Consider the following 111941-nt stretch of genomic DNA (forward strand, 5'->3'; position numbering starts at 1 on the left):
GCAGGCTTTGCACCGACAGCGGCACTTGCCCGCCCACCACGTCGGTGGCTGCAGCGGCGGAACCCTTGTACGGAATGTGCTGCAGCTGGATGCCTGCCGCCTTTTGCAGCATCTCACCAATCAGGTGGTTCAGCGTGCCGTTGCCCGCCGAGGCAATCGCATATTTGCCAGGGCTGGCCTTCGCCAAAGCCACCATTTCGGCCACGGTGTTGGCCGGGAAGGACGGATGAGCCACCAGCACATAGCCCGCCGTGGCCACGGGCGCCACGGGTGCGAAGTCCTTGACCGGATCGAACCCCGGGTTCTTGTACAGCGCAGGGCCAATCACATGGGCGCTGTCGGCCGTCAGCAGCAGGGTGTAGCCATCATTGCGCGCGCGGGCCGTGGCGCCTGTGGCCAGGGTGCCGCCCGCACCAGGGCGGTTGTCCACGATCACGCTCTGGCCCATTTGTTCGCTGAGTTTTTGCGCCACCACGCGCGCAATGGCGTCGTTGGCGCCACCAGCGGCCTGGGGCACCACCACGGTGATGGGCTTGGAGGGGTATTTGTCCTGCGCGCCCGCTGCGAAGGCAGCGGAGCACAGCACGGCGGCGGTGAAGATGCGGCGGGACAGTGGGGCGGGGAAGGTCATGGCTTTTGTCTCCTGGTGTTATGTGTGAATGCAGGCTCGCCCGCGCTCAGCGGGCAAGCGCTCTTTCGCGGATCGCCTCGAAATCGGCAGGCACCGGGTGCAGTGCCAGGCGCGGACCCGCCTTGGCAATCTGGCTGGGGATATCGTGGCCGATCAACGCAGGCAGTTGCTGCGCCGCCACCACCAGTTGTGCCAAGTCCACCCCGGTGTCATAGCCCATCAGCGCCAGCGCATGCACGATCTCTTCGCTACACACATTGCCGCTGGCGCCCGGCGCATAGGGGCAGCCGCCCAGGCCGCCCAGCGAGGCATCGAACCGGTCCGCACCCGCGTCGATGGCCGCCAGCACATTGGCCAGCCCCATGCCACGCGTGTTGTGGAAATGCAGGGTGAACTCCACCCCCGGCCAGCGCGCGCGGGCTGCCGCGGTGAGCTGGTGCACCTGCGTGGGGTAGGCCATGCCCGTGGTATCGCACAGCGTGATGCCACGCGCGCCCAGGTCCACAAAGCGCTGCACCCAGCCGAACACATCGGCCTGGGCCACATCGCCCTCCATGGGGCAGCCGAAAACACACGACAGCGACACATTCACCGCCACGTTGGCACCCTGCGCCAGGGCCACCACCTGCGCCAGCGCCGCGAACGACTGTTCCTGCGTCATGCGCAGGTTGGCCAGGTTGTGCGTGGCACTCACCGACATGACGAGGTTCAGCTCATCCGTGCGCGACTCAATGGCGCGCTCGGCGCCGCGCAGGTTGGGCACCAGGGCGGTGTAGACCGTGCCGGGGCGGCGCGTGATCTCGCGCATCACGATCTCGGCGTCTTTGAGCGCAGGGATGGCCGTGGGCGAAGTGAACGAAGTCACCTCAATCTTGGCCAGGCCCGCCGCCGACAGCGCGTTGCACAGCGCGATCTTGTCGGCCGTGGGCACAAAGGCCTTTTCCATCTGCAGGCCGTCGCGCAGGCCGACTTCCTGCATATGGATACGGCGGCCTGCGCCCTGCCACACCGTGTTGGATGCACTCATTGAATCACCCCCTTGCTGCGCAGCAGCGCAATCTGTTCGGCCGTGAGGCCTGCCTCGGCCAGCACCGCATCGGTGTCGTCGCCCAGGTGCGGCGCGCTGCTGCGGATGCTGCCCGGCGTGGCCGAGAGCTTGGGCACGATGCCGGGCACTTCCACGCTGTAGCCGTCGCGCGTCTGTTGCGTCAGCAGCATGTCGCGGGCGCGGTAGTGCGGGTCTTCGGCAATGTCTTTGGCGGTGTAGACCTTGCCCGCAGGCACGCGGGCAGCGCCCAATGCATCCAGCACCTGCTGCACAGTGCGCTGCGCGCTCCAGGCGCCAATCGCCGCGTCGATCTCTTCCACACGCGCCACGCGGCCGGTGTTGTTGGCCAGGTCCGGCGCGGCGCCCAGGTCGGGCCTGCCAATCGCGTCCATCAACCGCTTAAAGATGCTGTCGCCATTGCCCGCCACCAGCACCCAGCCGTCCTGGCAGGGGTAGGCATTGCTGGGCGCAATGCCCGGCAGCGCGCTGCCTGCTGCCTCGCGCACGGCGCCGAAGGCGCTGTATTCGGGGATCAGGCTTTCCATCACGTTGAACACTGCCTCGTGCAGCGCCACGTCAATCACCTGGCCCTGGCCGCCGTTGACCTTGCGGTGGTACAGCGCCGTGAGCACGCCGATGGTGCCGTGCAGCGCTGCCAGTGTGTCGCCAATCGAGACACCGACGCGCACCGGCACGCGGCCGGGCTCGCCCGTCAGGTGGCGCAGGCCGCCCATGGCTTCGCCGATGGCGCCAAAGCCTGGCAGGTCGCGGTAGGGTCCCGTCTGGCCGTAGCCAGAGATGCGCAGCATCACGAGGCCGGGGTTGAGTTGGTGCAGCTCCTCGGGCGACATGCCCCAGCCTTCCAGCGTGCCGGGGCGGAAGTTCTCGACCAGCACATCGGCTTCTGCAATCAGCTGGCGAGCAATGTCCTGTCCCTCCTTTTGCCGCAGGTCCAGCGCCACCGAGCGCTTGTTGCGCGACTGCACCTGCCACCAGACGGAGGTACCTTCCTTGATGAGGCGCCAGTTGCGCAGCGGGTCGCCGGTCTCGGGCGCCTCGATCTTGATCACATCGGCGCCAAACTCGCCCAGCGTCTTGCCGCAGAAAGGCCCGGCGATGAGCTGGCCCATTTCGATGACGCGCACGCCTTGCAACGCGGCGGGGGAAGCAATGGAATCCATGGGTGGGGTTATCTCCTGCGGCCAGCCCCACGCCGGGGCGGCTCGGGGCGAATGATGCGCAGGGTGTGCGGGGCCGTAAATCGCTCAAGCAACAAGATGCCATCGCAAACCGGCATGGCAGCTTGTTACCATCAGGCCCCATGAAGCTCGACCCCGTCTCCCTGCGCCTGTTTGTGGCCGTGATGGAAGAAAGCACCATCGCTGCCGCCGCCGCGCGCGAGCACCTGGCCGCCTCGGCCGTGAGCCGCCGCCTGGCCGACCTGGAAGACGCGTTGCACGTGGCCCTGTTCACCCGCAGCAACAAGGGCACCGAGCCCACGGCTGCCGCATTTGCCCTGCTGAACCTGGCGCGCGGCGTACTGAATGACCTGGACGGCATCGCCACCCAGATGCGCGAATATGGCACCGGAGTGCGCGGCCACGTGCGCGTGGTGGCCAACATCTCGGCCATCACGCAGTTTTTGCCGGGGGAACTGCAGAGCTTTCTGGCACAACACCCGCAGGTGGATGTGCGGCTGCAGGAGCAGATCAGCAGCGCGATTGCGCATTCCGTGGCCGAGAACGCGGCCGACGTGGGCATCCTGAACGAAGGCCACTACGGCGAACGGGTGACGCTGCTGCCCTACCGCACCGACGAGCTGGTGCTGGTGGTACCCACCGGTCATGCGCTGGCGCGGCGCAAGTCCGTGCGGCTGGCAGACGCCCTGCCCTATGACTTTGTGGGCGCGCACCCCAACAGCGCCATCAACAACCAGCTCACCCGCGCATCCGCCGAGGCTGGCCTGCCGCTTCGACTGCGCATGCAGGTCACCAGCTACGACGCGCTGTGCCTCATGGTCAACGCCGGCCTGGGTGTGGGCGTGATGCCGCGCGGCAGTGCGCGGCTGTACCAGGGCGCGCTGCAGATCCGCACCGTCACCCTGAACGAGCCCTGGGCCCACCGCCGCCTGTCGCTGTGCGTGCGGTCGGAAGAATCCCTCTCCACCGTGGCCCGGCTGCTGGTGGACCACTTGCGCACCCAGCCCGCCACACCATGACCCCCGACCGCCAGCCCCTGCAGTGGGATGTGTTCTGCCGCGTGATTGACAACTTTGGCGACATTGGCGTGTGCTGGCGTCTGGTGGCGCAGCTGGCCGCACTGGGCCACCGCGTGCGCCTGTGGGTGGACGACGCCTCGGCGCTGCAATGGATGGCCCCTGGGGGCTGCGCCGGGGTGGAGGTGCGGCCCTGGGGCGCGCCGCCGCCGGGCCCCAACGAGCCGCCACCCGATGTGATAGTGGAGGCCTTCGGCTGCGATATTGCTCCTGAATTCATAGCGTATAGCGCATATTCCACTGGCGCTTCTGGCCAAAATCGCTCCAAACCTGTCTGGATCAACCTGGAATACCTGTCTGCAGAGGCCTACGTCGCACGCACCCACCGCCTGCCGTCCCCCATTCTGTCCGGCCCGGCATCGGGGTGGACGCGCTGGTTTTTCTACCCCGGCTTCACCACCGGCACCGGCGGCCTCCTGCGCGAGCCCCATCTGATGGCGCGGCGCGAGGCCTTTGACCGCAGCGCCTGGCGCACGGAGCACCGGGCTCTGTTTGGCAGGTGCGAAGAAATACCGGGCAGCCGCTGGGTGTCGCTGTTCTGCTACGAGCCCCCGGCGCTGGCCCACCTGCTGCAACAGTGTGCGCTGCAACCCACCGAGCTGCTGGTCACGCCTGGCCGCCCGGCTGCTGCTGTGCGGGCGACGCTGGCCGAGCCCTCCGGGAACCAGGGAGGTCCGCAAGCGCATGACCAGCGGGGGCTGCTGTCCTTGTCCTACCTTCCCCACCGCCCCCAGCCAGCGTTTGATGAGATGCTGTGGGCTTGCGACTTCAATGCGGTGCGGGGCGAGGACTCGCTGGTGCGTGCGCTGTGGGCGGGTCAAGCCTTTGTCTGGCAGATCTACCCGCAGCACGACAACGCCCACCACGACAAGCTCTGGGCCTTTCTGGACTGGCTGCAGGCCCCTGCGTCACTGCGGCAGTTCCACGCGACCTGGAACGGGCTGGACGGCGCGCCGCTGCAATGGCCGGACGACAACACACTGGCAGAGTGGACCGCCTGCACCCTGGCTGCCCGTGCGCGCCTGCTGACGCAGGACAACCTCGTCGCACAACTTTTGGGCTTTGTCGCCGAAAAACGGTAAAATCCGAGGCTTTGCGCAAATCAGGTGCGGCATGTCAGTGCCTGCTCCCCGCGCACTTTCGCCGCAGAACATGCACCGGCGCGCATACCAGATGGTTTGCCAGCCCGCGCGTTGAGCGGCCCCAACCCAAGCAACTTGCTATGAAAATCGCTCAAGAAATCCGCGCCGGCAACGTCATCATGCACGGCAAGGACCCCATGGTGGTCCTGAAGACCGAATACGCCCGCGGCGGCCGCGGTGCAGCCACCGTGCGCATGAAGCTCAAGAGCCTGATCGGCAACTTCGGCACCGAAGTCGTGTTCAAGGCCGACGACAAGATCGACAACGTGATCCTGGACAAAAAGGAGTGCACCTACTCCTACTTTGCCGACCCCATGTACGTGTGCATGGACACCGAGTACAACCAGTACGAAGTGGAAGCCGAAAACATGGGCGACTCGCTGAACTACCTGGAAGACGGCATGACCGTGGAAGTGGTGTTCTATGACGGCAAGGCCATCTCGGTCGAACTGCCCACCAGCGTCGAGCGCGAAATCACCTGGACGGAACCCGCCGTCAAGGGCGACACCTCCGGCAAGGTCATGAAGCCTGCCAAGATCGCCACCGGCTTCGAAGTGCCCGTGCCCCTGTTCGTCAGCCAAGGCGACAAGATCGAAATCGACACCCGCACTGGCGAATACCGCAAGCGCGTCTAAGGGCGGCAAGGGCTCGCTGCCCTCTCTCCCTCCCAGGAGATCCCCCAAAGAAAAAGGCTTCCCTCGGGAAGCCTTTTTTTATGATTCAGAGCCAATGCGCTAGTGCTACATGGGTCTAACGCTATGAATTAAATAGCAATCAGATAGGTTGCGCCACCAGGTCGTGCCCCTGCACGCCCACGATACGTGCCTTGGTGAACTCCCCCACCTTGAGCTGCTTGCTGATCTTCTCGGGCGGCAGCAGTTGCACGGTGCCGTCGATCTCGGGCGCATCCGCATAAGTGCGGCCCACACCCCCTTTGCGGCCCAGGGCAGGGGCATGGTCCACCAGCACCTGCATGGTGGCACCCACCCGGCGCTGCAGTCTGGCGATCGAGACCTCTTCCGCCACCGCCATGAAGCGGGCACGGCGCTCTTCGCGCACTTCCATCGGCAGCATGCCGGGCAGCTCGTTGGCAGCAGCGCCATTCACATCGCTGTAGGCAAAGCAGCCCGCACGGTCAATCTGCGCCTCGCGCACGAAGTCGAGCAGGTGCTGGAACTCTTCTTCCGTCTCGCCCGGAAAGCCCGCAATGAAGGTGCTGCGGATGACCAGCTCGGGGCAGGCTTCGCGCCAGCGCAGGATGCGCTCCAGGTTGCGCTCGCCACTGGCGGGGCGCTTCATGCGCTTCAGGACATCAGGGTGGCTGTGCTGGAAAGGCACGTCCAGGTACGGCAGCACCTTGCCCGTGGCCATGAGCGGGATCACCTCGTCCACGCTGGGGTACGGGTAGACATAGTGCAGGCGCACCCAGGCGCCATAGGGCTCGGCAATCTCGCCCAGCGTCTGCACCAGCTCCAGCATGCGGGTCTTGACGGGCTTGCCGTCCCAGAAACCCGTGCGGTACTTCACGTCCACGCCATAGGCCGAGGTGTCCTGGCTGATCACCAGCAACTCTTTCACACCACCTTCAAACAAGGCCTTGGCCTCGCTCAGCACGTCGCCAATGGGGCGTGACACCAGATCGCCGCGCATGGACGGGATGATGCAGAAGGTACAACGGTGGTTGCAGCCTTCGCTGATCTTGAGGTAAGCGTAATGCTTGGGCGTGAGCTTGATGCCCGCGATGCCGAAGCTGCCGGGCACCAGGTCTACGAACGGGTCGTGGGGCTTGGGCAGGTTCAGGTGGACCGCATCCATCACCTCTTGTGTGGCATGGGGCCCGGTCACGGCCAGCACGCTGGGGTGCATCTGGCGCACCATGTTGCCGCCATCGTCACCCGTGCGGGCGCCCAGGCAGCCGGTGACGATGACCTTGCCGTTCTCGGCCAGGGCTTCGCCAATGGTGTCCAGGCTTTCTTTCACGGCATCGTCAATGAAGCCGCAGGTGTTCACGATGACCAGGTCTGCACCCTGGAAGGTCTTGGAGGTTTCGTAACCCTCGGCGCTCAGCTGCGTGAGGATCAGCTCGGAATCGGTCAGCGCCTTGGGGCATCCTAAACTCACCATGCCAATTTTGGGAGCAACCGAACGCACCGGGGTCTCGTAAGTATCTGAAATCATTTATCTTTTTCCTCGGCGCAAGCAGTTTTCTAGGGACCCGATTGTATTTCACCCGTCATATCACCCCAGAGTTACATGACAAACTCGCAGAGTTGAAGCAACCAAACACTGGGCATGACACCCACAACAACTGCGAGAACCCGGCAAAAAAATAAGGGGTTAGCCGCCATGACCCTGGGCGAGCGGATCCAGTGGCTATTGGTGGTTCGACAACTCACCCAAGCAGAGGCGGCAAAGCTCGCTGGCGTGAGTCAATCTGCCATTTCCAACCTGGTCCGACTTCCAGGTAGACAACCCAGCTCGCAGACGCTTCTCGCGCTTGCCAAAACATTGAAATGTGATCCCCGCTTTATCGCCAGCGGAAGCCCTTCGCCAGACATTTCAAGCGTCCAGGGACATCACATGAATGACGGCGAAAACATTGAGCTGCTAACACTGTTCGAACAACTGGATCAGCCAAAGCGTATGCAACTGCTAGTCATTGCCAGAGTCCTCGCAGGCACTGTCACGCCACAGACATTTCACAGGCGGGGCGACACAAGCTAAGCAGTGCTGGTCTTTTTTTGAAGGGCGTCCATAGGGCAACGAAGCTAAACTTCGGCATTCGGCCAGAAGCTGAAGTTCCAATGACACTCATGCAAGACATTGAAAATGCCATCAAGGCTGTGACCATTGCGGGCAGCGAGGTCTGGACTGCTGGCGCAGCCAGTGCATCCGACATCGGCGTTGCTGAGCAAGCCCTGTCAACAGAGTTTCCTCCGTCATACCGGCGCTTCCTCGCTGCCTACGGTGCATTGAGCGTCGGCGATTCATGTGTTTCTGGCGTCCTGCAAGAGGGACCGTTGACAGATGAAGGGGGCAACGTGTACTTCGATACGCTGAGCCTGCGGCGCGATTTCGGCCTGCCTTATGAGCTCATTGTCGTATGTGTCCACGAAGACGGCGCGTACTGCCTAGACACGAGCAGACGGCAGGCGGACGGTGAATGCCCCATCGTGAATTTCGAGCGTCATTCCATCCAGCATGAAAAACCGGTCGCGCCGAACTTCGAGAACTGGCTGATTGACTTCAAGTTGGCCCGGTAGCCGTCTTTTTTCAGACGTCTGCTTTGGGCCCGAAGCAGCCGGTGGAACAAATTACCCCAAGCTGCCGTTGATTCACTAGCCGCTAGCCTGCTGTCCAAACCGCGCTGGTTAAACGTCCGGTGCCTGCTTAAACTTGCAAGCTATAGTTTGCCTAGTTGAAGCTTGCCAGGTTTCACGGATTTTTATACCTAGCTGTTTGACATGAGTGCCACGCCAATATCGGATGCTATCGAATCGCTCGCGAATGCCTGGAACTCAGAGAAGTGTGAGGAATTCTTTAGACTCGTGGACAGTGCGACCATCGGCATTCGGGCTGTTGATGTCCCTCCAGAGCTTGTTGGTCGCACTATCAGTCATTCTCCGCCGGGCATAACGTTGGGTTCAACAAGTCACGGCGGTAGGTCCAGAGTTCTGGCTTTCGCAGACCCCAAAGAGTACACCGAGAAATTCGGAGGTCAGTGCAACGGAGAAATGTCTGGCTCTGAACTATTCAGGGTCGTCTTGCACAATCCTCATTGCGGCGGAGTGCTTCTGAACAGCGCGCTTAGGGAAGTAAGTTTTCCACTTGAGCGCGAAGACATTGAACGGTTTGTTCAAACGGAGAACTCAAAGCGGAAATCATGGTGGCGCAAATGGGTGTGAAGCGGAGGTTCAACATGGAAATCCATCGGACCTACATCGACGGCCGCTGATTTCTAGGTTGAGGGTCCGCTTTCATTCGCCGTCAGTGGCTGTTCCTGGCCGCAAGCCGACTAGGCCCAGAACCAGATCATTCCCTGGTTCGCACAGGAAGCCTTTATAAGAAATTCGCGCAGAGATTGGATGTCGTTGAGCGCAACGTCCACCAGCTCTCGCTCATCCTGCTCAGCCTCCAGCGCATATGCACGCGCTCGATGTTCAGCTGTAGCTACGTCCAAGGCGCCCAATGCAGCTTGAAGCTCAGCCACTTGCGCTTCTCGAAAAGCGTGCGAGTGTCCCAGTCCTACTTCTCCCAGCTCAATAGCTTGTCCGAGCATCTCACCTCGGTAGCGACCTCCGACATTCGGAAAATTGGTGACCCCGTCAATTTTGGCCGCAGTTCCATTGAGGACGAAATAGAGAGCCCCCCCGGAGTACAGCGTCCTACATGCGGCGGCTGATTCCGGCCAGACACATCCGACGTCTACCTCGACTCTTCTTTCCACCTCGCGCTTCGAAAACCAAGAACCAACCTTCTCGGTTTTAGTCAACGTCGGGCGCCTGCCCTCGATGAAATCGCGCGTGTACTGGGCGTGGGCTCGAAGATAAGCTAGTTGCTCGTCACTCACGGCGCACAGTCTCAGGTCGTATCCCATTGTCCTCCCCCAAAACTTCCGATTGGCCTTAATGTCTGCTGTTGGCCGATAGTCGTCGCTCCGACCCATTACATACGATACATTTCGGTCATCCCAGGCTGACGAATCCGACTTTGGGTGTTTTGGTGGGGGCAATTGCTTCGCTCATATCCCCGTATTGTCCCAGTTCCGGCGTTGAGCGGTCAGGATTGCCGATTCATCGCAAGGTTTGCCACCTGCCGCAACCTGCGCAACCGGTGCTGCACCAGCCCGCAGCCGCCATTCAAAGGCAGCACCACCGCCCTAGCGGCGCCGCCCAGGGGCAAGGCGCCGCAGGCGCCTCGGGGGTTATCTTTTCAGTCCAAATGCGCCCAGCATCTGCTCCGTCTGCTTTTGCATCTGCTCCTGCATCTGGGCCAGCATGGTCTGCGACTGCTCGACATAGTTGCCCATCATGCCCTTGAGCATGGGCGACTGCAGGCTCATGAACTGCGCCCACATCTCGGGCGTCACGCTTTGGGACTGCTCGGCCAGCTTGGTCTGCACGTCGGTGAAGGCCTGGACGTTCTTCTCCAGGTACGCGCCCATGAACCCCTGCATGGCATGGCCGTAGAACCGGATGATGTTGGCCAGCACCGCCTCGGTGAACATCGGGGCGCCGCCCGCCTCCTCTTCCAAAATGATCTGCAGCAGGATGCTGCGTGTGAGGTCTTCGCCCGTCTTGGCGTCGCGCACCACGACGTTCTGGTGGTCCATCACCAGCTGGCGCACCTCGGCCAGCGTGATGTAGGTGGAGGTGTCTGTGTCGTACAGACGGCGGTTTGGGTACTTCTTGATGACGCGCTGGGCCGATTTGGACGCAGCGGTTTTCGGTTCGGACACAACGAACTCCTCGGGCTCAAAACCCATGTATTGCAGTGCAGCACATTCTAGGGAGACTGCTGCGCCGCTGCGGCAAAGGAATACCCTGAGGACGCAGGACAACCGAGTGTCGCACGTGTGACTGATAGGTCCGGCTCTGTGTGTCGTGGAGCTTCCGGCACCACACACCACAGCCCGGCAACAGCGCGTGAAGCGAAAGAATGAAGCGAAAACAAAAAAGCCACCTTTGCGGTGGCTTGCTGCATGAACACCGCTTGCGGTGTTGTTGCCAAGTTTTTTTTCACTGAAAGCTGGTGTCTTTCAGAAAAACTTGGTAGGCGCGATTGGACTCGAACCAACGACCCCCACCATGTCAAGGTGGTGCTCTAACCAGCTGAGCTACGCGCCTGTCGTTATCAAGACCACGATTATAGCCATAAAAATCGCCCCCTCGGGCACGGCAGGCTACAAATCACACAACGCGCGCGAAGCGGGCTCACAGGCAAGGCCCGCGCGCGTCTCGCCTCAACGACGGCGGGCAGAACGAACGCCCTGCACCCCAGCCACGATGCCGAGCACCTTGTTCAGGCGGCCTGAGTCGGACACTTCTACCGTGAACGTCATCCACGCCGTGCCTTTGACGGACTGGGTCTGCACACCGATCACATTGGTTTTTTCGCGGGCAAACACTTCCGAGATGTCGCGCAGCAGGCCCTGGCGGTCGGCGGCCTCCACCGCGACGTCCACCGGGTACACCGCCGTGGATGCCGATGGCTTGGGCACGCCCCACTCCACCTCGATCACACGCTCGGCATTGCGTGCCGCCATCTCGCGGAAGTTGCTGCAGTCGGCACGGTGCACGCTCACCCCTTTGCCACGCGTGACAAAGCCACGGATGGTGTCCGGCGGTGCGGGCTTGCAGCACTTGGCCAGCTGCGTCATCAGCGAGTCGATGCCCACCACCAGCACACCGCCCTTGGGGGCCGCGTCGTTGGTGCGTGTTTTCTTGAGCAGCAGATAGTCGTCGGGCTGCAGCACGGGCTCGGGCGGGCGCAGCACCGTTTCAATGTTGCGCAGCGAAAACTCGTCCTTGCCCACCACCTCAAACAGCGCGTCGGCCGACTTGAAGCCCAGTTGCACTGCCAAATCGTCGAGCTTGATGGCGGTCTTGCCCTCGCGCTGCAGCAGCTTTTCGACCGCCTCGCGGCCCCGGGCCACTGTCTCGTGGGTGGCCTGTGCGTTGAACCAGGCACGTACCTTGGCCTTGGCGCGATTGCTGGTGAGATAGCCCAGCTCGGCATTGAGCCAGTCGCGCGAGGGGCGCCCTTCCTTGACGGTGGAGATTTCAACCGTCTGCCCGTTTTGCAACGGGGTATTGAGCGGCACCATCACACCATCGACCTTGGCGCCCCGGCAGCGGTGGCCCAGGCTGGTGTGGACCGAGTAGGCAAAGTCCACCGGGGTGGCGCCCTGGGGCAGCTCCACCACGGCGGCATCGGGGGTCAGCACGTAGATGCGGTCCTCGAACAAGCCCCGGTTGGGCAACGCGCCCGCCAGGTCCCGCTCCCACGCCAGCAGCTGGCGCAGCACGGCAATCTTGGCGTCGTACTCGCCCGTTGCAGACACACCCGCATAACCTTTGGCCCCGGCCTCCTTGTAGGCCCAGTGCGCTGCCACGCCATGCTCGGCGTGTTCGTGCATGGCCTGGGTGCGGATCTGGATCTCGATGGGCTTGCCGTTGTCGTCCCGCACGATGGTGTGCAGCGACTGGTAGCCGTTGGGCTTGGGCTTGGCGATGTAGTCGTCAAACTCCTCCACGATGGGCTTGAACTGCTCGTGCACCCAGCTCAGGGCGGCGTAGCAGTCCTTCACCGTGGGCACCACCACACGCAGCGCGCGGATGTCGAACACTTGGTCAAAGTTGAGCGACTTGCCACGCATCTTCTTGACGATGCTGTAGATGTGCTTGGGGCGGCCCGCCACGGTGGCGCTGATGCTGCGCGCACGCAGGTCGGATTCGAGCCGCGCGCGCAGCTGCTCCATATAGACCTCGCGCTCGCCACGCTTTTCGTCGAGCAGGCGGGCCACTTCCTTGTAGGTGTCGGGCTCCAGGAAGCGGAAGGACAGGTCCTCCAGCTCCCACTTCACCTGCCAGATACCCAGGCGGTTCGCCAGCGGCGCAAACACCTGCAGCGACTCGCGCGCCAGACTGGGCGACACGGGGCGCTTGCTGGCCGCATGAAAACGGAGCGTCTGCAAGCGCGAGGCCAGCCGCAGCATCACCACCCGCAGGTCGCGCGAGAACGCCAGCAGCATCTTGCGCACGTTCTCCGTCTGCACGGCGGGGTCGTCCAGCGGTGCAGCCGCGCGGGCCTGCTGCTGCACGCGCATCAGCTTGGTGGTCTCCACCGCCAGCGCCGCGAAGTTGGCGCCAAAGGCCTTGGCGATCACCTCCTCGGGTTTGTTCAGATGGATGCAGGCGTGTACCAGATAGCTGGCCGCCTGCATGGCTTCGGAACCGCCAATACCCTTGAGGATAGCGGCTACCGCATCGGCATGGGCCAGCGTGTTCTCGCCGGAGTCGAGCGTTTCGCCCGCCATCAGGGGTTCGGCAAAAGCGCGCGCGCGGGCCAGCGCGTTCACCTGCTCCGGCAGGGTGTGCGCCGTGGCAGCGATGAGCTGGGGGACAGCGTCGGCCTGGGGGGTGAGAGACGCTGGTGCAGGAGGGTTGGTTTTCATCCGGCCACAGCACCTTCTGCCGCCAGCAGGAAACTCGCGACTGCGGCGACCTGGTCTTCCGCCACCAGCGTGGGCGCGTGGCCCACACCGTCAAACTCCACCACGCGGGCCCGGGGCCCGCGCTGCGCCATGGCCTGCGCCGTATCGCGTGAGAGCAGGTCGGACTGCGCACCGCGCAACAGCAACGTCTGGGCCGTGATGTGGTCATACAGCTGCCACAGCGCCGCCTCGCCCGCCGCCGCAGCCTCCTGCGTCAACGTCTTGAAGGGCACCGCAATCGCCGGGTCATAGTGCAGCGCGAGGCCGCCTCCGGCGGACTGCGGCAGCTCGCGCACCATGGCGCGCGACAGGTCCAGCCACTGGGCGGGCGTGTGGGGGCCAAAGCTGGTGGAGATGGCCCACATCGCATCGGCCGCCTGCTGCAGCGATGCAAACCGCGCGGGCTGCCCCAGATACTGCCCGATGCGCTGCAGCGCCTGCCACTGGATGACAGGCCCCACATCGTTCAGCACCAGCCGGCGCACAGGCACCGGCAAGGGCAGACCCGGCTGGCCGGTGATGCCCATGCCGATGAGTCCGCCCATGCTCGTGCCCACCCAGTCCAGCGTGGTGATAGGGGCTTGCTGGTGCAACTGCGCCAGCAATGCCAGCATGTCCGCCGCGTATTGGGGAATCTGGTAGCCCATGGGGTCGGCCAGCCAGTCGCTGCGCCCCCGGCCCACCACGTCGGGGCAGATCACCCGTGCATGCTGGCTCAGCACACGGGCCAAGGTATCAAAATCCCGCCCCTGGCGCGACAGGCCATGCACGCAGACGATGACGTGCGGGTGCGCCGGGTTGCCGGTGGCGTTCCACTCCCAATACGCCATGCGGTGCTGCTGTGCGGGAGCGGGTGCGCGGTCTGAAGTCTCCGGCGAGGCCGCGGGGCCTGGGCACAGTACGTAGTTCAGCGTAGGTTCAATCATGGGTGCGAAATCTGGGGGCAGCGCTCGATAATGCTGTGGTCGTTGGCACCCATCGCTTGCCCCTGAGTGCCGACTTTTTCTTGTCGTCGCATCGTAATTCATTCGGAGAGACTCCCATGCTGAAAGGCAAAACTGCCCTCGTCACCGGCTCCACCAGCGGCATTGGTCTTGGCATCGCCAAGGCCCTGGCGCGCCAGGGCGCCAACATCGTGCTCAACGGCTTTGGCGATGTGGATGGCCCCCGCGCCGAGGTGCTGGCAGCTGGCGAGGCTGCGGGCGCCCAGGTGGCTTACCACGGCGCCGATATGAGCCGTGTGGCCGACATCGAAGACATGATGAAGTACAGCGCCAGCCAGTTTGGCCGCGTGGACATCCTGATCAACAACGCAGGCATCCAGCATGTGGCCAATGTGGAGAACTTTCCCGTCGAACGCTGGGACTCCATCATCGCCATCAACCTGACCAGTGCCTTCCACACCTCGCGCCTGGCCCTGCCCGCGATGAAGAGCGCCAACTGGGGCCGCATCATCAATGTGGCGTCTGTGCACGGCCTGGTGGGATCGGCCCAGAAGTCCGCCTATGTGGCCGCTAAGCATGGCATCGTGGGCCTGACCAAGGTCACCGCGCTGGAGAACGCCACCACTGGCGTGACCTGCAACGCCATCTGCCCCGGCTGGGTGCTGACGCCACTGGTGCAAAAGCAGGTGGACGCCAAGGCCGCCGAACACGGCATCTCCAATGAAGAAGCCAAGAAGCTGCTGCTGGGCGAGAAGGAGCCTTCGATGCAGTTCACCACGCCCGAAGAGCTGGGCGAGCTGGCCGTGTTCTTCTGCTCCCCCGCCGCCAACAACGTGCGTGGCGTGGCGTGGAACATGGACGGCGGCTGGGCTGCTCAGTAAGCCGGCGCCGAGCAATCGCTCTGCTTTTGATAGCTGCCTGCGCTTATTGCACTAGCGCTTGCAGCCGTTTTTATTTCAAACAGGGCACACCCAGCGACTCAGGGAGCTCAGAGGCCTCAGCGCATCTGCACCGAGCCCGACACGTTCACCGTGACCTGGGCCTTGCCCGCTTCCACCGGCACGGCTGAGTCCGAGAACGACGCCGCCTTGGCCTCGGCGGCCATCATGCGGGGCCGGGGGCCGGGCGACATTTCATTGCTGTTCACCGCCACTTCGCGCAAGCTGTAGTTCGCGAATCCAAAGCCCTTGGCCAGTTCGGCCGCACGGGCCTTGAACTGCTCGATGGCCTGGGTCTGGGCCTCGGACTCCACCTTGGCGCGGGCCTCGCGCGACAGGCCAAACGCCACCTGGCTGATCGCCAAGGTCTGAATCTTGCCGGCGGTGGCCGTGATGCGTGCAAAGTCACGGCCCTCCAGCACCAGTTCGGCCCGGCCCTGCCAGCCGTTGATCTTGCCGTCCTTGCCGTAGCGCGGGTACAGCCCGAACGGACCGGTGCGCACGTCCAGCTGTCCGGGCTGCGCATTGCGCTTGGCCTCGGTCAGTGCAGCATCCAGCGCCTGCTTGAGTTGGGTTTGCACGGTAGCGGCATCGGCGGCCTCTTTGCTGGTGGCAAGGTTGAGCACCAGCAGATCTTGCTGCACCTCCACCGTGCCCGTGGCCGACAGCTGCACCACATTGCGCAGCTCAGGGGCCGGTGCATTTTGGGCAAAAGCGGCGCTTGCGCAGGCGATCAATGCACTGGCAGCTATCAATTTGGTAGTGTTTTTCATCATCACACGGTCCTTGTCATTGGTGCACGCCCCGGTTGCCAGGGGTGCGGGGCACCACCTTAACCGCAGTGCGCGACGCCCTTGACAAAGCCATGTCGCACGAGGTGCGAAGCTGGGCAAAACTTGTAACAGTTGGTCAAACCCGGCCTCCAAACCCGAACTTCGGCGTTCCAACTGGTCAGAATTGGCTCTGTTACAAATTGGACTTGAGATCAACATGGCCACAACACCCAATCGCACCGACAAAGTTCTGGTAGTGGACGACGACGCTCGCATCCGCGACCTGCTGCGCCGCTACCTCACCCAAGAGGGTTTTGAAGTCATGGTTGCCGAAGACGGCAAGGCCCTCAACCGCCTGCTGCTGCGCGAGACGGTGGACATCATCGTGCTGGACCTGATGATGCCTGGCGAAGACGGTTTGTCGATCTGCCGCCGCCTGCGCGCCGCCAACGACCGCACTCCCATCATCATGCTCACTGCCAAGGGCGAGGACGTGGACCGCATCGTGGGCCTGGAAGTGGGCGCCGACGATTACCTGGGCAAGCCCTTCAACCCGCGCGAGCTGCTCGCCCGCATCCACGCCGTGCTGCGCCGCCGCCCCGCCCAGGAAGCCCCAGGCGCCCCATCGGGCGACAACGAAGTCGTCACCTTTGGCCCCTTCACCTTCGATCTGGGCACGCGCGCACTGCAGCGCAATGGCGAAGAACTGCCGTTGACCACCGGCGAATTCGCCATGCTCAAGGCCTTGGTGCGCCACCCGCGCCAGCCCCTGTCGCGCGAAAAGCTGGCTCTGCTGGCCCGCGGCCGCGAGTTCGAGCCCTTCGACCGCAGCCTGGACGTGCAGGTCTCTCGCCTGCGCAAGCTGGTGGAGGTGGACGCCGCAGCGCCCCGCTACATCCAGACCGTCTGGGGCGTGGGCTACGTGTTTGTGCCGGACGGAACGAGCTGATAGTTCATGGCCAACACTGAGGGCAAGCCGAGATCTTCGTCCCGCAAGTCTGTCACCGCCCCCTCCGACGCCACCAGCCCTGCCCCGCTGGAGGCCATTCGGCGGGCGCGGGAACAGCGTGCGCGCGTCGGTCTGAACCTTTTCTGGCGCACGTTTTTTCTGCTGGCCCTGCTGCTGGTGGGCAGCATCCTGGCATGGCTGCAAACCCTGCGCGCGCTGGAGTTTGAACCGCGCACGCTGCAGACCGCACAGCAGATTGCATCGCTGGTCAACCTGAGCCGCGCCGCGCTGGTGCACTCCGACGCCATCGCGCGCGTGTCGCTCATCAAGACCATGGCCGACCAGGAGGGTGTGCGCATCCTGCCGCGCGAGCCCAAGGACAAGTACGCACTGCTCGATCCCACGGCCCTGGGCAACCGCCTGACCGACGAGCTGACCATGCGCCTGGGCCCGGACACCATCGTGGCGCAAAGCGTGAACGGAGAAAACGGGCTGTGGGTCGGCTTCAACATCAACGGCGACCCCAACTGGCTTTTGATGGACCGCTCGCGCTTCAGCCCGGCAGGGGGACGCACCTGGCTGATCTGGCTGATCACGGCCGCCGCGCTGTCGCTGGCCGGTGCCGCGGCCATTGCGCGGCTAATCAACCGCCCGCTCAAGCAGCTGTCCTATGCGGCCAACCGCGTCAAAGACGGTGACTTTGCCGCCAGCCACCTCGACGAAGAAGTGGTGACCAGCGAAATCCGCGAGGTGAACATCGGCTTCAACCGCATGGCCCAAAAGCTGGCCAAGCTGGAACAGGACCGCGCCGTGATGCTGGCGGGCATTTCGCACGACCTGCGCACGCCGCTGGCGCGCCTGCGGCTGGAAACCGAGATGAGCGTGACCGACGAAGTGGCCCGCGAGCACATGGTGGCCGACATCGTGCAGCTCGACGCCACCATCGACAAGTTTCTGGACTACGCACGGCCCGACCACGTGACGCTGACCCCGGTGAACCTGCATGCGGTGGTGTCGTCATGTGTGTACGCGGTGCAGGACCACCGCGAGCTGCAGATCACCATGGCGGTGCCTGAGGACCTGAACGTGCTGGCAGACGAGGTGGAATTGGCCCGTGTGATCTCCAACCTGCTGGAAAACGCCCGGCGCTACGGCAAGAACGAGGACACGGGCATCACCAACGTGGACATCGCCGCCAAGAGCCGCGAAAACTGGGTGCTGATCAAGTTGCGCGACCACGGCGCTGGCGTGCCGCCTGAGCAGCTGTCCAACCTCACCAAGCCGTTCTTCCGGGGCGACTCGGCGCGCACGGCGGCGGCGGGTGCAGGCCTGGGGCTGTCGATTGTGGACAAGACGGTGCAGCGCATGGGCGGCATTTTTGCGCTGGCCAACTCCAGCACCGGCGGCCTGGTGGCCCACCTGCAACTGCAGCGCGCCACCAGCTTGCCCGAGGGCGTGGACCCCAAGCAGCGCCTGCAGCGCCCATCCGTCAAGCGCCAACTGCCCCGGCGACGGGCGGAAGACCGGATGGCCTGATCCCCTGCCCTGCCACCAACACAAAGCCCTCCACTGGAGGGCTTTGTGTTTTTCACCCGCCTCAGCGCACCATGCAAGGTGACTTGTTGTTGAACTTCCAGCCGGGGATCAGGTACTGCATCGCAATCGCATCGTCGCGTGCCCCCAGGCCGTGCTGCAGGTACAGGCGGTGGGCGCGCTCAACCTCGTCCATGTCCAGCTCTACCCCGAGACCGGGCTTCTCGGGCAGGTCAATGAAACCATTCCTGATTTGGAACGGCTGCTTCGTCAGGCGCTCGCCGTCCTGCCAGATCCAGTGCGTGTCGATCGCGGTCACGCGGCCCGGGGCAGCGGCGCCCACGTGGGTGAACATGGCCAGCGAAACATCGAAATGGTTGTTGGAGTGCGAGCCCCAGGTCAGGCCGAAGGCCTGGCACATCTGCGCCACACGCACTGATCCGGCCATGGTCCAGAAATGGGGGTCTGCCAGCGGAATGTCCACCGACTGCAGCGCCAGGCTGTGCGCCATTTCGCGCCAGTCGGTGGCCACCATGTTGGTAGCGGTGAGCAGGCCGGTGGCGCGGCGGAACTCGGCCATCACCTCGCGGCCCGAGAACACGCCTTCTGCGCCGCAGGGGTCTTCGGCATAGGCCATCACGCCATGCAGGTCGCGCGTGAGGCGGATGGCGTCTTTCAACAGCCAGCCGCCATTGGGGTCCAGCGTCACCCGCGCTTCGGGGAAGCGCTCGTGCAGCGCGCGGATGGCCTCGACCTCTTCCTCGCCACGCAGCACACCGCCCTTGAGCTTGAAGTCAGCAAAGCCATAGCGCTGGTAAGCGGCCTCGGCCAGGCGCACGATGCCCTCAGCCGTCATCGCCTTTTCGTTGCGCAGGCGGAACCAGTCGTTGTCAGCGCCGGGCTCGGTGCGGTAGGCCAAATCGGTCTTGGTGCGGTCGCCCACATAGAACAGGTAGCCCAGCATTTGCACCGATGTGCGCTGAACGCCGTCGCCCAGCAGCGCGGCCACGGGCACGCCCAGGTGCTGGCCCAGCAGATCGAGAAAGGCCGACTCCACCGCCGTCACGGCGTGGATGGTGATGCGAAGGTCAAAGGTCTGCAGGCCACGCCCGCCCGCATCGCGGTCGGCAAACTGGGCGCGCATGGCATTGAGCACGGCGTTGTGGTGACCCACGGGCTGGCCCACGATGAGCGGTCGCGCATCGTCGATGGTCTGGCGGATCTTCTCGCCGCCGGGTACTTCGCCCACGCCTGTGTTGCCCGCGCTGTCACGCAGGATGAGCAGGTTGCGCGTGAAGAACGGACCGTGCGCGCCGCTCAGGTTCATGAGCATGCTGTCGTGGCCCGCCACAGGCACCACGCGAAGCTCGGTGATAACGGGGCTGCTGGTGGCAGAAGGATTGGAAGAGTTGGTCATGGTGGTCAGAAAACGAGGATGAGGCGCGCCCGGCGCCTCGTGGCAGGGCTCAATCAGCGGTGATTTTTCGGGTCTCGATCACAGTCTTCCAACGGGCAAATTCGCGCGCTTGGTAGGCGGTGAAGGCTTCGGGCGTGCTGCCGACAATCTCCAGGCCCTGATCCAGCATGCGCTTTTTCACGGCAGGGTCGTTGATGGCTGCGATGGCGGCGTCAGCGAGCTTCTTCTTGAGTGCAGGCGGCAGGCCCTTGGGTGCGGCCATGCCCTGCCAGGAGTACACCTCAGCACCGGCCACGCCCGCTTCGGCCAGCGTGGGTACATCCGGCAGCACAGGGCTGCGCTTGTCGCCCGTCACAGCGATGGCGTGCAGCTTGCCCGCACGGATGTGCTGCAACACGGCGTTCACGTTCTGGAACGAGAACTCCACCTGCCCGCCCAGCAGGTCGTTGATGGCCGGTGCGCCACCCTTGTAGGGAATGTGCAGGCCTTCGGTGCCACTCTGCTGCCAGAACACTTCGGCAGAAAGGTGGTCTGACGAGCCGTTGCCCGAGCTGGCAAAACTCACCTTGCCCGGGTTGGCCTTGAGCTGGGCGATCACCTCCTTCACGGTGCGCGCCTTCTGTCCGGGGGCTGCGACCAGCACGTTGGGCGCCTGCACGGGCACGGTGATGTAGTCAAAGTCCTTGAGGGCGTCGTATGGCACGCTCTTGAGCAAATGCGGCGCCACGACAAAGGCACCCAGCGACGACACCAGCAGCGTGTAGCCATCGGCTGGCGCGCGCTTGACCATACCCGCGCCCAGTGTGCCCGTGGCACCCGGGCGGTTGTCCACCACGAAGTTCTGGCCCAACTTGTCGCCCATGTGCAGGGCCATGGCGCGGGCCACCATGTCGGTGGAACCGCCGGCCGGGAACGGCACGACGATGGTCACGGGTTTATCGGGCCAGGTGGCAGCAGCGGGCGCGGCGGTCTGCGCAGATGCGGCAAAGGCAAGGCCACAGGCGGCAGCAGCAAGCAACAGTTTCTTGGCAACGAACATGAGGGTGTCTCCGAAAGTAGTGATGGCAGGCCCTCTGCGGGGCCTCGGGGGTGGATGAGAAAAGGAAGGAATCAGTCGGCCGCGTTCACTGCGGCCCGAGCTTGTCAATCAGCGCCTTGAGCTCTTCCATCTCATGGGGCTTGAGGTCCGTCAGCGGCGCCCGCACCGGCCCGCCGTCATGGCCCACGATGCGCGCCCCCGCCTTGATGATCGACACGCCATAGCCCTCCACCCGGTTGCGGATGGCCAGGTACGGCATGAAGAACGACTTGAGCAGCCGGTGCTGCGTGGTAGTGTCATCGCTGGCCACCGCCTTGTAGAACTCCATCGCCGTCTTGGGGATGAAGTTGAACACCGCCGACGAATACACCGGCGTGCCCAGCGCCTTGTAGGCAGCGGCATACACCTCCGCCGTGGGCAGACCGCCCAGGTACGAAAAGCGGTCNTTGAACACCGCCGACGAATACACCGGCGTGCCCAGCGCCTTGTAGGCAGCGGCATACACCTCCGCCGTGGGCAGACCGCCCAGGTACGAAAAGCGGTCCCCCATCTTCATGTAGATGGAAGACATGGTCTCGATGTTGCCCACACCGTCCTTGAACCCCACCAGGTTCGGACAACGCTCCGCCAGGATGGCCAGGGACTCGGCCGTGAGCTTGGTGCGGTCGCGGTTGTAGACGATCACACCAAACTTCACGCTCTTGCAGACCTGCTCCACATGGGCGATCAGGCCTTCCTGGCCGGCTTCGGTCAGGTAATGCGGCAGCAGCAGGATGCCATGGGCGCCCAGGCGCTCGGCCTCCTGGGCATGGGCAATGGCCGTGCGGGTGGGGCCACCGGCACCGGCAATGATCGGCACCTTGCCCCGGCAGGTATCCACGGCCGTCTTGATGACCTCGCTGTACTCCGGGCCCGAGAGCGAGAAGTACTCGCCGGTGCCACCGGCGGCAAACAGGGCGCTGGCGCCATAGGGGGCGAGCCACTCCAGGCGCTCGATGTAGGTCTTGGGGCGGAAGTTGCCCTGCTCGTCGAAGTCGGTGATGGGGAACGAGAGCAGGCCGGAGCCCATNGAGCCACTCCAGGCGCTCGATGTAGGTCTTGGGGCGGAAGTTGCCCTGCTCGTCGAAGTCGGTGATGGGGAACGAGAGCAGGCCGGAGCCCATGATGGTTTTGAGTTCTTGCGGGGTCATGGTGAAAAGCGGGCGGTGGGTAAGAGGTCTTTAAAGGTCGTACAAGTCACAGAATTTCTGCTCTAAAAGGGGAAATTTCTACGATTTATGCAAATGTTAACGTTAACATCATCAGACAACATAGTGAAAACCCTTATTTTGACGAATTTCACTGGAGTGCCCTCGCACAGGGGTGTGCACGGTGCCAGCCCGAAGTCACGCGCCCTTTAGACTCCACCACCATGCAAGCTCCTGATCCGGCCCGCACTGCCCCACCCTCCGGCCGCGACCGCTCGGCGGTCACGCTGCGCGAGGTGGCCGAACGGGCAGGCGTGTCGATGATTACCGTGTCGCGCGCCATCAACACGCCGCAGCAGGTGTCTGAGCGCACACGGCAACGGGTTCAGGAAGCCGTTTCCGCCTTGGGCTATGTGCCCAACCTGGTGGCAGGCGGGTTGCGTTCGGCGCGCAGCCATGTGGTGACGGCACTGGTCCCCACGCTCACGGGGCCACTGTTTGGTGAAATGGTGCAGGCCCTCACCGATGCGCTGGAACTGCGCGGCTTTCAGGTCATGGCGGGCCAGGTGGGCTACGCCCGTTCACGCGAAGACGAGTTGCTGCGCGCCATCGTGGGCCGGCGGCCCGACGGGATCGTGCTCACGGGGGTCATGCACTCACCCGAGGGGCGGCGGTTGCTGATGGCCTCGGGCATTCCGGTGGTGGAAACCTGGGACTTCACGGACACCCCCATCGACATGCTGGTCGGCCTGCGCCACGAAGCGCTGGGCGCCTCCGTGTGCGAGCACCTGTTCGCCAGGGGACGGCGACGGCTGGCGCTGCTCAGTGGCGGAGACGAGCGCGCGGCGCGGCGCGCTCAGGGCTTTGCCGACGCCGCCGCGCGCCTGGGGCTGCGCCCGCCCGCCGTGCGACTGGGTAAATCACCCACCACCCACGCAGATGGCCGTGCCGGGCTCGCAGCCCTGCTGGCCGACGTGCCCGATATCGACGCAGTGTTCTGCAGCTCCGACATGCTCGCCCTGGGCGTGCTCACCGAAGCCAGGGCCCGCGCAATCGCAGTGCCTCAGCAACTCGCTGTGATGGGGTTTGGCGACATCGACTTTGCCGAGAGCGTCAGCCCGGCTCTTTCCAGCGTGCGCATCGACGGCACACGCATGGGCCAGACAGCGGCTCAGTGGATTGCCGACCGGGCCGAGGGCAAGGCAGTTGCCCAGCCCGTGGTGGACATCGGCTTTTCCATCGTGGAGCGCAGCAGCAGCTGAGCGCTGCAAGACCCTGCGCCAAAGGCCGGGCCAATCCCCTGCGACTTACGCCCGGTAGACCAGCGCTATGGCCCGAGCCTCCATGGCCAGCCCCTGCCCTACCGGGCCCAGGCGCTCGGCCGTCTTGGCTTTCACATTGACCTGGTCCTCTGCCACACCCACCGCGCGGGCGATGGCGGCCCGCATGCCAGGGATGTGCGCCGCCAGGCGTGGGGCCTGGGCGACGACCGTGCTGTCGATGTTGCCGATCTCAAAGCCCGCTGCGCGCACCCGCCGCGCCGCCTCGGCCAGCAGCACGCCCGAGTCTGCGCCCCGGAACGCAGCATCGGTGTCGGGGAAATGGCGGCCAATGTCTCCCAGTGCCGCCGCGCCCAGCAGCGCGTCGGTGATGGCGTGCAGCAATACGTCGGCGTCCGAGTGGCCCAGCAGGCCTGTCGGGTGAGGGATCTCCACCCCACCAATCACCAGGCGGCGGCCGGGCACCAGCGCATGTACGTCCCAACCTTCTCCAATCCTGAAATTCATTTGTCTGCCTTTGTGAAGGTTTGTGTGAGGAGTCGCGGGGAACGTCGGACGGTTTCCCCCGATGAGCAACGCAGTCAGCGCGCCAGTGATGCCGGCAGCGCCATGCGCAGCGGACTAAAAAAGATTCTTCTTGCCAGGGGCCGTACTCACCTGCCCCCGCTCCCCGCCAAAGCGCTCCAGCGTGGTGCTGTGCGCACGCTGGGCCAGCACCGCAGCCGCCAGCGCGAAATCGTCCGGGTAAGTGACCTTGAAATTCTGCGCCCCGCCGGGCACCAGCCGGGGGTGAAAACCCAGGGCCTCCATCGCACTGGCTTCATCAGTCACGTTGGAGCCCACCTTGTCGATGGCCTCCATCAGCGGGCCGATGCGGAACATCTGCGGCGTCTGCGCCAGCCACTTGTCGCTGCGGTCCACGGTGGAGGCCACGCGCACGCCGCCCGGGCCGTCGATGGAAGTCTTGAGCGTGTCGGCCAGCTTGTGCGCCAACAGGCCACCCACACTGTCGCCCGCGCATTGGTCGATGAGCGCATCGATCTGCTCTGAGGTCACGAGGCAGCGCGCTGCGTCATGCACCAGCACCCAGTCGCCAGGCTGGGCACCACGATCCAGCAGCGCCTTGAGGCCACCCAGCACCGTGTCGGCACGCGTGGGGCCACCACACTCCACCACAAAAAATGCGGGATGGGCATGGGCATCCAGAAAGTGATCCCCCGGCGCCACGGCCACCAGCGTCCCCAGCAAGCGCCCGACTCCGGCAAACGCAGCCAGTGTGTGCAGCACCATCGGATGGCCTGCCACCAGGTGGTATTGCTTGGGCAACGGGGCAACCGCCACGGGTGCATTGGCAGACAGCGCTGAGGTGGGCGAAAAAGCCGCCACGGTCGATGCCTGCACAGGCTGTGCTGAAGGGGCCATGCCTGCGCCTGCCGGCACGGCCCGCGACCCGACCCCTGCACAGGGCACCAAGGCCCAAAAACGCCCTTGGGCCGACAAGGGGGTGAGCGAAGGGTGCAACAGAGGAGCAGTCATGGAGCGCTCATTCTAAAATCTCCCGTTGCCCCCGATCCAGCCCGTGCGTGTTTCGCGCCCCTGGGGATGCGGTGGGCCCACTGACGACACCGTCCGCATGGAACTCCCCAAACTCTCCCCCGGAAAACGCTTTGCCCTGCCCCGCCCCGTGGGCAGCGCCGACTCCCTGCTGCTGGCACGCCTGGCCGAGCGCGACAAGGCCGCTGGCCACACCACCGCCATCGTCACGTCCGACGCCACCGATGCACAGCGGCTCATCGACGAAATGGCCTTTTTTGCGCCGGGCCTGCGCTGCGCACTGTTCCCCGACTGGGAGACGCTGCCTTACGACACCTTCTCCCCGCACCAAGACCTGATCAGCGAGCGATTGGCCACGCTGTGGCGCATTTCGCAAGGCGAAGCCGATGTCGTGCTGGTGCCCGCCACCACCGCGTTGTACCGGCTCGCGCCGCCCTCCTTCCTCGCGGGCTACACCTTCCACTTCAAGGTCAAGCAAAAGCTCGACGAGGCCAAGTTCAAGGCCCAGCTCACGCTGGCGGGCTACAGCCATGTCTCGCAGGTGGTGAGCCCGGGCGAGTACGCCGTGCGCGGCGGGCTGATCGACCTGTTCCCCATGGGCTCGCTCGTACCCTTCCGCGTGGACCTGTTCGACGACGAGATCGACAGCATCCGCACCTTCGACCCCGACAGCCAGCGCAGCCTGTACCCCGTGCCCGAGGTGCGCCTGCTGCCCGGGCGCGAGTTCCCCATGGACGACGAGGCGCGCGCCAAGTTCCGCAGCCGCTGGCGCGAGATGCTCGAGGGCGACCCGACCAAGAGCCGCATCTACAAGGACATGGGCGCGGGCGTGGCCACGGCCGGCATCGAGTACTACCTGCCGCTGTTCTTCGACGAGACCGCCACCGTGTTCGACTACCTGGGCGGCGAGGCCACCGTGGTGCTGCACGGCGACCTGGAGCCCGCCTTCCAGCGCTTCTGGCAGGACACGAAAGACCGCTTTCGCCTGGTGCAGGGCGACCCCGAGCGCCCGGTGCTGCCACCCGAGGCGCTGTTCCTCTCGGCCGACCAGTTCTACACGCGCGCCAAGGAGCATGCCCAGCTGTCCATCCGCCCCGGCGTGGAGGACATTGCCGACAACCCGCACTTCCAGAAGCTGGGCGACCTGTCGGTGGTGCGTGGTGCCGAAGACCCGCTGGCCCGGCTGCACGCCCACATCCGCAACACCCAGCACCGCGTGCTGCTGCTGGCTGAAAGCGATGGCAGGCGCGAGAGCCTGCTCGACTTTCTGCGCGCCAGCGGGGTGAACCCGCCAGCCTTTGACTCGCTGGCCGAGTTCCAGGGCGCCCATGAAGAGAAGGTGGGCATCGCCACCGCCGGCCTCACCGTGGGCTTCAGCTGGATCGAGGACGGCATCGACTTCGTCACCGAGACCGAACTCTTCGCCGCCGGCCCCACCACACGCCGGCGCAAGAAGCAGGAGCAGGTGAGCGATGTCGAGGCGCTGATCAAGGACCTGGCCGAGCTCAACGTGGGCGACCCCGTGGTGCACAGCGCGCACGGCATCGGCCGCTACCGGGGCCTGGTCAACATGGACGTGGGCAACAAGAACCCCGACGGCACGCCCGCCATGCAGGAGTTCCTGCATCTGGAATACGCCGACAAGGCCGTGCTCTACGTGCCCGTGAGCCAGCTGCAGCTGATCAGCCGCTACACCGGCGTGAGCGCCGACGAGGCGCCGCTGCACAAGCTGGGCAGTGGCCAGTGGGAAAAGGCCAAGCGCAAGGCCGCCGAGCAGGTGCGCGACAGCGCGGCCGAGCTGCTCAACATCTATGCCCGCCGCGCGGCGCGCGAAGGCCACGCCTTCCGCTACAGCCCGCAGGACTACGAGACCTTTGCCAACGACTTCGGCTTTGAAGAAACGGCCGACCAGAACGCCGCCATCCACGCTGTGATCCAGGACATGATCAGCCCGCGCCCCATGGACCGCCTGGTCTGCGGCGACGTGGGCTTTGGCAAGACCGAGGTGGCGCTGCGCGCGGCCTTCGTGGCCGTCACGGGCGGCAAGCAGGTGGCCTTCCTCGCGCCCACTACCCTGCTGGCCGAACAGCACTACCAGACGCTGGTAGACCGCTTCAGCAAGTGGCCGGTGAAGGTGGCCGAGGTGTCGCGCTTTCGCTCGGGCAAGGAGATCACCGCCGCCATCAAGGGCATCGGCGACGGCACGGTGGACATCGTGGTGGGCACGCACAAGCTGCTCTCCGAATCCACCAAGTTCCACAACCTGGGCCTGCTCATCATCGATGAGGAACACCGTTTCGGCGTGCGCCACAAGGAGCAGATGAAGGCCCTGCGCGCCGAGGTGGACGTGCTGACGCTGACGGCCACGCCCATCCCGCGTACGCTGGGCATGGCACTGGAAGGCCTGCGCGACCTGTCGGTCATCGCCACCGCGCCGCAGCGGCGCCTGGCGATCAAGACCTTTGTACGCAACGAAGGCACGGGCGTGATCCGCGAAGCGGTGCTGCGTGAATTGAAGCGTGGCGGGCAGGTGTACTTCCTGCACAACGAGGTGGAGACCATCGAGAACCGCCGCCAGAAGCTCGAAGAAATATTGCCCGAGGCCCGCATCGCCGTGGCCCACGGCCAGATGCCTGAGCGCGAACTGGAGCGCGTGATGCGCGACTTCGTGGCCCAGCGCTACAACATCCTGCTGTGCTCGACCATCATCGAGACCGGCATCGACGTGCCCACGGCCAACACCATCATCATGAGCCGCGCCGACAAGTTCGGCCTGGCGCAGCTGCACCAGCTGCGCGGCCGCGTGGGCCGCAGCCACCACCAGGCGTACGCCTACCTGATGGTGCCCGACACCGAGGGCCTGACCAAGCAGGCCGCGCAGCGGCTCGATGCCATCCAGCAGATGGAAGAACTGGGCAGCGGCTTCTACCTGGCCATGCACGACCTGGAGATCCGCGGCGCCGGCGAGGTGCTGGGCGAGAACCAGAGCGGCAACATGCTGGAGGTGGGATTCCAGCTGTACAACGAGATGCTCAATGAAGCCGTCAAGGCACTCAAGGCCGGCAAGGAGCCGGACCTGCTCAGCCCGCTGAGCGTGACCACCGACATCAACCTGCACGCCCCCGCCCTGCTGCCCGACGACTACTGCGGCGACGTGCACCTGCGCCTGTCGTTCTACAAGAAGCTGGCCACGGCCAAGACGCCCGACCAGATCGACGGCCTGCTCGAAGAGATCGTGGACCGCTTCGGCAAGCTGCCGCCGCAGGCGCAGACCCTCATCGACGTGCACCGCCTGCGCGTGCTGAGCCAGCCCTACGGCGTGGTCAAGGTGGATGCCGCCCCGGGCGTCATCAACATCACCTTCAAGCCCCAGCCGCCCATCGACCCGATGCGCATCATTGAACTGATTCAGAAGAACAAGCACATCAAGCTGGCGGGCAACGAGAAGCTGCGCATCGAGCGCGAGCTGAAGGAGCCCAAGGACCGCGCACAGATGGTGCGGGACATTCTGCGCAGCCTGGGGCAACCCGTGGTGGCTGCATAGCACTTTACAAGCCAGAGAGGCCACAAGCGCTAGTGAATCATGCGCTGATAGCTATCAAAAGAGAAGCAAAACAATGTGGCTGGAGTCTCTTGTCGCGCTGGTGGCCCTGACGACCGCCTTGGTCACGCGGCCCTGGCGCTTGCTGGCCAGCCGCACGCCGCTGGAGCACGAGTCCCATGGCGCGGCGTCCCCGCTGTGGACGCCATTGCTCGCCACGCTGGTGTTTCTGCCCTGGCTGTGGGCGCTGCCCACGCTGCACGCCATGCCGCTGCAATTGCAATGGTCGGGCGCGTGCCTCGTGGTGCTGATGCTGGGCTGGCCGCTGGCCATCCCCGTGCTGCTGGCGGTGGGCACCATTGCGGGCCTGCTCTCACCCGCCCTGGACTGGGCCGATGCGCTGGGCGCCGCCATCTGGCTGGGCGTGGTGCCCGCCACGCTGGCCCTGGCGCTGGGCGCGCTGGTGCGGCGCTTTGTCGGTACGCAGCCATTTGTGTACGTGCTGGGCCGCGCGTTTCTGGGCACCGTGGCCTGCGTGTTTGCTGCTGGTGTGCTGTCGCAATGGACCGGGCACCTGTTGCCCGGTGTGGGCAACGAACTGTCTCTGGTGGCCCGCTGGCTCATGGCCTGGGGCGACGGGTTTGTGACGGGCATGCTCACCGCGATTTTTGTGGCCTTCAAGCCCGAGTGGCTGGCCACGTGGTCCGACCAGCTCTATCTGAAGCGCCCTCCGCAGTAGCGCTGCCGGGCATCAGCGCAGTGTTGCCAACGCGCACCACAGGGACTGCAGACACGCAGCGATACGAAACGTATATGTTTCGCATACAATTCGCTGCATGGGTATTGTCAAAATTTCAGACCAAATGCACGAGAACCTGCGCGTTGCCAGCAACGCCCTGTCTCGCTCCATCAACGCACAGGCAGAACACTGGATGCGCATCGGCATGCTGGCCGAGCTGCATCCCAACCTCGACCACAGCGACATCTGCCAGCTGCTGATCCGCGCCGAACAGGCCGGGGGCTTTGATCTGGACACGGTGGCGGCCTCCGTGGCCGCCAAGCCGGGCCACAGCGGGCGGCGTGTTCAATGAAGTCGTCCCGCGTCACCCTGCGCTCCCCCGCCGAAATCGCCCAGGCGCGTGAGGCCGGCCGCCTGGCCGCCCGCGTGCTGCACATGATCACGCCGCACGTGCAGCCCGGCGTCAGCACCGAGGCACTGGACCGGCTCTGCCACGACTACATCGTGAACGAACTGCAGGTCACCCCCGCCAACGTGGGCTATCTGGGGTATCCCAAAACGGTGTGCACCTCGGTCAACCATGTGATCTGCCACGGCATTCCCTCGCCCGGGCAGGTGCTCAAGGCGGGCGACATCATCAACATCGATGTGGCCATCATCAAGGATGGCTGGTTTGGCGACACCAGCCGCATGTACTTTGTGGGTGAGCCCAGCCCGCTGGCGCGCCGCCTGGTGGACACCACCTACGAGGCCATGTGCGCCGGCATTGCCCAGGTACGCCCCGGCGCCACGCTGGGCGATGTGGGCCATGCCATACAGACCGTGGCCCACCGCGAGCGGTTCAGCGTGGTGCGCGAATACTGCGGCCATGGCATCGGGCAGATCTACCACGACGAGCCCCAGGTGCTGCACTACGGGCAGCGCGGCCAGGGCCTGCGGCTGGAGGAAGGCATGGTCTTCACCATCGAGCCCATGATCAACGCCGGCAAGCGCGATACGCAGGAGCTGGCCGACGGCTGGACCGTGGTCACCCGCGACCGCTCCCTGTCCGCCCAGTGGGAACACATGGTGGCCGTGACGGCCGACGGGTTCGAGGTGCTCACGCCCTGGCCCGAAGGCACTGGCCGCTATCCCGCCATGGTTTGACCTGCATCTTGCCCGCACGCCGCAGTCTTTGACACAGCACAAGCAGCCGCCGCAGGGACCATCCGATAGTGGTGAACACCACCACAAGGAGGGTCTCCATGAAGCTGCTGAACGATCTGTTTTCTACCGACTACGGCCTGATGAGCATCATCGGCATCGGGTTCATGATCTGCATGGCCGCATTTTTTGTGCGCATGTTCCTGGTCAAGATGAACGAGCCGCCCCAGCCCAACCCGGCCACCAAGGCCCTCAAAGGCGGCGGCCAGAACCTGCCGCATCCCCGCTGAGGCACATGATCTGACAAGAGCCCCAGCGCGGGGCGCAGCCTCTGCCGCCCAGTCTCCGGGGTAGCGCCTGGAGCGAGCGTGGCGGGCACGACGGGAACAAAAGCCTGCCAGGGATACCATTGCGGGTTCTTACCCCGCATTTGTTCCCCCTTTTTCTGCCATGACCCACGCAACCGAATTCGCCCCTGGCCTCGTCATCCAGGGCATCGAGCCTCCGCTGTCCCTGTCCGCCTACAAGCTCATCGCTTTTGACATGGACTCCACCCTCATCAACATCGAGTGCGTGGACGAAATCGCCGATGCCGCCGGCCGCAAGGCCGAGGTGGCCGCCATCACCGAGGCAGCCATGCAGGGCGTGATCACCGACTACAAGGAGAGCCTGCGCCAGCGTGTGGCCCTGCTCAAGGGCGTGACGGTGCAGCACATGGAGCAGGTGTTCACCGAGCGTCTGCGCTTCAACCCCGGTGCCAAGGAGCTGATCACCGCCGCCAAGGCTGCGGGCCTCACCACGCTGCTGGTCTCGGGCGGCTTCACCTTCTTTGCCGACCGCGTGAAGGCGGGCCTGGGCATCGACTTTGCGCGCTCCAACATGCTGGAAATGCACGACGGCCAACTGACGGGCCGCATGGTAGACCAGGCCTGGGGCGACATCTGCGACGGCGCAGAAAAGCGCCGCACGCTGCTGGAAGTGGCCTCGCTCATGGGCATTTCGCCGCAGCAGGCGATTGCCGTGGGCGACGGCGCCAACGACCTGCCGATGATGGGTGCCGCCGGCCTGTCGGTGGCCTACCACGCCAAGCCCGCCGTGCGTGCACAGGCCAAGGTGGCCATCAACCAGGGCGGGCTCGACCGCTTGCTGGAAGTGCTGCGCTGAGCGGCGTGGCGCCTCAGTACGTACAGGGTGCCACTGGATACTATTAATTTGATAGCTATCCAGGCATGTAGCACTAGCGCATCACGCCGTTTTTATTCAAACCCAGGTGCATCGGGCAATCCGGGCACCAACGAGGCCCTGCGGCGGGCACTGCCGGCGCGCGGGGCGGCCACCGTGGCCAGCAGCGCCACACCCTGGGGTGACGTGGGCGCCACCAGGTCCGCCAGCGTCACGCCATCCAGCACCTCCAGATAGGCCTGCATGGCCTGGCCCAGCACCCCTTTGAGCCGGCAGTGGCTGCTCAGGCGGCACTGGTTGGAGGCGGGGTCAAAACATTCCACCAGGTTGAAGTCCGTCTCGGTGGCACGCACCACCGCGCCAATGTGGATGGACGACGCCGGCATCATCAGCCGCATGCCACCGCCCCGCCCGCGCGTGGTCTCCAGCAGGCCCTGCGCCGACAGCTGCTGAACGATCTTCATCAGGTGGCTGCGCGAGATGCCATAGCCCTCGGCCACCTCCGTGATGGTGACGGGCTGCGCCCGCCCCTCGGTGGCGGCGCAATACATCAGCACGCGCAGCGTGTAGTCGGTCCATTGGGTCAGTCGCATGGGTTTGCCGCAGATCAATCAAAAAGATGCATACATCCTGAATTTTATCCGCTAAAATATTCACACGGTATGAATCTTTAAAGGACCACCATGAACGCCCGCATCGACACCCTGCACGCCACAGCCCCCACCACCCCACTGCCGCTGAGCGCCGAGCAGCAGATCGGCCAGATTGCCGTGCAGTTGCCGGGCGCCACGGCGGTGTTTCGGCGCCTCAAGCTGGACTTCTGCTGCGGCGGCCAAGTGAGCCTGGCCAAGGCGGCTGCCGACAAGGGGCTGGACGCCGACGCCGTGCTGGCCGAGCTGGCGGCCCTGCAGCGCAGCGACGCCGTGCCCGAGGCAGCGTCGCCCAGCGCGCTCATCGACCACATCCTGGCGCGCTACCACGAGGTGCACCGCCAGCAGCTGCCCGAGCTGATCCGCATGGCCCGCCGCGTGGAGGCCGTGCACCGCGACCACCCGCAGGTGCCGGTCGGCCTGGCCGACCACCTGGAGGCCATGCACGAGGAGCTGCTGTCGCACATGCTCAAGGAAGAGCAGGTGCTGTTCCCCATGCTCAAGAACGGCGGCAACCCGTTTGTGGGCCAGCCCATCGGCATGATGCGCGCCGAACATGTGGACCATGGCGAGGCGCTGGACAAGCTCAACGCGCTGACGAATGACGCCACGCCTCCCCAAGGTGCATGCAACACCTGGCGCGCGCTCTACGCGGGCATTGCCCAGCTGGGCGACGACCTCATCAACCACATCCACCTGGAAAACAACGTGCTGTTTCCGCGGTTCGAAGCCAGCGCTGCACCCGCGCAAGCTTGTGCCACGTCAGCCTGCGGCTGCCAGTGAGCCAGCACACTGCCGCCATGACCGAAGAAGCCCACCCTACACAGACCGCCGGCAAGCTCGCCCCCAGCGCGGAGAGCATCACGCAACTGGTGCACGGCTTTTACGGGGATGTGCGGCGCGACCCGCTGCTGGGCCCGGTGTTTGAAAAGGCCCTGCACGGCCAGTGGGACGCCCACCTGCAGCGCCTGGTGGACTTCTGGAGCACCGTCGCGCTAGGCGCCCGCAGCTTCAAAGGCGATGTCTTCGGCAAACACATGGCGCTGGAGGGCGTCACACCCGCCCACTTTGCGGCCTGGGTGGCGCTGTGGCAAAAGCACACCAGTCGCTTGTTTGCGCCGGAGGTGGCGCACGACCTGCAGGTGGCGGCCCATGGCATTGCACGCAACCTGTTCCGGGGCTACTTTGCGAACGACCCCGGTTTTGTGCAGCCCCGCGACGAGGGCCATGGGCGCCATGGGCGCGATGAGCACGGCGCCCGCCAACAGGGCAGCGGAGAAACCCAGCGAGGTTGAAGACTGCCGACTGGCAACGCGGTCGCCAGCGCCCGCTTCTGGCTTATTTGCCCTTGTTACCCGGCGTGAAGAACAGCGCCAGACCCACTGCTATCAGCGCCACAGGCCACCACACCCGCAGCAGCTCGCGAAGGCTGATGCTGATCAGTCCCAGGTTGGTCAGCAGAAAAAACACGCCCAGCACGACCAGAACGATCGCAGCGATATTGCCCTTCATGTGCATTCCCTCGGTGTGGTTGTTGGTATGGCCGCGATTATGGCGGGCGGGACAACTGCGCGCCCAGGTAATCCACCCACACGCGCACCTTGGGCGACAGATGGCGGCTGGAAGGCCACAGTGCCCGGAACTGGCGGGCCGGGCCCAGGTGCGGCTCCAGCACGCTCACCAGTCGCCCCTCAGCCAGGGCATCGCGCACCAGAAAGTCGGGCATACAGGCAATACCGATCCCCCGCAGGGTGGCACCCAGAACGGCTTCGATGTTGTTGCAGGCCAGCACCGTGCGAAGGCGTGGCTCGTCGCTGCCCAGGTCCTCGCGCCACGGCCAGTCGAGCAGCTTGCCGGAATCCGGGTGACGAAAGCGCACGCAGGCATGCCGCTCCAGGTCGCGCAGTGCAGCGGGCGTGCCGTGGCGCTCCAGGTAGCTGGGCGCAGCGCACAGCAGCAGCCGAAAGGTCTGCAAGGGCCGCGACACCAGGCGTGAATCGCGCAGGTCGCCACTGCGAATCGCCACGTCGATGCCTTCGTCGATCAGGTCGATCGCTCGGTCGCTGAACGTGATGTCCAGCTCCACCTCGGGGTAGCGCGCCAGAAACTCCGGCACCAGGGGGATCAGGAAGTGGTAGCCCACGATGGGCGCACTCACCCGCAGCTTTCCCCGTGGTGTCTCCCGCGAGAGCGACAGCATGGCCTGCGCGTCGTCCAGGTCGTCCAGCACGCGCCGGCAGCGCTCATGGAACAGGCGCCCCTCTGCCGTCAGCTGGATGCGCCGGGTGCTGCGCTGCAATAGGCGCACGCCCACCTCCTGCTCCAGCCGCGCCACGCCCTTGCCCACCGCAGACGCCGATATCTCCAGCGCCCGTCCGGCGGCCACAAAGCTGCCCAGCTCCGCTGTTTTCACAAAGGCCAACATGCCACTGAGCTTGTCCATCTGCGTTGTTTACTCCGGTTGAGCACGGAAAATTCAATCTTTTTATTCCGCAATAAAAGGAATGAAAGCCACTTTTTGGCCGATTCGATCCAGTCTAACCTTCTTGCATTTCCACACATTCACGCCATGCCGAACCCGTCATTCCTTAGCGCCGACTCCACCAGCACCTGCGAAACCCGAAAGTCGCTGATGGGTTTGCAGGCTGAATATCTGCGCTGGGTACATGGCGAAACAGCCCGGTGCTTTCCAGCCCTCTCCCCGCGTGCCGGCTTGCCGCTGCCACCGGAGGACCTGCCCGGATTGAAGGTCTCACAGACCGGAAACCAGCCAAACAGCGCGTACTACCTGATCGCCGTGAATGGCGAAGCCGCAGGCATGTGTGGCCTGCGGCCCTTGGGCGCAGGCACCGTCGAAGTCAAGCGCCTGTACGTCCGCCCCGCCTACCGGGGCCTGCATCTCGGTTCGTCGGCACTGCGCAAGCTGTACGCAGATGCCTTTCAGGCGGGCTACACCCGCATTTGCCTGGACACCGCCCTTTTCATGCAGGCAGCACACCGCCTGTACGAAGCCCACGGCTACGCCGACTGCGCGGCCTACGAAGGCACCGAGGTGCCGCTGGCACTGCACAGCCACTGGCGCTTCATGCAGCGTCCCATCCACCGCCCCAGCCACGGCATCACCCATGAGCACGATCTTCGAACGGCGTAGCACGCAAGCAGGCCTGGTCCTCGCAGTGCTCCTGCTGCCCCTGGTACTGCAAACCTTCGGTCACCACTGGGTGCGCGTTGCTGACGTCAGCCTGCTGTACGTCATGCTGGCACTGGGCCTGAACGTGGTGGTGGGTTATGCAGGCCTGCTGGACCTGGGGTATGTGGCCTTCTACGCACTGGGTGCCTACCTGTTTGCCCTGCTGACCTCACCCCACCTGACCGACCACTTTGCGTGGATCGCTGCGCTGTTCCCGCAGGGGTTGCACGCCCCCTGGTGGGTGACCATCCCGCTGGGCGCGGCATGCGCGGCCCTGCTCGGCATGCTGCTGGGAGCCCCCACCCTCAAGCTGCGGGGGGACTACCTGGCGGTGGTCACCCTGGGCTTTGGCGAAATCGTGCGCCTGCTGGTCATCAACATGAGCCACCCCGTCAACATCACGCAGGGCGCCCAAGGTCTGGGCTTGATCGACCCGGTGCACATCCTGGGGGTGGACCTGGGCCGACCCCTGGTGGTGGCGGGCCATGAGGTGGCGTCGGTCACGCTGTACTACTACCTGTTTCTGGCGCTGGTGACGCTCACCATCGTTGTCTGTCTGCGCCTGCAACACTCCCGCATCGGCCGCGCATGGATGGCTATCCGCGACGATGAAACCGCAGCCCGGTCCATGGGCATCAACACCCGCAACCTCAAACTGCTGGCCTTCGGCGTGGGCGCCAGCTTTGGCGGAGTGACTGGCGCCATGTTTGCGGCTTTTCAGGGCTTCGTTTCCCCCGAGGCCTTCAGCCTGCAGGAGTCTGTGCTCATCGTTGCCATGGTGGTGTTTGGCGGCATGGGGCATATCCCCGGGGTGGTCCTGGGAGCCGTGCTGCTCGCAGCGCTGCCAGAGGTACTGCGCTATGTGGTTGGCCCCCTGCAGGCAGCAACGCACGGGCTACTGGATGCGGGCGTGATGCGCCCGCTGCTGATTGCCTTGGCCATGATCGTCACCATGTTGTGGCGCTCCAGCGGCCTGTGGCCAGCGCCCGATGTGGCGCAGGCACTGGGGAAGAATCACCGCCCCCGCAAGGGCCGCAGCAGGTCCGACAGCCCGTTGTGATCAATCTCGTGCATCAGCGCCAGCAACTGGCCCAACTCGCCCTTGGGAAACCCCTCGCGCGCAAACCAGTTGAGGTAGTTGCCCGGCAGGTCCGCCAGCAGCGTGCCTTTGTGCTTGCCGTACGGCATCTCGGTGGTGACCAGGCGTTGCAGTTTGTCTGCGTCCATTGCCCTGGGCTCCTCAACCGCCTGCGCGCTTGACCTTGTGGCCCAGCTTCTGCAGCGCGGCCATCACGCGTTCCACGTGGTCGCCCTGCACCTCGATCACGCCGTCCTTCACCGTGCCGCCGCTGCCACAGGCGGCCTTGAGTTGCTTGCCCAGCTGCTCCAGCGCAGTCTCGTCCACCAGCACACCCTTGACCAAGGTGACCGCCTTGCCGCCGCGCCCTTTGGTCTCGCGCGATACGCGCACGATGCCGTCGCCCGTGGGCAGGGGCTTGTTCTGTTTGCAGGTGCATTGCGCCACCGGCTGGCGGCAGGTGGGGCACATGCGGCCCGACTCGGTGGAATACACCAGGCCACCCAGGTCGGCAAAAGACTTCATGGCTTCTTCCCCTCCACCTCTTGCTGCAGCATGTGAAAGTCGAGCAGGCGCGTGGCCAGCAGCGTCTCGGTCAGAAAACACACCAGCGCCAGCAAAAAGCACGCAACACCCGCCAGAAACCCGCCCACCGCAAGGCGGCTGGACTGAAAGTCGGTGGTTTCGCCCAGGAACAGCAGGATGATGGTCGTGCCAATGAGGAAGGCACAAAACGTCAGCAGCGCAATACAACCGTTGGCCAGCCGTCCACGCAAACGCAAGTCCGCCAGCTCCTTGTAGGCACGGGCCAGAAATTCGGGTTCGGCATTGACGCGCGCGCGGTCTTCCACCACACGCGCCCGGTCAATGATCCGGGCCAGGCGACCGGCCACCGCGCCGATCATGCCGGACACCGCAGTGAGCAAAAACACGGGCGCCACCGCCAGCTGGATGCCGTGGGTGATGGCGGAGGTATCTAGGGGCAAAGCCATGGGGTTCGGGTCCGGGAAATCTGTCAACGAAAAACGGGGCGGCCCGATTATCGGTTGCCCAACGCAGGGGCCGAGCACTCGCATTCCCTGCAATCTTGCAGGTGCAAGGCGCGCATTGCTGGCCTGTGAGAAGGCACCGGGCAAGAGGGCATCGGGCAAACGCGGCGACAATGCGGGCCATTACTGCTTTGTCCGCGCTGCCTTGCGTGCCTTCTTCAACGCATTCCCAGCGCCTTTCCATGCCTTTTGCCTCCCTCGGTCTGTCCCCCGCCCTTGTCCATGCCGCCGCCCAGGCGGGCTTTGTGGCGCCCACGCCCATTCAGGCGGGCGCCATTCCGGCCATCCTGCAGGGGGTAGATCTGCTGGGTGCCGCACAGACGGGCTCGGGCAAGACGGCGGCATTTGCCCTGCCCTTGCTGCAGCAGCTGCAGCTCAGCGCCACTGGCGGCCCGCGCCGGGTGCGCGCCCTGGTGCTGGTGCCCACCCGTGAACTGGCAGCGCAGGTGGGAGAAGTGCTGCGCAGCCTGGCGCAGCACCTGCAGCAACCGCTCAAGATCGCCATCGTGTTCGGCGGCGTGTCGATCAATCCGCAGATGTTGGGCCTGCGCGGCGGCGCCGACATTGTGGTGGCCACGCCGGGCCGCCTGCTGGACCTGGTGGACCACAACGCGCTGCGCCTGTCGGCCGTGGCACACCTCGTGCTGGACGAAGCAGACCGGCTGCTGGACTTGGGCTTTGCCGAGGAACTGCAGCGCGTGCTGGCGCTGTTGCCAGCCCGGCGGCAGAACCTGTTTTTCTCGGCCACATTCCCAGCCGCAGTGCAGGCGCTGGCCGATGGCCTGCTGAAGCAGCCGGTGCGCGTCGAGGTGCCCCACACGCCGGGTAACGAGCCCGCCATCGAACAACGCGCCATTGCGGTGGACGCCAGCCGCCGCACCCAGTTGCTGCGCCACCTGGTCAAGGAGCACAACTGGTCGCGCGTGCTGGTGTTTGTGGCCACGCAATACGCGGCCGAGCATGTGGCCGAGAAGCTGTACAAGGCGGGCATTTTTGCATCGCCCTTCCACGGCGGCCTGAGCCAGAGCGCGCGCAACCAGGTGCTGCAGGAGTTCAAGGACGAGCGCTGGCAGGTGGTCGTGACCACCGACCTCGCAGCACGCGGCATCGACATTGCGCAGTTGCCTGCCGTGGTGAACTACGACCTGCCCCGATCGGCCGTGGACTATGTACACCGCATCGGCCGCACCGGCCGGGCGGGCGAGAGCGGCATGGCCGTGAGCTTTGTGACCGCCGATACCGAGGCGCATTTCCGGCTGATCGAAAAACGCCAGCACCTCACCATCCCACGCGAGCAGATTGCGGGCTTTGAACCCACCGAGGCTCCCGCGCCCACACCATCCACCGACCCCGGGGGCACCGGCGGCATCAAGGGCAAACGCCCCAGCAAAAAGGACAAGCTGCGCGCAGCAGCGGCGCAGGCAGCCGATGCCCCCGCTGCCCACAAAAAAGGCCCCTGAAAGGGGCCTGCAGTGCTTCACTGAGGGTGAGCGGGGTGGCATCCACCCAGCGCCAGGGCTTACGCGCCTTCTTCGTCGTCCGCGTCCAGGCCATCTGGCCCGCTGTGTGAAGCCTCACCAGCCGGACGGGGTGTGCGCTTGCCGGGCTTGGCCAGAATTTCCACATAGAACTGGGCGCCGCCCTCGGCGGCCACGCCGTTGATCAGCCCGGTCAAGGCGGCCAGGTGCGCCACGGCGGCGTCTTCCTTGGTGCGGCCAAACTGGCAGTCAAAGTCCCAGAAATCGGCGCCTTCGGGCAGGTCGCGGCGCCGTTCGCGCTTGATGTACTTGCGGATTTCGTGCTTGACGGCATCCAGAACGCGATCGCGGTTCTTGCCTTCAACGTGGAGTTGGAAAGTTTTTCTCATGGGCGATAGTACCGCCTGCGACAGGTGCCGTTTCACACCTGCGCATCGAGGTGCCACAATGGTGCATTACTTTTGGTTACCACCAGCCCATGAACCACGACCTGCGCCTGCTGCACCTGTTGCCAGCGGCTGTGCTTGTCACACAACAGGGCGCCATCCGCTTTGCCAACGCCGCCAGCATGGAGTTGCTGGAGGCGCCCAGTATCGACAGCCTGATCGGGCGGCTGTCTGGCGACTTTGTGCACCCCCTGGACCAGGTGCGCTCCACCAACCGCATCCAGCAAGTGGCCGTGCCCGAGCAGGCCGGGCGGCCCAACAAATCCTCTGAGTTCCGTATCCGCACCGAGCGCGGCAACTTGCGCATGGTGCTGATCAGCAGTGTGGCCATGGAATGGGACGGTGCCCCCGCCGTGCTCATGTGCGGCATGGACATGACACACCAGAGCGAGATCGAGGCCCAGCTGCGCGAGAGCGAGCAGAACTTCCGGCGCCTGTTCGAGAACATGCAGGACGTGTACTACCGCACCGATGCGCAGGGCATCGTGCAGCATGTGGGCCCAGGCGTGCGCCGGGTGCTGGGCTACGAGCCCCACGAAATCGAAGGCCGCACGGCCGAGTCGTACTACCCCCAAAGCAAAGACCGCGACGCGTTCAAGGCCGCGATCATGGAACACGGCGAGGTGTCGGACTTTCCGGGCCAGATGGTGCGGCGCGATGGCACGGTGATCGACATCTCCATCAGCAGCCACGCGCTGTACGACCATGCAGGCAATTTTGCGGGGGTCGAAGGCATCTACCGCGACGTCACGCAACGCAAGAACCTGGAGCGCGAGCTGCAGCGCCTGGCCACCACCGACATGCTGACGGGCATTGCCAACCGCCGCGCGTTTCTTGAATGCGCCGAGTCGGCCTATGCCCATTCACGCAGCAACGGCGAGCCGCTGACCTTGCTGATGCTGGACCTGGACCACTTCAAGGCCATCAACGACCGTTTTGGCCACCTGGAAGGCGACCGGGCGCTGATGGCATTTGCGCAGGCCATCAAGGGCCAGTTGCGTGCCAGCGATGCCGTGGGCCGACTGGGCGGTGAAGAGTTTGGCGTGCTGTTGCCCCTGACCACACTGGCCGAGGGCCTGGAGGTGGCCACGCGCATGCTGCACAGCATCCGCGCCTTGGAACTGACGGACGATGCAGGCCACAGCTACCGCGTCACCACCAGCCTGGGTGTGGGTACCTTCCGCCAGAGCGATCGCAGCCTGCGCGACATGCTCGACCGTGCCGACCAGGCGCTGTACCTGGCCAAGCACCGGGGGCGCAACCAGGTGGCTTCGCTCGAGACGCTGGACGAGTGATCATTTCATTCGCCCTGATCGGTGAGAGATCAGGGCCATGCAGCATGCCAAGGCACCTGTTCAAAGGCGCATGCGTTCCTGCTGCAGGTTCCACAGGCAGGCGGCGATGCGCAGCAGCATCTCCATCACCTGCTCCGAGCCGCTGCAGGACAGCTCCAGATCATCAATGAGCATCGCCAGCTGGGAGATGGCGTCTTCGGGGGCGGCAGCGCCACCACTGCGCGCCACTTCGGCAATCGCGATCAATACGTCGGTGCGGTTCATGGCGCAGGACTTGGCGTGGTGGGTGGCAATGCCTCGGTCATTGGCGGCATAGGCCATGCGATGCAGAGACCACGCCGCCGCCGGGCTAGCGGGCCGAGATGGCCAGTTGCGCGCGACTGCCGGCCCCGCCCTCCAGAGCCACGGCAGGAGGCAACCCTGCCGTTTCCAGCAAGGGCGCGCCTGCAGCAGGCAGGGGCATATCCGGCGTCAGGCGGAACTGGTGAATCACCTCCAGCAGGCGCCTTACCTGATTCTTCATGCCGGTCGAGGCGGACGAACTGTCATCCACCAACGCAGCGTTCTGCTGCGTGGCCGCGTCCAGCTGGCGCACGGCCTCTCCGATCTGGGCAATGCCCCGGGCCTGCTCCTGCCCGGCATCCTTGATGGCGGTGATGAGCGACACCACCTGGTTCACATGGTGCACGGTGTTGGCCACACGCTCGCCCGCCTGCCCCACCAGGGTGGACCCGCGCTCCACACCCTGCACGCTGGCCGAGATCAGGCCGCGAATCTCCCGGGCCGCCATGCTGCTGCGCTGCGACAGGCCCCGCACCTCGCCAGCCACCACCGCAAAGCCCCGGCCCTGTTCACCCGCACGCGCGGCCTCCACCGCCGCATTCAGCGCCAGCAGGTTGGTCTGGAAGGCGATGTCGTCGATCACCTTGATGATGTCCGTGATCTTTTGCGACTGGGTCTTGATCTCCTGCATGGTGGCGATCACGTCGCGCATCACGCTGCCGCCTTCGTTGGCCACGCTGCTCGCCTCTTGCGCCAGGGCGGTGGCACGCTGGGCGTTGTCGGTGTTGTGCTGCACCGTGATGGTCAGCTGCTCCATCGACGCGGCCGTCTCCTGCAGATTGGATGCCTGCACCTCGGTGCGGCGTGCCAGGTCTTCGGTGCCGCCCGCCATCACCACGGCCTCGTGGGCGACCGTCTCGGTGCTGGCGCGCACCTCGGTGATCACGCGCACCAGCTGGTGGTTCATCTCACGCAGGGCCCCCAGCAGCTCGGCGGTCTCGTCGTTGCCACGCACATCGATCTGCGCCGTCAGGTCGCCCCCCGCCACAGTGCGTGCCAGCACCACGGCCTGACGCAGCGGCCGCGAGATCGAACGGGTGATGACCCAGGCCATCGCAGCACCTGCCAGCAATGCCAGGGCGGTGGCGGCCAGCATCCACCAGTGGATGGTGTCGCTCATGGCGCGCGCCCCTGCAAACTCTGCCGCAGCCACGTTGATCTGCAGCGCCACCAGGCGCTCGATGGCGTCCTGCACCTTGAGCGCATTGGGGCGGATCTGGGTGATGTACAGCTCCGAGCCGTCGTCGTACTTGCCGGCCACCAGCGCGGCCGACGCCGGGATCAGGCCCTTGTCCAGATAGGTGGCATTGGCATCGGCAAAGGCCTGCGCCAGGGCCTGTTCCTCCGCCCCCAGCGGTTTGGCGGCGTAGTCCTTCCACAGGGCCTGGATGCGCTCGACATTGGCGGTCAGGGCCGCATGGCTGGCTTCCAGGTTGCTGGTGCCGGGGTCCATCAACATGTCCATGACCAGGACGCGGTTGCGCTGCGTCAGGTGGCTGATCTCGGCCAGCACCCCCATCGGCACGGTGCGATCGCCGTACAGGGCTGCGCTGCGCTCGGTCAACCGCTTGGCCCCGCTGATGCCACCGGCCGCCAGGGCCGATATCAGCAACAGCAGCACGGCAAAGGCCAGGGCCAGGCGGGTACCAATTTTCAATTTTTGAAGCATCTGAATCTTTCGTGAAGGTCCACCGGGGCGTCGCCGCCTTGTGGGAGCGAACGCGTGTTGCTGCGGGGGGTAAGCCAACCACCCGCCGTGCACCAAGCCCCCGATGGGATGCGAAAGATACTAATTGTTTCAAATGACAGATTAGTGACTCAGCAAGAAACCTTAGCCGTTCAGGCCAATGCTTCAAATCGCTGTCATTTTGCTAGGATCGGCACCGAAATCTGCCTGTCTGCTCAATGAACACGCGTGAATTTCACTGCACCTGAAATCGTGCATGGCATATCGTTATTCATAAAAACCATTACATAAAACACATGAAATATATTTACCTTCTTTTGCTGGCGACCGTGGCCCTTGTGCAGGCGGGCCTGGCCAGCGCACAGACCGTGACGGGCGCTGGATCGTCGGCGGCAGCGCCCATCTACCGCAGCTGGGCCAAGGCCTATGCCAAGGCCACTGGCAGCGCGGTGGACTACGACCCGGTGGGTTCCAGCGCGGGCATGAAAAAAATCCAGCAGCAGGCCGTCGGTTTTGGCGCGACGGACGTGTACCCCGCAGAGAAGGACTTGCTGGAGCACGGCCTGCTGGCGCTGCCCGTGGCCATCACCGGCATCAGCCCCATCGTCAACCTGCCCAAGGTACAAAACACCCAGCTGCGCCTGACGGGTGAGGCTCTCAGCCGCATCTTCATGGGCGAGATTACCCGCTGGAACGCGGCAGAGATCGCCGCACTGAACCCCGATGTCTCCCTGCCCGACCTGCCGATCAAGGTGGTGGTGCGGGCCGATGGGTCGGGCACCACCTACAACTTTGCAGACTACCTGGGCAAGGTGAGCCCACAATGGAAATCATCGTACGGCGCCAAAACCAGCATCGCCTGGCCTGTGGGTGTGCTGGCCTTCAAGGGCAGCGACGGGGTGGCCAAGGGCGTGCGCGACACGGTGGGCGCCATCGGGTATGTGGACCACGGCTATGTGGCGGAATACGGCCTGACCACTGTGCAGATGAAAAATGCCGACGGCAGTTATGTCAAACCCTCCATCGACGCCTTCAAGGCGGCACTGGCCAACAGCGATTGGTCCGCCACCGGAGTTTTCCACAGCACCTTGACGCAGCGGCCCGGTAAATCGGCCTGGCCCATCACCATGGGCACGTTTGTGGTGTTCCCCAAGGTCACGCAGAACCCCGACCAGACAGCCCAGGCGATTCGGTTCATCCTCTGGTCGTTCCTCAATGGCGACACCCTGGTGCAAGAAAATAATTTTGTCCGCCTGCCAGACCGGGTTCAGGCGTCTGCATTCAAAATCATCACCTCCATCCGAGATAATCAAGGAAAACCGCTGGGCATGAGCTTGATATCCTCCTTCAATCGCCCTTCATAATCAATCCACCCTCTCTTGAATCATTGATTTTATATTATTAACGGATAACCGCCGTGCGCCCTTCGTCCGGCGCAGCCCTGCGATAGGGATACCACGGGATAATGCCGCCACCATGGAAATCGAATTCAAGTTCTGCATCCCGCCCGACCGTCTGGCTGCCGTGCAAGCGGCAGTACGCCGGGGCCGGTGTGTCGCCATCCGCATGGAGGCCCGCTACTTCGACACGCCCGACGGCACACTGGCGTCACGCGGCATAGCGTTTCGCCTGCGGCGCGAGGGCGACCAGTGGGTGCAAACCGTCAAGGCGCTGGGCGATGGCCCGCTGGACCGGCAGGAGCACAACGTCGCAGGCGGCCCCGCCATAGAAGGCATCGCGCCCGAGCCCCTGCCCCAGTTGCACAGTGGCACCGTGGCAGGCGCCCGGCTGCAGCAGGCCCTGCAAGCCGCTGGTGGCCCCCTCGTCGAAACCTATGGCACCGAGATGGACCGGCTGACACGCGATATCACCCGCCAGGGAACGGTGGTCGAGCTGGCGCTGGACACCGGCCGGGTGGTGGCCCACCGGGGCACGCCCCAGCAGGCCGAGGCCCCCATTTGCGAGCTGGAGCTGGAACTCAAGGCCGGCCCGGTGACGGGCCTGGCAGCGCTCGCCGCGCAGTGGGCCACGCGGCACGGGCTGTATCTGAGCACCGTGTCCAAGGCCGAACGGGGCGAGCGCCTGCTGGCAGCAGCTGGCAGTCCGTCTGGCATTCCCATTCCATCTGACGGCCCTTCAGGCGGCGCTTCGCCCCGCAAGACCCGACCCCGGTCCCCCCTGTACCAGCAACTGCCCGCCGGGCAGGCCCTGCAGCGCGCCGTGGTGGCGCAGTGCCTGCAGCAGATCCTGGGCCCCTCCAGCGACATTGCCGAAGGTGCGAGTGATGAGGAGCAGCTGCACCAGCTGCGCATCGGCATGCGCCGCTTGCGCACCGCCCTGCGCGAGCTGGCGCCGCTGGCCCCAGGCAACTTTGACCCCGCCTGGGAGCCGCCCCTGGTCCATGTGTTCCAGCAGCTCGGCCACCTGCGGGACCGCAGCCAGGTGATGCAACGCATCGGTGCCGAACTGCGCGATGCCGGAGCGCCGCCCCTGTCCACCCACCCGAACGACGCCACCGGCTTGGAGGCCCAGGCTGCACAACACATCGTGCGCGATACGGCCTTTCAGGAAGCGCTGGTGTATCTGATGGCCTTTACCACCCCAGGGCTGGACGCCACGGGCGACGCCGCAGCAGGCCTGGACGCCCGTGCCACGCGCCACCTGCTGCAGCAGCGCCTGCGCGCACTGCATGCCCAGGTGCAAAAAGGCGCACGGGGTTTTGCCACGCGCACGCCCCAGGCACAGCACCGGCTGCGCAAACGCCTCAAACGCCTGCGCTACCTCACAGAGTTCGTGGCGCCCGCGCTGGATGCACACAGCGCCCGGTTTCTGGACAGCCTGCAGCCAGCGCTGTCAGCATTGGGCCGCCTCAATGACGAGCGTGTGGCGGCAGCGCTGTACCGCGAGCTTGCAGAGTCCGGCGACCTGAAGGCCTGGTTTGGCGCAGGCTGGCTGGCGGGGCGGCAGGCCCAGTCGGTGGCGGCTTGTGAGCAAGCCCTGGGGCAGATGGAGGAAGCCCCCCGCTTGCGCAAAACCGGCAAACGCTGAAGGGACACCCACACGGCACAATGGCCCGCATGACGGCCTCTCCTCCTTCGCGGCGCCAGCCGCCCTCCGCGCCCCGCCACCCCTCCGCGCCCCGCCACCCCTCTGCGCGCACCACCCAGCGCCCCATGCCAGACAAAGACCAGATCGCGCTGCTGGAACCCTTTGAACGCCTGGGCCTGGACCGCATTGCGCTGGTCGCCACGCCTGCACAGGCCGACCAGGCTTGCCAGGCGCTGGCCAGCGCCAGTGCCTGGGGTTTTGACACCGAATCCAAACCCACCTTTGTGCGCGATGAGCCGTCGGACGGGCCGCACATCGTGCAACTGGCTACGCTGGAGCGGGCCTGGGTGTTCCAGCTGCACGACCCCGGCTGCCGAGCGCGCGTGGCCGAGCTACTGGCCCTGCAGGGGGTGACCAAGGCGGGCTTTGGGCTGGGTGACGACACCAAGCGCATCCAGCACAAGCTGGGCGTGCAACCAGCCGATGTGCTTGAGCTGAACACCGTGTTCCGCCAACGCGGCTACCGCAAGGACATGGGCGTGAAAGGGGCTGTGGCGGTGCTGTTCAACCGGCGCTTCATCAAGTCCAAAAAAGCCGCCACCTCCAACTGGGCCAACGCCCGGCTGAGCGAGGCCCAGCTGGTCTACGCGGCCAACGACGCGTGGGCAGCGCTGCGGGTGTTCAACGCCCTGAATCTGTCCGCCTGAGGGATAAGGACGGCACAGCCGCCGTGACCCATCACGGCAGTCGCCATCCTGTATTCACTATCAAAAATATAGCTACCCAAGCATATTCCACTAGCGCTACCAGCCAAAAAGACCTCAACAACACGCCTGACAGGCCCTGTGAGCCCCTGCAGGCGATGTACGCGCCGACCTACAGCCGGGCCGCCAGCCGCGCCGCCTGGTCGATGGCGCGCTTGGCGTCCAGCTCGCCGGCCTCCAGCGCACCACCGATGAGGTGGGGCTTGCGGCCCTGGGCCTCCAGGTCCTGCGCCAGGCTGCGCAACGGCACCTGGCCCGCGCACAGGACCACGGTGTCGCACGGGATCCAGGTCGGGTCTTCGCGCTTTTCGCCGTACGAGACCAGCAGCCCTTCGTCGGCAATGCGCTCGTAGTTCACGCCACCCACCATCTCCACCGCTTTCATCTTCAGCACCGTGCGGTGGATCCAGCCCGTGGTCTTGCCCAGGCCGCCGCCCAGCTTGCCCTTCTTGCGCTGCAGCAGCGTCACCTGCCGAGCAGGGGGCGTCACGCGCGGGCCGCTGGCGGCCAGGCCACCGCGCGCCTCGGCCGGGTCGGTGATGCCCCATTCGGCCTTCCACGCGGCCAAATCGAGCGTGGTGGAGGGGTGCTCACCATGCGTGAGGAACTCGGCCACATCAAAGCCAATGCCGCCCGCACCGATGATGGCCACACGCTCGCCCACCGGCTTGCCGTGGCGCAGCACGTCGATGTAGCTCAGCACCTTGGGGTGGTCCTGGCCGGGGATCTTCGGGTCACGCGGCTCCACACCGGTAGCGACGATGACCTCGTCAAAGCCCGCCAGGTCGGCGGCCAACACGCGCTCGTTCAGGTGCAGTTGCACGCCTGTGTCCTCCACGCGTGTGGCCAGGTAGCGCAGCATTTCGTGGAACTCTTCCTTGCCCGGAATCACCTTGGCCATGTTGAGCTGGCCGCCGATGACCGGCGCAGCGTCAAACAGGTGCACCTCGTGCCCTCGCTCGGCGGCCACGGTGGCGGCCGTCAGTCCTGCAGGCCCCGCGCCCACCACCGCGATGCGCTTGCGCGACGACACGGGGCGGTACACGAGCTCCGTCTCATGGCAAGCGCGCGGGTTGACCAGGCAGCTGCTGGTCTTGTTCTGGAACACATGGTCCAGGCAGGCCTGATTGCAGGCGATGCAGGTGTTGATGCGGTCGGCCCGGCCCTGCGCAGCCTTCTTCACAAACGCCGCATCGGCCAGCAGTGGCCGCGCCATGGACACCATGTCGGCACAGCCATCGGCCAGCACCTGCTCGGCCACCTCGGGCGTGTTGATGCGGTTGGACGTGACCAGCGGCGTGGTGATGCCTGCCGCCGCAAACTCGGCCTTCATCTTTTGCGTGACCCAGGCAAACGCTGCGCGCGGCACGCTGGTGGCAATGGTGGGCACCCGCGCCTCGTGCCAGCCAATGCCGGTGTTGACGATGTTCGCCCCGCCTGTGGCCACGGCCTTGCCCAGGGTGACGATCTCGTCCCACGCGCTGCCGCCGGGCACCAGGTCGATCATCGACAGGCGGTAGATGATGATGAAGTCCGGCCCTACGGCCTCGCGCATGCGGGCCAGAATCTCCACCGGCAGCCGCATGCGGTGGCTGTAGTCGCCGCCCCAGGCATCGCGCCGCAGGTTGGTGGCTTGCGACAGGAACTGGTTGATGAAATAGCCCTCCGAGCCCATCACCTCCACGCCGTCGTAGCCCGCCTCGCGCGCCTTCACTGCACAGCGCACGAAGGCACGGATCTGGCGCTCCACCCCGCTCGCCGACAGCGCGAACGGCGTGAACGGCGAAATCGGCGACTGCAGCCGCGACGGTGCCACGGCCAGCGGGTGGTAGGCATAGCGGCCCGTGTGCAGGATCTGCAGGGCGATCTTGCCGCCCGCCTCGTGCACGGCCTCGGTCACCACGCGGTGGCGCTTGGCCGCGCCCGAGGTCGCCAGCGTGCCCGCAAACGGTTTGGCCCAGCCCGCGATGTTGGGCGCAAAGCCACCCGTCACGATCAGGCCCACATCCCCCTCGGCACGCTCGCGGAAGTACGCCGCCATGCGAGACAGGTCACGCCCGTCCTCCAGCCCGGTGTGCATGGAGCCCATGAGCACACGGTTCTTGAGGGTGGTGAAGCCCAGATCGAGCGGGGCAAGCAGGTGCGGGTACAAGGCAGTGCCGGGCATGGAGGCAGCGGCAGCAGGGGCGGCAATGGGAGAGGAATGCATGGAAGGATCGTGGACTAGAAATATTTTCTAGAACTTTATTCTAGAATCGCATTCCATGGCAAGCCGCAATTCCCCGCCCCCCACCTCATCCCCTGCCGAAGCAACCACCGACCGCCGCCAGGACATCCTGAACGCCGCCCTGGCCTGCGCGGCCGAAGGCGGCGTGGATGCAGTCACCATCGACGGCGTGCGGGCGCGCTGCGGGGCCAGCGTGGGCAGCATCTATCACCACTTTGGCAACCGCGACGGCATCGTGGCAGCGCTGTTCTTCGAGATCTTTCACGACCAGTCGCGCAGCGTGCAGGCGCACCTCGATGCCGCCCAGGGCGTGGAGGCGGGCGTGTTGGCCCTGGTCATGGGCTACCTGGATTGGGTGGTGGCGCAGCCCGAGCGGGCGCGGTTCATGTTCCAGGAGCGCAGCGCAGTGGCAGCGGGCCCGCGCACGCCCGACCTGGCCGAGGCCGCACGGCGCCGCAACCAGGCGCTGGTGGCCTGGTTCGAGCCGCACCGCCGGTCGGGCGCGCTGCGCGACCTGCCGTGCGAGCTGATGCCATCGCTGGTGATGGGGCCGGTGCAGAGCTATTGCAGGGCCTGGCTGTCGGGCAATGTGGCCCAGGGCGGCCTGCCGTCGCCCACCACCTACCGCACAGAACTGGCGGACGCAGCCTGGCGGTCCGTGAAAGCCTAGATCTCTAGATCAGTAATGCGGCGGCAGCTCGTCGCGCAGGTTCCGCGGGCCGTTCGAGCCGCCTTCGGGCGCCTGCTGGCGCAGCTGGATGACCTCGTGCGTCAACCGATCGATCAGTTGCTGCTGCTGGTAGATGGTCATGTTCAGCTGGTCCAGCAGGTCTTCGGTAAAGCTGGCCTTGATCTCCAGGCTTTCGAGGCGCTGGAGAACGTTGGCGAGATCGTTGGTGTCGGACATGGAGGCGTCAGATCGCCTGGCCCAGGCGCGCGACGCCTTCGCGGATCTTGTCCACATCGGCCGTGGCAAACGACAGGCGGAAGGTGGCGTGGTCGGGGTTGGCGCAGAAGAACGGCGTGCCGGGCACAAAGGCCACGCCCTTTTCGATGGCGCGCTTGGCCAGCACGTTGCCATCGGCCACCTTGCCGCCTGCACCCGTGAGGCGCGCCCACACGAACAGGCCGCCCTGGGGCTGCACAAATTCGATGGCGTCGCCCAGTTCCTTGCGCAGCGCATCGCCCATGGCCTGGGCGCGCTCGGCGTACACCTTGCGCACATGGGCCAGCGTGCCAGGCATGCGGCCGGCCTTGAGGTACTGCGCGGCCGTGGCCTGCGCAAAGGTGCTGGTGTGTGCATCGCTGAACTGCTTGCACATGGTGGCCTTGCCCAGCAACTCGGCCGGGGCAATCATCCAGCCCACGCGCAGGCCGGGCGACAGCACCTTGCTCAAGCTGCCGCAGTGCACCAGCAGATCGCGGCTGCCGGGCACGGTGGCCGACAGGTTCAGCAGGCTGGGCGGTGGCGCATCGCCAAAGTACAGGTCGCCGTAGGGGTCGTCCTCGACGATCAGGGTGTTGTGCTTCACCGCCATCTCCAGCACGGCCTTGCGGCGCTCCAGGCTCAGCATGGCGCCGCTGGGGTTGCCGAAGGTGGGGATCAGGTAGACGAATTTCGGCTTGTGCTCGGCGATCAGCTTTTCCAGCTCGTCGGTCTTCACGCCGTTGCCATCGATGGGCGCGCTGATGAGTTCGGCGCCGTACAGGCGAAAGCACTGGATGGTGGCGAGGAAGGTCGGGCCTTCCACAATCACCTTGTCGCCGGGGCTGATGAGGGTTTTGCCCAGCAGATCCAGCGCCTGCTGGCTGCCGGTGGTGACGATGAGGTTGTCGGCCGCGACATCCTTGGCGCCCTTGCTGGTCATGAAGGCGGCCAGTTGCTCGCGCAGCGGGTTGTAGCCCTCGGTGGCGCCATATTGCAATGCGGCGCCGGGCTCTTCGGCCAGGGCGGCGTTGCTGGCTGCGCGGATGCCTTCCACGTCAAACATCGCGCTGTCCGGAAAGCCACCCGCAAAGCTGATGATGCCGGGCTTGCCCAGCAGCTTGAAAAGCTCGCGAATGGCGGAGGTTTCTACGTTGTTCAGGCGGTCGGCAAATTGCATGGCGTGGACAGAAGTGGTTGGCAACAAACTCTGCATTGTCGCCAATTGCGACGCAGGATTCATGCGGTGTCTTTCCAAGAGGCTCTAAACTGGGTTTTCCGTCCACCGCCACTGCCCTGCCCGCCATGACCCTGACCCTCCGCACCCTGCCCCGCATGCGCCTTGCCACCATGCGCCACACCGGCGCCTACGGCCACCCGGGCCTGACCGAGTTGTGGGAGCGTTTTGGCAGCTGGTGTGCCGCCCATCGGCTGAATGATCCGCGCCCCAAGTTCTATGGCTTCAGCCACGACGACCCGGGCTGCACGCCGCCCGAGCAGTGCCGCTATGACGCAGCGGTGCAGATTGGCGTGGGCCTGCGCACCGGGCCCGATGTGCAGGTGATGGACTACGAAGGCGGCGACTACGCATGCATGCACTTTGTGGGCACGGGGCCCGAGATTGCCGCCGCCTGGGCGCAGATGGGCACGCCGGGCCAGATCCCCGATGGCTGGGAATGGGAGCCCCGCGCTGCGCTGGAGATCTACGACGAGGACTTTGCGGTGGACCCGGCCACGGGGCGCTTTCCGTGCTGGCTGTGTATTCCGGTCAAGCGGACGCGCTGAATCCCATCGGGTTGCGCTGACGGGCCGGGTAGCCCTTTTCAGCGCCGACCGTCAATCCACCCGGATATCCGCCCGTGCCGCCACGGCACGCATCAGTGGCAGCTCGCGCTCAATGCGTGCGCGCAGCGCGTCCCCATTGCCACCCAGCGGCGTCAGGCCGATGTCCACCATCTTCTTCTTGAACTCCGCCGAGGCCATGGTCTCGGCCAGGGCCTTTTCCAGTTTCTTCTGCACGGGTGCGGGCAGCCCTGCGGGCCCCAAAAAAGCAAACCAGGAACCCATGTCAAAGCCGGCGTAGCCGCTTTCGGCCACCGTGGGCACGTTGGGCAGCAGGGCCAGGCGCTGCGGGCTGAGCGCCGCAATCGCCTTGATCTTGCCGGACTTGATGAGCGGCGTGGACGCCACCACCGTGTCCACCGCCAGTTGCACCTGCCCGCCCATCAGCGCCGTCAGGCTGGGCGAGCTGCCGTTGAAAGGCACATGCATCATCGGAAACCCTGCAGTGGTCTTGAGCATCTCGGCGCCAAAGTGCACCGACGAGCCCGTGCCATAGGAGCCGTACGAGAACTTGTCCGGCGCGGCCTTGGCCTGGGCCACGATGTCCTTGAGCGACTGCCCCGGGGTGTCGTTGTGGGCCACCAGCAGCAGCCCCATGTCGGCCACCAGGGCCAGGGGCGTGAAGCTCTTGATGGGGTCGTACGGCAGGTTGGTGCGGATGGCCGGGTTCATGGTGAGCGTGGTGTTGGACCCGAGCAGCAGCGTGTACCCGTCAGCGGGCGCCTTGGCCACCATGGACGCCGCCACCACGGTGCCCGCGCCGGGCCGGTTCTCGACCACCATGGGCTGCCCCAGACGCTCTCCCAGGGCCGTGGCCAGCAAACGTCCCAGGATGTCGGTGGCTCCGCCTGGGGCAAAAGGCACGACCAGCTTGATGGGCCGGTCGGGGTAAGTCTGTGCCTGCGCCAGGCCGGGCGCGCCCAGCACCAGGGCGCTGAGCAGAAGACTCGATACGAAGCGGGAACGCAGCATGGTGAAGCTCTCCAGAAAGCACGTTGACAAAAGCGGGGGGTAGCGGGGGTTCACGGTGGGAGACGGAATGGCGAGCAGCAAGGCCCAGGTCACCCCAGCAAGGGGCTGCGCTGGCGCGCGTACCCACTGGCCTGGTCGTAGGCATGGCCGATCTGCAGCACGGCGGCGTCAGACTGTGCCGGGCCGATGATCTGCAGCCCCGCAGGCAGGCCGCCGGGGCCAAAGCCTGCGGGGGCTGCCAGCGCGGGCAGGCCGGCCATGGTGGCGGGCACCACGGTCTCCATCCAGCGGTGATAGGTGTCCATGGTGCGGCCACCGACCTCGTGGGGCCAGTCCAGCCCGGCATCGAACGGAAAGACCTGGGCAGCGGGCAACACAAGAAAATCGAATTGCTCGAACAGGCCGCGCAGCACCTGGTACCACGCGCTGCGCACGCGGGCCGCGTCGTACACCTGCAGGGCCGTCAGGCGCATGCCACGCTCGATCTCCCACACCGCCTCGGACTTCAGCAGCGCATGCGTGGCCGGGTTGCGATACAGGGCCGCATTGGCCCCTGCCACGCTGAAGCTGCGCAGGTCGATCCAGGCGTTCCAAAGCTGCTTCAGGTCGAACGCGGGCACCACCGACTCCACTGTGCAGCCCACGGTGCGAAAGTGCTCCAGCGCCTGCTCGCAGGTGGCCAGCACGCCAGGCTCGGTGGGCAAATGGCCGCCCAGATCACCCAGCCAGCCGATGCGGGCACCGCGCCAGTCGCGCTCCAGCGGCTGGCCCAACAGGGCCACGTCCTCATGGCGCCGCGTGAGCGGCAGGCGCGCATCAAAACCCGCCTGCACCGACAGCAGCAGCGCCAGGTCCGGGATGTTGCGCGCCATGGGCCCGGCCACGCTGAACTGCTGGAAGAACACTTCCTCCGTCGGCCCGTGCGGCACCAGGCCGAACGAGGTGCGCAGGCCGTATACGTTGTTGAACGCCGCTGGCGTGCGCAGCGAGCCCATCATGTCCGAGCCATCGGCCACAGGCAGCATGTGCAGGGCCACTGCCACGGCTGCGCCGCCACTGCTGCCCCCCGCCGACACAGCCGGGTTGTGGGCGTTGCGCGTGGTGCCATACACCGGGTTGTAGGTGTGCCCGCCCAGGCCAAACTCGGGCGAGTTGCTGCGGCCGATGAACAGTGCGCCGCCTGCGCGCGTGCGCTCGAACACCACCGCATCGGTGGTCGAGACCTGCCCGGCAAAGATGGGCGAGCCCCGCGTGGTGACCATGCCCGCAGCGGGCATGATGTCCTTGGGCGCCTGCGGAAACCCATGCAGCGGGCCCGGGCTCTCGCCGCGCGCCAGTTGCGCATCGCGCTCTGACGCCTGCATGCGCAGGGAGTTGCGGTCCACCATCGCTACCAGTGCGTTCACCACGGGGTTGAGCCGATCCACCTGGGCCAGGTAGGCATCCAGCACCTCGGTGCAGGAGACCTCCCGCGCATGGATGGCGCGCGACAGTCCGGTGGCCGTGTAGTCCACGATGTGGCTGGGGGTACCACCCGGGGTGACGCTGTTTGCAGGAGGCATGGGGGCTGGGGCCGGTGAATGTGTCATTTATGGGTCAGCATAAGCAGACCGCTGCGTTTCGACAATCAACGATTTCTGGGGTTATCTTTGCGTTTTACGCAATTCACATCCCGAAAGGCCCCCGATGCTTTCCAGCCGCTTGCAGGACACGGCACTGCGCTACTTTCTGGAGGTGGTGCGCAGCGGTTCGGTCAGCGAGGCCGCCACGCGCCTCAATGTGTCGCCCTCGGCCGTGAGCCGCCAAGTCGCCGCCCTCGAAGACCTGCTGGGCGTGCCGCTGTTTGACCGGCGCCCACGGGGCATGGCGCCCAGCGCGGCGGGCGAGCTGCTGGCCGCCCATGCGCGGCGCGGCGCGCTGGAGGCCGACCGCGTGGTCTCCGACATCCAGGCGCTGCAGGGCCTGCGCACGGGGCTGGTGCGCATCTGCAGCTCTGCGGGTTTTGCCATCGAGTTCCTGCCCCGCGTGATGGCGCAGTTCCGCCTGCAGTACCCCGGCATCCAGTTCCACCTGCGCGTGGCCAGCCCAGCAGCTGTGACCGTGGCGGTGCTCAACGGCGATGCGGACATTGGCCTGACCTACAGCCGCTCGGCCGAGCGGGACATCACCGTGCAGCACCGCCAGGCCGCGCCCGTCATCGCCATCATGCGGCCTGACCACGCGCTGGCACGCGCCCACTCCGTCACGCTGGCGCAGATGCACGCCTACCCCATCGCCCTGCCCGAGCGCGATAACACCGTGCGCCAGCTGTTCGACATCGGCTGCAGCCAGCGGGGCCTCGTCTTTGAGCCCGCCCTGGTGTGCAACCACTTCGAGACGCTGATGCACTTTGTGCTGCATGGCGGCGGCCTGTCCATCTCGGGCGAGGTGACGGTGCGCGACCGCGTGTTGCGCGGCGAAATGCATGCCGCCCAGATCCGCGAGCCCGGCATGAGCGCCCGCGCCGCCGAACTGCAAACCCTGAGCGGCCGCACCCTGCCCGCTGCCGTGCGCATGTTCCTGGAGTTCCTGCAGGCGCAGCTGCGGGACAATGCGCCACCGGCCACGCCCGCCAAAAGAAGCCAGCCCCCTGCCCCACCCCGCCAACGATGATGATGAAAACCGCCCAGATCGAGCCCTTCTTCGCCACCCTGAAGGCGGCCAACCCTATGCCCAACACGGAGCTGGAATACACCACCCCGTTCGAGCTGCTGGCCGCCGTGCTGCTGTCGGCCCAGGCCACTGACGTGGGGGTGAACAAGGCCACGCGCAAGCTGTTCCCTGTGGCAGGCACGCCCCAGGCCATCCTGGATTTGGGACTGGAGGGGCTGGAGGGCTACATCAAGACCATCGGCCTGTACCGCACCAAGGCCAAGAACCTGATGGAAACCTGCCGCATCCTGGTGGAGCAGCACGGCAGTGTGGTGCCCCGCACGCGCGAGGCGCTGGAGGCCCTGCCCGGCGTGGGCCGCAAGACGGCCAACGTGGTGCTGAACGTGGCCTTTGGCCAGCCCACGATGGCGGTGGACACGCACATCTTTCGCGTGAGCAACCGCACAGGCCTGGCACCGGGCAAGAACCCGCTGGCGGTGGAGCTGCAGCTGATGAAGCGCGTGCCCGCCGCCTATGCGGTGGACTCGCACCACTGGCTCATCCTGCTGGGCCGCTATGTGTGCCAGGCGCGCAAGCCGCGCTGCTGGGAATGTGTGGTGAGCGAGTATTGCGACTACCGGCCGAAGACGCTGGCGCCCTAACGCGCAGAAAGCACAGCGCTTCAAATTTCATAGCAACCAGCGCATATTCTTCTAGCGCATCCAGCCTAAAACACTCAAAACCTGCGCTCTGGCAGAGATTTTGATCCCTTGCGCAACCGCCAGCCTGCAAGGCCAGGTCAGGCAACGCAGCGGGTGCCCAGCGCCGCTATTTCCTGCGACACCCCCACCCAGGCCACATCAAACCCCGCCACCTTGCGCTCCGGTGGCACGGGGTGCGCGCGCAGCGCCCAGGTGGCACCGGCCACCACGCTGTCGATCACGGGCACAGTCACCTGCGGCTGCACGGCGGCAGCCATGCCTGCCAGCCCGGCGCCACCCAGAATGACGGCCTGCACCCCCATCTGCCGCACCACATCGCGGCACGCCTGGGCCAGCAATGCGCGGGCCGCATCGGGGTCTGCGGCCAGTTGGGCACCGGTGGGCGCCACGGTGTGAATGCCTGCCAGTGCGTGGGCGTGGCCCAGCGCCTGGGCCAGGCGCTGCAGCATGGGGCCCCAGCGCTCGCCGCCGGTGACGATGGCAAAGCGGCCGTGGCGCGCAGCCTCGATGAATGACGCTTCGGCCAGGCCGGTGACGGGCACCGGACTGCTCTCGCGCAGCGCCATCAGGCCGGGGTCGCCAAAGCAGCCGATCAGCACCGCGTCGGGCGCGGTCTGCGGCTGTGCGATCTCATGCGCCCACACATCGAGCGCGGCGTGGGCTGCTACGGCGTAGCTCGCCTCGCACGCGATGTACGGGGCGCCAAAGCGGGCCGTGGCCGTGCGCACCGCCACATGCGAGCCCGCAGCCCCCTGCACATGCCGCTGCAGCAAGGCACTGACATGGGCCGACATGTTGGGGTTGATGACGAGCAGTTGGCGCATGGGCAAGCGTGTGAAAAAACCGTCAGACCCCGCCCAGCAACCGCGCCAGATCGGGCGCCTCTGCCGCAGGCGGCGTGAACTCCAGCTGCGACTCGATCCTCGCCAGGTGGGCAAGCATCAGCCGGGGCGCCTCGCGCGCGTCGCGCAGGCGGATGGCGTCGATCAGCGCGCGGTGCTCGCGGCAGCCGCAGGCCGTGGCCTCTTCGCGGGTTTGGGCGTGGCTGGGGCTGTAGGTCATCAGGATGAGCGAGGTGCGCGACACCAGCTCGCGCAGGATGCGCCCGAGCGTCTGGTGCCCTGCTGCCTGCGCGATGTGCAGGTGAAAGTCGCCCGACAGGCGGATGGCGCGGCGCATGTCGCCGCTGGCGCGGGCGGCCTCTTCGTCGTCGATGCAGGTGCGCAGCGCGGCGATGTCAGCGTCGGTGGCGTTGGCGATGAACAGCTCCACCAGGCGCGGCTCCAGCAGGCGGCGGGCCTCGAACACTTCCAGCGCCTCTTGCGGCGTGGGCTGGGCAATGGATGCGCCCCGGTTGGGTGTGAGCGTAACGACCTGCTCGTTGGCCAGCCGCACCAGCACAGGCCGCACGCGGGTGCGGGACACGCCAAAGGCAGCCGCCAGCTTGTCTTCCACCAGCTTGGTGCCGGGTGGTAACCGGTGGTCGAGGATGGCCGACACCATGCGGTCGTACATGTCGTTGTCGCTGAGCTGGCCGGTCGTGTCGGGCTGCACGGGCGATTCGGCGACCGCAGCGCGCGCGCGCCGGGGCTTGGGGAGGGTGGTCGTCATAAGGGTGCCGTTTTTACCCCGAACGGCCCTTGCGCCTGCGGCCCAATGCCCACACCAGCGCCAGCGTGATGCCCATGACGACGAACGACACCACGGTGGTCAGCGTGCCCAGCGCGTAGATGGACGGCGTGGTCACCGTGCTGGTCAGGCCCTGCAGCTCCCGCGGCAGCGTGTTCACGTCGCCAATGGCCTGCGAGGTGCGGGCGATCTCGTCCCAGCTGAGCGTGAAACCGAACATGCCAATGCCCACGACCGAGGGCGCGATCAGCGGCAGCACCACATGCGCAAAGCCCTGCCAGGGCGTGGCGCCCAGGTCGCGCGCCGCCTCTTCGTACGCCGGGTTGAAACGGTTGAACACCGCAAACATGATGAGCAGGCCGAACGGCAGCGTCCAGGTCAGGTGCGCGCCCAGGGCCGAGGTGAACAGGCCCAGCGACGTGCCGTAGCCTTCCAGCGCACTCTCCATGCCCAGCCATTCGAGCGCGGCCTTGATGCCGTTGTCGATGAGCCGGAACTCCAGCCCGATGCCCAGCGACACAATGATGGACGGCATGATGAGGCTGGCCACGACGATGAAGAACAGCGTGTTGCCGCCCGCCAGCCGCTTGCGAAACGCCAGACCGGCCAGCACCGACAGCACCACCGTGCACAGCATCACCGCCACGCCCAGGCCCAGCGAGCGCCACAGCGCCGCGCCAATGTCCACCACGCCCAGCCCTTCGGCCAGCTTGGCAAACCAGTGCAGAGACACACCGCGCATGGGGAAGGTGAGCCCGCCCTCGGGGCCCTGGAAGCTCAGGATGAAGATGACGAACATGGGTCCGTACATGAACAGCACGAACAGCGCAAAGAAGATGGCCAGGGGCCAGAAGCTGGCGGGACGAGATTCTCGGACTTTCATCTCACAGCTCCTTGCGAATGTCGACGAGGCGTGTGAGGCCCCAGATGATCATCAGCACCACGGCCAGCAGGATCACGGCATTGGCCGCCGCCAGCGGGAACTGCAGGTAGGACGTCTGCACCTGGATGATCTTGCCAATCGATGCAATCTGCTGCCCGCCCATTACGCCGATGGTCACGAAGTCGCCCATGACGATGGTGATCACAAAGATCGAGCCGATGATGATGCCGGTGCGCGAGAGCGGAACGATCACGTTCCACAGCGTCTGCCAGCCACTCGCGCCGCTGTCGCTGGCGGCCTCGATGAGGCTGCGGTCGATGCGCATCATGCTGTTGAAGATGGGCACGATCATGAACATGGTGTACAGGTGCACAAAGGCCAGCACCACGGAGAAATCCGAGAACAGCAGCCACTCCACGGGCGTCTCGATGAGGTTCATGCCCATCAAGGTCTGGTTCACTAACCCATTGCGCCCCAGCAGCGGCACCCACGAGATCATGCGGATCACGTTGGATGTCCAGAACGGAATGGTGCACAGCACGAACAGCAGCGTCTGCATGCCCGAAGAGCGCACATGGAAGGCCAAAAAATAGGCCACGGTGAAGCCGATCACCAACGTGATGAGCCACACCAGAAAGCTGAACTTGAGCGTGGAGTAATACGTCTTGAGCGTGACACACAGGCCCTCCGACGCATCGCCACAGCCCGCGAAGATCGACACGTAGTTCTTGAACGTAAAGCCAGGCAACAGCTCGTACTCATTGAAGTCCCAGAAGCTGACCATCACGATCAGCGCCAGCGGAATCAGAAAAAACAGCGCGAACACCAGCGTGAACGGCGCAGCCTGCCACCAGGCGGCAATGCTGCGGCCGGGGACAGCTGCAGCAGGTAAGGACTGTGTGGTCGTGCTCATGGTGTTTGCAATCAATGAATTCAAAGGTCTACCGTTCGGCGCTTGCTCTTGAGACTGACGCTGCCCAAGACCAGTGCCCCCGTGCAAGGGCCGCCCCGCCGCACCGGGGGCGTCCCCCTCCCGAACCGCGCAGCGGGTCGAGAGAGGGGTGAAGGCGCGCAGCGCCTCAGGGGGTGCACTCCTTACGCCGCGACGAACTCATTCCACTTCTGCACCATGTAGTTGTTCTCGTCCATCAGCGCGTTCCAGCAAGCGATGCCGCCCATGCGCGACTCGTAGCTGCCGCCGTCGCGCACTGCACCGGCCTTGGCCAGCACGTCGCCATTGGGGCTCTTGATGTCCTGCGTGGCGGGCTTGCCTTCCATCCAGTAGGCCCACTCGTAGGCTTCCATCTTGGACTTGGCGGTCTCCAGCACGGCGCTGTAGTAGCCCTGGCGGTTCAGGTAGGCACCGGCCCAGCCGTCGAGGAACCAGTTGATGAACTCGTACGCACCATCGAGCTTGCGGCCGCTCAGCGTGGCGGGCAGGCCAAAGCCGGCGGCCCAGGCGCGATAGCCTTCCTTCAGGGGCTGGAAGTTGCAGGCGATGCCCTTGGTGCGCACGGCCGTGACAGCCGGGCTCCACATCGACTGGATCACCACCTCGCCCGATGCCATGAGATTGACCGACTCGTTGAAGTCCTTCCACAGCGCGCGGAACTGGCCCTGCTTCTTGGCCTCGATCAGGGTCTTGATCGTGAGATCAATCTCCTTCTTGGTCATGTTGCCCTTATCGGGGTACTTGTAGATGCCCATGGCCTCGACCACCATGGCGGCGTCCATGATGCCGATGGAGGGGATGTTCAAAATCGCGGTCTTGCCCTTGAACTCGGGGTTGAGCAGCTCGGCCCACGAGTTGATCGGGCGCTTGATCAGGTCGGGGCGGATGCCCAGCGTGTCGGCGTTGTACACGGTGGGGATCAGGCTCATGAACTGCGTGGGCGCGGTCGCGAACTTCTTGGACTTTTCACCTTCCAGGTAGATCACCTTCTTGGGCGCGGTGCCCTGGTCGCCCACGGCCTTGCCGGCCACCTGGCCGGTGGTGAACAGCGTGGTGATCTTGTCGGCGTTCTTGATGCGCTTGGTATCGATGCCCTTCAGGTTGCCCGTGGGTACGATCTTTTTCAGCGAGAAGTACTCGGTGTCGATCAGGTCAAAGCTGTTGGGCGCAGTCACGGCGCGCTTGGTCACGTCGTCGGTGGTCACGGCCACGTACTGGATCTCGATGCCGGTGTCGGCCTTGAACTTCTCGGCAATCGCCTTGTCCTGGTTCACCGCCGTGCCCAGGTAGCGCAGCACGATCTTCTCTTGCGAATGCACGGCCGGGAACATGCCTGCGGCCAGGATGCCCGCCGTGCCCTTGAGCAGCGAGCGGCGAGCCACTCCAGTGGCATCGGAGACAACAACAGGGGAACCAGCACGGGAAGCATCGGACATGGGAAAACTCCTTGGGTTGCGGAAGGGGACGGGTGAAAAAAGAGGGGACGTGGCGACGCGGTCAGGCGGCGACGGCCATTGCGGGAGCGGGCACGGACAGCGGGTGCGCCTGGTCAGGCGTCCAGTGCAATTGCACGCCCTGCCCCACCTGGTAGGGCTGCGCAGCAAAGGCGGCCTCGGACACCATCACCGAATACGCCGCCGTGGCGTTGGCCGACAGAACTGCGCCGTGCTTTTGCAGGCCCACCAGCACATAGGTGCCTTGGTATTCCACATCGGTCACCACGGCCTGCATACGCTGGGTGCCCCAGGGCAACTCGGCATGGGTGGGGGCGATCTGCAGGTGGTCGGTGCGCACACCCACCTTGCCCTCGGGCGTGTCAATCACGTTGTGGCCGCCCATGAAGCGCGCCACAAACTCGCTGGCGGGCCGGTTGTAGACCTCGTGCGGGCTGCCCACCTGCTCAATCACGCCGTGGTTCATCACCACCATGGTGTCGGCCAGGGCCATAGCTTCTTCCTGGCTGTGGGTCACATGGATGAAGGTCAGGCCCAGCTCTTTTTGCCAGCGGCGCAGCTCGGCACGCATCTGGATGCGCAAGAAGGGGTCGAGGGCAGACAGTGGCTCGTCCAGCAGCAGCACACGCGGCTGGGTGATGAGGGCCCGCGCCAGCGCCACACGCTGCTGCTGCCCGCCGGAGAGTTCTGCGGGCTTGCGCTCGGCCAGGTGCCCCAGGGCCACGCGCTCGAGCAGGTCGCGCGCCTTGGCCTGGCGTTCGGCCTTGGCCACGCCTTTCATCTTCAGGCTGAAGGCCACGTTATCGAGCGCCGAGAGGTGCGGAAACAGCGCAAAGCTCTGGAACATCATGGCCGTGCCGCGTGCGGCGGCCGGCAGGTCGGTGATGTTGCGGTTCTCCAGCAGGATGTCGCCGCTGGTCACCGACTCGTGCCCGGCAATCATGCGCAACGTGGTGCTCTTGCCGCAGCCCGAAGGCCCCAGCAGGCAGCAGTAGCTGCCGCTGGCAATGCGCAGGTCGATCGCATCCACGGCGGGCTTGCCTTGGGCGTAGCGTTTGGTCAGCGCCACGATTTCAATGGCGGCGGAGGTGGGCGCAGGGTGGGTGCTTTGCATGGCGTATGCCCTACGCAAGGCCCATGCCAACTTTGTACACAATGTTTTATGAACTTTGCATACAAAATGCACCAACACGGCGCACATTGCCGCCCCATACCGGTCCACACCCGCGCTGCCCCTGGTCCAACCTCGGGCAAACCATGCACCGAAACAGCGCTGAGCACTGCGGGTGCGTGGCTATACTGGCTTCGCCTTTGAAACAATTTATTACGCAAGCACGTCCCTCCCCCTCCTCTTGCCTGCCGCATGACGAACCTCGACCCGCGCTCCATGATCGCCCTGGCGGGCTTCATGTCTGCCGTCATGGCCCTGGTGCTGCTGTTCATGCGGCGGCACTACCCGCCCAGCATCCGGGGCGTGGGCGGATGGGCGGCGGCGCCATTGCTGTGGCTACTGTCCACCGTGCTGTTTGGCGCGCGTGGCGCCATCCCCGACTGGCTGGGCCTGGTGCTGGCCAACCAGTTGCTGGTGCTGGGCTCGGTCACTTATTACATGGGCACCCGCCGGTTCATGGGCCAGCCCGCCACCTGGCGCACCTGGAACTGGGTGATGGCCGGCACCACGGTGGTGTTTGCCTGGCTGACCTACGGGTGGCCCAACTATGCCGTGCGGGTGGGGTTTTTCACCGTGGTGATGGGGGCGCTGTACGCCGCGCAACTGCGCTTCATGCTGCGCCACGGGGGGCGCAACTTCCCAGTGCGACTGGTGGAGGTGATGCTGGGCCTGCACATGCTGGTACTGGGGGTCAGGCTGGGTTCCATCCTGGCTGGGCACGCGGGCAACGACCTGATGGAGCCATCGCTGTTCCAGACCCTGTACATCGGTGCCTATGCGCTCACCGTGCTGATGTTGTCCATTGGCGCGGTGCTGATGGCCACAGACCGCTTGCGCACCGAGCTGGAGCATCTGGCCACCTATGACTCGCTGACCCAAACCCTCAACCGCCGTGCCTTGCTGCAGCGCTGCGAGGACGAGCTGGAGCGTGCGCAGCGCTACGGCGGCGGTCCGTCCATCATGATGGTGGACCTGGACAACTTCAAGGCGGTGAACGACACGCGCGGCCACCAGCACGGCGATGCGGTGTTGGTGCACTTTGCCGAGCGCACCCGCCAGGTGCTGCGCCGCGCCGACCGCCTGGGTCGCTACGGGGGCGAGGAATTTCTGGTGCTGCTGCCGGGAGCCGACGCGCAAGCGGCCCTGGCCGTGGCCCAGCGCATCCACGCCACGCTGGCCTCGGGGCACCCGCTGGACTGCGAGGTGAGCATCGGGCTGACCAGCTGGTCCGGGTCACACGAGACCCTGGACGCGATGCTCTCCCGCGCCGACGCCGCGCTGTACCGCGCCAAGGAAGAAGGCCGCAACCAGACCGTGGTGGGCTAGAGCCTGCCCAAGCAGGGCGGCTCAGGCCGTCTGCGTCGCCACGCCAGCCGATTCAAAACTCGCCATCTCGCGCAGCACGGCGCAGGCCGATTGCAGCAACGGCCAGGCCAGCGCCGCGCCCGATCCCTCGCCCAGGCGCAAGCCCAGGTCCAGCAAGGGCTCGGCCTGCATCTGCGCCAGCATCAGGCTGTGGCCCCGTTCGCCCGAACGGTGGGCAAACACGCAGCGCTGCAGCACCTGCGGCGCGATGCGGCTGGCCACCAGCACGGCCGCGCTGGTGATGAAGCCGTCCACCACAATCACGCGCCGCTCGGCCGCTGCCTGCAGCACTGCGCCCACCAGCGTGGCCACCTCGTAGCCCCCCAGGGCAGCCAGGGCCTCCAGCGGGCTGGTGGCGCCCGCATTGGCATCCAGCGCCTGCTGCAGCACGGCGCGCTTGCGTTCGATGCCCGCAGCATCCAGCCCCGTGCCCGCGCCCGTCACCTCGGCCAGCGGCAGCCCCGCCAGGCGCGCCAGCAGCAGCGACGCCACCGAGGTGTTGGCAATCCCCATCTCGCCCAGCAGCAAGGCGTTGCCTGGCAGGGCACGCACCACCTCCACCCCGTTGGCCAGCGCTTGGGCGCATTGCTCGGCACTCATGGCCGGGCCGACGGAGGCATCCTGCGTGCCGGGTGCCACCTTGCGCAGCAACAAGCGGGGCTGGCCGGGTGCTGTATCGCGCGCAGCGATGGGTCTGGCCACGCCACAGTCCACCACCGTGAGGCCCAGGCCATGCTGGCGCGCGAGCACGCTCACGGCCGCGCCACCCGCCAGAAAGTTCTCCACCATCTGCCAGGTCACATCGCTCGGGAACGCCGAGACACCCCGCGCGGCCAGGCCATGGTCGCCGGCGCACACCAGCATCTGGGGAGCATGCAGCGCGGGGGATTCGGTGCCCAGGATCACGCCCAGGCGCAGCGCCAGGCGCTCCAGCAGGCCCAGCGAGCCCAAGGGCTTGGTCTTGTGGTCAATGACGTGCTGCAGGCGGCTGGCCAACGCGGCATCATGCAGGTCAGCAACGGATGGAAGTACGAAAGGTGAGGTCATGGTGATGGAGAACACAAAGAACGCCGTGCACAAAGCGGCACAGCAGGGTTTTGAAAAAGAAGCGCAGGCCTACGCGCGCGGCAGGCCGGACTACCCGGCGGCGCTGTCGGCCTGGCTGGCACAGACGTTGGGACTGGGCCCCGGTCGCGAGGTGGCCGATGTGGGTGCGGGCACCGGCAAATTCACCGCGCTGCTCGCAACCACCGGGGCCACAGTGGTGGGCGTGGAGCCCGTGGACGCCATGCGCGCCAAGATCGAAGCCTTGCAACTGCCCACGGTGCGCGCCGTGGCGGGCACGGCACAGGCCATTCCGCTGCCGTCCGGCACGCTGGATGCCGTGGTCTGCGCACAGGCCTTCCACTGGTTTGCCACCCGCGAAGCCCTGGACGAATTCCATCGCGTGCTGCGGCCGGGCGGCAAGCTGGGACTGGTGTGGAACGTGCGCGATGAGTCGGTGGACTGGGTGGCCGAGCTCACCACCATCATCACGCCCTACGAAGGCGATGCCCCGCGCTTCTACAAGGGCGACTGGCGCAAACCCTTTCCACACCCCGGTTTCGGCCCATTGGTCGAGACCCGGCTGACCCACGAGCATGTGGGGCCACCCCAGCAGGTCATCGTGGACCGATTCATGTCGATCAGTTTCATCGCGGCCCTGCCAGATGCTGAACGCGCTGCGGTGCGTGCTCAGATCGAGGCTTTGATAGCCCGACACCCCGCGCTGCGCGGGCAGGACACCGTGCGCTTTCCGTACACCACCCTCGCCTGCCACTGCGAACGGGTGTGAGGGGCTGAATGGCGCCACGGTATCCGGCACGCTAAGGCGCTACCAGCGCATCCAGCACGCCCGGTGTGAAGCTGTTGCCCAGGAAGCCTGCGAGTCCGTCAAACACACTGTCCAGCGTGGGCACCTGCGCGCCAAACAGCGCGTGCAGCACCGCAGCATCCTCAAACAAGCCGTGCAGGTACACGCCCAGCACATTGCCCGCCGGGTTCTGCCAGGCGATGCCAGGGATGACCTCGCGCGCCACATCGCCCTTGGCAGCCATGGCGGGGTGCTGAGCGGTCTGGCCGTGGTGGATTTCGTAGCCCGTGGCGGACACACCCGCCAGCGCAGCCCAGGCCCCCAACACCTCACCAAACTGCGCCTGGGTGCGTTGCACAGTCTTGGCAACCTCGAAGGTGGTGACCAGCGGCAGCAGGCCCAGGCCCGGCGCATTGCCGTCGATGCCTGCGATGTCAATCAACGCCTCGCCCAGCATCTGCAGGCCGCCACACACGCCCAGCACCGTGCCGCCCTGCCCCGCGTGATGGGCAATGGCCTGGTCCAGCCCTTGCGCGCGCAGCCAGGCCAGGTCGGCAGCGGTGGACTTGGAGCCCGGCAGCACCACCCAGTCGGTGGGCTTGAGGCCCGCCAGGTCGGCCGGGCTGCGCGCCCACAGCAGGCGCACGCCGGGCACGTTCTTGAGCGGCTGGAACTCGTCGAGGTTGCTGATGCGCGGGTAGGCGATGACAGCCACGGTGGTGTGCACCGCGCCCGCTGACAACGTGCGGTCATCAAACACGCCGTCCTCCTCGGGCAGGCCGTGGCGCCATTGCATGGGGATGGTGGCCACGGTGGGCACACCCGTGAGGTCCTGCAGCATCTGCGGCGCAGGCGCCAGCAGGCTGGCATCGCCGCGAAACTTGTTAAGCACAAAGCCATGGATCAGCGCCCGCTCATCCTCGGGCAACAGTGCCCAGGTGCCGTACAGGTGGGCGAACGCGCCGCCCCGGTCGATGTCGGTCACCAGCAGGCAGCGCGCATCGGCATGGCGGGCCACGCGCATGTTCACGATGTCGCTGGCGTGCAGGTTGATTTCGGCGGGCGAACCGGCGCCCTCGATCACCACCACGTCGTTCTCGGCACGCAGTGCATCGAGGGCTGCAGCGATCTGCGGCCACACCTTATCGCTGCGGCCGCGCCAGGGCATGGCCGTGAGCTCGGCACTCACCTGCCCCATCAGCACGACCTGGCTGTGCGTGTCGGCCTCGGGCTTGAGCAGCAGCGGGTTCATGCGCACCTCAGGCTCGGCACGCGCAGCCAGGGCCTGGAAATACTGGGCGCTGCCGATTTCCCCCATCACACCCGCAGGGCCCGACACCACACGCGCGTTGTTGCTCATGTTCTGCGCCTTGAACGGCGCAACCTTCAGCCCCTGGTTGCTGTAGTAGCGGCACAGCGCCGTGGTGAGCCAGCTTTTGCCGGCGCCGCTGGTGGTGCCCAGCACCATCACACAACGGGCCAATTGGGGAGCAAAGTTTTCAGTCAAGGCAGTGGGCGGACCATGCGGTCCATGATGTGTTCAAGTGCTGCAGCCGCATCGGTGCAGCGGCCCGTGTGCACGGGAGAGGTCTGGATGATGGCGCTGCGTTTGGCGGTGAGCCAGTGAAAGCGCTGGCGGTACGGCAGGCGCGCAATGGGGCCACAGCCTTCGTCGCCCGCACAGATGGCCACGATGGCGGCCAGGTGGCGGCGCACGGCGTCAATGTCGGCGTGCGGGTCCATGGCCAGCAGGCGCGCCTCGTCGAGCGCGATGGCAGCCTGGAGAAAGCCGGTGCGCTGGCACGACAGGATCACGCCCGCGTTGATGAATTCCTCGCGCTCCACGCGCGGCACCACGCGCACGATGGCGTAGTCATACACCTCAGGCGCGTGCATCGACGGCCTCCTTCAGTGCATTCACCCAGGTGGCGCGCCCGGCCAGGCGGGCGCAGAAGTAGTCCACATAGGCCTGGCGGTGGGTGGCGGCAGCGGTCAGCAGGCCTTCTTCGTGATCTACACCGGCCAGCACCAAAAACTCGTCGGGCACCTCGGCCAGGATGCCCGCCACCACCTCGGGCGTGAGGCGCGCGGCCAGCTCGGCATCCACCTGCGCGAGCAGCGTGGCCCGGGCCAGCAGCACATGGTCGGCAATGGGCGCAAAGGGTTTGGCGGGCAGGGCCACCGTGCCGTTCCATGCATGGTGAAAGGTCAGCGCCGCACCGTGGTCGATGAGCCAGGGCTGGCGGTGCCACATCAGCAGATTGGTGTTGCGCGCAGTGCGGTCCACATTGCCCACCAGCGCGTCGAACCACACGAGGCGTGATGCGAAATCATCCGACACGACATCCACCGCCGGGTCGAAATTGAGCGCGCCCGACAGGTAATCCAGCCCCACGTTCAGGCCACCGCTGGCCCGTACCAGGTCCTGGATTTCGGGATCGGGCTCGGTCTGCGCCAGGGCGGGGTCGAGCTGGGCCAGCACGATCTCGGGCACGGGCAGGCCCAGCGCACGGGCGATGCCGCCCGCAATGATCTCGGCCAGCAGTGCGCGCACGCCCTGCCCTGCGCCACGGAACTTGAGCACGTAGGTGCCCAGGTCGTCGCCCTCGACGATGGCGGGCATGGAGCCACCTTCACGCAGCGGCGTGACGTAGCGATTGACGGTGATGGTTCTCACAAGGTCTCCCTCGATCCGATGGAATGCGGGATGGTACGGCCCGCAGGGCCCAAGACGGCCTGCCATGCGGCCCGCAGCGCATCTTGTGCGGCGGGCGCCAGCACCCCCAGGCGCACGGTGCCGGGCAGGCCGAACGACGCCGCATCGCGCAGCTTGATGCCGCCGGCGCGCAGCGCAGCCAGATCGCTCTGCAACGTGTGGGTAGCGGGCTGCGCGCAGAAATAGTTGGCCTGGCTGCCTGCGTGCACAGCCCAGCCCAGATCGGTGCACAGCGTCTGCTGGCGCGCCTTCCAATCGCCCAGAGTGCGCAGGCTGTGCACCAGCCATTGCTGCACGGTGGCCTGCGTCCACGCCTGCAGCAGTGCCACGCCGTGGGCGCCCACAGGCCAGGAAGACGCCAGGGCCGTCAGCCCCAGCGCCTGCTCTTCACAGTCTGGCGGCGCAATCGCATAGGCGGCACGTACACCCGTCAGCCCCAGGGCCTTGTTGGGGGTCCAGAGCTGCCAGCAGGCCGAAGGCATGAGCGGCGACGGCGCGCCAGCCCATGCGCCCTCCGCGCCGAGCCGCAGGGGGACATACGCGCAGTCGAGCACACGCCAGGCAACGTCGGCATCGCTTTGTCGCCAACCGCGCAACGAGGAATCCTCCACACCCAGAGGGCTGGAGGGCTCGCACGCCCATTGCAGGCCCGCTGCGGCGCCGCCGCCCCGCAGCACCTCCAGCCCGCGCACCTGCGCGGCCTGGGCGTAGTCGCCATAGCTGTGTGGCGGCACAGCTACCTGCACCGCGCCCTGCTGTGCGGCCAGCGCGGTGATGCGGTGGATGAACTCGCTGGCACTCGCGGCCAGCACGATGCGCCCCGGCACCACGCCATGGAAGGCGCCGAGGGCCTCGCGCAGCGCCGTGTAGGCCGGGTCGGGGTAGCGCGTGGCGTCGGCCGCCCGCACGGCGTGCAGCGCCTCGGGGCATGGCCCGCAGCCGTTGCTGTTGGTCGAGAAATCAAACACCGGAACGCCCGCGGCGTCCGGGCCACCGTGCAACGGCGTGGGCGCAGAGAAACGACGCGGCGAGCTCATGTATGCGCCCAAGCAAATACCACCAGCACCAGCAACTGCAGGCCCGCCACCACGGGCACCATGGCCAGCACCACCTGCGTGCCCAGGCGTGTAGCGCGCCGCGTATCGAGCGGCCCCGCCCGGCGGCCCTTGCTGTGCAGTGTGTACACCCCGGGCTTGGCCAGGCGCACGTTCAACGCCAGTGCCATGGCCGCCATGGGCCAGCCGCTGTTGGGCGATGGCGTCTTGCGCGCCTGGCGGGCCAGCGTGGAAAACGGCAGTCCCCTGGCGACCACCGCCAGCAACAAGGCGGTGATGCGGGCCGGCACCCAAGACAGCACATCGTCCGCCCGCGCGGCCCACTTGCCCGCCCATTGCCAGTAGCGCCCGCTGCGCATGCCGGGGTAGCCCCACATGGCATCGGCCGTATTCGCAAAGCGGTACAGCGCAGCCCCCGGCAGACCCAGCAGCGCAAACCAGAACAGCGGCGCCACCACGGAATCGTTGAGGTTCTCGGCCAGCGACTCGATGGCCGACTCGCGCACCTGCACGGCGGTGAGAGCGCTCACGTCCCGGCTCACCAGCCGGGCCAGTTGCGCGCGCCCGGCGGGCAGCGACTGGCCCAGCGCCACCTCCACCGCCAGCACCTCGTCGTGCAGCATGCGCCAGGCCAGCAGGGGCTTGAGCAGCAGCGCCAGCATGCCGAGGGCAAGCCAGCCCATCAACGTCAACGCCAGGTGCTGCAACCACCAGGAAACTATCAAAACAATAGCAGCCAAGGCAATCCACACTATCGCCCCCAGCCAAAAACGCCGAAAGTCTTGTGCCACAGGCGTCAGCGGGGCCACCCGCTCGCCCCCCCAGTGCAAGGCCGTGCCCATCCACACCACAGGGTGCCAGCGGGCGGGCGGCTCCCCCAACCACCAGTCAATGGCCAGTGCCAGCAGCGGCACTCCCATCCACACCGCTGCCGCAGGCCAGCCCAGGCCAGGGAGCAGTAGCAAGGACCAGTGCTCGGACACAGTGGCTCAGTCTTCGATGCCGCGCTGCGCGGGAATGCCCGCCTTGAACGCGTGCTTGATCAACTGCATCTCGGTCACGGTGTCGGCCAGCTCGATGATCTCGGGGGGGCAGCGGCGGCCGGTGAGGCACACGTGCACGTCCTTGGGCCGATCGCGCAGGGTCTGCAACACGCCGTCGAGCGGCAGCCAGCCGTAGATCAGCGGGTAGGTGATCTCGTCCAGCACCACCAGAAAATGCGCGCCCGACAGGATGGCGGCGCGCGCCTTTTCCCAGCCGTCGCGCGCGAGCTGGGCCGAGTGCTCCAGGTCCTTGCTCTTCCAGCTGAAGCCGTCGCCCAGGCCTTCGATGGGCAGGCCGATCTGCTCGAACATGCGGTGCTCGCCAAAACGCGCGGTGGGCACCTTCATGAACTGGAAGATCTTCACAGCTTTGCCCCGGCCATGGGCGCGCAGCGCCAGGCCAAAGGCGGCCGTGCTTTTGCCCTTGCCGTCGCCGGTGTTGACGATAACAAGGCCCCGGCGTTCGCCCTCGGGCTTTTCGTAGCGTTTTTCGGTGGGCGGGGTTTCGATCTGCATGGTGTCGATTCTTTCAGAGAGGCCAGGCATCACACGCCGGCCGGTTGCAACGGGGAAGACAACGAGGACGGACGGCGCGCCTGCCACGCGGCGCCCGCCATCGCCACCAGGGCCATGACCAGCAGGGCCACGATGCCCGCCATGCGCTCCACGGGGCTGGGCTCGGTGGCGCTGTCAGAAGGGGTTGGCTCCGGCTGCCGCTCCAGTAACACGCCCATGGTAGGCACGGCGGGCGCGGAGGGTGGTGCTTCTGCCTGGGCGGGCGGCGCGGGCAGGTCAGCGGCGGGGGGCGCAGGCTGTGGCGCTGCCAGGGCTGGCGACTGCGGCGCCGCAATGGCCATACCTGCAGGCGGGGTCAGCTCTACGGACTCACCACGAGCCGCTCGCTCCACCCAGCGGCGCACGCTGGGCAGCTCGGCCGCCAGCGGCGCGGCACGCGTCAGCTCCTGGTACATCTGCGCCAGTTGTTTTTGCGTGTCGGCATCGGCCTGCCAATAGCCCTGGCGCTGCGCCTGCACCAGGCGCTCCAGCGACTGGGCATAAGCCTGCGGATGCTCTTTGAGCCACTCGGGCAGGCCCAGCTGGTGCTTGTCGCGCACCAGCACGTCGTAGAAGCTCTGCCAATGGTCGCTGCGCACCGTGTCGGGCGCGACGGCCTGCCAGCCCCAGGCGAACTGCACGGCCTTGAGCACCTGCAGCGTGCCCGAATAGCCCTCGGCCTTCTGCGCCTGGAGCCAGCCCGGGTGCAGGTAGCGCGACTGCATCTCCAGCGCAATGGCGCGCTGCGCGGTCTCGGTAGTGGGCTCGCCTGCATCCTGCAGCTGGGCCACATGCAGCTCCAGCCCCTGCGCTCGCCCCGCCACGCGGGCTGCGGCCGACAGGCCGCCCAGGTACTGGAACGGATCGTCCGAGCTGACCATGGCATACAGGTGCGAGCTGCGCGACAGGATGGCGGCATCGGTGCGGCGCAGGTGGGCACCCAATGCCTGGGCCGCCACACCGCCCGCCACGCCGGTCACGGGTTCACCCTCCAGATAAGGCTGGCTCATGCGTTCGAGGAACATCCGGCCCAGGCGCGCATCGTTGGTCTGAAGGCCGTCGCTTTGCACCGCGTCGGACAGGCCGGTGCCGTAGTCGCCCACCGCATTGCCGAACGAGCGCACGCGTGCCAGTTGCTCAGCCTGTGCGCGGGGCACGCCTTGCTTGCGCAGCTCCTGGTCGATCTGCTCGGTATTGCGCGCAATCACGTTGCCGGGCTCGGCCGTGGCGGCCTGGGCCACCGCACGGTCCAGCAGCGCCATCAGCCCGGGGAACTGGTCACGGTACGAGCCGGTGATGCTCATGAGCACATCGACGCGCGGGCGTTTCAGCTCATCGGCGGGGATGGTCTCGACCCGCGCCGGGCGGCCCGAGTCGTCCCACACCGGGCGCATGCCCAGCGCCACGAGCGCCTGCGCTTCCATGATGCCCTGGTGGCGCAGCGTTTCGCCCGCCCACAGCGACAACGCCAACCGCTGCGGCGCCTGGCCACCATGGCGCGCCTGGTAGTCCTTGAACCAGTCGTTGAACAGCGTCTGCGCCACGGCATAGGCCTGGCGCGTGGGCAGGCGGCTCGGGTCCAGCCCCGTGAGGTTGCGGCCTGTGGGCAGGCTGTCGGGGTTGCGGATGGGGTCGCCACCGTACGCAGCGGGCAGGTAGCGCCCTTCCAGCGCAGCCAGCAAGCCGGGTAGCTCGCCTTCCGTGGCCAGCAGGCGCTCCAGCTCTTGCGCGCGCTGTGCCAGTTGCAGCAGCGCGGGCGTATCGATGGGTTGGCGCGCTGCGCGGTTGGGCACATGGTCTTGGGCGCGCACCAAGCCGTCCTGTGCTGGCGGTGCATCGGGCAGCGCGGGGCGCAGGTCCAGCACGCTGGCTGCCTGCGCATCGGTCAGCGCCACTTCGAGCCAGCGCGCGGGGCGTGCAGCCAGCACCGCATCGTGCTTGATCAGGAAGGCTTCGTCGATGTCTTCGCCCAGCGCCTCGATCAGCGGCTTGCGCAGCGCCTGCAGGACGGTCTCGCGCCGCTGCTCGGGCGCGGGTACGCGGCCGAACACGGCCAGGCCCTTGGGCTGCGAGCTTTGCGCGAGCTGGTCCAGGTAGGGGTGCAGGATTTCAAGAAAGCCGTGGAAGTCGGCCGCGATGCGCTCGGCGCTCCAGCCCAGGTCGTGGTGCAGCTGGTGCTCCACAAACTGCGCCACCAGCTGCTTTTCGAGCGCGCGGCGCGTGGGGCCTTCGTCCACGGTTTCCCATTCGTGCATCACCTCGTGCATGTGTGCCATGCGCGCCTCGAAGCCGGCCGGAGCGAACACGGGCGTGCGGTGGCTCACCAGCACAGCGCGGCCCCGGCGCTTGGCCGTGAGGGCCTCACCCAGGTTGTCCACGATGTAGGGATAGACCACGGGCAGGTCACCGAGCGGCAGCAGCGCGTCGTCGTGCACATCCAGCGCACGGGCTTTGCCACCGGCCCATTCCTGCGTGCCGTGGGTGCCGAAGTGGATGAGCGCGTCGGCCTCCAGCTGCGCCCACAGGTACACGGCCAGGTAATGGTGCGACAGCGGCGCCTTGCTCTTGTGCATGAACGGGTTCTGGCCCAGGCGCAGTGTTTCCTCGCGCGGGGGCTGGGGCAATACCGAGAGCTTGCCCACCTGCAGGCGCGGGATGACGAACACCTTTTCGCCCTGCCACTCGACCACGTAGCGGCTCTTTTCGGGCGCGCCCCAGTGCGCGTTCATGCGCTCGCGCACGGCCTTGGGCAGCGTGGCCAGGTGCTGCTCGTAGCGCGCCAGCGGCAGCGCGGCGGCCTGCCCGCTTTGCAGCAGCGCGCGCACATCGGCGCCGGGGTAATAGGCGGCCAGCAGCGGCTTGAGCCCGTCGATCCAGCCCTGTTCGGGCACCTGCTGGGTGCTGTAGCCCGCCTGGGCCAGACCGCCAGAGACCTGTTCCAGGCTGCGCGGCACGTTGAGGAACGATGCGCCGAAGTTGGTGCCGCCCGGCGGATAGTTATAGACCATGGCCACCAGGCGTTTGTCGGCGGCAGGTTGGGTCTGCAGCGCGATCAGGCGCCGTGCCTTGGCCGCCACGGCCTGGGCCTGGCGTTCGATGAGGCGGAAGTCTTTCCCCTCGGCGCCGTGGGCAGCGACCAGGACCGGGTCGATGGCACCCGCCGCCTCAGGCTGCGCCAGATAGAACGGAACATCGGACAGCGACAGGCCCGTGTCGCTGGCCTCCCACGCGGCGGCATCGCCTGCGCGGTAGGGCTGCGTGCCGAGCAGCGGCACGCCCCAGCGGGCCAGCAGCGGCTGCAGCGCGGCGGCCTGGGGCACCAGCTGGTGCAGCACCAGGGCCGAGGCATGCAGGCGGCCCGGGCCTGGGCCAGAGCCTCCTTCAGCGGGCAACTCCAGCACCTCGGCCAGCGTCTGCGCCGTGACCTGCTGACCAAAGGCCGCATAAGCGAACAGACCCTGCTGGCGGAAGGTGCGCAGCCAGGCATCGAGCCACTCCGTGCTGCCGTCGATGAAGTGGTGGCGGTGCACCAGCACGGCCACGGCGGGCAGGCTGCGCAGCGCGGGCTGGCCCTGGCGCCAGGCCTCCAGCGCGGCGGCGTTGGGCAGCAGGCGGGGCGCGTCGGGGTGGTAGATGCCCCGGGGGGGCAGGATGTCGGGCGCGGGCAAGGTCGGCATCGCAACACCTGCCACAGTGGCGCGCGCCAGCGCGACGGCGTTCTTCAGGTTGTGCGGGCCGCCCGCCTGCAGGTAAGCCACCATGCGGGCAGGAGCCTCCAGCGCAGACAGGTCCACAGCAGGCGTGCCCGCAGGCACCCAGACCACGCGGCCCGGGGCGCGTGCGGCGCGGGCATCGAGCTGCGCGCCGACTATGCGGCGCAAGCGCGCCTCCACGCTGGCATGCGGGGCATCCACCCACACCATGGCGGCGCCTGCCAGTGCGCGCTCCAGCTTCTGGGCCTGGGCCGCGTCCAGTACCGCCGGGCCGGCCAGCGGGTAATCGATGTGCACAAAGCCCAGGCCCGCGTCGGAGGCCAAGCGCTGCACCATGGCCGTGCGCGGGGCGGTGGTGATGTCGGACGTGAGCCAGAGCAACACGGGCGCAGACTGTGCGGCCTGCGCCAGCGGCGCAGCCAGCAGCAGGCACCACAGTGCCGCGCGCAGGATCAGCGCCGTCATGGCTTGGCGGGTGCCGGCGTGGCGGCGCCACCCGCGCCACCGGCCGAAGCGCTGGCAGGAGCAGCGCCCGTTTCAGGGATGTAGACGATATTGCCGTCTTCCAGCTTGTAGGCCACGCCCGCGCGCACGCCCTGCCCTTGCGCTGCGCTGCCAGCGCCCTTGAAGCGCACTTCCTTGCCCTGCTCGCGCACGACCACTTCCATGTCGGGCTGGCCGGGGTTGCGGATGATGGTGACGCTTTCGTTAGCGCTGGTCTGGGTCTGCACGGCCACGGCCGTGAGCAGCGCCACCACCAGCACCAGGAACACGTCCACCAGGTTCACGGCGGACAGCATCGGATCGTCGTCGTCCTCGGCCAGGACGTTCAAGTGGCGCAAGCTCATTGCGCCACCCCACGCTCCTTGCGCACCACCAGCAGCTCGGCCAGCAGCCAGCGGCGGCGCACCGAGTACACCACCAGGCCCACCGACGCGGCGGCCAGCGCCAGCACCACGCCCGCAAAGGCGCCGCTGAAAACGGCGAGGGCCTGCTGGCCGTTGCCCGCCGCCACGCTCTGCAGCGCGGGGCCGAGTGGGATCATCGTGGCGATCAGCCCCAGCATGGGCGACAGGCGGCTGAGCAGGCGCACGGGTTCCACCTGGCGCACCAGTTGCAGCTCCAGCTCTTCCATCGACAAGCCAGGGGCCACGCGCAGCGAGCGGTACTGCGGCTGGCGCCAGCGCTGCCACGCCTCCATGAGCGTGGCGCCGCCCGACCACAACGCGTAGACAAACGCCAGCCCCACCAGCACCAGCACCGGCCACAGCAACGACTGCGCGACCTGCGAGAAACCCGATTCGATGTTCATGCTTCCACTCCCTCAATCCATGTGTTGTTTCATTGGCTGTGCTTGCGCTGCATCGATGGCAGCGCCATCCACATGCCATCCAGATGCCGCACGTGGATGCGGTGGTCAAACACGCTCTCCAGCGCCGCGTGCGTGGCGGGTGCATCGCAGGCGCCCTGGTGCAGCACGCGGCCCTGTGCCATCACCACCATGTCGTCGGACTGCAGTGCCAGCGACACCTCGTGCAGCACGCTGACCACCGTGCCCCCCGCATCGACCAGTGCACGCATGGTGTGCAGCCAGTCGGTCTGGTGCGGCGGGTCGAGGTTGGCCAGGGGCTCGTCCATCAGCAGCACCTGCGCCTGCACCGCCAGAGCGCGGGCCAGCAGCACGCGCTGGCGTTCGCCGCCCGACAGCTGCGACAGCGGGCGGTGGCGCCAGTCCCAGGCCTGCGTGGTGCGCAGCGCCTGCTCCACCGCTGTGTGGTCGGCCGCACCCGGCGGTGCCAGCCAGGCCTGGTGCGGCAGCCGGCCCAGCATGGCCACGTCGTAGCTCGTGAGGTCGTCGGCCGAGCCTTCGTTCTGGCCCAGCCAGGCGAGCTGGCGGGCGCGTTCGCGCGCCGGGATTTGCGCCAGCGGGCGGCCGAGCAACAACACGTCGCCCTGCACCGCCACACGCGGCAGCAGGCCCGCCAGCACCTTGAGCAGGGTGGACTTGCCCGCGCCGTTGGGGCCGACGATGCTGGTCCAGCGCCCGGCGGGCAATTGCAGGTCAATGCCCTGCAATATAGAGCGATTCCCGATGCTGGCGCTTATTCCATTTGCACTGATAGCTATTGATTTCATAGTGCGCCCCCCTGCGAGGTGCGCCGGTGCATGAGCCACAGCAGATAGGTGCCGCCCAGGGCCGCCGTGAGCACGCCCACGGGCAGCTCCTGCGGCGCCAGCAGCCAGCGCGCCAGGATGTCGGCCGCCATGAGCAGCACCGCGCCCATCAGGCTGGAGAGCACGATGTGCCGTTCGTGTGTCACGCGCACGATGGAACGCACCAGGTGCGGAGCCGCCAGCCCCACAAAGGCGATGAGCCCCGTCTGCGCCACCGCCGTGCCTGTGGCCAGCGCCATGGCAGCCACCAGCCCCACACGCATGGGCATGAGTGGCAAGCCCAGGCTGGCGGCCGTGGCCTCGCCCAGCGTGAGGCCGTCCAGCGCACGTGCCAGCATCCAGGCAACCACCGAGCACAGCGCCCAGGCCACGGCCATGAGCAAGCAGGCCGCCCAGCCCACAAAAGCCGTGCTGCCCAGCGTAAAGGCCTGCATGGCCTGCAGGATGTCGGGCGAGGCCAGTTCCACCAGGTCACGCAGCGCACCCAGCACCACGCCCACAATCACCCCCGCCAGCAACAAGCGCAGCGTGTGCTGCACGCCCTTGGCGAGCAGCAGCGTGAGCACCACCGCCCCCGCCGCGCCCAAAAATGCCATGCCCGTGATGCCGATGCGGGCCATCCACTGCGCCGCCACCGGCGACACCCCGAAGAGCGCCATGGCGACAGCCCCGCCCAGCGCTGCGCCCGAGGCGCTGCCCAGCAGGTACGGGTCGGCCAGTGGATTGCGAAACAACCCCTGCGCCACCGCGCCCGACAGGCCCAGCAGCGCCCCCGCCAGCCACGCACCCGCCGTGCGCGGCAGGCGGATGTCCCACACGATCTGCCAGGCCACGGGGTCGCCGTGCATGCGCAGCACGCTGTCAAAGCCCGTGCTGCCCACGCTGGCGCCACACACCGCCAGCAACGCGCTGGCGAGCAACAGCCAGGCGGCACACCATGCGGCGCGGCGGCTTTGCCCGATGTACTTGGTGGACGAATTCACTTGCCGCTATTTCCAACGTGGGCAGAGGCTGCGACAGGCACGGCCGAGGCCAGTGCACCCGTGGAACTGGCTTTGCCAGGCCACTGGGTGCGTCCCCCTGAGGGGGAAGGCGCCGCAGGCGACTCAGGGGGAGCTTTCTCCACCAGACACCGCGCCATGATGCGGGCCGCCTCGGCCATGCGCGGCCCAGGGCGCACCACCACATCGGAATCGCCGGGGCCAAACACGCACAGCCGGTTCTCGCGGATGGCACGCATGGAAGCCCAGCCGGGGTACGGCACCATGGCCTGCATGCTGCGGTTGCCGATCATGATGATGTCGGGGTTGGCGCGCACCACGAACTCGGGGTTCAGGCGCGGAAACGGCCCCAGCGACGCCGGCACCACGTTGCGCACGCCCAGCCGGGTGAGCGATTCGCCAATGAACGACGCCTCGCCCGCTGCATAGGGCCCACGGCTCACCTCGAAGTACACACGCACATTTTTGGCCTTGGGCGGCAGGGACTGTGCAGCCGCCAGCACGCCCGCGTCGATCACACGCCAGAGGCGGTCGGAGCCTTGCGCGCGGGGCACGCCCAGCAGGTCGCTCACCGTGCCCAGCACGCGGCGCACGTCGGCATGCGTCTTGGGCTCCAGCTGCACCACGGTGAGGCCGAGCGCCTCCAGCCGGTCACTGGCGCGCGAGCTGACGGACATCAGCACCACATCGGGCTTGAGTGCCACGACGGCCTCGATGCTCGGGTCCAGCCCGCCCCCCACCTTGGGCAGCTTGGCAATCACGGCCTCCGGCCAGTTGGAGTAGCGGTCCACACCCACCAACCGGTGGCATTGCTCCAGTTCGCACACGCTTTCGGTCAACGAGGGCAACAGGCTGACGATGCGCTGGGGGGGCCGGGGCAGCGAGACCTCGCGGCCCCGGTCGTCCCGGATGTGCACCGGCTGCGCACGCGCGAGGCCGGCCATCAGCAGGCCCAGCAGCACCAGGATGGCGATGACCCACAGGATGCGGCGCACGGGGGTTGGTTTCATCAGCAGGGTTCCTTCAAAGTGAGAGGCAGACCGGCAGCCATCAACGTGACCCGTGGACACACCTGCGCCACCTGCTGGTTGAGCATGCCCAGCGCATCGACAAAGGCGCGCACCTCGCGCCCCATCGGGATGACCCCCAGGCCAATTTCGTTGCCCACCAGAACAACGGGCCCGGGGGAGTGCCGAATTGCTTCCAAAAACATAGCAGCCTGGGCATTCCACTCTAGCGCTTGCGCCTGTTTTTGCTCCAAATCCATGGTTTCGAACCCCAGGGGCATGGTCCAGTGGGTGAGCCACAGCGTGAGGCAGTCCACCACCACCAGGGTTTGCGGCGCGCTGTGCCGCGCAACGGCAGCGGCCACATCTCGCGGCTCTTCCACCGTCTGCAAACCTGGCACACGCTCGGCGCGGTCGCGCTGGTGGCGGGCGATGCGCTCGCGCATCTCGTCGTCCCAGGCCTGCCCGGTGGCGATCAGCACGGCGCGGTGGTCGGCGGACCGGGCCAGCCAGTCGCGTGCCAGCAGCTCAGCACGGCGGGATTTGCCGCTTTTCTGACCGCCCAGGATGAGCTCGGTAGTGATGGGGTGTGACGCGGATGTCATGCTTTGCTCTGGCCGCCCAGCAGATGCGCAACCGCCTCGGGGCTGGACGGGAACCACGCATGGAAGTAGCTGGCATGGATGCTGCCCTGCTGGTACAGAGCCTCACCCGCATCCGGCGCAACCGCCTCGTGGGGCCGCGCTGTGCGGGCCACCACGGGAGCGCTGCTGTCGCTGGTCGAATAGTGGAAGGTGTGGCCGCGCAGCGTATGTCCTGCCACGGTCAGCTGCTGCGGCCCCAGGGCCGCCAGGCGCTTTTGCATGGTCACGCGGCCCGGCAGCAGGCCCCACAGCGGAGCCGCGCTGCCATCGGCCAGCATGATGGAATCGAACAGCGCCATCATGCCGCCGCACTCGGCCCACAGGGGTTTGCCCGCGGCCACATGGGCGCGCAGGCTGGCCAACATGCCGGTGTTGGCAGCGATCTGCGCGGTGTGCAGCTCGGGGTAACCGCCGGGCAGCCACACGGCATCGCAGTCCGGCAACGCCGTGTCTTGCAGGGGCGAGAAGAACGCCACGCGGGCGCCCATCTGTTCCAGGCATTGCACATTGGCGGCGTAGGTAAAACAGAACGCCGCGTCACGCCCCACGGCCACGGTGCGGCCCGCGAGCAGCGCTGGCGCAGCAATCTTCGAGGCGGGCGGCGGAAAGTCCACAGCCCAGCGCTGCATATCCTCCAGCGTCATCTGGCCCAGGGGGGTAGCGGCCAGGGCATCGGCCGCTGCGTCCAGCCGCTGCAGGCTGTCGTCCAGCTCGTGCGCGGCCACCAGGCCCAGGTGGCGCTCGGGCAGCAGCGCGGCGCCAGCCTTGCCTGCAGCAGAGGCCGTAGCAGGCTGCACCCGCATCAGCGCCCCCATCCAGTCATCCACATCGTGCAAGCCGTCACGCAACATGTCGGCATGGCGAGCACTGCCTACGCGGTTGGCCAGCACACCGGCCCAGGGCAGGCCCGGGCGGTAGTGGCGCAGGCCATAGGCCAGCGCGCCAAACGTGCCCGCCATGGCAGAGGCATCGACCACCGCCAGCACCGGCACCGCAAAGTGCCGGGCCAGGTCGGCTGCGCTGGGGTTGCCGTCAAACAGACCCATCACGCCTTCGATGAGGATCAGGTCCGACTCGCGCGCAGCATCGTGCAGACGCTGCGCGCAGTCGGCCTCACCGTTCATCCACAAATCGAGCTGGTGCACCGGCGCACCACTGGCCAGCTGGTGCCAGTGCGGGTCCAGGAAATCCGGCCCGCACTTGAACACCCGCACCCGCCGGCCCTGGCGCGCATGCAGGCGCGCCAGGGCGGCAGTGACGGTGGTCTTGCCCTGCCCAGAGGCCGGGGCTGCAATCAGCAACGCGGGGCACCTGGTCATTTCAGCCACCCTGGGGAACACATGCCCAGCATGCCTATGAAACTGGCACGCACGATGCCAGTGCCACCGTGGAACTGGCTCCGCCAGGCCACGGGTGGCGTCCCCCCGTGGGGGGAAGGCGCGCAGCGCCTCAGGGGGGGCTTCACTGCGGCGCCCACTTCACACCGACGTACACCGTGCGGCCTGCGGTGGCGTAGGTGCGGGCCAGCTGGTAGTCCTTGTCGGCCAGGTTGTCGATGCGGGCCAGCAGCGTGTAGTCGCGTGCAAGGCGGGTGCTGGCATACAGGTTGACCAGCGCGTAGCCGCCCAGCACGTTGGTATTGGCCACGGTGTCGAAGCGGCGGCCTGATGCCTGCACTTCGGCGCCCACGGTCCAACCCGCCAGGCGGGTGTCGGCGCCGAACGTGGCGTGCTGCTTGGCGCGGCGCGCCAGCTGCTTGCCGGTGTCCAGATCACGCGGGCGTTGCAGGTCAATGGAGCCATGCAATTGCACGTCGCCCACGCGGTGCGAGCCCGCAAACGTCACGCCCTTGTATTCGGCGCGGGCCGTGTTGGCGTAGCAGCCAAAGTCCGACAGGCACGTGCCTGGGCCAGAGAACGAAATCAGGTTGCTGACACGGTTGCGGAACAGCGTGGCAGAGAAGGTGCTGTTGCCCTGGGCGTAGCGCAGCGCCACTTCGGCATTGCGGCTGCTTTCGGGGCGCAGCGTGGCCACGCCATATTCGCTGAAGCGGTGGTACAGCGTGGGCGCACGGAAGGCCGTGCCCACCGACGCCGTGGCGCGCCACTGCGGGGTGATGGCGTAGCCGTAGGCCACGCTGCCAGTGCTCTTGCCACCGAACTCGCTGTCCGAGTCGTGACGCAGATTGAGTTGTACGGTGTGGCCTGCAGCGTTGTAGCCGTAGCCCAGCGCCAGCGCGTCTTGCGAGCGTTTGGCGTCGATGGGTTTGTTCTCCAGCCGGTCTTCGCGGCGCTCCAGGGCCGCCGTGACCAGGTGCGCGCCCTGGCGCCATTCATTCTGGAAGTAGTAGCCACGCAGGCGCGTGTCGCTCAGGTACGGCGAGGGGCGGGTTTCGTATTCGTCGCGCGAGTCGGTGATGGAAAAGCGCGTCTTGTAGGCACTGCTCCACTGCGCGATCCAGTTGAGGCCCAACGCGTGCATGGTGTGCAGGTTGCGGTCGTCCTTGCCCAGGCCGCTGTCGTAGCCGCTGTTGGTGTCGTTCAGCATGAGGGTGCCTTCGAGGCGATGCACTGCGTTCACCTGCAGGCCTACCCGCGCGTGGCCTGCCGTGCTGCGGTAGCCGTCACGGTCGGGGTTCTGTCCAGCGATGGGGCGCGCGTTGAAGCCCTTGCTGTCATCACGCGCCAGTCCCAGGGCGTAGTCCAGCGTGCCGCTGGCACCACTGATCCCTGCCTCAAGCTTGGTGGTGTTGTGGCTGCCCACGCCCACGCCCACGTAGGGCGCCGTGCCGTTTTCACCGCGCCTGGTGAAGATCTGCACCACGCCGCCCAGGGCGTCCGAGCCATAGACAGCACCCGCCGGACCGCGCAGCACTTCAATGCGGTCGATGAGGCCCAGCGGGATGCTCTCCCAGGGCGCGCCACCGGTGGATTGCGAGTCGATGCGCACCCCATCGATGTACACCGCAGTAAAGCGCGATTCCGCGCCACGCAGAAACACGCCAGTGGTGGTGCCAGGGCCACCGTTGCGCGAGAACTCCACACCGGGCAGACGGGCCAGCAAGTCGGCCAGACCGGTGGCACCACTGCTTTCGATGGTTTCGCGGTCCACGATGGAGATGTCGGCCACCAGATCGGCCAGCGGCTGCGGGGTGCGCGTGGCTGCCACCACCGTTTCAGACAACGACGGTGCGCGCAGGTTTTGCGCCAGCAGCTCGCCGGAGGCCGGGGCGGTCTGTGCAAAAGCGCCGCAGGCGCTGCCAGCCAACAGTGACAGCAGGGCCAGGCGTGGGGCGGGCAGGCGCAACGACGCCACAGGGCGCGCACGAAGGGTACGGATTTTCATGGGGATCAAGGTCAACAAACAACCCGGGCCGGCCTCCCGCCAGCATGTGGGTGATACAGCCGCGCAGCGCCAAAAAAGGGCGCACGCAGCCACCGTGTTGGCCGGTATCCGGGCTGGCGGAACACCCCCCCAATGCCTTCCCAGGCGCTTGTTCAAGGCGCCCAGTGGCTTATGGATGGAGAGAGAATCAGGTGATTCGTCCGCTGACCGTTGCGGGGGCAGCGCAGGCTGGGCGGGTACCGGTGGTACGGCGCCTCCCTGCTTCCCGTTGAACTGCGGCATGTGAACCACACCGCGAGCACCAACATGTGGATTTTACGACCGTTTACAAGCTGCTCCCAGCGCGCCAGATCAAGCGGGCAACTCCGCATGGCACCCACGCGGCCGACAATGCACTTGTATCTGTTGCGCATTGCACACCACCGCAGCTTGGGGCCAGGGACCGCTTGGTGTCACACCGCCTACAATCCAAGGCTGTATGGCAATACCGTCCCCCACCGACCAGATCGCCGAGCGCGTGGAGCGCCTGCTGCTGCGACATGCGGAGTTGCAGCGCACCAATGCCCTGCTGGCTGATCAAGTTGCGGCACTGACGCAGGAGCGCGACTCGCTCAAATCCCGCTTGAGCGCAGCACGCGCCCGGGTGGATGCCCTGCTCGAACGCCTGCCCGCCGCCGCGCCGCTCACGAAAGAAGCCGAATGAAGCAAATCGAGGTGCAGATCCTGCAGCAAAGCTATCTGCTGACCTGCCCCGAGGGCCACGAAAGCCGCCTGCTGGACGCCGTGGAGCGCGTGGACACCGCGATGACGCGCATCCGCGATGCGGGCAAGGTCCGGGCGCGGGAACGTATCGCCGTACTGGCCGCGCTGAACCTGGCCTTCGAGATCGCCGACCGCGAAGCCGCAGACCTTGCGGCTGCAGCACAGCCCGTGGCAAGTCCATCTGCCAGTGCCAGCGCTCCCGTGGTGGGGCACCAGGAAAGCCTGCTGCCGGATACCGACCAGCAGCGCCTGCAAAGCTTGGTACAGCGTCTGGACGACGCTCTGGGCGACGACGGACGCCTTCTCTAGTCCTTGGTGTGCTGAGGCACACCGCTCCTCTTGCCCGTCCGTCACAGCCGCTTGCGGGCTTTACATGACCCCGAGCGCGCAGCGCCCGCTGGCAGCACCTACAATTGGCGTGTCTGCGAAGCTGTCGGGCTTTATATTTCCTTGAACCAATGCTCATTGAGCTCGGGCTTGGTACATCGTCCGGTGAGCGTGATCATCTCGCGTCAGATGAACCCAACGCCAGGCTGCCCTCGCCCACCTGAACCCCCGGTTCAGGATGAGAGTTCGGTGGTATTCGCAGACACCCTCTTCCCCATGCCCTGTCATTGCAAGCACCTGCTGCTGCGTCTGTGACAGGGCATTTTCGCGGCTCTCCGCGTGCTCTGTTGTCCTTTGTTTCCTGATATCCCGCCATGCTCGATCCCTTGCTGATTGTTGAACTCGGTGTGCTCGGCCTGGCCACAGGCTTTCTGGCGGGACTCTTGGGCATTGGAGGGGGCATGCTGCTGGTGCCGTTCCTGACCTACATCCTGGGCGCTCGTCAGGTGGCGCCTGACTTGGCGGTGAAGATGGCGATTGCCACCTCCATGGCCACCATCATGTTCACCTCCATCTCCAGCGTGCGTGCCCATCACCGGCGCGGCGCCGTGCGTTGGGACATCGTCCAGCGACTCGCGCCCGGCATTGTGCTGGGTGGTTTCATCGCCAGCCTGGGTGTGTTTGCACTGCTCAAGGGCTCGTTTTTGGCGATTTTCTTCGCGCTGTTCGTAAGCTTTTCTGCCACGCAGATGTTTCTGGACAAGAAGCCTGCGCCCACGCGCCAGATGCCGGGTGGCGCAGGCCAGGTGGCGGCAGGCGGCGTGATCGGCTTTCTGTCGGGTCTCGTCGGCGCGGGTGGCGGCTTTGTCAGCGTGCCCTTCATGACCTGGTGCAATGTGCCCATCCACAACGCGGTGGCCACCAGCGCCGCTCTGGGTTTTCCCATCGCGCTGGCCAACGTGATCGGCTACGCCATTGGCGGACAGAACGTGAGCGGCTTGCCACCGGCATCGCTGGGCTATATCTGGCTGCCGGCACTGGGAGTGATTGCCAGCTGCAGCGTGCTGACGGCCCCGCTGGGAGCCAAGGCGGCGCACAATCTTCCCGTCAAGCAGCTCAAGCGCGTGTTTGCCTCGTTGCTGTTTGGCCTGGCGGCCTACATGCTGTGGAAGGGCGTTTCGGCCGCATAAGGCCGACACAGAGGCGGACTCTCGGCCGTCTGCCGAGCCGCAGCCTCCGGTCGCTGAGCGCTGGAGCTTCAGGTGCTCAGCGGTCGGTGACGCCCCTGGGCCTTCAGCGGCAGGGGTTGGCTCAGCATGGCTCGGAACTGGTCTGCCGGCAGACCCGGTGCACACAAAAATCCCTGGTAGTGCTCGCACTGCATTTGCTGCAGCACCGCCTGCTGGGTTTCAGTCTCCACCCCTTCGGCCACCACTTCGATGTGCATGGCACGGCCCATGCTGATGATGGCGCTGACAATCGCACGGTCGCCATCGTCGTCGGGCAGGCCGCGCACAAAGGACTGGTCGATCTTCAGCTTGTGAATGGGTAGTTTCTTGAGATAGGCCAGGCTCGAATAGCCGGTGCCGAAATCGTCGATCGCCAGGCCAATGCCCAGGTCGGCCAGCACGCGCAGGCGCTGCTCCATCTCCTGTGCGTCCTGCAGCAGGATGGTTTCTGTCAGTTCCAGCTCCAGCAACGTCGGTGGCAGCTGATGCACCGCCAGCAGGCGCGTGATGCGGTCCACAAAATCGGGCTGGCGAAACTCCAGCGCAGACACGTTCACGGAAATCATGATGGGCGTGCCGCTGTGCATCCACAAGGCGGCCTCGCGCACCGCTTGCTCCATCACCCAGGCGCCCAGCGTCACGATGTAACCTGATTCTTCGGCCAAGGGAATGAACACTGCGGGCGACACGGCGCCGAACTCTGCATCCGTCCAGCGCAAAAGCGCCTCGGCGCCGGTGATGCGCCCGGTCGCCATATTGACCTGAGGCTGGTAGTGCACGGCCATGCGCTGCAGACCCAGCGCTTGGCGCATCGCATGTTCCATCTGCATGCGCGCAAGCAGGTTGGCGTTCATCTGCGGCTGGTAGAAGCCATAACTGCCGCGCCCACGCTCCTTGACGCGGTACATCGCGGTGTCGGACTGCTTGATGAGGTCGTCCAGCGTAGCGCCATCTTGCGGGTACAGCGCAATACCGATGCTGCACTGGATCGAAAAGCCCATGCTGTCGAGCATGAAGGGCTTGAGCATGTCGTCCAGAATCCGGCGCGCCACGCTCTCCGCAACGGATGCGTCGCCACCGTGCAGGTAGATGACAAATTCATCCCCCCCCAGGCGGCACAGCATGTCGGTTTGCCGCAAACAGGTCTGCAGACGCTCGGCCACCAATTGCAGCACCCGGTCCCCAAAGGGGTGCCCCAGAGAGTCATTGATGATCTTGAATCGGTCCATGTCCAAAAACAGGATCGCAAAGCCGGTGTCGCTCTGGCGTGCTCCCTGGATGGCGGTATCCACCCGCTGAGACAGCAGCAGGCGGTTGGGCAGACCGGTGAGGGCATCGCTGTAGGCCAGCTCTTCGATTCGCTTTTGTGCGGCATGCTGCAGTGTGAGGTCGCGCATGAAGCCAATGCTTTGCACCAGCCGCCCTTCATCATCCCGCAGGGCCACCCAGGACAACTGGACAGCACAATACGCACCGTTGTCGCGGGGCAGCCACAACTCGCCTTCCCAGAAGCCATCCTGCGCCCAGCCCTGCAGCACCTGCTCCATGAACGAGGCATCCGAGCCACCGCCAAAAAGCGAGGCTGCCACACAGCCTTCAAAACCCTTGGCCGTGGGCCCCACGAGCCGCTCACACCCCGGGTTCATGCGCATGATGCGGTGCTGGCTGTCTGCGATGAAGATCGCATCCAGACTGGACTCGAACACGCGCGCGGCCAGGCGAAGGCTGGCCTGGATCTCGGTCTGGCGGGTGATGTCCCGGAACGAATACACCCGGCCCACCGCACGGCCCTGGCTGAACTGCGGCACCGTGCGCATCTCCAGCACCACACCATTGCGCAACTCGACGATGTCGGTGCTCTCTTGCGTCGGCTCGCGGTCGATGGCTGCCAAGCGTTCGGCATACAAACGGGCGTCTGCCACCTGGTCCGCCATGAAGGCGTATACCGCAGCATCGTCACGCTCTACCAGCAGCTGGCGCGGCAGGTTCCACAGTTGCGCCAGGCGCTGGTTGAATGCCCGCACACCGCCGTCCAGTCCACACACCAGCATGCCGTCGGCAGCGGAATCCAGCGTGGCACGCAACTCAGAGAGCAATGTCTCCAACTCGCGCTCGGTGGTCTCCTGGCGGCTGCGGTCCAGCATGGTCAGCAGCAGCACACTGGTGCCACTCGCCCCCCAAGGCACTCGCCGGACGCAACGCTGCACCGGTACCAGACTGCCATCGGCACGCAGCAAACTGGTGTGGGCAGGAACGCCTTGGGCAATCACATCGGCCGGCTCGGACCAGAACGCCAGCTCCTGGGGCGTGCTGGCCAGATCCAGCACAGACCGCCCCTGCATGTCAGCGGCAGACAGCCCTGTCAGACGCTCGGCGCCTGCGTTGGCTTGCAGAATGTGCTGGTTTGTCTCATCCAACAGCCACACGGCCTCCTGCAGGCCATCCAGCCATCCGAGCGATTGCAAGTCGTTCACGCCGAGGCCTCGTCAGGGCCGGGACTGACCGCTCGCTCAAAAAAGTAACAGATCCGCTGTCGAGGCGACAGGTAGTCCAGCGCGTCACGCGGGAGCTGCGCGGGCTTGAGGCTGCGCCGTATGCCCAGTTCAGGTACGGTTTCCAGATCCAGTATCGGCGCTTCATCCTTCGGTACGCGCGGGTCGTGCACGATGACCTTGGGCCGCAGGGGCCGCGACGAGTTGACCGATGCCACGATGGCATACCGGTCGTTGACCAACTGCACGATGGAGCCGGGCGGGTACACCCCCATCATGCGAATGAAAGCCCCCAGGACCACCGAATCAAACCGCGCCTTGAGCTGGGCAAAGATGACGGATAGCGCCTCATGCGGCGTCAGCGCCGTCACACCCATGGCCGGGTTGCACATCCGGTCGTATTGATTGACCAGTGCCAGGACCTGGCTCATGCGCCCCAGGTCAGGCCCCTTCAAGCGTTGGGGAAACCCGCTGCCGTCACACATCTCGTGGTGCCGGGCCACTGCCGTCAGCACCGCATCGGCAAACCCCATGCGTTTGGCCAAGGCCACGGATTCCACCACGTGGGTCTCGTAGCGCGTGCGCTCCATGGGGATCATGGAGGGCGTAGGCTGACGCAGATTGGGCGGCAGCTTGAGCTTGCCGATGTCATGGATCAACGCGGCAACACCCAGATCGTGCAGCTCCTCGCTTTTCATGCCCAGGGACCGACCCAGCAGCAGCGATATCACCATCACATTGATCGGATGCAATCCGTTGCGCTCGCCCACCCCCTCGGACAGCAGCCGAATGACGGAGTCGCCGTTTTCCAGCAGTTCGGTAACACACCCCGAAACCAGTGCCTCCCCCTTGGCCCTGGCCTGGTCCGGGTGCTCTGACACCGTGCGCTCCATGGACTGGTACTGCCGCGTGGCTTCCGAGAAACGCTGGTTGCAGGCAGCCAAGGCCCGGTTTTGCGCTTCCAGCAGCTCGCGGCGACGCTGTGCCTCGGGGTCCACGACAGTGGTCGTGCCAGGCCCGGGCGCATCCAGGCCGTTGGGCGGCGGCACTGTCATTTCAGGCACGCTCCAGGCGGCCGGCACCAGCTCCTGGAGTTCAGGATCGCTCTTCTTGGGGACGTAACGCACCTCGGTCAGTCCCAGCTCCCGCAAGGTGGTGATCTGCTCCGACGACGCCACCCGAAAACTGCTGGTCGGGAACGGATGATGCATCCAGCCCACGTCGAGCTGGATGTACATGCCGACACGCAGTTGGCTGATGTCGATGAGGATGGATGAGTTCACGTCAGGCGCACGATACATGGCGACATCAATGCCACCAATAGTTACGCAGATTATCACCAGTTCCAGTGACGTGGCGAAGAACCGACAGGCCGCGCAGCGATCCGGCAACACTTGACTGAAAGCGGGCCTGGCTGGACCGCCCCAGTCCCCGCGACAAAGGCATCGCCCACCTTCCAGCCCCGGGGCGACTGGGGTGATTTGGACGGATCAGCGCCGCGCGCTCAGCGGCACCAGAGCGACGGCTTGTAAATGAGATCCATCCACAGCGCCCAGGCTGCTACCGCGCAAAGCATGGCGCCTGCGGCCCTTGTGCCCCACTGCGCCCGCGCGAGATTCAGGCGGTTGCGAAGGCTGCTCCAAGCCCAGGGGCCGCCCACCAGCCACACCCCGCTGCCCACTGCAAACAGCGCCATGGTGAGGGCCCCCTCCAGCGCCCCCCCGCTGAGCGCCGCGACCAACAGGGCCGAATAGAGCAGTCCACAAGGCATCAGGGCCCACAGAACCCCGGCCGCCATCACTCCGCCCGGAGCCCCGACCAGCGGACGAACACGCGCCCACACGGAGCGGCCCGCCTGCTCCACCCACGCAGGCTGCCGCGACTGCACCATCATCATGAGCCCCCAGGCCATCACCGCCACATGCATGAGTGTCCAGGCGGGACGCAGCGCGCTAGTCTGCTGGGTCAGCCATGCCAGACTGTCCATGGCCAAGGCCGCCAGTGCACCTGCGCTGGCATACCCCACCAGGCGCCCTGCGTGAAAGGCCATGGTGCGCTGCAGCGCACCGCCACGCGGCGCCCAGCGCACCTCCTGCTCCACACCACCGTCCGCCTGTGGTGCGCCGCCCTGCCGCACCAATGCTCCGCACGGCGCGGAACACATGGCCAAGCAATGGGACCCGCCAGCGAGTCCCATGAGCAAAGCAGTCCAGCCAACAGTGGCAAGCATAGGTGTCAGATGATGCGCGAAAACCGGGCGCGGTTGCGGTCCGCCTGCAGATAACGGTCAAAAACCATGGCGATACCGCGCACGAAGAACCACCCGGTGGCGGTCACTTCAATGCCCTCCGGACCCACCCGTACCAACCCCTGCTCCTGCATACCCTCCAGCTGCGCCAACTCTGCTGCGAAGTACTGGCGGAAATCGATCAGCCACGCCTGCTCCATCGGCTCGAACAGCAGCTCGCCCTGGCACATCAGGGCCATGATGGCCGCGCGGCGCACCAGGTCGTCGCGGGTCAGGGCCAGCCCGCGGACCACAGGCAGCCGCCCTTGGTCCAGGAAGTCGTAGTACTCGTCCAGCGTCTTGGAGTTCTGGCTGTAAGTCGCCCCTACCCGGCCGATGGCCGATACGCCCAGCCCAATCAGGTCGCAGTCTGGCTGCGTGCTGTAGCCCTGGAAGTTGCGGTGCAAGCGTCCCTGGCGCTTGGCCACAGCCAGTGCGTCGGTAGGCAGAGCAAAGTGGTCCATGCCCACATAGACATACCCAGCGTCCATGAACGCATCGAGTGAGCGCGAGAGCATGGACAGCTTGCTCGCGCCTGTGGGCAATTCGGCGGAGATGATGCGACGCTGTGGCTTGAAACGCTCCGGCAAGTGTGCATAGGCATACAACGCAATGCGGTCAGGCCGCAGCTGCGCCACCTGCGCCAGCGTGCGGTCAAAAGACTCTGGCGTCTGGCGCGGCAGGCCGTAGATCAGGTCCACGTTCACCGAATCAAATCCCAGCGAGCGGGCGGACTCCACCAGTGCAAAAACCTGCTCTGCAGGCTGAATGCGGTGCACGGCCTTTTGCACTTCGGCATCAAAGTCCTGCACGCCAAAACTCAGGCGGTTAAAGCCCAATTCAGCCAGGAGCGCCAGACGCTCAGAGTTGACCGTGCGCGGATCCACTTCGATCGAGTATTCGCCACCGGGCGCCAGCGTGAAGCTGCGCTTGAGCATGGCCATCAGCTCCCGCAAGCCCGCATCTGAGAGGAAGGTGGGCGTGCCACCGCCCAGGTGCAATTGACTCACCACCTGTCCTACGCCACAGTGCGCGGTGTGCAGGTCGATCTCGCGGCTCAGGTAGCGCAAGTAGACCTCGGCGCGGTCATGGTGTTTGGTGATGATCTTGTTGCAGGCGCAGTAGTAGCACAGGGATTCGCAAAACGGGATGTGCACGTACAGGGACAGCGGCATGGCCTTGGCCAGCGTGCCCGAACGGCGCTGTTGCAGCGCCAGCACATAATCTTCCTGACCGAAGGCCTCCACAAATCGGTCGGCCGTTGGATAGGACGTATAACGGGGCCCTGGCACGTCAAAGCGGCGCAGAAGATCTGGCGAAACAGCAGTCATGGGGAAATTTCCTTGCGTACACCTTGACTGTGCCGTAGGCTCCGGGACATGTCCTTGACCTGCATCAAGTGAACCAACAAGCGATACGGCGACAATTTGATGAAGGTCAGCCGCTCGCCCGCGCCCTGTATTCAGGTTCGTGTACGGCAAGCACGATATGCTCGACCAACAACCCAAGTCCATGTGCCTATGAACCCGCTCACCATCAAAGTCGCCTGCTCCAACTGCAACCTCCGCGAGCTGTGCATGCCCGTGGGCTTGAACGAAGAGCAGCTCCAGCGCATTGACGAGGTGGTTGCCGTCCGTCGCAAAGTCAAACGCGGAGGCACGCTGTTTCGCAATGGCGAGTCCTTCACGTCCCTGTATGCCATCCGCACCGGGTTCTTCAAGACCTGCGTGGCCACGGAAGACGGTCGCGACCAGGTCACGGGCTTTCAGATGGCGGGCGAGATCATCGGGCTCGACGGCATCGTCAATGACCACCATACCTGTGATGCGGTGGCACTTGAAGATGCTGAAGTGTGTGTCATGCCTTTCGACCGCATTGAAGAGCTGTCACGCGAAGTCACAGCCCTGCAGCACCACGTGCACAAGATCATGAGTCGCGAGATCGTGCGCGAGCACGGCGTGATGTTGCTGCTGGGCAGCATGCGTGCCGAGGAACGCCTGGCCGCCTTTTTGCTGAACCTGGTGCAGCGCCTGCATGCACGGGGCTTCTCGCAGTCGGAACTGGTGTTGCGCATGACGCGCGAAGAAATCGGCAGCTACCTCGGCCTCAAACTCGAAACGGTCAGCCGGACCTTCTCCAAGTTTGTGGAAGAAGGGATCGTGGAAGTCAAACAGCGCCATGTGCGCATCCTCGACACCGATGCCCTGCGACGCATTGTGAACAGCCAGCAGACCTGCCACTGACGACACTGACACTGAGCCACTTCCACGCAGAGGGTCGGTTCAGCACAAAGTACAACCATCTCTTGCGAAACGGCATGCATTGCATGCCCAGACAAGCAGGCGAAAAGGGCTCAGGGGCAGGACGATGTCTTGCGGCAATCGTCGGGGCGCTCCCCATCGGGCACCGGGCACCGGTTGACCTCGAACGGAGACATGGACAGCAGTGTCGTCAATGCGCTCGTTGCCATGGTGATGGCCCAAAACACAAAAAATGCGAGGGTGTACACCCCTTGCCGTGACAGCGCCAGGGGCTGGCCGAACCAGTGCAGGTCCTGGGGGTCCACCATGGCAAAAACCAGCATCTCCAGCACGCCCGCCATCAAGAAGGCGGGCCATGCAATCCACATCAGGCGTTGCGTCCACATATCGGTTCTGTCTCCTGGTGCTGCCTGGGGTCGCTGGGGGCAGCGACCGGAGGGTTGTCAGCGTGGTTGGTCTTGCACAGGGGTGGCCGCATGGTTGCGGGCCTTGAGGGCCGGTGCCAGGCTTTTCTCCGGCGCCACCAAGGTCTTGTTGATCTCAATGCCCTGGCGGTAGTAATCCTCGGCCACCACCGGGTCAGGCCGAGAAATCGCCAGCCACAGCGTCACAAAGCCAGCCACGATCACGATGGCAGGCCCGGCAATCACCAGCCACACATGGCCGAACTTCCACCAGGGCACGGGAACTGCCGGTGTAGCGATGGCAGGGTTTGAAGACATGGTGCTCTACTCCTCAACAATATCGGTCAAAGTGCGACCCTGAAAGGCCCCACCGGGATGCCGCTCAACGCGGCACAAGAAACACGGATTTTTCCGTCACGTGGGCAGCTGCCCCTACGGCCTGCACGTCAAACTGAACCGCATGCGAGCCCGACGTGGCGGAACCGTACGGAATCTGCAAACGCACGGCCACCCAGCGCGACTCTGCTGCGCCAATATCCACTTCGACCTCGGAGGCCACCTCCAGCCCCTCCAGTCCACGCGCACTGATGCGGTAGCGCTGTTCGCCCTCCGTGGCATTCATGATCTGCAGCCGGTAAATATTCTCCAGTTTGCCCCCCGCCACAATGCGCGAGAGCGCGGCCCGGTCACGCACGACATCCACCTTCAGCGGCGTGCGCACCACCAGGCTGGCCAGCATGGCAACGCACAGTGCTACCAGCACGGCGGTGTAGATCAGCACACGGGGACGCAACACGCGACGCAGCATCTGGGACTGCGTCCAGCGCTTGGCCACGCCGTTCTGGGTGGAATAGCGGATCAGGCCACGCGGGTACTGCATCTTGTCCATCACCGTATTGCAGGCGTCCACACACAACCCGCAACCAATGCACTCATATTGCAAGCCCTTGCGGATATCGATGCCCACCGGACAGACCTGCACACACAGCGAGCAGTCAATGCAGTCGCCAAGCCCCTGGGCCTTGTAGTCAATGTTCTTCTTGCGCGGGCCGCGCTGCTCGCCACGCTCAGGGTCGTAGGTGACGATGAGCGTGTCTTTATCAAACATTGCGCTCTGAAAGCGCGCATAGGGGCACATGTACTTGCAGACCTGCTCGCGCATGAAGCCTGCGTTGCCGTAGGTGGCAAAACCGTAGAACAGCACCCAGAAAATCTGCCAGCCGCCTTCAAACGCCAGCAGCTCGCTGCCCAGTTCGCGGATGGGCACGAAGTACCCTACGAAAGTGAACCCGGTCCACAGGGCCACGGCGATCCACACCACCTGCTTGAGAAACTTTTTGCGGATCTTCTCGAACGTCCAGGGACCGTTGTCCAGACGGAGGCGGGCACTGCGATCACCTTCGATCTTGTGCTCGATCCACATGAACATTTCGGTGTACACCGTCTGCGGACAGGCAAAGCCACACCAAAGGCGCCCTGCCACGGCGGTGAAGAGGAACAGCGACAGCGCCGAAATGATCAGAAGGCCGGTGAGATAGATGAAATCCTGCGGATAGAGCACCAGGCCAAAGATGTAGAACCTGCGAGCCCCGAGATCAAACAGCACCATCTGGCGCTGGCCCCATTCAAACCACGGCAGCCCGTAAAACACCAGCTGCGTCAAAAGCACCATGCCCCAACGCCAGCGCGCAAACAATCCGCTGATCGAGCGCGGGTAGATCTTCTTTTGCGCTTCGTACAGCGAGATGATCTCGCCCGCAGAGGACGCATCGGCGGCGACTGGCGTAATCGGGATGACCTTGCGAGCAGGCTCGCTGGGTGTGCTCATGGTGTCGCTTTATGAACGGAGGACAGGCTTACTTTGAAAAGGAAACCCGGGCAGTGCCTCAAGCACCGCCCGGTGGACATATCAACGTGCAGCCACCTGCTTGTTCGACAGGCCCCACACATAGGCAGAGAGTACGCCGATCTGCGCCTCGGTCAACTTCTCGGCCTGTGCAGGCATCTGGTTGACCTTTCCGTTGTTGATCATGGCCGTGATGGCAGCCTCGCCCCAGCCATGCAGCCAGATGTCGTCGGTCAGGTTGGGTGCACCCAGTGCCTGGTTGCCCTTGCCATCCATGCCGTGGCAGGCCGCGCAAGCCGCAAATTTGGACTTGCCCAGCGATGCACGTAGCGAGTCGTGCGGGCTACCCGACAGGCTCAACACGTAGTGCGACAGGTTGCGCACGTCTTCTGGGGTGCCCACGGCCGCTGCCATGGGGGGCATGTTGCCGATGCGGCCCTTCTCCAGCGTCTCGCGGATCTTTTCGGGTGTGCCGCCATGCAGCCAGTCGTTGTCCGTCAGGTTCGGGAAGCCCTTGCTGCCGCGTGCATCCGAGCCGTGGCACTGCGCGCAGTTGTTCATGAACAAGCGCTCACCAATGGCATGGGCCTGCGGGTCCTTGGCCACGTCTTCGGGCTTCATGGATACAAAGCGGGCATACAGGGGCTCCAGCTCCGTCTTGGCCTTGGCCATTTCGGCTTCGTACTCCCCCTTTTGCGTCCAGTTGAGCTTGCCGGTAAAGCTGCCCAGACCTGGGTAGGCAGCCAGGTAGCCCAGGCCAAAGACGATGGTGATGACGAACAGCCACACCCACCAGCGCGGCAGGGGGTTGTTCATTTCAACCAGGTCCTCGTCCCAGACGTGGCCGGTGGTGTTGTCGGAGGTGGCAACCACCTTCTTGCGGCCTGCCATCCAAAGCAGGATGCCGCAGGCGATGATGCCGACCAGGGTCAGCGTGGTCACAAAGACCGACCAGAAATTGCTGGTGAAGTCACTCATGGGGTGTTCTCGTTCTGGTGAAGGTCAATCTGTCTCGAAAGGCAGCTGGGCTGCCTCGTCGAACCGGGCCTTGTTGCGGCCTCGGTAGGCCCAGACCCAGATGCCAATGAAGCAGGCCATCGATGCCAGGGTGGCGACGATGCGCATGGTGGTGATGTCCATGGGATATCTCCTTTGCTTACTTGAGCGCACGGCCCATGACTTGCAGGTAGGCGATGAGCGCGTCCTGCTCCGTCTTGCCCTTGACCTCGCCCGCCGCAGCAGTGATCTGCTCGTCGGTGTAAGGCACGCCTACGGTGCGCAGGGCCTTCATGCGGGGAGCCATCACTGCAGGGTCCACCTGGTTCTTTTCGAGCCAGGGGTACGCGGGCATGTTGGACTCGGGCACCACATCGCGGGGGTTGTTCAGGTGGATGCGATGCCATTCGTCGCTGTACTTGCCACCCACGCGGTGCAGGTCAGGCCCCGTGCGCTTGCTGCCCCACTGGAAGGGATGGTCATACACAAACTCGCCCGCCACCGAGTAGTGCCCGTAGCGCAGCGTCTCGGCGCGGAAGGGGCGGATCATCTGCGAATGGCAGTTGTAGCAACCCTCGCGGATGTAGACGTCGCGGCCCGCCAGCTGCAGGGCGTTGTAGGGCTCCACGCCCTTGACGGCCTCGGTCGTGGACTTCTGGAAGAACAGGGGCACGATCTCGACCAGACCACCAATGGCGATCACGATCAGGATGAGCACGATCATCAGAAAGTTGTTGGTCTCCACCTTTTCATGGGAGAAACCGGTCGAAGCAGATGTGTTGTTGTTGGACATGAATGATCTCCTTCGAACTCAAGCGTGGGCCGCGTTCACAGCAGGAATGGCCACCTTGACCGAACGGCCCGAAATGGCAGTCAGCCACACGTTCCAGGCCATGACCAGCATGCCGCCCAGGTACAGCAAGCCACCCGCCACACGGATCACATAGAAGGGATAGGTGGCCTTCACGCTTTCCACGAAGGTATAGGTCAGCGTGCCGTCGGGGTTGATCGCGCGCCACATCAGGCCCTGCATCACGCCGGCAATCCACATGGCGGCGATGTACAGCACGATGCCGATGGTGGCCATCCAGAAATGCAGCTCGATCGCCTTGACGGAGTGCATCTTGTCCTTGCCGAACAGGCGGGGCACCAGGTAGTACAGCGAACCCATCGAGATCAGCCCCACCCAGCCCAAGGCGCCGGAGTGCACGTGGCCAATGGTCCAGTCGGTGTAGTGGCTCAGGGCATTGACGGTCTTGATGGACATCATCGGGCCCTCGAACGTGGACATGCCGTAGAACGACAGCGACACAATCAGGAAGCGCAGGATGGGGTCGTCACGCAGCTTGTGCCATGCACCCGACAGGGTCATGATGCCGTTGATCATGCCGCCCCAGCTGGGGGCCAGCAGGATGAGCGAGAACACCATACCCACCGATTGCGTCCAGTCGGGCAGCGCGGTGTAGTGCAGGTGGTGTGGGCCGGCCCACATGTAGGTGAAGATCAGCGCCCAGAAGTGGACGATCGACAGGCGGTAGCTGTACACCGGACGGCCCGCCTGCTTGGGGATGAAGTAGTACATCATGCCCAGGAAGCCTGCGGTCAGGAAGAAGCCCACCGCATTGTGGCCGTACCACCATTGCACCATGGCGTCCTGCACGCCAGCATAGGCCGAGTAGCTCTTCATCATGCCCGCAGGGATGGCTGCGCTGTTCACCAGGTGCAGCAGAGCCACGGCCAGGATGAAGGCACCAAAGAACCAGTTGGCCACATAGATGTGCTTGACCTTGCGGGTGCCAATGGTTCCGAAGAACACGATGGCATAGGACACCCAGACCAGCGTGATCAGGATGTCAATGGGCCATTCAAGTTCAGCGTATTCCTTGCCCTGGGTGTAGCCCATGGGCAGGCTGACGACCGCTGCCGCAATGACCAGCACCCAGCCCCAGAAGGTGAATGCGGCCAGTGGGCCAGCAAAAAGCCGGACCTGGCAGGTGCGCTGCACCACGTAGTAGCTGGTAGCAAACAGCGCGCTGCCGCCAAAACCAAAGATCACCGCATTGGTGTGCAAAGGTCGCAAGCGGCCATAACTCAGCCACGGAATGCCAAAGTTGAGTTCTGGCCAGGCCAACTGGGCGGCGATGATGACGCCCACCAGCATGCCGACCACCCCCACCACCACGGCCAGGATAGAGAACTGCCGCACTACCGTATCGTTGTAGTGCGCAGCATTTGTTTTTGGAAAATCCATCGGGCACCTCTTTGTATTGCAGTAAGAGTTTGTTGCAGTCGCGGCTATCGGGCATTGACACAAGTCAACCGTCTCGGAGAATGCGCTCCCCCTCTTGTTCGACGCTCTCGAACTGGCCGTGGTACACGGCCCACCACAGGCCTCCCAGAATCAGGAGCACCAGCATCACAGACAGAGGAATCAGCAAATAAAGGATGTCCATCAGACAAGCTCCAGCGGGTTCTTGGAAAGATCAAGGGGCGGCTGCGGCGCGCTGCCAGCCATGGGGTCGGGGCGTGCAGGCAACGCCACCGTGGGCAATGGCGCACTACTGTGCGAGCCAGACAAGGAAGGCAGGTCGCGCGCCAGGCGCGCTGCGTTGAGCACCACCAGCAGCGAACTCAGCGCCATGCCCAGCCCGGCCAGCCAGGCGGGCATCCAGCCCAGCACCGCCAGCGGCACACACAGCGCGTTGTAGGCGGCGGCCCACCACAGGTTCTGGCGCACCACGCGCAGGGTGCGGCGTGCCAGCAGCACCGTCTGCGGCACCAGCACCAGGCTGTCGCCCAGCACCACAAAGTCCGCCCGGGACTGCGCCAGTGGCACTGCGCGGCCGAAGGCAAAAGAGACATGGGCCCCCGCAAGCACCGGGCCGTCATTGAGGCCATCGCCCACCATGGCCACGTGGTGTCCTTGCGACTGCAGTGCCTGCAGCGCGGCCAGCTTGCCCTGCGGAGTGCACTCGCCCTCGGCCTGGGCAATGCCCGCCTGCGTGGCCACCCGCTCCACCGCACCCCGGCGGTCACCCGACAGCAGTTGCACGGCCACACCGTCCTGCTGCAAAGTCTGCACCACGGCCGACGCCTCGGCCCGCAGATCCTCCACCAGATCGAAGCGGGCCAACTCGTTCAGGGCTCCATCTGCCGCTTGTTCAGAGAGCACGACTTGCAGCGCAGCACCGGCGGCATCGTTGGCAACACCCGCGTGGCGGGCTGAGCCCAAGCGGATCGTGCGAGCAGCTACTGCCCCGGTAGCGTCCTCCACCGTAGCGGTCAGCCCCTGCCCTGCGTCCTCTTGCAGACCCTTCACCTTCCAACGCCCAACCGGCAGCTGTTGTACTGAAGCCGCCGCAGCCAACGCCCGCGAAGCCGGGTGCATGGACTGGCGCGCGAGCGCTGCGGCCAAGTCCAGCGCCTCTTCTGCGCTGCAACTGCCCGCAGGATGCACCGCTTGCAGCGCCATGCCGTCGCGGGTCAGCGTACCGGTCTTGTCAAACACCATGGTGTCCACCTGGGCCAACGCCTCCAGCCCCTGCAGATTGCGCACCAGCACGCCGTGGCGCGCCAGCGTGCCTGCCGCCGTGAGCATGGCCACCGGGGTGGCCAGCGACAACGCGCACGGGCAGGTGACGATGAGCACGGCCACCCCCACCATCAGCGCATGCCCGGGGTCCGACGGCCACCAGTAGGCAACCGCCAGCGCCGCCGCCAGCAACACGGCGACCAGGAAAGGCCGCGCAATGCGGTCCGCCAGCTGCGCCAGCCGTGGCTTCTGCAGCGATGCGCTCTCCATCAGTGCCACGATCTGCGCAAAGCGGGTTTGCCCACCCGTGCCTTCCACCAGCACCTCGACCGGCGCCTGCAGGTTGTAACTGCCCGCCGTCACGGCGCTGCCAACAGGGCGTGCAACGGGTGTGGATTCGCCCGTAAGCAGAGCCTCATCGGCGTAAGTGCTGCCTGCCGTGATGCGGCCGTCGGCGGGAAACGCCTCGCCGGGCAGCACACGGATGGTGTCCCCCACCACAATGCGCCGCGTGGCCACGCGGGTGAAGCTGCCATCCGCTGCGCGCCGCTCCACACCGTCGGGCAGGCGGTTCATCACGGCCTCCAGCGCACCCGCCGTGCGATCCCGCAGGCGCAGCTCCAGCCAGCGGCCGGTGAGCAGGAAGAACACGAACATGGTCAAGGAGTCGTAATACACCTCCTTGCCAAAGATGCCTGCAGGGTCAAAAGTGCCAGCGGTGCTGACCACGAACGTGATGGCCATGCCCAACGCCACAGGCAGGTCCATGCTGACGCGGAGCAGGCGAATGTCTCGCAGCGCGCTGGTAAAAAACGGACCACAGGAAAAGACCACCATGGGCAGCGTGATGACCCAGGAGGCCCAGCGCAACAGCTGCTCCATCTCGCCCGACAGGTCGCCCGGCTGTGCCACGTAGGCGGGCCACGCGTACATCATCACCTGCATCATGCAAAAGCCCGCCACCAGCCAGCGCCACAGCGCACGGCGGCTCTCGCGCAGGCGCTGGTCGCGCGCAAACGCATCCATGGCGGGCATGGCACGGTAACCCGCGTGGCGCACGGCCTCCATCCACTGCGACGGCAATACCCGGCCAGGCTGCCACACCACGCGGGCCCGGCGCGTAGCGGCGCTCACATCGGCTTGCAACACGCCGGGCACGGCCCGCAGGGCGTCTTCGATCATGAGGGCACAGGCCGCGCAGTGCATGCCCTCCAGCACCACATGGGAGTCCCATGCGGTGGCTGCACCGTCGGCTGTTGCAGGGTCGGTGGCGCCACCTGGCAAGGGGCTACCGGCAGGGGTGCAGGGTCGGCCGAACGCCAGCCATTCCTGGGGGTCATCCAGCAGCTCTACCCGCTGCGGCGGCAACGGATCTGCCACGCAGTCAGAAGGATGCACCGCAGAAGAAGCCGGCGCACCGGGTTGAAACATGGACATGGTTCAAGCCTATCTGTGGGGCATGACAACTACATTGACCTGGATCAAGCCCCGGAACATGATTCATCCTAAGCTTGTTCCATCACTTTGAGGAACCCTTTTATGTACAAACGCATCCTGATCGCTACAGACGGATCCCCTCTGTCGGACAAAGCGGTGGAACATGGCCTGTCCCTGGCCGCACTGACCGGCGCCACCGTGGTCGCCCTCAAGGTGGTGCCCCGCTACCCCCGCAGCTACTTTGAAGGCGGCATGCCGGTGGACATGAACGACGTCAAACGCATCGAAACCCAGTGGGGCGATGCCGCACAGGCCATGGTCGATGGCGTGAAAGCCCAAGGCGGCGCACAGGGCGTGACCGTGAAGGCCGTGGTCGCCAAGTCCGACCTGGTGGCCGAAGCCGTGATTGCAGCCGCCAAGAAGCACAAGTGCGACCTGATCGTGATGGCATCGCACGGCCGCAAGGGCCTCAAGCGCCTGCTGCTGGGCAGCGAAACGCAGCATGTGCTGACGCATTCGCATATCCCGGTGCTGGTGCTTCGCTAAGCATCAAAACAGCTGCTAGCGCTAGTACAACATGCGCCAGTAGCTATTGAATATATAGCAAAACACCGAGCAGGCGTGCAGCCTCCTCGGTGTTCTTCATTGAGGGCTGGGTGCCCTGTGGCTCAGTGGTTGCCCAGGTAAAGCTGCGCCATGCGCTCATCGGCCAGCAGCCCCTGCGCCGGGCCCTGCAGCACGCAGCGCCCCTGGTCCAGGATGTAGCCCTGCTGGCTGATCTGCAGCGCCTGGCGCGCGCGCTGCTCCACCATCAGCACCGCCACGCCTGCGGCGGGCAGCTTCTGCACCATGTCAAACACCTTGCCGACCAGCGAGGGCGCCAGCGCTGCCGTGGGTTCGTCCAGCACCATGATGCGCGGCGATGGCATGAGGGCCCGCGCAAAGGCGAGCTGCTGGCGCTCGCCGCCCGAGAGGTTGCTGGCGGGCTGAGGCAAACGTTCCACCAGCGCCGGAAAGTCGGCCAGCACCTCGTCCATGCGGCGCTTGATGTTTGCCACGCCGCGCACCACCAACAGGTTCTCGCGCACGGTGAGCGACGGGAACACATTGGCCACCTGCGGCACGTAGGCCAGCCCTGCGTCAAAGCGGTCTTCGGCCGACAAGGCCGTGATGTCGCGCCCACCCAGGTGGATGGTGCCCGCCACCCGTGGCAGCAGGCCCAGCAGCGCCTTCACCAGCGTGGATTTGCCCGCGCCGTTGGTGCCTGCAATGGTCACGATCTCGCCCGGCGCCACGGCCAGGTCAATGCCGTGGATGATGTCCACCTCGGAATACCCGCCGCGCAATTGCGCGATCTGCAGCAAGTTGTCTGCGCCGCTCATACCACCCCTCCCATGTAGGCTTCCTGCACACGCGGGTCGTCCAGCACCGTGTGCGGGTCGCCCTCGGCCAGGATGGAGCCCCGGTCCATCACGATCATGCGGTTGGACAGCGACTTGAGCGCCTGCAGGTGGTGCTCGATCACGACGAACGCAATGCCCTGCCCGTTCAGCTCGCGCACGCGGTCACAAATCTCTTCGATCAGCACCGGGTTCACCCCGGCAAACGGCTCGTCCAGCAAGATGCAGCGCGGGTCGAGCATCAGCACCCGGCCCAGCTCCACCAGCTTCTTCTGCCCGCCCGACAAGCCCCCCGCCTTCACATCGCGCACCCGCGCCAGGTTCAAAAACTGGAGGATGCGGTCCGCCTTGGCAGACAACTGCGCCTCGTGCTCGCGCAGACTGCGCGTCTGGAAGAAGGCATTCACCAGCCGCTCCCCTTGCGGGTTGGCGGCAGCCGCCATCAGGTTCTCGTGCACCGTGAGGCTCTTGAACTCGCGCGGAATCTGAAAGGTGCGCACCAGCCCCAGCCGCGCGCGGCGGTAGGGGGGCATGCGGGTGATGTCCTGCCCCTCAAACTGGATCTGCCCTGCATCCGCTGGCTGCTGCCCGGCAATGGCCGCAAACAATGTGCTTTTGCCCGCACCGTTGGTGCCTGCTATGCCCAGAATCTCACCTGCGTTCAATTGCAGCGACACACCGTCCACCGCCTTGAAGCCCCCGAATTGCCGCGTGACGGCCTCCACCTTCAGCATCGTTGTTGCGGTCATTGGTTTTTGCCTCCAAACAGGCCGTTGGGCTTGTACAGGGTGACCAGAATCAGCGCCAGGCCCACCGCAGCCAAACGCAGGCTGGCCATGCCAACTTCTGACACGCCCGGCACCCAGTCCTTGGCAAAGCGCGAGCCCTCCAGAAACACCATGAGCAGCAGCGAGCCAAACACCGCGCCGCGCACCGTGCCCGAGCCGCCCATCACCAGTCCCATCCACACATAAAACGTGATGAGCGGGATAAACTGCTCTGGCGTGATGAAGGTGATGAAGTGCGCATAGAACGCCCCCGCCACGCCCGCCAGCGCCGCCCCCAGCATGAACACCTGCACCTTGAACCAGGCAGGGTCCTTGCCCAGGGCCGACAACGCGGGCTCATCGTCGCCAATGGCCTTGAGCAGCCGCCCAAACGGGCTGGCCGCCAGGCGCACCGTGCCCCAGGCCACCACAGCAACCACGGCCAGCAGCGTGGCAAAAATCGCCATGTCCGACACACCGCTGCCCCAGGACGCAAACAGCTTGGGCAAGCCGGGCAAGCCCTGCACGCCCTTGGTCAGCCAGCTCTCTTGCTGGATGGAGATGCGCACCGCCTCCGAAAAACCCAGCGTCACGATGGCCAGGTAGTCATCGCGCAGTCGCAGCGACAGCAGCCCAATGGGCAGCGCCAGCAAGCCCGAGAGCACAGCCGCCGCCACACAACACAGCACCAGCGGCACGCCTTGCAGCGCCAGCAGGCCCGAGGTGTAGGCGCCCACGGCAAAGAACGCCACGACGCCAAAATTGACCAGCCGGGTCAGGCCGAACTGCAGGTTCAGGCCCAGCGCCAGCAGGCAATAGATCAGCGCAACGATGCCAATGGCACACAGGTAAGCAATCATCGGTCGAACTCCTTACCGCACCAGCTGCACGCGGCCCATGATGCCCGCCGGGCGCACCAGCAGCACCAGGGCCAACACCACAAACGACAGCACCAGCTTGTACGACGGCCCCATCAGTGGCACCGCCAGCTCTTGCGCCACACACAGCAGCAGCGCACCCAGCACCGCGCCCACCGGGCTACCGATGCCGCCCAGCACCATGGCGGCAAACGCGGGGATCAGGCTCTCCCACCCCATCTCGGGGCTGACCACAGCCTTCATGCCCAGCAGTACGCCGCCCAGCGAGGACAAGGCCCCCACCAGCAACCAAAGGCTCAGCATCAACCCACTGGCACGGATGCCGCTGGCCCGCGCCAGGTCCGCACTGTCGGCCACGGCGCGCAGCTGGCGGCCAAAGCTGGTGCGGTAGATCAGCACAAACACCACCAGCAAACACGCTGCCGCCACGGCGGCAATGGCCAGGTCGGTGGGCAACACGCGAATGCCGCCCAAGTTCCAGGCGCGCACCAGGGGCAGGTCAAACGTGCGCTGGTCATGCCCGGCAAAAAAACCGATCAGGCTGCGCAGCAAAAACCCGAGGCCAATGGCCGCGAGCATGGACGACACCATGGGCCGCCCGGCCAGCTTGCGAAAGATCAGCGTGTACGAGCCCGCCGACACCACAGCCGTGACCACCATGCTGATGAGCGCCGCCGCCCACAACGGCCAGCCCCCCAGCAGCTGCACCGCCACGGCAGCGTAGGCGCCGGTGGTGAGCATGTCGCCCGTGGCTGCGTTGGGAAAGCGGTTGACGCCCATCACCAGGGTCATGGCCAGGGCAGGCAGTGCCACCACCAGGCCTTCGATCAATCCGTTGATCAGCAGGTTTACAAAGTCGATCCAGGTCATTGCGTCATTCCGTCATCCCGTGCACATCTGCGCTGTGCGCCGCAAAAAAATGCCCGGGGCCTGCACCTGGCAGGCGCACCGGGCGCGGTCCATCACATCGTGATGGACACCACGTCGCGCCGCACCAGCTGGCCCTTTTCGATGATGAACACGCCAAAGTCCGGCGTCACATCACCCGCCTTGTCAAAGTCCAGCTTGCTCGATGCGCCTTCGTAGTTCACCTTGGCCTTTTTGGCCAGTTGCGCCTTGCCTTCGGCAAAGGTGAACACAGCCGTGCCGGGGGCGTTGGAGACATCGCGCATCTTGGCGTTGATCTGCTCTACCGTGGCCTTGGGGCCCGCGGCCTCCATGGCCAGCGCCAGCGAGATCACCATGTCGTACGCCATGGCGGCGTAAATGTTGGTGGAGGCCGCCTTTCCCGTGGCCTTGGTGAAGGCCGCGTCAAACTGGGCATAGGAAGCGCTCTTTTCGTTGGACACCGTGTCCACCGAAATAATGCCCTCGCACACCTCTGCGCCCAGGGCCTTCACCAGGTCGGGGTTGGCCGCCCAGCCGGGGATGATCCACTTGGTGTCGGCGCCGGCCTGGAACCACTCGCGCAGGATGATGGTGGTGTCGGGCAGGTACGAGCCCATCACGATCACATCCGGCTTGGCGGCCAGAATCTTCTGCAGCTCGCTGCGGTAGCTGGGGCGGCTGGGTTCGTAGGTGACATGGGCTGCCACCTTGCCGCCGCGTTTCTCCCAGGCCTTGGTGAAGCCTTCCACGTTGCCCAGGCCGGATGCGTTGTTGAACGCCATCGTGGCCGGGCGCTTGAAGCCGCGCTTGGTGCAGATCTCGGCAAAGGCCGCGCCAAAGCGGTCGTTGGTGGCCTGAAAGCGCCACACCAGGTCCTTGGTGTCCAGCGTGGAAATGGCGGGCGCGCCCGACACGTTCATCTGGATGATGCCTGCCGCGTCGGTCAGCGGCATCACTGCCAGCGTCACGCCCGAGGCCCAGGTGCCCAGCACCGCCTGCACCTTGTTCACTTCGATCAGCTTCTTGGCGGCCAGCACGGCCGCGTCGGGCTTGGTCTGGTCATCTTCGGTGAAGAGTTCGAGCTTGCGTCCACCCGCGCCGCCCGCGGCATTGACCTCATCCACTGCCAGGCGGATGGCCTGCTGCATGCCCGGCCCGTAGGGGCTGCCTGCGCCGGTGATGGGCGTGAGCGAGCCAATGCGGAACACCTCACCTTGCTGGCTGAAACCGATGGAGGGAAGGAACTGCAGAGCCGCTGCGGCGCCGCCGAGCTTGACGAAATTTCTACGTTGCATGGTGATCTCCGGTAGGGGGTGTGATGGGGGTAAGGGGATGAAAGGGACTCAAAGGGTGTTCTTGACCCACACGCCGTCCTTGGCGATGGCGCGAATGCGCTCGCCCTGGTTCAGCAGGCAGGTGATGTCGGTCAGCGGGTTGCCATCGACCAGCAAGATGTCGGCAATGGCACCGGCCGTGACTTCGCCCAACTGGCCTTGCTGGCCCAGAATCTCCGCGCCAATCAGCGTGGCCTGCTGCAGCACCGGGCCATTGCCCAGAATCTCCGCGCGCAAGCGCAACTCGTCGGACTGCAGGTAATGCGTCTCGGCCAGCAAGTCGCTGCCCAGGCCCATCTTCACGCCCGCCTTGGCCAGGATCTCGATGGCCTGCTTGCCCTGACCCCGCACCGAATCGATCTTGGCAATCGACACCGCAGGCAGGCCATAACGCTCGCCCTCATTGGCCAGGCCCTCATAGGTGATGAGCGTGGGCACCATGAAAGCCCCCATCTCGGCCATGAACTCTGCCGTCGGCACATCCACCAGATTGCCGTGCTCGATGGTGCGCACGCCGCAGCGCACGGCGCGGGCGATGGCGCGGGGCGTGTAGGCATGGGCCATGACATAGGTGTTGGCATTGGATGCCTCTTCCACAATGGCGTGCAGCTCGGCTTCGGAATAGCCCAGGTTGCCAATCGGGTCGTTGGGCGAGGCCACGCCGCCCGAAGCCATCACCTTGATCTGCGTGGCGCCCTTCAGAATTTCTTCACGCACCGCCAGGCGGCAAGCATCCACACCATCGACCACGCGGCCGATGTTGCCGAGCTTGTAGGCGCACGAACACACATCCAGGTCATCGTTGCGCTGGCGGAAATCCGCATGCCCGCCGGTTTGCGACAGCGCCTTGCCCGCAGGGAAGATGCGCGGCCCCTGCACGAGCCCCGTGCGCACCGCCTCGGCCAGCGACCAGTCGGCGCCGCCCGCATCACGCACGGTGGTAAAGCCCCGCTCCAGCATGCCCTTCATGATGGGCAGCGAGCGCATCATGGTGAACACGTTGGGCATCTTGGCCACGGCACCCAGGTTGAACGAAGACGCCACCACATGCACGTGGCAGTCGATCAGGCCGGGCATCAGGGTCATGCCCTTGGCGTCGAGCGTGGTGGTCCCTTCTGGCACCTGCAGGTCGGTGCCTACCGCCGCAATGCGGCCGTCCTGCACCAGAACGGACAGGCCGGTGCGCAGTGTGAGTGCGTGGACATCCAGCACACGGCTGTTTTCAATCAACAAAGAGGTCATGAGATTCGTCAAAGTGGGCGCGATGGCTTCAAAATTACTCATGGCCTGCTTTTTCAGGGGGCCATGAAGACCATCAAGCATCCATCTGGTGCATTGCAGCATCTACAGAGTGTGGCGCTTGACACGTTGCTGTCACAGGACGCATTTATCGGGCCAATTGCCCTTATCCGCAACGCCTAAAATCTCACCATCCCATGAGTCCTACTCATACCCCCTAGGTCACATCTATGCGCCGCCTGTGCCCCACCATCTCTGAGCTGAACGCCTTTCATTCCGCCGCCAAGCACCAGGCCTTCACCATGGCCGCGCGCGAGCTGTGCGTGACGCAAAGCGCCATCAGCCGCCACATTGCGGCGCTGGAGGACTACCTGGGCCAGAAGCTGTTCATCCGCAAAGCCACCGGGCTGGAGCTGACCGAGGCGGGGGCCACCTACCTCAACGCCACCCGCCCGGCCATGGCCGCGCTGGAATCCGCCACGGCACAGCTCATGTCTTACGGGGGCGATGGCGGCTCGCTCAACCTGTCGGTGCCGCCCACGTTTGCTGCGCAGTGGCTGTTTCCGCGCCTGGGCCACTTCAAGCGCACGCTGCCGCAGGTGTCGCTGAACTTTGTGCGTTACCAGCACGCGCACGACTTTGCGACGCCGCACGAGTTCGACGCTGCCATCCAGTACGGCTACGGCAACTGGCCCAGCGCCAATGCGCGCTACCTGATTGGCAAGGAAACCAGCATCGTGTGCAGCCCGCAACTGCAGGCCGCCCTGCCCCTGAACACCCCGCAAGACCTGATGCGCGCCACGCTGCTGCAGCACATTGAGGTGCCTTTGGCCTGGCAGGACTGGATGGAAGCCCACGGCCTGGACACCAGCGCCAGCCGGTTCGGACCGGGCTTCAATCTGTATTCACTCATCATCCGCGCAGCGGTTTCAGGCTTTGGCGTTGGCATCGTGCCCACCTGCCTGGTGGAAGACGAATTGCAGGCAGGCACTCTGGTAGAGCCCCTGAAAGACCGCTTTGACAGCCCGCTCGGCTACTACCTGTGCGCGCCCACGGCACGCACCAATTTGTCGGTGTACCGGCTGGTGGCGGGGTGGCTGGAACACTGCTGCAACCATGCCGAGGGCGCCGCGGCGCCAGCCGCCACGCCCTGCATTTTCTGCAACCCCCAGGCCTCTGCAGCGGGCTAGGGCCTGTTCACACTATTTTTGCCAGTGCGAAGGCCTCCACTCGCGGGTCTGCCTCAGGCGAACAACCCTTTGTACTGATCCCGCAGCAGGTTCTTTTGCACCTTGCCCATGGTGTTGCGCGGCAGCTCAGACACCACAAAACACTTCTTGGGGATCTTGAAGTTGGCCAACTGCGACTTGAGCTGGGCCACGATGGCATCGGCGTCCAGGCGGGCACCGGGCTTGGCAATGACCACGGCCACGCCCACTTCGCCAAAGTCAGGGTGTGGCACGCCGACCAGGGCGCTTTCGGCCACGCCGGGCATGTCGTTGATGTAGCCCTCGATCTCTGCGGGGTAGACGTTGTAGCCGCCGCTGATGATCAGGTCTTTGCTGCGGCCCACGATGTGCACGTAGCCGCGCTCGTCCACCTTGCCCACGTCGCCGGTCTTGAAGTAGCCATCCTTCGTGAACTCTTCGGCGGTCTTTTCGGGCATGCGCCAGTAGCCCTTGAACACGTTGGGGCCCTTGACCTGGATGCCGCCGATCTCGCCCATGGGCAGGTCTTTGCCATCATCGCCCTGCACGCGCAGGCTCACACCCGGCAGAGGAAAGCCCACGGTGCCGCCACGGCGTTCGTCCTGGCCCTTGTAGCGCTGGTCGGCGCTGTAGGGGTTGCTGGTGAGCATGATGGTTTCGCTCATGCCGTAGCGCTCCAGGATGGTGTGGCCGGTGCGTTGCTGCCATTCCTTGAAGGTTTCGATGAGCAGCGGTGCAGAGCCTGCGATGAACAGGCGCATGTTCTTGACGGCCTGTTTGTTCAAGCCAGCCTCGGCCAGCATGCGCACGTACAGTGTGGGCACGCCCATGAAAACGGTGGCGCGGGGCATGGCGGCGATGACGGCCTTGGGGTCGAACTTGGCCATCCAGATCATCTTGCTGCCGTTGATGAGCGCGCCATGGATGGCGACGAACAGGCCGTGCACGTGGAAGATGGGCAGCGCGTGGATGAGCACGTCCCCCTTCTTCCAGCCCCAGTAGTCCTTGAGCATGACGGCATTGCTGAGCATGTTGCCGTGCGTGAGCATGGCGCCCTTGCTGCGGCCCGTGGTGCCGCTGGTGTACAGGATGGCGGCCAGGTCGTCGGCACTGCGGGACACGGTCTGGTGCTCGTCGCCGTGGTGCGCTGCACGCTCCAGCAGGCTGCCGGTACGGTCGTCACCCAGGGTGAAGACATGCTGCGTGCCCAGGGTGAAGGCAATCTTGCTGACCCAGCCAAAGTTGCCGGGCGAGCACACCACCACGGCCGGCTCGGCGTTGCCGATGAAGTATTCGATCTCGGCGCTTTGGTAGGCGGTGTTGAGCGGCAAAAAGACGTAGCCCGCACGCAGCGTGGCCAGGTACAGCGCCATGGCTTCGACCGACTTTTCGACCTGCACGGCCACGCGGCTGCCTTCGGGCAGCTTGAGCGACGCAAGCAGGTTGGCGATGCGGGCGCTGGCGCGGTCCAGATCGCGCCAGGTGTAGAACAGCGGGGTGCCGTCTGCCGCCGTGGTTTCGACGGCAGTGCTGTCCAGGTCGGACGGAAAAGCGGCGCGCAGGGCGCTGAAGAGGTTGTATTGGCTCATGGCTCAGACTTCAATGGGCTGGGTGGCTGGGTTGAGAGGTTGGGACTGACTGAATGGGAGAAAGCGGGGACGGAGGCGCCGGTCAGAACACCGGCGCGCGCTTGTCCAGAAAGGCAGAGATCCCTTCGCGGTGCTCGGCGCTGGCGGCGTAGGCATAGGGGTCGGCAGGGCCATTTACTATGTTTTCAATAGCAGACAAGGCATGATTCTGTAGCGCTACAGGCGCTTTCAGCGCCCGAAACGTCTGTTTGTTCATGCGGGCGGCCTGGGGCGCCAGCGCGGCAATGCGCTGGGCACTGCCCAGGGCTTCGGTGGCCACCATGTCGTCGGCCACCACGCGGCTCAAAAAGCCGCGTGCCAGCATGTCGGGGGCGCTGAAGGTGGCGGCCTCCAGCAGCATCTGGCGTGCGGTCACGTCGCCCACTGCACCCGCCACCAGCTGCGCCTCGCGCGGGGCCATCGGAAAGCCCAGCTTGGCAATCGGCGCGCCAAAACGCGCGCCATTGCCCGCCACCCGGATGTCGCAGCAGCTGGCAATCTCCACGCCGGCGCCCATGCAGGCGCCGCTGATCTGGGCCACGATGGGCACGTCGCACTGGAGCATGGCATTGAGCCCGCCCCACACGTCGTTTTCATGAAAGTCGCGCAGCGCGGCCGCGTCAAAACGGAAGCCGGGGTACTCTGAAATGTCTCCGCCCGCACAGAACGCCCCGCCCTCGCCCGCGATGAGCACACAGCGCGCATCGGCCGAGCGCTGCACGTCTTCAAACACCGCACGCAACTGCCGCCACATGGGCCGCGACATGGCATTCAGCCGCCCGGTGTGGCGCAGGGTGACATGCACCACCCCGCCCTCCCCAGCATTCATCAACACTTCACCCGACATCCTGGTATCCATTTCCTTCACATACCGCCCACGACCTTCTCACCCCGCCATGCCATCGCCAGCGCCACCGTGGAACTGGCTTTGCCAGGCCACGGATGGCGTTCTCCTTGGGGGTTAGTCCAGCTTTGCGCCAGACGCCTTCACCACCGCCGCCCAGCGCTTGACCTCACTGCTCACAAACGCGCCAAACTGCTGCTGCGTCATGCCGCCGTAGTCCGCGCCGTTGCTGGCCCACACGGCCTTGAGTTCATCGGCGGTGCCCAGGCGCTTGATCTCGTCCACGATGCGGGCCTGCACGTCGGCCGGTGTGCCTTTGGGTGCCCACAGGCCGTACCAGGTGGTCACGGTGTAGTCGGGCAGGCCCACTTCGGAGGCGCAGGGTACGTCGGGGAATGCGGGGTTGCGCTTGGCGCCGGACACCATCAGCGCCTTGATACGGCCGCTCTTGATGTGATTGGCTGACGAGCCCAGGCCGTCGAACATCATGTCCACGTTGCCGCCAATGAGATCCTGCAGCGCGGGGCCCGCGCCCCGGTAGGGGATGTGGGTGATGAAGGTGCCTGTCTGCTGCTTGAACAGCTCGCCCGCCAGATGGTGCGAGGTGCCTGCTCCGGCCGAACCGTAGTTGAGCTTGGCAGGGTTGCGCTTGATGTAGTCCAGAAACTGCTTGAAGTTGGTGGACGGCGTCTTGGGATTGACCACCAGCACCTGGGGCACGTTGGCCAGCAGCGCCAGGGGAATGAAGTCTTTCTCGATGTCGTAGTCGAGCTTGGGGTACATCGCAGGGGCAATCGCGTGGTGCACGGCGCCCATGAACAGCGTGTAGCCATCGGGCGCCGCCTTGGACGCAATGCTGGCACCCAGCGTGCCCCCGGCGCCACCCCGGTTGTCGATCACCAGCGTCTTGCCCGTGCTTTTGGAAAACTGCGCAGCCAGCGGCCGGGCAAACGCATCGGTGCCGCCACCGGCGGGGAACGGCACCACCACCGTCACGGGCTTGCTGGGCCAGGTGCTTTGGGCCCAGCTGTTGCTGCTGGCCAGGCCCAGGCCTGCAGCCGCCGCGCCGAGCAATACACCCCGGCGTTGGATTCGCAAATCAGTCATTCCTTGTCTCCTGTCGTTGTAAAAATACGCGGTCACTGGTCCGCCCGGCATCTTGCCGGTCGCCCCGTCAGTCGCGGCAAAGGCTGTCGATGTCCCCCGACACTGGCACCTTGCCCTGCGCAAGCAAGCTGCGATGCTTGTCGATGCGCTTCAAGTCGTACAGGTAGTTCACCATGAGCCCGTACGATTGTTTCTGCCCCTTGCTGGACGGGTCACCCGCCCAGTTCAGGCGCTCTACCCGCGCGCCGTTGCCCAGGTGGAAGCGGGCCACAGGGTCTGCCGGTTTGCCCTCTTGCAGCTCGCGGCCCAGATAGTACGCGGCGCATTCCAGCAGCATCTGGCGCACGGGGGATTTGGCGTCCAGCTCCAGCGCTTTGTCCACCGCCCCGAGCAAATGCGTGGCCTGCGGCGGCTCGAAGCCCACCGCGCGGCCCAGCTCGCTGCGGCGCTTGTCGTCCAGGCGGTCCAGCATGGCCCCTGCATGTTTGCCCAGCCAAGCGCGGAAACCCGGAATGGGCGACAGCGTGGCGAAGGTGCGCAGGCGCGGGAACTCGGCCGTGAGCGTTTCCACCACATGCTTGATGAGCGAGTCGCCAAAGCTCACGCCGCGCAGGCCTGTTTGCGTGTTGCTGATGGAAT

109 protein-coding genes, 1 tRNA gene, 1 pseudogene and 1 riboswitch (2 of these 112 cut by a window edge) are annotated in these 111941 nt (G+C 65.6%); of the genes and pseudogenes, 36 read left to right on the top strand and 75 right to left on the bottom strand.

Features of this window, described 5'->3' with window-relative positions; genetic code table 11:
• The 3 genes in view from ASC83_RS15230 to ASC83_RS15240 are tightly spaced (at most 46 nt apart) and all read right to left on the bottom strand, a layout consistent with a single transcriptional unit that may run on beyond the window.
• On the bottom strand, positions 1-631 hold the 5' portion of the coding sequence (locus ASC83_RS15230; protein WP_056064180.1) for a tripartite tricarboxylate transporter substrate binding protein. Its footprint begins 350 nt before the window's first position; 631 of the gene's 981 nt are visible here — the first part of the coding sequence; the start codon lies at positions 629-631; its stop codon lies beyond the left edge, outside the window.
• A 46-nt stretch (positions 632-677) separates the two neighbouring features.
• On the bottom strand, positions 678-1658 hold the full coding sequence (locus ASC83_RS15235) for a hydroxymethylglutaryl-CoA lyase (protein WP_056064184.1): 981 nt from the start codon (positions 1656-1658) through the stop codon (positions 678-680).
• Complete coding sequence (locus ASC83_RS15240) at positions 1655-2860, bottom strand: CaiB/BaiF CoA-transferase family protein (RefSeq protein ID WP_056064187.1); 1206 nt, start codon at positions 2858-2860, stop codon at positions 1655-1657. Before ASC83_RS15240 ends, ASC83_RS15235 begins: the two co-directional genes overlap by 4 nt.
• A gap of 140 nt (positions 2861-3000) precedes the next feature.
• On the opposite strand from ASC83_RS15240, the gene ASC83_RS15245 reads away from it, so the two are divergent.
• From ASC83_RS15245 to efp, 3 genes are all read left to right on the top strand, one after another.
• Positions 3001-3897, top strand: coding sequence for a LysR family transcriptional regulator (locus ASC83_RS15245; RefSeq protein ID WP_056064190.1), 897 nt, complete (start codon positions 3001-3003; stop codon positions 3895-3897).
• Positions 3894-5036 carry an elongation factor P maturation arginine rhamnosyltransferase EarP gene (gene earP, locus ASC83_RS15250; RefSeq protein ID WP_056064193.1) on the top strand — a complete coding sequence of 381 codons (1143 nt, stop codon included), beginning with the start codon at positions 3894-3896 and terminating at the stop codon, positions 5034-5036. The genes ASC83_RS15245 and earP overlap by 4 nt, the downstream gene beginning before the upstream one ends.
• Positions 5037-5176: 140 nt before the next feature.
• Positions 5177-5731, top strand: a complete 555-nt coding sequence (gene efp, locus ASC83_RS15255) for an elongation factor P (RefSeq protein ID WP_008906801.1) — start codon at positions 5177-5179, stop codon at positions 5729-5731.
• A 139-nt stretch (positions 5732-5870) separates the two neighbouring features.
• On the opposite strand, the gene rimO is transcribed toward efp, so the two are convergent.
• A complete protein-coding gene (gene rimO, locus ASC83_RS15260; RefSeq protein ID WP_056064196.1) occupies positions 5871-7274 on the bottom strand; it encodes a 30S ribosomal protein S12 methylthiotransferase RimO in 1404 nt (467 codons plus the stop codon).
• A 114-nt stretch (positions 7275-7388) separates the two neighbouring features.
• On the opposite strand from rimO, the gene ASC83_RS23635 reads away from it, so the two are divergent.
• Both ASC83_RS23635 and ASC83_RS15265 read left to right on the top strand, forming a co-directional pair.
• Complete coding sequence (locus ASC83_RS23635) at positions 7389-7820, top strand: helix-turn-helix domain-containing protein (protein WP_082522472.1); 432 nt, start codon at positions 7389-7391, stop codon at positions 7818-7820.
• Positions 7821-7909: 89 nt separating this feature from the next.
• Complete coding sequence (locus tag ASC83_RS15265; protein WP_162245497.1) at positions 7910-8359, top strand: SMI1/KNR4 family protein; 450 nt, start codon at positions 7910-7912, stop codon at positions 8357-8359.
• A 752-nt stretch (positions 8360-9111) separates the two neighbouring features.
• On the opposite strand, the gene ASC83_RS15270 is transcribed toward ASC83_RS15265, so the two are convergent.
• From ASC83_RS15270 to ASC83_RS15290, 5 genes are all read right to left on the bottom strand, one after another.
• Positions 9112-9666: a hypothetical protein gene (locus tag ASC83_RS15270; protein WP_156379516.1), complete on the bottom strand. Its 555-nt coding sequence runs from the start codon at positions 9664-9666 to the stop codon at positions 9112-9114.
• Between the two features lie 354 nt (positions 9667-10020).
• Positions 10021-10581, bottom strand: a complete 561-nt coding sequence (gene phaR, locus ASC83_RS15275) for a polyhydroxyalkanoate synthesis repressor PhaR (protein ID WP_056064204.1) — start codon at positions 10579-10581, stop codon at positions 10021-10023.
• A 284-nt stretch (positions 10582-10865) separates the two neighbouring features.
• Positions 10866-10942, bottom strand: a tRNA-Val gene (locus ASC83_RS15280).
• 116 nt (positions 10943-11058) lie between these two features.
• Entirely contained in the window at positions 11059-13272 is a 2214-nt protein-coding gene (locus ASC83_RS15285; RefSeq protein WP_056064207.1) for a bifunctional (p)ppGpp synthetase/guanosine-3',5'-bis(diphosphate) 3'-pyrophosphohydrolase, read from the bottom strand.
• Complete coding sequence (locus ASC83_RS15290; RefSeq protein ID WP_056064210.1) at positions 13269-14237, bottom strand: alpha/beta fold hydrolase; 969 nt, start codon at positions 14235-14237, stop codon at positions 13269-13271. The genes ASC83_RS15285 and ASC83_RS15290 overlap by 4 nt, the downstream gene beginning before the upstream one ends.
• A gap of 116 nt (positions 14238-14353) precedes the next feature.
• On the opposite strand from ASC83_RS15290, the gene ASC83_RS15295 reads away from it, so the two are divergent.
• Positions 14354-15136 (top strand): 3-hydroxybutyrate dehydrogenase, encoded by a 783-nt coding sequence (locus ASC83_RS15295; protein ID WP_056064213.1) that lies wholly within the window; start codon positions 14354-14356, stop codon positions 15134-15136.
• A gap of 116 nt (positions 15137-15252) precedes the next feature.
• Here ASC83_RS15295 and ASC83_RS15300 read toward each other — a convergent pair whose 3' ends face one another.
• A complete protein-coding gene (locus ASC83_RS15300) occupies positions 15253-15966 on the bottom strand; it encodes an SIMPL domain-containing protein (protein ID WP_056065118.1) in 714 nt (237 codons plus the stop codon).
• A 217-nt stretch (positions 15967-16183) separates the two neighbouring features.
• On the opposite strand from ASC83_RS15300, the gene ompR reads away from it, so the two are divergent.
• Together ompR and ASC83_RS15310 are read left to right on the top strand one after the other, a co-directional pair.
• Entirely contained in the window at positions 16184-16915 is a 732-nt protein-coding gene (gene ompR / locus ASC83_RS15305) for a two-component system response regulator OmpR (protein WP_015014739.1), read from the top strand.
• A gap of 6 nt (positions 16916-16921) precedes the next feature.
• A complete protein-coding gene (locus ASC83_RS15310; RefSeq protein WP_056064216.1) occupies positions 16922-18451 on the top strand; it encodes a sensor histidine kinase in 1530 nt (509 codons plus the stop codon).
• Between the two features lie 61 nt (positions 18452-18512).
• Here the strand turns inward: ASC83_RS15310 and gudD are convergent, their stop codons facing one another.
• The 4 genes and pseudogenes from gudD to ASC83_RS24355 form a co-directional block, all read right to left on the bottom strand.
• Positions 18513-19865, bottom strand: a complete 1353-nt coding sequence (gene gudD, locus ASC83_RS15315; protein ID WP_056064219.1) for a glucarate dehydratase — start codon at positions 19863-19865, stop codon at positions 18513-18515.
• A 49-nt stretch (positions 19866-19914) separates the two neighbouring features.
• Positions 19915-20904 carry a tripartite tricarboxylate transporter substrate binding protein gene (locus tag ASC83_RS15320; RefSeq protein WP_200938941.1) on the bottom strand — a complete coding sequence of 330 codons (990 nt, stop codon included), beginning with the start codon at positions 20902-20904 and terminating at the stop codon, positions 19915-19917.
• Positions 20905-20989: 85 nt separating this feature from the next.
• The coding region (locus ASC83_RS24350) for a dihydrodipicolinate synthase family protein (RefSeq protein ID WP_235509387.1) at positions 20990-21349 on the bottom strand (360 nt) is incomplete at its 5' end.
• A gap of 1 nt (position 21350) precedes the next feature.
• Positions 21351-21973 (bottom strand): annotated as a pseudogene (locus ASC83_RS24355) (5-dehydro-4-deoxyglucarate dehydratase); the annotation flags it as partial.
• A 342-nt stretch (positions 21974-22315) separates the two neighbouring features.
• On the opposite strand from ASC83_RS24355, the gene ASC83_RS15330 reads away from it, so the two are divergent.
• On the top strand, positions 22316-23353 hold the full coding sequence (locus tag ASC83_RS15330; protein WP_056064226.1) for a LacI family DNA-binding transcriptional regulator: 1038 nt from the start codon (positions 22316-22318) through the stop codon (positions 23351-23353).
• Between the two features lie 45 nt (positions 23354-23398).
• On the opposite strand, the gene ispF is transcribed toward ASC83_RS15330, so the two are convergent.
• Positions 23399-23878: a 2-C-methyl-D-erythritol 2,4-cyclodiphosphate synthase gene (ispF, locus tag ASC83_RS15335; protein ID WP_056064230.1), complete on the bottom strand. Its 480-nt coding sequence runs from the start codon at positions 23876-23878 to the stop codon at positions 23399-23401.
• A 114-nt stretch (positions 23879-23992) separates the two neighbouring features.
• Positions 23993-24907, bottom strand: a complete 915-nt coding sequence (locus ASC83_RS15340) for a 2-C-methyl-D-erythritol 4-phosphate cytidylyltransferase (RefSeq protein ID WP_082522473.1) — start codon at positions 24905-24907, stop codon at positions 23993-23995.
• A 97-nt stretch (positions 24908-25004) separates the two neighbouring features.
• Between ASC83_RS15340 and mfd the strand changes: the two genes are divergently transcribed.
• The 6 genes from mfd to serB all read left to right on the top strand — a co-directional run bounded on the left by mfd (position 25005) and on the right by serB (position 31512).
• Positions 25005-28469, top strand: a complete 3465-nt coding sequence (gene mfd, locus ASC83_RS15345; protein ID WP_056064233.1) for a transcription-repair coupling factor — start codon at positions 25005-25007, stop codon at positions 28467-28469.
• A gap of 73 nt (positions 28470-28542) precedes the next feature.
• Entirely contained in the window at positions 28543-29205 is a 663-nt protein-coding gene (locus ASC83_RS15350) for a hypothetical protein (RefSeq protein WP_056064236.1), read from the top strand.
• A gap of 97 nt (positions 29206-29302) precedes the next feature.
• Complete coding sequence (locus tag ASC83_RS15355) at positions 29303-29557, top strand: ParD-like family protein (RefSeq protein ID WP_015014749.1); 255 nt, start codon at positions 29303-29305, stop codon at positions 29555-29557.
• Positions 29554-30351 carry a type I methionyl aminopeptidase gene (gene map, locus ASC83_RS15360; protein ID WP_056064239.1) on the top strand — a complete coding sequence of 266 codons (798 nt, stop codon included), beginning with the start codon at positions 29554-29556 and terminating at the stop codon, positions 30349-30351. The genes ASC83_RS15355 and map overlap by 4 nt, the downstream gene beginning before the upstream one ends.
• A gap of 98 nt (positions 30352-30449) precedes the next feature.
• Entirely contained in the window at positions 30450-30638 is a 189-nt protein-coding gene (locus ASC83_RS15365; protein WP_056064241.1) for a DUF3149 domain-containing protein, read from the top strand.
• A gap of 160 nt (positions 30639-30798) precedes the next feature.
• The gene (gene serB, locus ASC83_RS15370; RefSeq protein WP_056064244.1) at positions 30799-31512 is read left to right on the top strand and encodes a phosphoserine phosphatase SerB; all 714 of its coding nucleotides are present in this window, start codon (positions 30799-30801) and stop codon (positions 31510-31512) included.
• A 92-nt stretch (positions 31513-31604) separates the two neighbouring features.
• On the opposite strand, the gene ASC83_RS15375 is transcribed toward serB, so the two are convergent.
• The gene (locus tag ASC83_RS15375) at positions 31605-32123 is read right to left on the bottom strand and encodes an Rrf2 family transcriptional regulator (RefSeq protein ID WP_056065122.1); all 519 of its coding nucleotides are present in this window, start codon (positions 32121-32123) and stop codon (positions 31605-31607) included.
• Between the two features lie 90 nt (positions 32124-32213).
• Here ASC83_RS15375 and ytfE point away from each other — a divergent pair, with 90 nt between their 5' ends.
• Together ytfE and ASC83_RS15385 are read left to right on the top strand one after the other, a co-directional pair.
• Positions 32214-32963, top strand: coding sequence for an iron-sulfur cluster repair protein YtfE (gene ytfE / locus ASC83_RS15380; protein WP_056064247.1), 750 nt, complete (start codon positions 32214-32216; stop codon positions 32961-32963).
• A 17-nt stretch (positions 32964-32980) separates the two neighbouring features.
• Positions 32981-33475: a group III truncated hemoglobin gene (locus ASC83_RS15385; RefSeq protein ID WP_056065125.1), complete on the top strand. Its 495-nt coding sequence runs from the start codon at positions 32981-32983 to the stop codon at positions 33473-33475.
• Between the two features lie 43 nt (positions 33476-33518).
• Here the strand turns inward: ASC83_RS15385 and ASC83_RS24155 are convergent, their stop codons facing one another.
• Together ASC83_RS24155 and ASC83_RS15390 are read right to left on the bottom strand one after the other, a co-directional pair.
• Positions 33519-33692 (bottom strand): LiaI-LiaF-like domain-containing protein, encoded by a 174-nt coding sequence (locus ASC83_RS24155; RefSeq protein WP_165836502.1) that lies wholly within the window; start codon positions 33690-33692, stop codon positions 33519-33521.
• 37 nt (positions 33693-33729) lie between these two features.
• Entirely contained in the window at positions 33730-34623 is an 894-nt protein-coding gene (locus ASC83_RS15390) for a LysR family transcriptional regulator (protein ID WP_056064250.1), read from the bottom strand.
• A 126-nt stretch (positions 34624-34749) separates the two neighbouring features.
• Between ASC83_RS15390 and ASC83_RS15395 the strand changes: the two genes are divergently transcribed.
• On the top strand, positions 34750-35331 hold the full coding sequence (locus tag ASC83_RS15395) for a GNAT family N-acetyltransferase (RefSeq protein WP_082522474.1): 582 nt from the start codon (positions 34750-34752) through the stop codon (positions 35329-35331).
• On the top strand, positions 35306-36430 hold the full coding sequence (locus ASC83_RS15400; RefSeq protein WP_056064256.1) for a branched-chain amino acid ABC transporter permease: 1125 nt from the start codon (positions 35306-35308) through the stop codon (positions 36428-36430). Before ASC83_RS15395 ends, ASC83_RS15400 begins: the two co-directional genes overlap by 26 nt.
• Here ASC83_RS15400 and ASC83_RS15405 read toward each other — a convergent pair.
• The 3 genes from ASC83_RS15405 to ASC83_RS15415 are packed head-to-tail and all read right to left on the bottom strand — an operon-like array spanning position 36385 to position 37440.
• The gene (locus ASC83_RS15405; RefSeq protein ID WP_056064258.1) at positions 36385-36597 is read right to left on the bottom strand and encodes a DUF3820 family protein; all 213 of its coding nucleotides are present in this window, start codon (positions 36595-36597) and stop codon (positions 36385-36387) included. The two genes, ASC83_RS15400 and ASC83_RS15405, sit on opposite strands and share 46 nt — an antisense overlap.
• A 13-nt stretch (positions 36598-36610) precedes the next feature.
• Positions 36611-36973 carry a translation initiation factor Sui1 gene (locus ASC83_RS15410; protein ID WP_056064260.1) on the bottom strand — a complete coding sequence of 121 codons (363 nt, stop codon included), beginning with the start codon at positions 36971-36973 and terminating at the stop codon, positions 36611-36613.
• Complete coding sequence (locus ASC83_RS15415) at positions 36970-37440, bottom strand: DUF2721 domain-containing protein (RefSeq protein WP_056064262.1); 471 nt, start codon at positions 37438-37440, stop codon at positions 36970-36972. Before ASC83_RS15415 ends, ASC83_RS15410 begins: the two co-directional genes overlap by 4 nt.
• Before the next feature lie 239 nt (positions 37441-37679).
• Between ASC83_RS15415 and ASC83_RS15420 the strand changes: the two genes are divergently transcribed.
• The gene (locus ASC83_RS15420; RefSeq protein ID WP_056064265.1) at positions 37680-38957 is read left to right on the top strand and encodes a DEAD/DEAH box helicase; all 1278 of its coding nucleotides are present in this window, start codon (positions 37680-37682) and stop codon (positions 38955-38957) included.
• Positions 38958-39016: 59 nt separating this feature from the next.
• On the opposite strand, the gene ASC83_RS15425 is transcribed toward ASC83_RS15420, so the two are convergent.
• A complete protein-coding gene (locus tag ASC83_RS15425; RefSeq protein ID WP_056064268.1) occupies positions 39017-39364 on the bottom strand; it encodes a DUF6172 family protein in 348 nt (115 codons plus the stop codon).
• 89 nt (positions 39365-39453) lie between these two features.
• Here ASC83_RS15425 and ASC83_RS15430 point away from each other — a divergent pair, with 89 nt between their 5' ends.
• Positions 39454-40716, top strand: coding sequence for a sensor domain-containing diguanylate cyclase (locus ASC83_RS15430; RefSeq protein WP_056064269.1), 1263 nt, complete (start codon positions 39454-39456; stop codon positions 40714-40716).
• Positions 40717-40776: 60 nt separating this feature from the next.
• Here ASC83_RS15430 and ASC83_RS15435 read toward each other — a convergent pair whose 3' ends face one another.
• Entirely contained in the window at positions 40777-41037 is a 261-nt protein-coding gene (locus ASC83_RS15435; RefSeq protein ID WP_056064272.1) for a hypothetical protein, read from the bottom strand.
• A 28-nt stretch (positions 41038-41065) separates the two neighbouring features.
• The gene (locus ASC83_RS15440) at positions 41066-42727 is read right to left on the bottom strand and encodes a methyl-accepting chemotaxis protein (RefSeq protein WP_056064275.1); all 1662 of its coding nucleotides are present in this window, start codon (positions 42725-42727) and stop codon (positions 41066-41068) included.
• 314 nt (positions 42728-43041) lie between these two features.
• Between ASC83_RS15440 and pstS the strand changes: the two genes are divergently transcribed.
• The 3 genes from pstS (at position 43042) to ASC83_RS15455 (ending at position 46500) form a co-directional block, all read left to right on the top strand.
• Complete coding sequence (pstS, locus tag ASC83_RS15445; protein ID WP_056064278.1) at positions 43042-44109, top strand: phosphate ABC transporter substrate-binding protein PstS; 1068 nt, start codon at positions 43042-43044, stop codon at positions 44107-44109.
• Positions 44110-44221: 112 nt separating this feature from the next.
• A complete protein-coding gene (locus ASC83_RS15450) occupies positions 44222-45793 on the top strand; it encodes a CYTH and CHAD domain-containing protein (RefSeq protein WP_056064281.1) in 1572 nt (523 codons plus the stop codon).
• A 20-nt stretch (positions 45794-45813) separates the two neighbouring features.
• Positions 45814-46500, top strand: coding sequence for a 3'-5' exonuclease (locus tag ASC83_RS15455; protein WP_082522475.1), 687 nt, complete (start codon positions 45814-45816; stop codon positions 46498-46500).
• A gap of 169 nt (positions 46501-46669) precedes the next feature.
• On the opposite strand, the gene ASC83_RS15460 is transcribed toward ASC83_RS15455, so the two are convergent.
• Positions 46670-48724 carry an NADPH-dependent 2,4-dienoyl-CoA reductase gene (locus tag ASC83_RS15460; protein WP_056064285.1) on the bottom strand — a complete coding sequence of 685 codons (2055 nt, stop codon included), beginning with the start codon at positions 48722-48724 and terminating at the stop codon, positions 46670-46672.
• A gap of 97 nt (positions 48725-48821) precedes the next feature.
• Between ASC83_RS15460 and ASC83_RS15465 the strand changes: the two genes are divergently transcribed.
• Positions 48822-49454, top strand: a complete 633-nt coding sequence (locus ASC83_RS15465; protein ID WP_056064288.1) for a TetR/AcrR family transcriptional regulator — start codon at positions 48822-48824, stop codon at positions 49452-49454.
• Positions 49455-49463: 9 nt separating this feature from the next.
• Here the strand turns inward: ASC83_RS15465 and ASC83_RS15470 are convergent, their stop codons facing one another.
• Together ASC83_RS15470 and ASC83_RS15475 are read right to left on the bottom strand one after the other, a co-directional pair.
• Positions 49464-49691: a SlyX family protein gene (locus tag ASC83_RS15470; RefSeq protein ID WP_008906148.1), complete on the bottom strand. Its 228-nt coding sequence runs from the start codon at positions 49689-49691 to the stop codon at positions 49464-49466.
• A 7-nt stretch (positions 49692-49698) separates the two neighbouring features.
• The gene (locus tag ASC83_RS15475; protein ID WP_056064292.1) at positions 49699-50889 is read right to left on the bottom strand and encodes a PLP-dependent aminotransferase family protein; all 1191 of its coding nucleotides are present in this window, start codon (positions 50887-50889) and stop codon (positions 49699-49701) included.
• A gap of 125 nt (positions 50890-51014) precedes the next feature.
• Between ASC83_RS15475 and ASC83_RS15480 the strand changes: the two genes are divergently transcribed.
• Positions 51015-51494: a GyrI-like domain-containing protein gene (locus tag ASC83_RS15480; protein WP_056064295.1), complete on the top strand. Its 480-nt coding sequence runs from the start codon at positions 51015-51017 to the stop codon at positions 51492-51494.
• Between the two features lie 51 nt (positions 51495-51545).
• Here ASC83_RS15480 and ASC83_RS15485 read toward each other — a convergent pair whose 3' ends face one another.
• Positions 51546-52523 carry a tripartite tricarboxylate transporter substrate binding protein gene (locus ASC83_RS15485; protein ID WP_056064298.1) on the bottom strand — a complete coding sequence of 326 codons (978 nt, stop codon included), beginning with the start codon at positions 52521-52523 and terminating at the stop codon, positions 51546-51548.
• 89 nt (positions 52524-52612) lie between these two features.
• On the bottom strand, positions 52613-54085 hold the full coding sequence (locus ASC83_RS15490) for an amidase (RefSeq protein WP_156379517.1): 1473 nt from the start codon (positions 54083-54085) through the stop codon (positions 52613-52615).
• 124 nt (positions 54086-54209) lie between these two features.
• Between ASC83_RS15490 and ASC83_RS15495 the strand changes: the two genes are divergently transcribed.
• Entirely contained in the window at positions 54210-55175 is a 966-nt protein-coding gene (locus ASC83_RS15495; RefSeq protein WP_056064305.1) for a LysR family transcriptional regulator, read from the top strand.
• Between the two features lie 2 nt (positions 55176-55177).
• The gene (gene nth, locus ASC83_RS15500) at positions 55178-55816 is read left to right on the top strand and encodes an endonuclease III (protein ID WP_056065129.1); all 639 of its coding nucleotides are present in this window, start codon (positions 55178-55180) and stop codon (positions 55814-55816) included.
• Positions 55817-55953: 137 nt separating this feature from the next.
• Here nth and ASC83_RS15505 read toward each other — a convergent pair whose 3' ends face one another.
• The 6 genes from ASC83_RS15505 to ASC83_RS15530 form a co-directional block, all read right to left on the bottom strand.
• Positions 55954-56700: an aspartate/glutamate racemase family protein gene (locus ASC83_RS15505; RefSeq protein ID WP_056064308.1), complete on the bottom strand. Its 747-nt coding sequence runs from the start codon at positions 56698-56700 to the stop codon at positions 55954-55956.
• Between the two features lie 22 nt (positions 56701-56722).
• Positions 56723-57487 carry a GntR family transcriptional regulator gene (locus ASC83_RS15510; protein ID WP_056064310.1) on the bottom strand — a complete coding sequence of 255 codons (765 nt, stop codon included), beginning with the start codon at positions 57485-57487 and terminating at the stop codon, positions 56723-56725.
• A gap of 13 nt (positions 57488-57500) precedes the next feature.
• Positions 57501-58388, bottom strand: a complete 888-nt coding sequence (locus ASC83_RS15515) for an ABC transporter permease (protein WP_056064312.1) — start codon at positions 58386-58388, stop codon at positions 57501-57503.
• Between the two features lies 1 nt (position 58389).
• Positions 58390-59301: an ABC transporter permease gene (locus tag ASC83_RS15520; protein WP_056064316.1), complete on the bottom strand. Its 912-nt coding sequence runs from the start codon at positions 59299-59301 to the stop codon at positions 58390-58392.
• 182 nt (positions 59302-59483) lie between these two features.
• Positions 59484-60776, bottom strand: coding sequence for a PotD/PotF family extracellular solute-binding protein (locus tag ASC83_RS15525; protein ID WP_056064319.1), 1293 nt, complete (start codon positions 60774-60776; stop codon positions 59484-59486).
• A 61-nt stretch (positions 60777-60837) separates the two neighbouring features.
• On the bottom strand, positions 60838-61908 hold the full coding sequence (locus tag ASC83_RS15530; RefSeq protein ID WP_056064322.1) for an ABC transporter ATP-binding protein: 1071 nt from the start codon (positions 61906-61908) through the stop codon (positions 60838-60840).
• 249 nt (positions 61909-62157) lie between these two features.
• Between ASC83_RS15530 and ASC83_RS15535 the strand changes: the two genes are divergently transcribed.
• Positions 62158-63291 (top strand): GGDEF domain-containing protein, encoded by a 1134-nt coding sequence (locus ASC83_RS15535; RefSeq protein ID WP_235509388.1) that lies wholly within the window; start codon positions 62158-62160, stop codon positions 63289-63291.
• A 21-nt stretch (positions 63292-63312) separates the two neighbouring features.
• Here the strand turns inward: ASC83_RS15535 and cobT are convergent, their stop codons facing one another.
• Complete coding sequence (gene cobT / locus ASC83_RS15540) at positions 63313-64377, bottom strand: nicotinate-nucleotide--dimethylbenzimidazole phosphoribosyltransferase (RefSeq protein ID WP_056065133.1); 1065 nt, start codon at positions 64375-64377, stop codon at positions 63313-63315.
• Here cobT and ASC83_RS15545 point away from each other — a divergent pair.
• Positions 64376-65164 (top strand): class I SAM-dependent methyltransferase, encoded by a 789-nt coding sequence (locus tag ASC83_RS15545; RefSeq protein WP_056064324.1) that lies wholly within the window; start codon positions 64376-64378, stop codon positions 65162-65164. The genes cobT and ASC83_RS15545 overlap by 2 nt on opposite strands.
• A 31-nt stretch (positions 65165-65195) precedes the next feature.
• Here ASC83_RS15545 and ASC83_RS15550 read toward each other — a convergent pair whose 3' ends face one another.
• From ASC83_RS15550 to ASC83_RS15620, 15 genes are all read right to left on the bottom strand, one after another.
• Entirely contained in the window at positions 65196-66650 is a 1455-nt protein-coding gene (locus tag ASC83_RS15550) for a cobyric acid synthase (RefSeq protein WP_056064327.1), read from the bottom strand.
• A gap of 35 nt (positions 66651-66685) precedes the next feature.
• Positions 66686-67078 carry a DUF3037 domain-containing protein gene (locus tag ASC83_RS15555; RefSeq protein WP_056064330.1) on the bottom strand — a complete coding sequence of 131 codons (393 nt, stop codon included), beginning with the start codon at positions 67076-67078 and terminating at the stop codon, positions 66686-66688.
• Complete coding sequence (locus ASC83_RS15560) at positions 67065-67859, bottom strand: HipA family kinase (protein WP_056064333.1); 795 nt, start codon at positions 67857-67859, stop codon at positions 67065-67067. Before ASC83_RS15560 ends, ASC83_RS15555 begins: the two co-directional genes overlap by 14 nt.
• Positions 67856-68935, bottom strand: a complete 1080-nt coding sequence (locus ASC83_RS15565) for an aminotransferase class I/II-fold pyridoxal phosphate-dependent enzyme (protein WP_056064336.1) — start codon at positions 68933-68935, stop codon at positions 67856-67858. The genes ASC83_RS15560 and ASC83_RS15565 overlap by 4 nt, the downstream gene beginning before the upstream one ends.
• Positions 68932-69873, bottom strand: a complete 942-nt coding sequence (cbiB, locus tag ASC83_RS15570) for an adenosylcobinamide-phosphate synthase CbiB (protein WP_056065136.1) — start codon at positions 69871-69873, stop codon at positions 68932-68934. The genes ASC83_RS15565 and cbiB overlap by 4 nt, the downstream gene beginning before the upstream one ends.
• 69 nt (positions 69874-69942) lie before the next feature.
• Positions 69943-70512, bottom strand: a complete 570-nt coding sequence (gene cobO, locus ASC83_RS15575) for a cob(I)yrinic acid a,c-diamide adenosyltransferase (protein ID WP_056064339.1) — start codon at positions 70510-70512, stop codon at positions 69943-69945.
• A 29-nt stretch (positions 70513-70541) separates the two neighbouring features.
• Positions 70542-74729 (bottom strand): cobaltochelatase subunit CobN, encoded by a 4188-nt coding sequence (cobN, locus tag ASC83_RS15580; RefSeq protein ID WP_056064341.1) that lies wholly within the window; start codon positions 74727-74729, stop codon positions 70542-70544.
• The gene (locus ASC83_RS15585; RefSeq protein WP_056064344.1) at positions 74726-75112 is read right to left on the bottom strand and encodes a DUF2149 domain-containing protein; all 387 of its coding nucleotides are present in this window, start codon (positions 75110-75112) and stop codon (positions 74726-74728) included. The genes cobN and ASC83_RS15585 overlap by 4 nt, the downstream gene beginning before the upstream one ends.
• The gene (locus ASC83_RS15590) at positions 75109-75576 is read right to left on the bottom strand and encodes a hypothetical protein (RefSeq protein WP_008906167.1); all 468 of its coding nucleotides are present in this window, start codon (positions 75574-75576) and stop codon (positions 75109-75111) included. The genes ASC83_RS15585 and ASC83_RS15590 overlap by 4 nt, the downstream gene beginning before the upstream one ends.
• Before the next feature lie 29 nt (positions 75577-75605).
• Positions 75606-76400 (bottom strand): ABC transporter ATP-binding protein, encoded by a 795-nt coding sequence (locus ASC83_RS15595; RefSeq protein WP_056064347.1) that lies wholly within the window; start codon positions 76398-76400, stop codon positions 75606-75608.
• Positions 76397-77422: an iron ABC transporter permease gene (locus ASC83_RS15600; protein ID WP_056064350.1), complete on the bottom strand. Its 1026-nt coding sequence runs from the start codon at positions 77420-77422 to the stop codon at positions 76397-76399. Before ASC83_RS15600 ends, ASC83_RS15595 begins: the two co-directional genes overlap by 4 nt.
• Positions 77419-78450: an ABC transporter substrate-binding protein gene (locus ASC83_RS15605; protein WP_233193782.1), complete on the bottom strand. Its 1032-nt coding sequence runs from the start codon at positions 78448-78450 to the stop codon at positions 77419-77421. The genes ASC83_RS15600 and ASC83_RS15605 overlap by 4 nt, the downstream gene beginning before the upstream one ends.
• Positions 78450-79052 carry a bifunctional adenosylcobinamide kinase/adenosylcobinamide-phosphate guanylyltransferase gene (locus ASC83_RS15610; protein WP_056064353.1) on the bottom strand — a complete coding sequence of 201 codons (603 nt, stop codon included), beginning with the start codon at positions 79050-79052 and terminating at the stop codon, positions 78450-78452. Before ASC83_RS15610 ends, ASC83_RS15605 begins: the two co-directional genes overlap by 1 nt.
• On the bottom strand, positions 79049-80410 hold the full coding sequence (locus tag ASC83_RS15615) for a cobyrinate a,c-diamide synthase (RefSeq protein WP_056064357.1): 1362 nt from the start codon (positions 80408-80410) through the stop codon (positions 79049-79051). Before ASC83_RS15615 ends, ASC83_RS15610 begins: the two co-directional genes overlap by 4 nt.
• Before the next feature lie 142 nt (positions 80411-80552).
• On the bottom strand, positions 80553-82436 hold the full coding sequence (locus ASC83_RS15620) for a TonB-dependent receptor domain-containing protein (protein ID WP_056064360.1): 1884 nt from the start codon (positions 82434-82436) through the stop codon (positions 80553-80555).
• An 81-nt stretch (positions 82437-82517) separates the two neighbouring features.
• Positions 82518-82757: riboswitch (cobalamin riboswitch) on the bottom strand.
• 157 nt (positions 82758-82914) lie between these two features.
• Between ASC83_RS15620 and ASC83_RS15625 the strand changes: the two genes are divergently transcribed.
• The 3 genes from ASC83_RS15625 (at position 82915) to ASC83_RS15635 (ending at position 84715) form a co-directional block, all read left to right on the top strand.
• Positions 82915-83139: a hypothetical protein gene (locus ASC83_RS15625; RefSeq protein ID WP_015014799.1), complete on the top strand. Its 225-nt coding sequence runs from the start codon at positions 82915-82917 to the stop codon at positions 83137-83139.
• Positions 83136-83507 (top strand): cell division protein ZapA, encoded by a 372-nt coding sequence (locus tag ASC83_RS15630; RefSeq protein WP_056064363.1) that lies wholly within the window; start codon positions 83136-83138, stop codon positions 83505-83507. Before ASC83_RS15625 ends, ASC83_RS15630 begins: the two co-directional genes overlap by 4 nt.
• Before the next feature lie 392 nt (positions 83508-83899).
• Positions 83900-84715: a sulfite exporter TauE/SafE family protein gene (locus ASC83_RS15635; RefSeq protein ID WP_056064366.1), complete on the top strand. Its 816-nt coding sequence runs from the start codon at positions 83900-83902 to the stop codon at positions 84713-84715.
• 68 nt (positions 84716-84783) lie between these two features.
• On the opposite strand, the gene ASC83_RS15640 is transcribed toward ASC83_RS15635, so the two are convergent.
• The 4 genes from ASC83_RS15640 to hemN form a co-directional block, all read right to left on the bottom strand.
• Positions 84784-87228, bottom strand: a complete 2445-nt coding sequence (locus ASC83_RS15640; protein ID WP_056064368.1) for a bifunctional diguanylate cyclase/phosphodiesterase — start codon at positions 87226-87228, stop codon at positions 84784-84786.
• Positions 87225-88529: an HD-GYP domain-containing protein gene (locus ASC83_RS15645; RefSeq protein WP_233250655.1), complete on the bottom strand. Its 1305-nt coding sequence runs from the start codon at positions 88527-88529 to the stop codon at positions 87225-87227. The genes ASC83_RS15640 and ASC83_RS15645 overlap by 4 nt, the downstream gene beginning before the upstream one ends.
• Before the next feature lie 221 nt (positions 88530-88750).
• Positions 88751-89476, bottom strand: coding sequence for a sulfite exporter TauE/SafE family protein (locus ASC83_RS15650; RefSeq protein ID WP_056064375.1), 726 nt, complete (start codon positions 89474-89476; stop codon positions 88751-88753).
• 5 nt (positions 89477-89481) lie between these two features.
• Complete coding sequence (hemN, locus tag ASC83_RS15655; protein WP_056064378.1) at positions 89482-90864, bottom strand: oxygen-independent coproporphyrinogen III oxidase; 1383 nt, start codon at positions 90862-90864, stop codon at positions 89482-89484.
• A 189-nt stretch (positions 90865-91053) separates the two neighbouring features.
• Here hemN and fnr point away from each other — a divergent pair, with 189 nt between their 5' ends.
• Complete coding sequence (fnr, locus tag ASC83_RS15660) at positions 91054-91776, top strand: fumarate/nitrate reduction transcriptional regulator Fnr (RefSeq protein WP_015014806.1); 723 nt, start codon at positions 91054-91056, stop codon at positions 91774-91776.
• A gap of 110 nt (positions 91777-91886) precedes the next feature.
• Here the strand turns inward: fnr and ASC83_RS15665 are convergent, their stop codons facing one another.
• From ASC83_RS15665 to ASC83_RS15705, 9 genes are all read right to left on the bottom strand, one after another.
• Positions 91887-92180 carry a hypothetical protein gene (locus ASC83_RS15665; RefSeq protein ID WP_056064380.1) on the bottom strand — a complete coding sequence of 98 codons (294 nt, stop codon included), beginning with the start codon at positions 92178-92180 and terminating at the stop codon, positions 91887-91889.
• Positions 92181-92237: 57 nt separating this feature from the next.
• Entirely contained in the window at positions 92238-92516 is a 279-nt protein-coding gene (locus ASC83_RS15670; RefSeq protein WP_056064383.1) for a FixH family protein, read from the bottom strand.
• Between the two features lie 64 nt (positions 92517-92580).
• Positions 92581-94026, bottom strand: coding sequence for a cytochrome c oxidase accessory protein CcoG (gene ccoG, locus ASC83_RS15675; RefSeq protein ID WP_056064386.1), 1446 nt, complete (start codon positions 94024-94026; stop codon positions 92581-92583).
• A gap of 81 nt (positions 94027-94107) precedes the next feature.
• Positions 94108-95022, bottom strand: coding sequence for a cytochrome-c oxidase, cbb3-type subunit III (gene ccoP, locus ASC83_RS15680; protein ID WP_056064389.1), 915 nt, complete (start codon positions 95020-95022; stop codon positions 94108-94110).
• A 24-nt stretch (positions 95023-95046) separates the two neighbouring features.
• Complete coding sequence (locus ASC83_RS15685; RefSeq protein WP_015014811.1) at positions 95047-95184, bottom strand: CcoQ/FixQ family Cbb3-type cytochrome c oxidase assembly chaperone; 138 nt, start codon at positions 95182-95184, stop codon at positions 95047-95049.
• Positions 95185-95200: 16 nt separating this feature from the next.
• Positions 95201-95833: a cytochrome-c oxidase, cbb3-type subunit II gene (gene ccoO / locus ASC83_RS15690; protein WP_056064392.1), complete on the bottom strand. Its 633-nt coding sequence runs from the start codon at positions 95831-95833 to the stop codon at positions 95201-95203.
• 18 nt (positions 95834-95851) lie between these two features.
• Positions 95852-97291: a cytochrome-c oxidase, cbb3-type subunit I gene (gene ccoN, locus ASC83_RS15695; protein ID WP_056064395.1), complete on the bottom strand. Its 1440-nt coding sequence runs from the start codon at positions 97289-97291 to the stop codon at positions 95852-95854.
• Positions 97292-97355: 64 nt separating this feature from the next.
• A complete protein-coding gene (ccoS, locus tag ASC83_RS15700; RefSeq protein WP_010460651.1) occupies positions 97356-97493 on the bottom strand; it encodes a cbb3-type cytochrome oxidase assembly protein CcoS in 138 nt (45 codons plus the stop codon).
• Positions 97493-100003 (bottom strand): cation-translocating P-type ATPase, encoded by a 2511-nt coding sequence (locus tag ASC83_RS15705; RefSeq protein WP_235509400.1) that lies wholly within the window; start codon positions 100001-100003, stop codon positions 97493-97495. Before ASC83_RS15705 ends, ccoS begins: the two co-directional genes overlap by 1 nt.
• A gap of 108 nt (positions 100004-100111) precedes the next feature.
• Here ASC83_RS15705 and ASC83_RS15710 point away from each other — a divergent pair, with 108 nt between their 5' ends.
• Positions 100112-100555, top strand: a complete 444-nt coding sequence (locus ASC83_RS15710) for a universal stress protein (protein ID WP_056064398.1) — start codon at positions 100112-100114, stop codon at positions 100553-100555.
• A gap of 122 nt (positions 100556-100677) precedes the next feature.
• Here ASC83_RS15710 and ASC83_RS15715 read toward each other — a convergent pair whose 3' ends face one another.
• The 6 genes from ASC83_RS15715 to ASC83_RS15740 form a co-directional block, all read right to left on the bottom strand.
• A complete protein-coding gene (locus ASC83_RS15715) occupies positions 100678-101391 on the bottom strand; it encodes an ABC transporter ATP-binding protein (protein WP_056064401.1) in 714 nt (237 codons plus the stop codon).
• Positions 101388-102158: an ABC transporter ATP-binding protein gene (locus tag ASC83_RS15720; protein WP_082522476.1), complete on the bottom strand. Its 771-nt coding sequence runs from the start codon at positions 102156-102158 to the stop codon at positions 101388-101390. Before ASC83_RS15720 ends, ASC83_RS15715 begins: the two co-directional genes overlap by 4 nt.
• The gene (locus tag ASC83_RS15725; protein ID WP_056064407.1) at positions 102155-103036 is read right to left on the bottom strand and encodes a branched-chain amino acid ABC transporter permease; all 882 of its coding nucleotides are present in this window, start codon (positions 103034-103036) and stop codon (positions 102155-102157) included. Before ASC83_RS15725 ends, ASC83_RS15720 begins: the two co-directional genes overlap by 4 nt.
• A gap of 12 nt (positions 103037-103048) precedes the next feature.
• Positions 103049-103924 (bottom strand): branched-chain amino acid ABC transporter permease, encoded by an 876-nt coding sequence (locus ASC83_RS15730; protein WP_056064410.1) that lies wholly within the window; start codon positions 103922-103924, stop codon positions 103049-103051.
• A gap of 92 nt (positions 103925-104016) precedes the next feature.
• Positions 104017-105237, bottom strand: coding sequence for an ABC transporter substrate-binding protein (locus ASC83_RS15735; RefSeq protein ID WP_056064412.1), 1221 nt, complete (start codon positions 105235-105237; stop codon positions 104017-104019).
• Between the two features lie 48 nt (positions 105238-105285).
• Complete coding sequence (locus ASC83_RS15740) at positions 105286-106518, bottom strand: amidohydrolase family protein (RefSeq protein ID WP_056064414.1); 1233 nt, start codon at positions 106516-106518, stop codon at positions 105286-105288.
• Positions 106519-106745: 227 nt separating this feature from the next.
• Here ASC83_RS15740 and ASC83_RS15745 point away from each other — a divergent pair, with 227 nt between their 5' ends.
• A complete protein-coding gene (locus ASC83_RS15745) occupies positions 106746-107705 on the top strand; it encodes a LysR substrate-binding domain-containing protein (RefSeq protein ID WP_056064417.1) in 960 nt (319 codons plus the stop codon).
• Positions 107706-107758: 53 nt separating this feature from the next.
• On the opposite strand, the gene ASC83_RS15750 is transcribed toward ASC83_RS15745, so the two are convergent.
• The 4 genes from ASC83_RS15750 to ASC83_RS15765 all read right to left on the bottom strand — a co-directional run.
• Positions 107759-109312, bottom strand: coding sequence for a malonyl-CoA synthase (locus tag ASC83_RS15750; protein ID WP_056064418.1), 1554 nt, complete (start codon positions 109310-109312; stop codon positions 107759-107761).
• An 82-nt stretch (positions 109313-109394) separates the two neighbouring features.
• A complete protein-coding gene (locus tag ASC83_RS15755; RefSeq protein WP_056064421.1) occupies positions 109395-110198 on the bottom strand; it encodes an enoyl-CoA hydratase/isomerase family protein in 804 nt (267 codons plus the stop codon).
• Positions 110199-110312: 114 nt separating this feature from the next.
• Positions 110313-111302 (bottom strand): tripartite tricarboxylate transporter substrate binding protein, encoded by a 990-nt coding sequence (locus ASC83_RS15760; RefSeq protein ID WP_056064424.1) that lies wholly within the window; start codon positions 111300-111302, stop codon positions 110313-110315.
• A gap of 67 nt (positions 111303-111369) precedes the next feature.
• Positions 111370-111941: the 3' end of a malonyl-CoA decarboxylase gene (locus ASC83_RS15765; RefSeq protein WP_082522477.1), read on the bottom strand. The gene runs 928 nt beyond the window's last position; the window shows 572 of its 1500 coding nt (coding positions 929-1500); the start codon falls outside the window, past its right edge; it ends in the stop codon at positions 111370-111372.

The organism is Acidovorax sp. Root402, assembly GCF_001425125.1.
In the GTDB taxonomy this organism is placed as follows: Bacteria; Pseudomonadota; Gammaproteobacteria; order Burkholderiales; family Burkholderiaceae_C; genus Acidovorax; species Acidovorax delafieldii.

Bases quoted from the DNA above. Each gene is read 5' to 3' on its own strand.
- cobN (WP_056064341.1), bottom strand. From the start codon at position 74,729: ATGACGGCGCTGATCCTGCGCGCGGCACTGTGGTGCCTGCTGCTGGCT.
- ASC83_RS15300 (WP_056065118.1), bottom strand. From the start codon at position 15,966: ATGAAAAACACTACCAAATTGATAGCTGCCAGTGCATTGATCGCCTGC.
- cbiB (WP_056065136.1), bottom strand. From the start codon at position 69,873: ATGGGAGTGCCGCTGCTGGCACTGGCCATTGACTGGTGGTTGGGGGAG.
- phaR (WP_056064204.1), bottom strand. From the start codon at position 10,581: ATGGGTTTTGAGCCCGAGGAGTTCGTTGTGTCCGAACCGAAAACCGCT.
- ccoG (WP_056064386.1), bottom strand. From the start codon at position 94,026: ATGAGCACACCCAGCGAGCCTGCTCGCAAGGTCATCCCGATTACGCCA.
- ASC83_RS15720 (WP_082522476.1), bottom strand. From the start codon at position 102,158: ATGACCGCAACAACGATGCTGAAGGTGGAGGCCGTCACGCGGCAATTC.
- ASC83_RS15505 (WP_056064308.1), bottom strand. From the start codon at position 56,700: ATGCGCCAACTGCTCGTCATCAACCCCAACATGTCGGCCCATGTCAGT.
- ASC83_RS15365 (WP_056064241.1), top strand. From the start codon at position 30,450: ATGAAGCTGCTGAACGATCTGTTTTCTACCGACTACGGCCTGATGAGC.
- ASC83_RS15620 (WP_056064360.1), bottom strand. From the start codon at position 82,436: ATGAAAATCCGTACCCTTCGTGCGCGCCCTGTGGCGTCGTTGCGCCTG.
- ASC83_RS15310 (WP_056064216.1), top strand. From the start codon at position 16,922: ATGGCCAACACTGAGGGCAAGCCGAGATCTTCGTCCCGCAAGTCTGTC.
- ASC83_RS15535 (WP_235509388.1), top strand. From the start codon at position 62,158: ATGACGAACCTCGACCCGCGCTCCATGATCGCCCTGGCGGGCTTCATG.
- ASC83_RS15235 (WP_056064184.1), bottom strand. From the start codon at position 1,658: ATGAGTGCATCCAACACGGTGTGGCAGGGCGCAGGCCGCCGTATCCAT.
- ASC83_RS15285 (WP_056064207.1), bottom strand. From the start codon at position 13,272: ATGAAAACCAACCCTCCTGCACCAGCGTCTCTCACCCCCCAGGCCGAC.
- ispF (WP_056064230.1), bottom strand. From the start codon at position 23,878: ATGAATTTCAGGATTGGAGAAGGTTGGGACGTACATGCGCTGGTGCCC.
- ASC83_RS15585 (WP_056064344.1), bottom strand. From the start codon at position 75,112: ATGAGCTTGCGCCACTTGAACGTCCTGGCCGAGGACGACGACGATCCG.
- ASC83_RS15610 (WP_056064353.1), bottom strand. From the start codon at position 79,052: ATGACATCCGCGTCACACCCCATCACTACCGAGCTCATCCTGGGCGGT.
- ASC83_RS15550 (WP_056064327.1), bottom strand. From the start codon at position 66,650: ATGGTGCTGGGCACCACCAGCGGCGCCGGCAAAAGCTGGCTCACCACG.
- ASC83_RS15755 (WP_056064421.1), bottom strand. From the start codon at position 110,198: ATGTCGGGTGAAGTGTTGATGAATGCTGGGGAGGGCGGGGTGGTGCAT.
- ASC83_RS15330 (WP_056064226.1), top strand. From the start codon at position 22,316: ATGCAAGCTCCTGATCCGGCCCGCACTGCCCCACCCTCCGGCCGCGAC.
- ASC83_RS15555 (WP_056064330.1), bottom strand. From the start codon at position 67,078: ATGCACGCGCCTGAGGTGTATGACTACGCCATCGTGCGCGTGGTGCCG.
- ASC83_RS15665 (WP_056064380.1), bottom strand. From the start codon at position 92,180: ATGTGGACGCAACGCCTGATGTGGATTGCATGGCCCGCCTTCTTGATG.
- ASC83_RS15760 (WP_056064424.1), bottom strand. From the start codon at position 111,302: ATGACTGATTTGCGAATCCAACGCCGGGGTGTATTGCTCGGCGCGGCG.
- ASC83_RS15490 (WP_156379517.1), bottom strand. From the start codon at position 54,085: ATGCCTCCTGCAAACAGCGTCACCCCGGGTGGTACCCCCAGCCACATC.
- ASC83_RS15450 (WP_056064281.1), top strand. From the start codon at position 44,222: ATGGAAATCGAATTCAAGTTCTGCATCCCGCCCGACCGTCTGGCTGCC.
- map (WP_056064239.1), top strand. From the start codon at position 29,554: ATGAAGTCGTCCCGCGTCACCCTGCGCTCCCCCGCCGAAATCGCCCAG.
- ASC83_RS15470 (WP_008906148.1), bottom strand. From the start codon at position 49,691: ATGTCCGACACCAACGATCTCGCCAACGTTCTCCAGCGCCTCGAAAGC.
- ASC83_RS15435 (WP_056064272.1), bottom strand. From the start codon at position 41,037: ATGGCCTATGCCGCCAATGACCGAGGCATTGCCACCCACCACGCCAAG.
- ASC83_RS15715 (WP_056064401.1), bottom strand. From the start codon at position 101,391: ATGAGCGGCGCAGACAACTTGCTGCAGATCGCGCAATTGCGCGGCGGG.
- ccoO (WP_056064392.1), bottom strand. From the start codon at position 95,833: ATGTCCAACAACAACACATCTGCTTCGACCGGTTTCTCCCATGAAAAG.
- fnr (WP_015014806.1), top strand. From the start codon at position 91,054: ATGAACCCGCTCACCATCAAAGTCGCCTGCTCCAACTGCAACCTCCGC.
- ASC83_RS15510 (WP_056064310.1), bottom strand. From the start codon at position 57,487: ATGACGACCACCCTCCCCAAGCCCCGGCGCGCGCGCGCTGCGGTCGCC.
- ASC83_RS15395 (WP_082522474.1), top strand. From the start codon at position 34,750: ATGCCGAACCCGTCATTCCTTAGCGCCGACTCCACCAGCACCTGCGAA.
- ASC83_RS15545 (WP_056064324.1), top strand. From the start codon at position 64,376: ATGGTGATGGAGAACACAAAGAACGCCGTGCACAAAGCGGCACAGCAG.
- ASC83_RS15475 (WP_056064292.1), bottom strand. From the start codon at position 50,889: ATGCAATTTGCCGACCGCCTGAACAACGTAGAAACCTCCGCCATTCGC.
- ASC83_RS15615 (WP_056064357.1), bottom strand. From the start codon at position 80,410: ATGACCAGGTGCCCCGCGTTGCTGATTGCAGCCCCGGCCTCTGGGCAG.
- pstS (WP_056064278.1), top strand. From the start codon at position 43,042: ATGAAATATATTTACCTTCTTTTGCTGGCGACCGTGGCCCTTGTGCAG.
- ASC83_RS15625 (WP_015014799.1), top strand. From the start codon at position 82,915: ATGGCAATACCGTCCCCCACCGACCAGATCGCCGAGCGCGTGGAGCGC.
- ASC83_RS15320 (WP_200938941.1), bottom strand. From the start codon at position 20,904: ATGTTCGTTGCCAAGAAACTGTTGCTTGCTGCTGCCGCCTGTGGCCTT.
- ASC83_RS15740 (WP_056064414.1), bottom strand. From the start codon at position 106,518: ATGACCTCTTTGTTGATTGAAAACAGCCGTGTGCTGGATGTCCACGCA.
- ccoP (WP_056064389.1), bottom strand. From the start codon at position 95,022: ATGAGTGACTTCACCAGCAATTTCTGGTCGGTCTTTGTGACCACGCTG.
- ASC83_RS15410 (WP_056064260.1), bottom strand. From the start codon at position 36,973: ATGAAGTCTTTTGCCGACCTGGGTGGCCTGGTGTATTCCACCGAGTCG.
- ASC83_RS15520 (WP_056064316.1), bottom strand. From the start codon at position 59,301: ATGAGCACGACCACACAGTCCTTACCTGCTGCAGCTGTCCCCGGCCGC.
- ASC83_RS15400 (WP_056064256.1), top strand. From the start codon at position 35,306: ATGAGCACGATCTTCGAACGGCGTAGCACGCAAGCAGGCCTGGTCCTC.
- ASC83_RS15595 (WP_056064347.1), bottom strand. From the start codon at position 76,400: ATGAAATCAATAGCTATCAGTGCAAATGGAATAAGCGCCAGCATCGGG.
- ASC83_RS15415 (WP_056064262.1), bottom strand. From the start codon at position 37,440: ATGGCTTTGCCCCTAGATACCTCCGCCATCACCCACGGCATCCAGCTG.
- cobO (WP_056064339.1), bottom strand. From the start codon at position 70,512: ATGCAGATCGAAACCCCGCCCACCGAAAAACGCTACGAAAAGCCCGAG.
- ASC83_RS15725 (WP_056064407.1), bottom strand. From the start codon at position 103,036: ATGATTGCTTACCTGTGTGCCATTGGCATCGTTGCGCTGATCTATTGC.
- ASC83_RS15430 (WP_056064269.1), top strand. From the start codon at position 39,454: ATGAACCACGACCTGCGCCTGCTGCACCTGTTGCCAGCGGCTGTGCTT.
- ASC83_RS15440 (WP_056064275.1), bottom strand. From the start codon at position 42,727: ATGCTTCAAAAATTGAAAATTGGTACCCGCCTGGCCCTGGCCTTTGCC.
- earP (WP_056064193.1), top strand. From the start codon at position 3,894: ATGACCCCCGACCGCCAGCCCCTGCAGTGGGATGTGTTCTGCCGCGTG.
- ASC83_RS15295 (WP_056064213.1), top strand. From the start codon at position 14,354: ATGCTGAAAGGCAAAACTGCCCTCGTCACCGGCTCCACCAGCGGCATT.
- ASC83_RS15630 (WP_056064363.1), top strand. From the start codon at position 83,136: ATGAAGCAAATCGAGGTGCAGATCCTGCAGCAAAGCTATCTGCTGACC.
- gudD (WP_056064219.1), bottom strand. From the start codon at position 19,865: ATGACCAACTCTTCCAATCCTTCTGCCACCAGCAGCCCCGTTATCACC.
- ytfE (WP_056064247.1), top strand. From the start codon at position 32,214: ATGAACGCCCGCATCGACACCCTGCACGCCACAGCCCCCACCACCCCA.
- ASC83_RS15455 (WP_082522475.1), top strand. From the start codon at position 45,814: ATGGCCCGCATGACGGCCTCTCCTCCTTCGCGGCGCCAGCCGCCCTCC.
- ASC83_RS24155 (WP_165836502.1), bottom strand. From the start codon at position 33,692: ATGAAGGGCAATATCGCTGCGATCGTTCTGGTCGTGCTGGGCGTGTTT.
- ASC83_RS15735 (WP_056064412.1), bottom strand. From the start codon at position 105,237: ATGCAACGTAGAAATTTCGTCAAGCTCGGCGGCGCCGCAGCGGCTCTG.
- ASC83_RS15465 (WP_056064288.1), top strand. From the start codon at position 48,822: ATGGCAAGCCGCAATTCCCCGCCCCCCACCTCATCCCCTGCCGAAGCA.
- ASC83_RS23635 (WP_082522472.1), top strand. From the start codon at position 7,389: ATGACACCCACAACAACTGCGAGAACCCGGCAAAAAAATAAGGGGTTA.
- ASC83_RS15605 (WP_233193782.1), bottom strand. From the start codon at position 78,450: ATGAAACCAACCCCCGTGCGCCGCATCCTGTGGGTCATCGCCATCCTG.
- ccoN (WP_056064395.1), bottom strand. From the start codon at position 97,291: ATGGATTTTCCAAAAACAAATGCTGCGCACTACAACGATACGGTAGTG.
- ASC83_RS15650 (WP_056064375.1), bottom strand. From the start codon at position 89,476: ATGCTTGCCACTGTTGGCTGGACTGCTTTGCTCATGGGACTCGCTGGC.
- ASC83_RS15290 (WP_056064210.1), bottom strand. From the start codon at position 14,237: ATGATTGAACCTACGCTGAACTACGTACTGTGCCCAGGCCCCGCGGCC.
- mfd (WP_056064233.1), top strand. From the start codon at position 25,005: ATGGAACTCCCCAAACTCTCCCCCGGAAAACGCTTTGCCCTGCCCCGC.
- ASC83_RS15460 (WP_056064285.1), bottom strand. From the start codon at position 48,724: ATGCCCGGCACTGCCTTGTACCCGCACCTGCTTGCCCCGCTCGATCTG.
- ASC83_RS15405 (WP_056064258.1), bottom strand. From the start codon at position 36,597: ATGGACGCAGACAAACTGCAACGCCTGGTCACCACCGAGATGCCGTAC.
- ASC83_RS15240 (WP_056064187.1), bottom strand. From the start codon at position 2,860: ATGGATTCCATTGCTTCCCCCGCCGCGTTGCAAGGCGTGCGCGTCATC.
- ASC83_RS15480 (WP_056064295.1), top strand. From the start codon at position 51,015: ATGACCCTGACCCTCCGCACCCTGCCCCGCATGCGCCTTGCCACCATG.
- ASC83_RS15340 (WP_082522473.1), bottom strand. From the start codon at position 24,907: ATGACTGCTCCTCTGTTGCACCCTTCGCTCACCCCCTTGTCGGCCCAA.
- ASC83_RS15635 (WP_056064366.1), top strand. From the start codon at position 83,900: ATGCTCGATCCCTTGCTGATTGTTGAACTCGGTGTGCTCGGCCTGGCC.
- ASC83_RS15350 (WP_056064236.1), top strand. From the start codon at position 28,543: ATGTGGCTGGAGTCTCTTGTCGCGCTGGTGGCCCTGACGACCGCCTTG.
- ASC83_RS15425 (WP_056064268.1), bottom strand. From the start codon at position 39,364: ATGAGAAAAACTTTCCAACTCCACGTTGAAGGCAAGAACCGCGATCGC.
- ASC83_RS15670 (WP_056064383.1), bottom strand. From the start codon at position 92,516: ATGTCTTCAAACCCTGCCATCGCTACACCGGCAGTTCCCGTGCCCTGG.
- ASC83_RS15525 (WP_056064319.1), bottom strand. From the start codon at position 60,776: ATGTCCGATGCTTCCCGTGCTGGTTCCCCTGTTGTTGTCTCCGATGCC.
- ASC83_RS15750 (WP_056064418.1), bottom strand. From the start codon at position 109,312: ATGAGCCAATACAACCTCTTCAGCGCCCTGCGCGCCGCTTTTCCGTCC.
- ompR (WP_015014739.1), top strand. From the start codon at position 16,184: ATGGCCACAACACCCAATCGCACCGACAAAGTTCTGGTAGTGGACGAC.
- ASC83_RS15565 (WP_056064336.1), bottom strand. From the start codon at position 68,935: ATGAGCTCGCCGCGTCGTTTCTCTGCGCCCACGCCGTTGCACGGTGGC.
- ASC83_RS15705 (WP_235509400.1), bottom strand. From the start codon at position 100,003: ATGTTTCAACCCGGTGCGCCGGCTTCTTCTGCGGTGCATCCTTCTGAC.
- serB (WP_056064244.1), top strand. From the start codon at position 30,799: ATGACCCACGCAACCGAATTCGCCCCTGGCCTCGTCATCCAGGGCATC.
- ASC83_RS15385 (WP_056065125.1), top strand. From the start codon at position 32,981: ATGACCGAAGAAGCCCACCCTACACAGACCGCCGGCAAGCTCGCCCCC.
- ASC83_RS15375 (WP_056065122.1), bottom strand. From the start codon at position 32,123: ATGCGACTGACCCAATGGACCGACTACACGCTGCGCGTGCTGATGTAT.
- ccoS (WP_010460651.1), bottom strand. From the start codon at position 97,493: ATGGACATCCTTTATTTGCTGATTCCTCTGTCTGTGATGCTGGTGCTC.
- ASC83_RS15530 (WP_056064322.1), bottom strand. From the start codon at position 61,908: ATGCAAAGCACCCACCCTGCGCCCACCTCCGCCGCCATTGAAATCGTG.
- ASC83_RS15730 (WP_056064410.1), bottom strand. From the start codon at position 103,924: ATGACCTGGATCGACTTTGTAAACCTGCTGATCAACGGATTGATCGAA.
- ASC83_RS15685 (WP_015014811.1), bottom strand. From the start codon at position 95,184: ATGGACATCACCACCATGCGCATCGTCGCCACCCTGGCATCGATGGCC.
- rimO (WP_056064196.1), bottom strand. From the start codon at position 7,274: ATGATTTCAGATACTTACGAGACCCCGGTGCGTTCGGTTGCTCCCAAA.
- ASC83_RS15710 (WP_056064398.1), top strand. From the start codon at position 100,112: ATGTACAAACGCATCCTGATCGCTACAGACGGATCCCCTCTGTCGGAC.
- ASC83_RS15245 (WP_056064190.1), top strand. From the start codon at position 3,001: ATGAAGCTCGACCCCGTCTCCCTGCGCCTGTTTGTGGCCGTGATGGAA.
- ASC83_RS15420 (WP_056064265.1), top strand. From the start codon at position 37,680: ATGCCTTTTGCCTCCCTCGGTCTGTCCCCCGCCCTTGTCCATGCCGCC.
- cobT (WP_056065133.1), bottom strand. From the start codon at position 64,377: ATGACCTCACCTTTCGTACTTCCATCCGTTGCTGACCTGCATGATGCC.
- ASC83_RS15265 (WP_162245497.1), top strand. From the start codon at position 7,910: ATGCAAGACATTGAAAATGCCATCAAGGCTGTGACCATTGCGGGCAGC.
- ASC83_RS15745 (WP_056064417.1), top strand. From the start codon at position 106,746: ATGCGCCGCCTGTGCCCCACCATCTCTGAGCTGAACGCCTTTCATTCC.
- ASC83_RS15495 (WP_056064305.1), top strand. From the start codon at position 54,210: ATGCTTTCCAGCCGCTTGCAGGACACGGCACTGCGCTACTTTCTGGAG.
- ASC83_RS15390 (WP_056064250.1), bottom strand. From the start codon at position 34,623: ATGGACAAGCTCAGTGGCATGTTGGCCTTTGTGAAAACAGCGGAGCTG.
- efp (WP_008906801.1), top strand. From the start codon at position 5,177: ATGAAAATCGCTCAAGAAATCCGCGCCGGCAACGTCATCATGCACGGC.
- ASC83_RS15590 (WP_008906167.1), bottom strand. From the start codon at position 75,576: ATGAACATCGAATCGGGTTTCTCGCAGGTCGCGCAGTCGTTGCTGTGG.
- ASC83_RS15515 (WP_056064312.1), bottom strand. From the start codon at position 58,388: ATGAAAGTCCGAGAATCTCGTCCCGCCAGCTTCTGGCCCCTGGCCATC.
- hemN (WP_056064378.1), bottom strand. From the start codon at position 90,864: ATGACTGCTGTTTCGCCAGATCTTCTGCGCCGCTTTGACGTGCCAGGG.
- ASC83_RS15355 (WP_015014749.1), top strand. From the start codon at position 29,303: ATGGGTATTGTCAAAATTTCAGACCAAATGCACGAGAACCTGCGCGTT.
- nth (WP_056065129.1), top strand. From the start codon at position 55,178: ATGAAAACCGCCCAGATCGAGCCCTTCTTCGCCACCCTGAAGGCGGCC.
- ASC83_RS15485 (WP_056064298.1), bottom strand. From the start codon at position 52,523: ATGCTGCGTTCCCGCTTCGTATCGAGTCTTCTGCTCAGCGCCCTGGTG.